The sequence below is a fragment of the Streptosporangium album genome (genome assembly GCF_014203795.1).
Classification (GTDB): domain Bacteria; phylum Actinomycetota; class Actinomycetes; order Streptosporangiales; family Streptosporangiaceae; genus Streptosporangium; species Streptosporangium album.
The window spans coordinates 113,752-225,655 of the sequence record NZ_JACHJU010000005.1 but is presented as its reverse complement, the minus strand read 5'-3'; the positions used below and the strand labels follow the sequence as shown (position 1 = coordinate 225,655).

General features: G+C 68.7%; 118 protein-coding genes and 9 pseudogenes (2 of these 127 running past the window's edge). 51 read left to right on the top strand and 76 right to left on the bottom strand.

The window, feature by feature from the left end; all coding sequences use genetic code 11:
- The 5 genes from FHR32_RS46980 to FHR32_RS37405 form a co-directional block, all read left to right on the top strand.
- Positions 1-790: the 3' portion of an enolase C-terminal domain-like protein gene (locus FHR32_RS46980; protein WP_221466762.1), read on the top strand. Its footprint begins 524 nt before the window's first position; only the last 790 of its 1,314 coding nucleotides appear in the window; its start codon lies beyond the left edge, outside the window; the stop codon is at positions 788-790.
- A gap of 137 nt (positions 791-927) precedes the next feature.
- Entirely contained in the window at positions 928-2,130 is a 1,203-nt protein-coding gene (locus FHR32_RS37420; protein WP_184759211.1) for an ABC transporter substrate-binding protein, read from the top strand.
- Positions 2,130-3,059: a carbohydrate ABC transporter permease gene (locus FHR32_RS37415; RefSeq protein ID WP_184759210.1), complete on the top strand. Its 930-nt coding sequence runs from the start codon at positions 2,130-2,132 to the stop codon at positions 3,057-3,059. Before FHR32_RS37420 ends, FHR32_RS37415 begins: the two co-directional genes overlap by 1 nt.
- Positions 3,056-3,877, top strand: coding sequence for a carbohydrate ABC transporter permease (locus FHR32_RS37410; protein ID WP_184759209.1), 822 nt, complete (start codon positions 3,056-3,058; stop codon positions 3,875-3,877). The genes FHR32_RS37415 and FHR32_RS37410 overlap by 4 nt, the downstream gene beginning before the upstream one ends.
- A 185-nt stretch (positions 3,878-4,062) precedes the next feature.
- On the top strand, positions 4,063-6,018 hold the full coding sequence (locus FHR32_RS37405) for a glycoside hydrolase family 5 protein (RefSeq protein ID WP_312882884.1): 1,956 nt from the start codon (positions 4,063-4,065) through the stop codon (positions 6,016-6,018).
- Between the two features lie 239 nt (positions 6,019-6,257).
- On the opposite strand, the gene FHR32_RS37400 is transcribed toward FHR32_RS37405, so the two are convergent.
- Together FHR32_RS37400 and FHR32_RS37395 are read right to left on the bottom strand one after the other, a co-directional pair.
- On the bottom strand, positions 6,258-7,286 hold the full coding sequence (locus tag FHR32_RS37400) for a LacI family DNA-binding transcriptional regulator (protein WP_184759207.1): 1,029 nt from the start codon (positions 7,284-7,286) through the stop codon (positions 6,258-6,260).
- Entirely contained in the window at positions 7,283-8,839 is a 1,557-nt protein-coding gene (locus FHR32_RS37395; RefSeq protein WP_184759206.1) for an ADP-ribosylglycohydrolase family protein, read from the bottom strand. Before FHR32_RS37395 ends, FHR32_RS37400 begins: the two co-directional genes overlap by 4 nt.
- 168 nt (positions 8,840-9,007) lie before the next feature.
- Between FHR32_RS37395 and FHR32_RS45370 the strand changes: the two are divergent.
- The 3 genes and pseudogenes from FHR32_RS45370 to FHR32_RS37375 form a co-directional block, all read left to right on the top strand.
- Positions 9,008-9,250, top strand: a pseudogene (locus tag FHR32_RS45370) (hypothetical protein); the annotation flags it as partial.
- A gap of 22 nt (positions 9,251-9,272) precedes the next feature.
- Entirely contained in the window at positions 9,273-10,058 is a 786-nt protein-coding gene (locus FHR32_RS47525) for an ATP-binding protein (protein WP_376773444.1), read from the top strand.
- Between the two features lie 35 nt (positions 10,059-10,093).
- Positions 10,094-11,188, top strand: a complete 1,095-nt coding sequence (locus tag FHR32_RS37375; RefSeq protein ID WP_184759204.1) for a serine hydrolase domain-containing protein — start codon at positions 10,094-10,096, stop codon at positions 11,186-11,188.
- Between the two features lie 358 nt (positions 11,189-11,546).
- Here FHR32_RS37375 and FHR32_RS37370 read toward each other — a convergent pair whose 3' ends face one another.
- Positions 11,547-12,410: an alpha/beta hydrolase gene (locus FHR32_RS37370; protein WP_184759203.1), complete on the bottom strand. Its 864-nt coding sequence runs from the start codon at positions 12,408-12,410 to the stop codon at positions 11,547-11,549.
- A 64-nt stretch (positions 12,411-12,474) separates the two neighbouring features.
- Between FHR32_RS37370 and FHR32_RS37365 the strand changes: the two genes are divergently transcribed.
- Positions 12,475-13,011, top strand: coding sequence for a helix-turn-helix domain-containing protein (locus FHR32_RS37365; protein ID WP_184759202.1), 537 nt, complete (start codon positions 12,475-12,477; stop codon positions 13,009-13,011).
- A gap of 36 nt (positions 13,012-13,047) precedes the next feature.
- Here the strand turns inward: FHR32_RS37365 and FHR32_RS37360 are convergent, their stop codons facing one another.
- From FHR32_RS37360 to FHR32_RS37345, 4 genes are all read right to left on the bottom strand, one after another.
- Complete coding sequence (locus FHR32_RS37360; protein WP_312882875.1) at positions 13,048-13,638, bottom strand: IS630 family transposase; 591 nt, start codon at positions 13,636-13,638, stop codon at positions 13,048-13,050.
- Positions 13,599-14,180: a helix-turn-helix domain-containing protein gene (locus FHR32_RS37355; RefSeq protein WP_184759151.1), complete on the bottom strand. Its 582-nt coding sequence runs from the start codon at positions 14,178-14,180 to the stop codon at positions 13,599-13,601. The genes FHR32_RS37360 and FHR32_RS37355 overlap by 40 nt, the downstream gene beginning before the upstream one ends.
- 87 nt (positions 14,181-14,267) lie before the next feature.
- Positions 14,268-14,858, bottom strand: a complete 591-nt coding sequence (locus FHR32_RS37350; protein WP_312882875.1) for an IS630 family transposase — start codon at positions 14,856-14,858, stop codon at positions 14,268-14,270.
- Positions 14,819-15,400, bottom strand: a complete 582-nt coding sequence (locus tag FHR32_RS37345; RefSeq protein WP_184759151.1) for a helix-turn-helix domain-containing protein — start codon at positions 15,398-15,400, stop codon at positions 14,819-14,821. The genes FHR32_RS37350 and FHR32_RS37345 overlap by 40 nt, the downstream gene beginning before the upstream one ends.
- 144 nt (positions 15,401-15,544) lie before the next feature.
- On the opposite strand from FHR32_RS37345, the pseudogene FHR32_RS37340 reads away from it, so the two are divergent.
- Positions 15,545-15,827, top strand: a pseudogene (locus FHR32_RS37340) (transposase); the annotation flags it as partial.
- Between the two features lie 98 nt (positions 15,828-15,925).
- On the opposite strand, the gene FHR32_RS37335 reads toward FHR32_RS37340, so the two are convergent.
- From FHR32_RS37335 to FHR32_RS43605, 7 genes are all read right to left on the bottom strand, one after another.
- The gene (locus tag FHR32_RS37335) at positions 15,926-16,858 is read right to left on the bottom strand and encodes a S66 peptidase family protein (protein WP_184759201.1); all 933 of its coding nucleotides are present in this window, start codon (positions 16,856-16,858) and stop codon (positions 15,926-15,928) included.
- A 12-nt stretch (positions 16,859-16,870) separates the two neighbouring features.
- On the bottom strand, positions 16,871-17,824 hold the full coding sequence (locus FHR32_RS37330) for an ABC transporter ATP-binding protein (protein ID WP_184759200.1): 954 nt from the start codon (positions 17,822-17,824) through the stop codon (positions 16,871-16,873).
- Positions 17,821-18,852, bottom strand: coding sequence for an ABC transporter ATP-binding protein (locus FHR32_RS37325; RefSeq protein WP_221466760.1), 1,032 nt, complete (start codon positions 18,850-18,852; stop codon positions 17,821-17,823). Before FHR32_RS37325 ends, FHR32_RS37330 begins: the two co-directional genes overlap by 4 nt.
- Positions 18,849-19,748, bottom strand: coding sequence for an ABC transporter permease (locus FHR32_RS37320; protein WP_184759199.1), 900 nt, complete (start codon positions 19,746-19,748; stop codon positions 18,849-18,851). The genes FHR32_RS37325 and FHR32_RS37320 overlap by 4 nt, the downstream gene beginning before the upstream one ends.
- A 25-nt stretch (positions 19,749-19,773) precedes the next feature.
- Positions 19,774-20,814, bottom strand: coding sequence for an ABC transporter permease (locus FHR32_RS37315; RefSeq protein ID WP_184759198.1), 1,041 nt, complete (start codon positions 20,812-20,814; stop codon positions 19,774-19,776).
- Positions 20,807-22,654, bottom strand: coding sequence for an ABC transporter substrate-binding protein (locus FHR32_RS37310; protein WP_184759197.1), 1,848 nt, complete (start codon positions 22,652-22,654; stop codon positions 20,807-20,809). The genes FHR32_RS37315 and FHR32_RS37310 overlap by 8 nt, the downstream gene beginning before the upstream one ends.
- A gap of 348 nt (positions 22,655-23,002) precedes the next feature.
- Positions 23,003-23,848, bottom strand: a complete 846-nt coding sequence (locus tag FHR32_RS43605; RefSeq protein ID WP_221466759.1) for a hypothetical protein — start codon at positions 23,846-23,848, stop codon at positions 23,003-23,005.
- 30 nt (positions 23,849-23,878) lie between these two features.
- Between FHR32_RS43605 and FHR32_RS37300 the strand changes: the two genes are divergently transcribed.
- Together FHR32_RS37300 and FHR32_RS37295 are read left to right on the top strand one after the other, a co-directional pair.
- Positions 23,879-24,109 (top strand): hypothetical protein, encoded by a 231-nt coding sequence (locus FHR32_RS37300; RefSeq protein ID WP_184759196.1) that lies wholly within the window; start codon positions 23,879-23,881, stop codon positions 24,107-24,109.
- A 222-nt stretch (positions 24,110-24,331) separates the two neighbouring features.
- Positions 24,332-24,757 (top strand): transposase, encoded by a 426-nt coding sequence (locus tag FHR32_RS37295; RefSeq protein WP_184759195.1) that lies wholly within the window; start codon positions 24,332-24,334, stop codon positions 24,755-24,757.
- Between the two features lie 211 nt (positions 24,758-24,968).
- Here the strand turns inward: FHR32_RS37295 and FHR32_RS37290 are convergent, their stop codons facing one another.
- On the bottom strand, positions 24,969-28,925 hold the full coding sequence (locus tag FHR32_RS37290) for a family 78 glycoside hydrolase catalytic domain (RefSeq protein WP_184759194.1): 3,957 nt from the start codon (positions 28,923-28,925) through the stop codon (positions 24,969-24,971).
- Between the two features lie 166 nt (positions 28,926-29,091).
- Positions 29,092-31,950 (bottom strand): family 43 glycosylhydrolase, encoded by a 2,859-nt coding sequence (locus FHR32_RS37285; protein WP_184759193.1) that lies wholly within the window; start codon positions 31,948-31,950, stop codon positions 29,092-29,094.
- Between the two features lie 322 nt (positions 31,951-32,272).
- Between FHR32_RS37285 and FHR32_RS37280 the strand changes: the two genes are divergently transcribed.
- Entirely contained in the window at positions 32,273-33,328 is a 1,056-nt protein-coding gene (locus tag FHR32_RS37280) for a LacI family DNA-binding transcriptional regulator (protein WP_184759192.1), read from the top strand.
- 55 nt (positions 33,329-33,383) lie between these two features.
- On the opposite strand, the gene FHR32_RS37275 is transcribed toward FHR32_RS37280, so the two are convergent.
- The 6 genes from FHR32_RS37275 to FHR32_RS37250 form a co-directional block, all read right to left on the bottom strand.
- Complete coding sequence (locus tag FHR32_RS37275) at positions 33,384-33,920, bottom strand: dihydrofolate reductase family protein (RefSeq protein ID WP_184759191.1); 537 nt, start codon at positions 33,918-33,920, stop codon at positions 33,384-33,386.
- Between the two features lie 18 nt (positions 33,921-33,938).
- Positions 33,939-34,685, bottom strand: a complete 747-nt coding sequence (locus FHR32_RS37270) for an SRPBCC family protein (RefSeq protein ID WP_184759190.1) — start codon at positions 34,683-34,685, stop codon at positions 33,939-33,941.
- 1 nt (position 34,686) lies between these two features.
- The gene (locus FHR32_RS37265; protein WP_184759189.1) at positions 34,687-35,340 is read right to left on the bottom strand and encodes a winged helix-turn-helix domain-containing protein; all 654 of its coding nucleotides are present in this window, start codon (positions 35,338-35,340) and stop codon (positions 34,687-34,689) included.
- Positions 35,341-35,544: 204 nt separating this feature from the next.
- The gene (locus tag FHR32_RS37260) at positions 35,545-35,859 is read right to left on the bottom strand and encodes an aldo/keto reductase (protein ID WP_312882905.1); all 315 of its coding nucleotides are present in this window, start codon (positions 35,857-35,859) and stop codon (positions 35,545-35,547) included.
- A gap of 35 nt (positions 35,860-35,894) precedes the next feature.
- The gene (locus tag FHR32_RS37255; RefSeq protein ID WP_184759188.1) at positions 35,895-36,743 is read right to left on the bottom strand and encodes a tetratricopeptide repeat protein; all 849 of its coding nucleotides are present in this window, start codon (positions 36,741-36,743) and stop codon (positions 35,895-35,897) included.
- A 163-nt stretch (positions 36,744-36,906) separates the two neighbouring features.
- A complete protein-coding gene (locus tag FHR32_RS37250; protein ID WP_184759187.1) occupies positions 36,907-37,872 on the bottom strand; it encodes an ArsR/SmtB family transcription factor in 966 nt (321 codons plus the stop codon).
- Between the two features lie 56 nt (positions 37,873-37,928).
- Here FHR32_RS37250 and FHR32_RS37245 point away from each other — a divergent pair, with 56 nt between their 5' ends.
- Positions 37,929-38,762, top strand: a complete 834-nt coding sequence (locus tag FHR32_RS37245) for an EamA family transporter (RefSeq protein ID WP_184759186.1) — start codon at positions 37,929-37,931, stop codon at positions 38,760-38,762.
- A gap of 761 nt (positions 38,763-39,523) precedes the next feature.
- On the opposite strand, the gene FHR32_RS37240 is transcribed toward FHR32_RS37245, so the two are convergent.
- Positions 39,524-40,138 carry a TetR/AcrR family transcriptional regulator gene (locus FHR32_RS37240; RefSeq protein WP_184759185.1) on the bottom strand — a complete coding sequence of 205 codons (615 nt, stop codon included), beginning with the start codon at positions 40,136-40,138 and terminating at the stop codon, positions 39,524-39,526.
- 217 nt (positions 40,139-40,355) lie between these two features.
- Between FHR32_RS37240 and groL the strand changes: the two genes are divergently transcribed.
- Positions 40,356-41,978 carry a chaperonin GroEL gene (gene groL, locus FHR32_RS37235; RefSeq protein WP_184759184.1) on the top strand — a complete coding sequence of 541 codons (1,623 nt, stop codon included), beginning with the start codon at positions 40,356-40,358 and terminating at the stop codon, positions 41,976-41,978.
- 203 nt (positions 41,979-42,181) lie between these two features.
- Entirely contained in the window at positions 42,182-42,418 is a 237-nt protein-coding gene (locus FHR32_RS37230) for an alpha/beta fold hydrolase (protein ID WP_184759183.1), read from the top strand.
- Positions 42,419-42,439: 21 nt separating this feature from the next.
- Here FHR32_RS37230 and FHR32_RS47520 read toward each other — a convergent pair whose 3' ends face one another.
- Together FHR32_RS47520 and FHR32_RS47515 are read right to left on the bottom strand one after the other, a co-directional pair.
- Entirely contained in the window at positions 42,440-42,754 is a 315-nt protein-coding gene (locus tag FHR32_RS47520) for a Tn3 family transposase (RefSeq protein WP_376773446.1), read from the bottom strand.
- Between the two features lie 57 nt (positions 42,755-42,811).
- A pseudogene (locus FHR32_RS47515) lies at positions 42,812-42,933 on the bottom strand (hypothetical protein); the annotation flags it as partial.
- Positions 42,934-43,540: 607 nt separating this feature from the next.
- Between FHR32_RS47515 and FHR32_RS37220 the strand changes: the two are divergent.
- Positions 43,541-43,945, top strand: a complete 405-nt coding sequence (locus tag FHR32_RS37220; protein WP_184759182.1) for a hypothetical protein — start codon at positions 43,541-43,543, stop codon at positions 43,943-43,945.
- Between the two features lie 21 nt (positions 43,946-43,966).
- Positions 43,967-44,389 carry a hypothetical protein gene (locus FHR32_RS37215; protein ID WP_184759181.1) on the top strand — a complete coding sequence of 141 codons (423 nt, stop codon included), beginning with the start codon at positions 43,967-43,969 and terminating at the stop codon, positions 44,387-44,389.
- 100 nt (positions 44,390-44,489) lie between these two features.
- Here the strand turns inward: FHR32_RS37215 and vph are convergent, their stop codons facing one another.
- The 9 genes and pseudogenes from vph to FHR32_RS37170 all read right to left on the bottom strand — a co-directional run bounded on the left by vph (position 44,490) and on the right by FHR32_RS37170 (position 50,564).
- Positions 44,490-45,371 (bottom strand): viomycin phosphotransferase, encoded by an 882-nt coding sequence (gene vph / locus FHR32_RS37210; protein WP_184759180.1) that lies wholly within the window; start codon positions 45,369-45,371, stop codon positions 44,490-44,492.
- A gap of 75 nt (positions 45,372-45,446) precedes the next feature.
- Positions 45,447-46,386, bottom strand: a pseudogene (locus FHR32_RS37205) (IS630 family transposase); the annotation flags it as partial.
- Between the two features lie 332 nt (positions 46,387-46,718).
- A complete protein-coding gene (locus tag FHR32_RS37200; RefSeq protein ID WP_184759179.1) occupies positions 46,719-47,282 on the bottom strand; it encodes a hypothetical protein in 564 nt (187 codons plus the stop codon).
- Complete coding sequence (locus FHR32_RS37195; RefSeq protein ID WP_184759178.1) at positions 47,279-47,767, bottom strand: hypothetical protein; 489 nt, start codon at positions 47,765-47,767, stop codon at positions 47,279-47,281. Before FHR32_RS37195 ends, FHR32_RS37200 begins: the two co-directional genes overlap by 4 nt.
- A gap of 159 nt (positions 47,768-47,926) precedes the next feature.
- Positions 47,927-48,337 carry a hypothetical protein gene (locus FHR32_RS37190; protein WP_184759177.1) on the bottom strand — a complete coding sequence of 137 codons (411 nt, stop codon included), beginning with the start codon at positions 48,335-48,337 and terminating at the stop codon, positions 47,927-47,929.
- Positions 48,312-48,896: a TlpA family protein disulfide reductase gene (locus FHR32_RS37185; protein ID WP_221466758.1), complete on the bottom strand. Its 585-nt coding sequence runs from the start codon at positions 48,894-48,896 to the stop codon at positions 48,312-48,314. The genes FHR32_RS37190 and FHR32_RS37185 overlap by 26 nt, the downstream gene beginning before the upstream one ends.
- A 30-nt stretch (positions 48,897-48,926) precedes the next feature.
- The gene (locus FHR32_RS37180) at positions 48,927-49,421 is read right to left on the bottom strand and encodes a hypothetical protein (protein ID WP_184759175.1); all 495 of its coding nucleotides are present in this window, start codon (positions 49,419-49,421) and stop codon (positions 48,927-48,929) included.
- A gap of 46 nt (positions 49,422-49,467) precedes the next feature.
- Complete coding sequence (locus FHR32_RS37175; RefSeq protein WP_184759174.1) at positions 49,468-49,980, bottom strand: hypothetical protein; 513 nt, start codon at positions 49,978-49,980, stop codon at positions 49,468-49,470.
- Positions 49,981-50,123: 143 nt separating this feature from the next.
- The gene (locus FHR32_RS37170) at positions 50,124-50,564 is read right to left on the bottom strand and encodes a sigma-70 family RNA polymerase sigma factor family protein (protein ID WP_184759173.1); all 441 of its coding nucleotides are present in this window, start codon (positions 50,562-50,564) and stop codon (positions 50,124-50,126) included.
- Between FHR32_RS37170 and FHR32_RS45355 the strand changes: the two genes are divergently transcribed.
- Positions 50,565-51,197: a CatB-related O-acetyltransferase gene (locus tag FHR32_RS45355; RefSeq protein ID WP_246468402.1), complete on the top strand. Its 633-nt coding sequence runs from the start codon at positions 50,565-50,567 to the stop codon at positions 51,195-51,197. It begins immediately after the preceding gene.
- Positions 51,198-51,582: 385 nt separating this feature from the next.
- Positions 51,583-54,621, top strand: a complete 3,039-nt coding sequence (locus FHR32_RS37160; protein WP_184759172.1) for a WD40 repeat domain-containing protein — start codon at positions 51,583-51,585, stop codon at positions 54,619-54,621.
- A 21-nt stretch (positions 54,622-54,642) separates the two neighbouring features.
- Here FHR32_RS37160 and FHR32_RS45350 read toward each other — a convergent pair.
- Together FHR32_RS45350 and FHR32_RS37150 are read right to left on the bottom strand one after the other, a co-directional pair.
- Positions 54,643-54,939: pseudogene (locus FHR32_RS45350) on the bottom strand (M20/M25/M40 family metallo-hydrolase); the annotation flags it as partial.
- A 510-nt stretch (positions 54,940-55,449) separates the two neighbouring features.
- Positions 55,450-55,923, bottom strand: a complete 474-nt coding sequence (locus FHR32_RS37150; RefSeq protein ID WP_184759171.1) for an RrF2 family transcriptional regulator — start codon at positions 55,921-55,923, stop codon at positions 55,450-55,452.
- A gap of 82 nt (positions 55,924-56,005) precedes the next feature.
- On the opposite strand from FHR32_RS37150, the gene FHR32_RS37145 reads away from it, so the two are divergent.
- Positions 56,006-56,749: an SDR family oxidoreductase gene (locus tag FHR32_RS37145; protein ID WP_184759170.1), complete on the top strand. Its 744-nt coding sequence runs from the start codon at positions 56,006-56,008 to the stop codon at positions 56,747-56,749.
- Positions 56,750-57,052: 303 nt separating this feature from the next.
- Here the strand turns inward: FHR32_RS37145 and FHR32_RS45340 are convergent, their stop codons facing one another.
- From FHR32_RS45340 to FHR32_RS37130, 3 genes are all read right to left on the bottom strand, one after another.
- On the bottom strand, positions 57,053-57,760 hold the full coding sequence (locus FHR32_RS45340) for a Tn3 family transposase (protein WP_312882883.1): 708 nt from the start codon (positions 57,758-57,760) through the stop codon (positions 57,053-57,055).
- Positions 57,757-58,494 carry a hypothetical protein gene (locus FHR32_RS37135; RefSeq protein ID WP_184759169.1) on the bottom strand — a complete coding sequence of 246 codons (738 nt, stop codon included), beginning with the start codon at positions 58,492-58,494 and terminating at the stop codon, positions 57,757-57,759. Before FHR32_RS37135 ends, FHR32_RS45340 begins: the two co-directional genes overlap by 4 nt.
- A 180-nt stretch (positions 58,495-58,674) precedes the next feature.
- Positions 58,675-60,096, bottom strand: a complete 1,422-nt coding sequence (locus FHR32_RS37130; RefSeq protein ID WP_246468401.1) for an MFS transporter — start codon at positions 60,094-60,096, stop codon at positions 58,675-58,677.
- A gap of 93 nt (positions 60,097-60,189) precedes the next feature.
- Between FHR32_RS37130 and FHR32_RS37125 the strand changes: the two genes are divergently transcribed.
- Entirely contained in the window at positions 60,190-60,780 is a 591-nt protein-coding gene (locus FHR32_RS37125) for a TetR/AcrR family transcriptional regulator (RefSeq protein ID WP_184759168.1), read from the top strand.
- Between the two features lie 383 nt (positions 60,781-61,163).
- On the opposite strand, the gene FHR32_RS45335 is transcribed toward FHR32_RS37125, so the two are convergent.
- Both FHR32_RS45335 and FHR32_RS46975 read right to left on the bottom strand, forming a co-directional pair.
- Entirely contained in the window at positions 61,164-61,415 is a 252-nt protein-coding gene (locus tag FHR32_RS45335; RefSeq protein WP_184759167.1) for a helix-turn-helix domain-containing protein, read from the bottom strand.
- Positions 61,307-61,846: an MmyB family transcriptional regulator gene (locus tag FHR32_RS46975; protein ID WP_312882904.1), complete on the bottom strand. Its 540-nt coding sequence runs from the start codon at positions 61,844-61,846 to the stop codon at positions 61,307-61,309. The genes FHR32_RS45335 and FHR32_RS46975 overlap by 109 nt, the downstream gene beginning before the upstream one ends.
- A gap of 285 nt (positions 61,847-62,131) precedes the next feature.
- Here FHR32_RS46975 and FHR32_RS46970 point away from each other — a divergent pair, with 285 nt between their 5' ends.
- The 4 genes from FHR32_RS46970 (at position 62,132) to FHR32_RS37100 (ending at position 64,555) form a co-directional block, all read left to right on the top strand.
- Positions 62,132-62,347, top strand: coding sequence for an alcohol dehydrogenase catalytic domain-containing protein (locus FHR32_RS46970; RefSeq protein WP_312882882.1), 216 nt, complete (start codon positions 62,132-62,134; stop codon positions 62,345-62,347).
- A 51-nt stretch (positions 62,348-62,398) separates the two neighbouring features.
- Positions 62,399-62,590, top strand: coding sequence for a hypothetical protein (locus tag FHR32_RS46965; protein WP_312882881.1), 192 nt, complete (start codon positions 62,399-62,401; stop codon positions 62,588-62,590).
- Positions 62,591-62,882: 292 nt separating this feature from the next.
- Entirely contained in the window at positions 62,883-63,056 is a 174-nt protein-coding gene (locus FHR32_RS43575) for a hypothetical protein (protein WP_221466753.1), read from the top strand.
- A gap of 83 nt (positions 63,057-63,139) precedes the next feature.
- A complete protein-coding gene (locus tag FHR32_RS37100) occupies positions 63,140-64,555 on the top strand; it encodes an Ig-like domain-containing protein (RefSeq protein ID WP_184759166.1) in 1,416 nt (471 codons plus the stop codon).
- Here the strand turns inward: FHR32_RS37100 and FHR32_RS37095 are convergent.
- The gene (locus FHR32_RS37095; protein WP_184759165.1) at positions 64,471-64,950 is read right to left on the bottom strand and encodes a hypothetical protein; all 480 of its coding nucleotides are present in this window, start codon (positions 64,948-64,950) and stop codon (positions 64,471-64,473) included. The two genes, FHR32_RS37100 and FHR32_RS37095, sit on opposite strands and share 85 nt — an antisense overlap.
- A 375-nt stretch (positions 64,951-65,325) precedes the next feature.
- Positions 65,326-65,829 (bottom strand): GNAT family N-acetyltransferase, encoded by a 504-nt coding sequence (locus FHR32_RS37090; protein ID WP_184759164.1) that lies wholly within the window; start codon positions 65,827-65,829, stop codon positions 65,326-65,328.
- Positions 65,830-65,855: 26 nt separating this feature from the next.
- On the opposite strand from FHR32_RS37090, the gene FHR32_RS37085 reads away from it, so the two are divergent.
- The 3 genes from FHR32_RS37085 to FHR32_RS37075 all read left to right on the top strand — a co-directional run bounded on the left by FHR32_RS37085 (position 65,856) and on the right by FHR32_RS37075 (position 69,132).
- Entirely contained in the window at positions 65,856-66,410 is a 555-nt protein-coding gene (locus tag FHR32_RS37085; protein WP_184759163.1) for a CGNR zinc finger domain-containing protein, read from the top strand.
- Positions 66,411-66,743: 333 nt separating this feature from the next.
- Positions 66,744-68,519: an SDR family oxidoreductase gene (locus FHR32_RS37080; protein ID WP_312882903.1), complete on the top strand. Its 1,776-nt coding sequence runs from the start codon at positions 66,744-66,746 to the stop codon at positions 68,517-68,519.
- Positions 68,497-69,132, top strand: a complete 636-nt coding sequence (locus FHR32_RS37075; RefSeq protein WP_184759161.1) for an FMN-dependent NADH-azoreductase — start codon at positions 68,497-68,499, stop codon at positions 69,130-69,132. The genes FHR32_RS37080 and FHR32_RS37075 overlap by 23 nt, the downstream gene beginning before the upstream one ends.
- 2 nt (positions 69,133-69,134) lie before the next feature.
- Here the strand turns inward: FHR32_RS37075 and FHR32_RS45325 are convergent, their stop codons facing one another.
- Complete coding sequence (locus FHR32_RS45325) at positions 69,135-69,506, bottom strand: MerR family DNA-binding protein (RefSeq protein ID WP_312882880.1); 372 nt, start codon at positions 69,504-69,506, stop codon at positions 69,135-69,137.
- 80 nt (positions 69,507-69,586) lie between these two features.
- Complete coding sequence (locus FHR32_RS37065; RefSeq protein ID WP_221466752.1) at positions 69,587-71,491, bottom strand: pectate lyase-like domain-containing protein; 1,905 nt, start codon at positions 71,489-71,491, stop codon at positions 69,587-69,589.
- A gap of 626 nt (positions 71,492-72,117) precedes the next feature.
- On the opposite strand from FHR32_RS37065, the gene FHR32_RS37060 reads away from it, so the two are divergent.
- Entirely contained in the window at positions 72,118-73,638 is a 1,521-nt protein-coding gene (locus FHR32_RS37060; protein WP_221466751.1) for a ricin-type beta-trefoil lectin domain protein, read from the top strand.
- A 335-nt stretch (positions 73,639-73,973) separates the two neighbouring features.
- On the opposite strand, the gene FHR32_RS43570 is transcribed toward FHR32_RS37060, so the two are convergent.
- Both FHR32_RS43570 and FHR32_RS46960 read right to left on the bottom strand, forming a co-directional pair.
- On the bottom strand, positions 73,974-74,183 hold the full coding sequence (locus tag FHR32_RS43570) for an NUDIX hydrolase (protein ID WP_221466750.1): 210 nt from the start codon (positions 74,181-74,183) through the stop codon (positions 73,974-73,976).
- A 24-nt stretch (positions 74,184-74,207) separates the two neighbouring features.
- On the bottom strand, positions 74,208-74,972 hold the full coding sequence (locus FHR32_RS46960) for an AraC family transcriptional regulator (protein WP_312882902.1): 765 nt from the start codon (positions 74,970-74,972) through the stop codon (positions 74,208-74,210).
- A 109-nt stretch (positions 74,973-75,081) separates the two neighbouring features.
- On the opposite strand from FHR32_RS46960, the gene FHR32_RS37045 reads away from it, so the two are divergent.
- On the top strand, positions 75,082-75,381 hold the full coding sequence (locus FHR32_RS37045) for a Rossmann-fold NAD(P)-binding domain-containing protein (protein WP_184759160.1): 300 nt from the start codon (positions 75,082-75,084) through the stop codon (positions 75,379-75,381).
- On the top strand, positions 75,378-75,503 hold the full coding sequence (locus FHR32_RS47510) for a hypothetical protein (protein ID WP_246468398.1): 126 nt from the start codon (positions 75,378-75,380) through the stop codon (positions 75,501-75,503). Before FHR32_RS37045 ends, FHR32_RS47510 begins: the two co-directional genes overlap by 4 nt.
- A gap of 9 nt (positions 75,504-75,512) precedes the next feature.
- Here the strand turns inward: FHR32_RS47510 and FHR32_RS37035 are convergent, their stop codons facing one another.
- Entirely contained in the window at positions 75,513-76,196 is a 684-nt protein-coding gene (locus FHR32_RS37035) for a 4a-hydroxytetrahydrobiopterin dehydratase (RefSeq protein ID WP_221466749.1), read from the bottom strand.
- An 81-nt stretch (positions 76,197-76,277) separates the two neighbouring features.
- Between FHR32_RS37035 and FHR32_RS37030 the strand changes: the two genes are divergently transcribed.
- Positions 76,278-77,279, top strand: a complete 1,002-nt coding sequence (locus tag FHR32_RS37030) for a helix-turn-helix transcriptional regulator (RefSeq protein ID WP_221466748.1) — start codon at positions 76,278-76,280, stop codon at positions 77,277-77,279.
- Positions 77,280-77,493: 214 nt separating this feature from the next.
- On the opposite strand, the gene FHR32_RS37025 is transcribed toward FHR32_RS37030, so the two are convergent.
- Together FHR32_RS37025 and FHR32_RS37020 are read right to left on the bottom strand one after the other, a co-directional pair.
- Entirely contained in the window at positions 77,494-78,690 is a 1,197-nt protein-coding gene (locus tag FHR32_RS37025) for an FAD-dependent monooxygenase (RefSeq protein WP_184759159.1), read from the bottom strand.
- A gap of 35 nt (positions 78,691-78,725) precedes the next feature.
- On the bottom strand, positions 78,726-82,253 hold the full coding sequence (locus FHR32_RS37020; RefSeq protein ID WP_184759158.1) for an SDR family NAD(P)-dependent oxidoreductase: 3,528 nt from the start codon (positions 82,251-82,253) through the stop codon (positions 78,726-78,728).
- A 155-nt stretch (positions 82,254-82,408) separates the two neighbouring features.
- Here FHR32_RS37020 and FHR32_RS37015 point away from each other — a divergent pair, with 155 nt between their 5' ends.
- A complete protein-coding gene (locus FHR32_RS37015; protein ID WP_184759157.1) occupies positions 82,409-82,681 on the top strand; it encodes an STAS domain-containing protein in 273 nt (90 codons plus the stop codon).
- 138 nt (positions 82,682-82,819) lie between these two features.
- Here the strand turns inward: FHR32_RS37015 and FHR32_RS37010 are convergent, their stop codons facing one another.
- Positions 82,820-83,359, bottom strand: coding sequence for a TetR/AcrR family transcriptional regulator (locus tag FHR32_RS37010; protein WP_184759457.1), 540 nt, complete (start codon positions 83,357-83,359; stop codon positions 82,820-82,822).
- Between FHR32_RS37010 and FHR32_RS37005 the strand changes: the two genes are divergently transcribed.
- A complete protein-coding gene (locus FHR32_RS37005) occupies positions 83,351-83,701 on the top strand; it encodes a hypothetical protein (protein WP_221466747.1) in 351 nt (116 codons plus the stop codon). The genes FHR32_RS37010 and FHR32_RS37005 overlap by 9 nt on opposite strands.
- 15 nt (positions 83,702-83,716) lie before the next feature.
- Here the strand turns inward: FHR32_RS37005 and FHR32_RS47505 are convergent, their stop codons facing one another.
- Positions 83,717-83,920, bottom strand: coding sequence for a Tn3 family transposase (locus FHR32_RS47505; protein WP_184759455.1), 204 nt, complete (start codon positions 83,918-83,920; stop codon positions 83,717-83,719).
- Between the two features lie 3 nt (positions 83,921-83,923).
- Entirely contained in the window at positions 83,924-85,165 is a 1,242-nt protein-coding gene (locus FHR32_RS36995; RefSeq protein WP_312882879.1) for an alpha/beta hydrolase family protein, read from the bottom strand.
- Between FHR32_RS36995 and FHR32_RS46950 the strand changes: the two genes are divergently transcribed.
- The 3 genes and pseudogenes from FHR32_RS46950 to FHR32_RS47500 all read left to right on the top strand — a co-directional run.
- Positions 85,154-86,044 carry a sensor histidine kinase gene (locus tag FHR32_RS46950; protein ID WP_221466746.1) on the top strand — a complete coding sequence of 297 codons (891 nt, stop codon included), beginning with the start codon at positions 85,154-85,156 and terminating at the stop codon, positions 86,042-86,044. The genes FHR32_RS36995 and FHR32_RS46950 overlap by 12 nt on opposite strands.
- A complete protein-coding gene (locus FHR32_RS43555) occupies positions 86,029-86,289 on the top strand; it encodes an ATP-binding protein (RefSeq protein WP_221466745.1) in 261 nt (86 codons plus the stop codon). The genes FHR32_RS46950 and FHR32_RS43555 overlap by 16 nt, the downstream gene beginning before the upstream one ends.
- Positions 86,286-86,630, top strand: a pseudogene (locus tag FHR32_RS47500) (response regulator); the annotation flags it as partial. The gene FHR32_RS43555 and the pseudogene FHR32_RS47500, both read left to right, overlap by 4 nt.
- A 255-nt stretch (positions 86,631-86,885) precedes the next feature.
- On the opposite strand, the pseudogene FHR32_RS47495 reads toward FHR32_RS47500, so the two are convergent.
- The 4 genes and pseudogenes from FHR32_RS47495 to FHR32_RS45305 all read right to left on the bottom strand — a co-directional run.
- Positions 86,886-87,086 (bottom strand): annotated as a pseudogene (locus tag FHR32_RS47495) (hypothetical protein); the annotation flags it as partial.
- A gap of 386 nt (positions 87,087-87,472) precedes the next feature.
- A complete protein-coding gene (locus tag FHR32_RS43550; protein WP_221466744.1) occupies positions 87,473-87,655 on the bottom strand; it encodes a hypothetical protein in 183 nt (60 codons plus the stop codon).
- A 120-nt stretch (positions 87,656-87,775) separates the two neighbouring features.
- Complete coding sequence (locus FHR32_RS36970; protein ID WP_312882877.1) at positions 87,776-88,381, bottom strand: TetR/AcrR family transcriptional regulator; 606 nt, start codon at positions 88,379-88,381, stop codon at positions 87,776-87,778.
- A 41-nt stretch (positions 88,382-88,422) separates the two neighbouring features.
- On the bottom strand, positions 88,423-88,884 hold the full coding sequence (locus FHR32_RS45305) for a hypothetical protein (protein ID WP_246468397.1): 462 nt from the start codon (positions 88,882-88,884) through the stop codon (positions 88,423-88,425).
- A gap of 46 nt (positions 88,885-88,930) precedes the next feature.
- On the opposite strand from FHR32_RS45305, the gene FHR32_RS45300 reads away from it, so the two are divergent.
- Complete coding sequence (locus FHR32_RS45300) at positions 88,931-89,155, top strand: hypothetical protein (protein ID WP_246468396.1); 225 nt, start codon at positions 88,931-88,933, stop codon at positions 89,153-89,155.
- Positions 89,156-89,299: 144 nt separating this feature from the next.
- Here FHR32_RS45300 and FHR32_RS36960 read toward each other — a convergent pair whose 3' ends face one another.
- The 5 genes from FHR32_RS36960 to FHR32_RS36940 all read right to left on the bottom strand — a co-directional run bounded on the left by FHR32_RS36960 (position 89,300) and on the right by FHR32_RS36940 (position 93,866).
- Positions 89,300-90,214, bottom strand: a complete 915-nt coding sequence (locus tag FHR32_RS36960) for an SDR family oxidoreductase (RefSeq protein ID WP_184759155.1) — start codon at positions 90,212-90,214, stop codon at positions 89,300-89,302.
- A gap of 503 nt (positions 90,215-90,717) precedes the next feature.
- Positions 90,718-91,608 carry a class I SAM-dependent methyltransferase gene (locus FHR32_RS36955; protein ID WP_312882876.1) on the bottom strand — a complete coding sequence of 297 codons (891 nt, stop codon included), beginning with the start codon at positions 91,606-91,608 and terminating at the stop codon, positions 90,718-90,720.
- The gene (locus FHR32_RS36950; protein WP_184759154.1) at positions 91,563-92,219 is read right to left on the bottom strand and encodes a cysteine hydrolase family protein; all 657 of its coding nucleotides are present in this window, start codon (positions 92,217-92,219) and stop codon (positions 91,563-91,565) included. The genes FHR32_RS36955 and FHR32_RS36950 overlap by 46 nt, the downstream gene beginning before the upstream one ends.
- On the bottom strand, positions 92,216-93,286 hold the full coding sequence (locus FHR32_RS36945; RefSeq protein WP_184759153.1) for an isocitrate/isopropylmalate family dehydrogenase: 1,071 nt from the start codon (positions 93,284-93,286) through the stop codon (positions 92,216-92,218). The genes FHR32_RS36950 and FHR32_RS36945 overlap by 4 nt, the downstream gene beginning before the upstream one ends.
- Before the next feature lie 49 nt (positions 93,287-93,335).
- Positions 93,336-93,866, bottom strand: a complete 531-nt coding sequence (locus FHR32_RS36940) for an EF-hand domain-containing protein (protein WP_184759152.1) — start codon at positions 93,864-93,866, stop codon at positions 93,336-93,338.
- A gap of 718 nt (positions 93,867-94,584) precedes the next feature.
- On the opposite strand from FHR32_RS36940, the gene FHR32_RS36935 reads away from it, so the two are divergent.
- The 3 genes from FHR32_RS36935 to FHR32_RS36925 all read left to right on the top strand — a co-directional run bounded on the left by FHR32_RS36935 (position 94,585) and on the right by FHR32_RS36925 (position 96,108).
- On the top strand, positions 94,585-95,166 hold the full coding sequence (locus FHR32_RS36935) for a helix-turn-helix domain-containing protein (protein WP_184759151.1): 582 nt from the start codon (positions 94,585-94,587) through the stop codon (positions 95,164-95,166).
- Positions 95,127-95,717, top strand: coding sequence for an IS630 family transposase (locus FHR32_RS36930; RefSeq protein ID WP_312882875.1), 591 nt, complete (start codon positions 95,127-95,129; stop codon positions 95,715-95,717). Before FHR32_RS36935 ends, FHR32_RS36930 begins: the two co-directional genes overlap by 40 nt.
- Positions 95,718-95,790: 73 nt before the next feature.
- Positions 95,791-96,108: a hypothetical protein gene (locus tag FHR32_RS36925; RefSeq protein ID WP_184759150.1), complete on the top strand. Its 318-nt coding sequence runs from the start codon at positions 95,791-95,793 to the stop codon at positions 96,106-96,108.
- A 2-nt stretch (positions 96,109-96,110) separates the two neighbouring features.
- Here FHR32_RS36925 and FHR32_RS46365 read toward each other — a convergent pair whose 3' ends face one another.
- On the bottom strand, positions 96,111-96,266 hold the full coding sequence (locus FHR32_RS46365; protein ID WP_221466741.1) for a recombinase family protein: 156 nt from the start codon (positions 96,264-96,266) through the stop codon (positions 96,111-96,113).
- Between the two features lie 249 nt (positions 96,267-96,515).
- Between FHR32_RS46365 and FHR32_RS36915 the strand changes: the two genes are divergently transcribed.
- Positions 96,516-96,926, top strand: a complete 411-nt coding sequence (locus FHR32_RS36915; RefSeq protein ID WP_312882874.1) for a hypothetical protein — start codon at positions 96,516-96,518, stop codon at positions 96,924-96,926.
- 73 nt (positions 96,927-96,999) lie between these two features.
- On the opposite strand, the gene FHR32_RS36910 is transcribed toward FHR32_RS36915, so the two are convergent.
- Complete coding sequence (locus FHR32_RS36910; RefSeq protein ID WP_184758749.1) at positions 97,000-97,671, bottom strand: transposase family protein; 672 nt, start codon at positions 97,669-97,671, stop codon at positions 97,000-97,002.
- Positions 97,672-97,776: 105 nt separating this feature from the next.
- Complete coding sequence (locus tag FHR32_RS36905; RefSeq protein ID WP_184759149.1) at positions 97,777-98,262, bottom strand: hypothetical protein; 486 nt, start codon at positions 98,260-98,262, stop codon at positions 97,777-97,779.
- Positions 98,263-98,791: 529 nt separating this feature from the next.
- Between FHR32_RS36905 and FHR32_RS36900 the strand changes: the two genes are divergently transcribed.
- Positions 98,792-99,931: a winged helix DNA-binding domain-containing protein gene (locus FHR32_RS36900; RefSeq protein ID WP_184759148.1), complete on the top strand. Its 1,140-nt coding sequence runs from the start codon at positions 98,792-98,794 to the stop codon at positions 99,929-99,931.
- Positions 99,932-100,071: 140 nt separating this feature from the next.
- On the opposite strand, the gene FHR32_RS36895 is transcribed toward FHR32_RS36900, so the two are convergent.
- Positions 100,072-100,950 carry an SDR family NAD(P)-dependent oxidoreductase gene (locus tag FHR32_RS36895; RefSeq protein ID WP_184759147.1) on the bottom strand — a complete coding sequence of 293 codons (879 nt, stop codon included), beginning with the start codon at positions 100,948-100,950 and terminating at the stop codon, positions 100,072-100,074.
- 86 nt (positions 100,951-101,036) lie between these two features.
- Between FHR32_RS36895 and FHR32_RS36890 the strand changes: the two genes are divergently transcribed.
- From FHR32_RS36890 to FHR32_RS45290, 6 genes and pseudogenes are all read left to right on the top strand, one after another.
- Positions 101,037-101,477, top strand: a complete 441-nt coding sequence (locus tag FHR32_RS36890) for a MarR family winged helix-turn-helix transcriptional regulator (RefSeq protein WP_221466739.1) — start codon at positions 101,037-101,039, stop codon at positions 101,475-101,477.
- Between the two features lie 362 nt (positions 101,478-101,839).
- The gene (locus FHR32_RS36885; protein WP_184759146.1) at positions 101,840-102,457 is read left to right on the top strand and encodes a type 1 glutamine amidotransferase family protein; all 618 of its coding nucleotides are present in this window, start codon (positions 101,840-101,842) and stop codon (positions 102,455-102,457) included.
- On the top strand, positions 102,454-102,918 hold the full coding sequence (locus FHR32_RS36880; RefSeq protein WP_184759145.1) for a MarR family winged helix-turn-helix transcriptional regulator: 465 nt from the start codon (positions 102,454-102,456) through the stop codon (positions 102,916-102,918). Before FHR32_RS36885 ends, FHR32_RS36880 begins: the two co-directional genes overlap by 4 nt.
- Entirely contained in the window at positions 102,908-103,075 is a 168-nt protein-coding gene (locus tag FHR32_RS46940) for an epoxide hydrolase N-terminal domain-containing protein (protein ID WP_312882873.1), read from the top strand. Before FHR32_RS36880 ends, FHR32_RS46940 begins: the two co-directional genes overlap by 11 nt.
- Positions 103,076-103,104: 29 nt before the next feature.
- Positions 103,105-103,359, top strand: a pseudogene (locus FHR32_RS46935) (alpha/beta fold hydrolase); the annotation flags it as partial.
- A 52-nt stretch (positions 103,360-103,411) separates the two neighbouring features.
- A complete protein-coding gene (locus FHR32_RS45290; protein WP_246468395.1) occupies positions 103,412-103,624 on the top strand; it encodes a Rossmann-fold NAD(P)-binding domain-containing protein in 213 nt (70 codons plus the stop codon).
- 236 nt (positions 103,625-103,860) lie between these two features.
- Here the strand turns inward: FHR32_RS45290 and FHR32_RS36865 are convergent, their stop codons facing one another.
- From FHR32_RS36865 to FHR32_RS36835, 7 genes and pseudogenes are all read right to left on the bottom strand, one after another.
- On the bottom strand, positions 103,861-104,274 hold the full coding sequence (locus FHR32_RS36865; protein ID WP_281391188.1) for a Tn3 family transposase: 414 nt from the start codon (positions 104,272-104,274) through the stop codon (positions 103,861-103,863).
- Positions 104,275-104,309: 35 nt separating this feature from the next.
- The gene (locus FHR32_RS36860; RefSeq protein WP_184759142.1) at positions 104,310-105,104 is read right to left on the bottom strand and encodes an ABC transporter permease; all 795 of its coding nucleotides are present in this window, start codon (positions 105,102-105,104) and stop codon (positions 104,310-104,312) included.
- Between the two features lie 17 nt (positions 105,105-105,121).
- Positions 105,122-106,045 carry an ABC transporter permease gene (locus FHR32_RS36855; protein WP_184759141.1) on the bottom strand — a complete coding sequence of 308 codons (924 nt, stop codon included), beginning with the start codon at positions 106,043-106,045 and terminating at the stop codon, positions 105,122-105,124.
- A complete protein-coding gene (locus tag FHR32_RS36850) occupies positions 106,042-107,646 on the bottom strand; it encodes an ABC transporter substrate-binding protein (protein WP_184759140.1) in 1,605 nt (534 codons plus the stop codon). Before FHR32_RS36850 ends, FHR32_RS36855 begins: the two co-directional genes overlap by 4 nt.
- Positions 107,647-107,826: 180 nt before the next feature.
- Positions 107,827-107,991: a hypothetical protein gene (locus FHR32_RS46360; protein WP_184759139.1), complete on the bottom strand. Its 165-nt coding sequence runs from the start codon at positions 107,989-107,991 to the stop codon at positions 107,827-107,829.
- Between the two features lie 39 nt (positions 107,992-108,030).
- A pseudogene (locus FHR32_RS46355) lies at positions 108,031-108,160 on the bottom strand (ATP-binding cassette domain-containing protein); the annotation flags it as partial.
- Positions 108,132-108,908: a metal ABC transporter substrate-binding protein gene (locus FHR32_RS36835; RefSeq protein WP_312882872.1), complete on the bottom strand. Its 777-nt coding sequence runs from the start codon at positions 108,906-108,908 to the stop codon at positions 108,132-108,134. The gene FHR32_RS36835 and the pseudogene FHR32_RS46355, both read right to left, overlap by 29 nt.
- A gap of 347 nt (positions 108,909-109,255) precedes the next feature.
- Here FHR32_RS36835 and FHR32_RS36830 point away from each other — a divergent pair, with 347 nt between their 5' ends.
- On the top strand, positions 109,256-109,948 hold the full coding sequence (locus FHR32_RS36830) for an SDR family NAD(P)-dependent oxidoreductase (protein WP_184759138.1): 693 nt from the start codon (positions 109,256-109,258) through the stop codon (positions 109,946-109,948).
- Between the two features lie 42 nt (positions 109,949-109,990).
- Here the strand turns inward: FHR32_RS36830 and FHR32_RS36825 are convergent, their stop codons facing one another.
- The 3 genes from FHR32_RS36825 to FHR32_RS36815 all read right to left on the bottom strand — a co-directional run.
- Positions 109,991-110,803 (bottom strand): alpha/beta fold hydrolase, encoded by an 813-nt coding sequence (locus tag FHR32_RS36825; protein WP_184759137.1) that lies wholly within the window; start codon positions 110,801-110,803, stop codon positions 109,991-109,993.
- Positions 110,800-111,429, bottom strand: coding sequence for a PadR family transcriptional regulator (locus FHR32_RS36820; protein WP_184759136.1), 630 nt, complete (start codon positions 111,427-111,429; stop codon positions 110,800-110,802). The genes FHR32_RS36825 and FHR32_RS36820 overlap by 4 nt, the downstream gene beginning before the upstream one ends.
- A 454-nt stretch (positions 111,430-111,883) precedes the next feature.
- Positions 111,884-111,904, bottom strand: partial view of a glycoside hydrolase family 113 protein gene (locus FHR32_RS36815; RefSeq protein WP_184759135.1) — the 3' end only. The gene runs 921 nt beyond the window's last position; the window shows 21 of its 942 coding nt (coding positions 922-942); its start codon lies beyond the right edge, outside the window; its stop codon occupies positions 111,884-111,886.

Genomic DNA, 111,904 nt, shown 5'->3' with positions numbered 1-111,904 from the left:
CGAGGTCGAAGCATGTGCCGCGGCCGGATATCAGGTCGTTCGCTGTCAGATCACCGTCCCGGGGACCTCGACCTACGGCGCGGCTCAACAGAGCGACTCGCACATCAGCTGGGATCCGGAGCAGTACGTCCGGTTCATCCCCGGTGTGTTCGAGGAGCTGACCGCGCGCTTCGACGGCCGAGTGCGTTTCCTGCACGACATCCACGAGCGCGTCGATCCCGCGGACGCGATCAGACTCCTCCGTGCGCTCGAGCCGTTCGGACTGTTGTTCGCAGAGGACCCCGTCGCGCCTGAGGACCTCGACTGGATGCGCACGATCCGCAAGCAGACGATCACGCCGCTCGCGTTGGGTGAACTCCTGACGGACATGCGCAGCTTCAACGCGCTCGTGACGGAGCGGCTCGTCGATTTCATCCGATGCCACGTCTCAGCGCTCGGCGGCATCACCCCGGCCTGGCGCCTGGCGATGCTCGCGGAGGTCCACGGCGTGCGCACTGCTTGGCACGGCCCTCGCGATGTCTCTCCGATCGGGCACATGGCGAACCTCGCCATGGACCTGGCATCTCCCGCGTTCGGCATCCACGAGCACTTCGAGTTCTCCGACCAGGCCAGATCCGTCTTCCCGGGAACGCCCGTGACCCGGAACGGCGTACTGGAGCCCTCCGGCGCCCCTGGCCTCGGCATCGGTTTCGATGAACGCGAAGCGGCGAGGCATCCCCCGGTGTCCCCGATGTCCAACTGGCACTACAGCCGGGTGCGTCGACCAGACGGCACAATCCAGCGGCCATAGTGCCTCTCAGAACCCCATGAAGAAGGGAATTGGCAATGAAGCGCAATGTTGCTCTCGTCGGTGCAATCGTCTTGACTGTCGCGCTCGCCGGCTGCGGAACCGGCGGCAAGTCAGGCAAGCCTTCCGGATCTTCGGCGGTGAGCACCGAGCTCACGGGCAAGCCGGTCAAGCTCAAGCTGTCCTATGCCAGCGTGCAGCCGATCACCCCGCTCGCCGAGGGGTTCACGAAGCTCCACCCGAACGTCACCTTCGACCTGATCGAGACACCCTTCGCCGACTACCAGACCAGCCTCAAGCTGGCGATGTCGTCTAACGACTCACCCGACATCGTGCAGTACAGCCCTGCGCCGATGCGCGCCATCGTCCCGGCCGGACTCGTCCTCCCACTCGACGACTACGCCAAGGCGTACGGCTGGCGCGATCAGGTGTCGCCGTCGCTGCTGGGGATCCTCACGTCCAACAAGGACGCGACCCAGTACGGCACGGGCAACCTGTACGCGTTGCCCGGTGCGGTGCAGATGGTCGGCGTCTTCTACAACAAGGCCGTCACCGAAGCTGCGGGGATCACCGATGAGCCGAAGAGCCTTGCCGAGTTCGAGGACGACCTGGCGACGGTCAAGGCCAAAGGTGTGACTCCGCTCGCGGTGCCCGCCCTGGCCACGGGTGGTTTCCAGCTGTGGGGCGCGCTCTCCAACGTCATGGCCGACCCCAAGGTGTTCAGCTCCTGGGTCTACGGCGAGCCCGGCGCGACGCTCCTGAACGACCCCGGCTTCGAGAAGGCCGCAGCCACCGTCAAGAAGTGGGCCGACTCCGGCTACATGGCCAAAGGGGTCAGCGCTGTCGCGGACCCGGACGCCATCACCGAGCTCACGAGCGGGCAGCGCGGCTACTTCCTCTCCGGCAACTGGAACGCGAAGGAGCTCTCCGAGAAGTTGGGCGACGACCTGGGCTTCTTCCCGCTCCCGGGTGAGACTGCCGACCAGCCCGCCCTGGCGACCGGTTCCGGCTTCCCGTACTCGATCTCGGCGAAGTCCAAGAACAAGGACGTCGCTGCCGCCTTCCTGAACTACATCATCAGCGAGAAGGCTGCGCAGGGGGTATACGACGGCGGATTCATCCCGATCCAGCCAATCGACGGCGACCCCGACAAGGTGAAGGGCGAATTCGTGGGCGCCTACAAGGCGGTGGTCGACGGCGGCGGTATCACTCCGTTCGCCAACTGGGCCACCAGCTCGATCATCGACCCGCTCACGGCCGGAATCCAGGGCGTGATCAGCGGCAACAAGACGCCCAAGGCCTTCATCCAGTCGCTGCAGGCCGACTGGGAAAGCAAGCGCTAATGGCTCTGCTCAACCTCCGAGCGGATGGGCGTACCGCCAAGCCGCGCCCATCCACCCGATCCCTGTCGCCGCGTCGCCACTTCGGCGCGATCGCGTTCGTCGCACCAGCGCTGCTGATCTATCTGGCCTTCAGCATCTGGCCCGCGTTCAACACGCTGTACTACTCGATGCTCGACTGGGACGGCCTGAACGCCGCCGAATGGGTCGGGTTCGAGAACTACGCGAAGGTGTTCACCGAGCCAGAGCTGTTCAACTCGATCCTGCACAGTCTCGTTCTCGTGTTCTTCTTCGCGGTGCTGCCCATCGGGCTCGGCCTCCTGCTGGCAGGCCTGCTGATGGGATCGGGCACGCGCGGCCTGTCCGCGTTCCGCGTGATCTACTTCCTCCCGCAGGTGATCCCGCTCGTCGCGGTCGGCATCGCCTGGCGCTGGCTCTACGCGGAGAACGGCCCCCTGAACGAGTTCCTGGAGACGATCGGCCTGGGTGCTCTCGCAGCGCCCTGGTTGGCAGGAACGGACACCGCTCTGATCGCGCTCGGGCTCGTGGGCACCTGGGGCATGTCCGGTCTGTGCATGATGCTGTTCGTCAGCGGTGCGCAGAAGATTGACTCGTCGCTGTACGAGGCTGCGGCGATGGACGGCGCCGGCCCGATCCGCCGATTCGTCAGTGTCACCTTGCCGGGTCTCCGCGGCGAGATCTCGATCGCTGCGGTCATCACGACGATCGCCGCGCTGTCCAGCTTCGACCTCGTCTACGTGACCACGAGTGGTGGCCCGGAGAGCGCGACGACCGTTCCCGGCCTGCTCGTCTACCGGCTCGCCTTCACCTACGAGCGGATCGGCCACGCGGCAGCACTCGCGATCGTCCTCACGGTGCTGATCTTGATCTTCGTCTCCGTGATCCGCCGGCTCACCAAGGAGAAGGCATGAAATCGTCACCAGCGGTGCTCCTCGCCCGCCACATCGTGCTCATCCTGTTCGCGGTCGCATTCCTGATCCCGTTCGTCGGTATTGTCCTGGCCGCGCTCCGTGGAGATTCGGAGACGGGCGGATTCCAGCTCCCGCACACCTGGACGCTGCAGAACTTCGCGATCGCCTGGGAGCAGGGGAGGTTCTCGGACCTGATGCTCTCGAGCGTCATCGTAGGAGCGATCGTCGTCCCCTCGACCCTCGTCTTGGCGACACTGGCGGGGTACGGCCTGGCCGTGCTTCGGCCCATGGGACACAGCGCGATCATGACAACCTTCGTCATCGGGCTGACGCTGCCGACGGAGCTCGTGATCATCTCCCTGTACTACAACCTCGATTCCGTCGGCTTCACGAACAACTACATGGGCGTCGCCTTGGCTGAGGTCGCCCTGTTCCTGCCGTTCAGCGTCTACTGGATGCATACGCACTTCAGCGGAGTGCCGCGGGCGCTGATCGAGTCCGGGAGGATCGATGGTGCCAGCGACTGGCGGATTCTCCGGGAGCTCCTGCTGCCGATCTCCAAGGCGGCGTTGACGACGCTGGTCGTCCTGCTGTCCATCTGGGCGTGGAACCAGTTCCTGCTCGTTCTCGTCCTGATGCAGAGCCCGACCCGGCGGACCGCTGTGGCCGGCCTGGGGTACTTCGTCGGCGAGTACGGAACCGACATCCCCCTGCTGGCCGCGGCCTCGCTCATCGTGATCGCGCCAGTGGTCGTCGTCTACCTGATCTTCCAGCGCAGCTTCGTCGCCGGAATCACGCAGGGCGCGATCAAGGGCTGACCCTCGCCAGGGCGAGTCTGCGAACCCGCGCACGCCATCGAGTGTGCCGCGGCCCTACTCGTGCATGTCCGGACTCATTCCAGGTCGTCTGCGGAGAGCGCCGTCGATCGAGTGCTCATGAGCGGAGAAGACCTTCAAGGAGATCGCAGGAACCTACCGCGAAGCAGGCTAGAGAGAAGGAAGAGATGAGAAGGCCGGTTGTACTCAAATACGGGCTCGTTCCCGTGCTGTTGGCCTCGATGTTGTTATCGTGCTTCGGCGGCAGCGCCGCGGCATCCGAACAGACGTCGCCCGGTTCGGTTGTCGAGCGACCCGAGACGGTGCGCGGATTCAACACCTACGGTGCGGCCATGACCGAGCAGAACGTCGATGAGCTGCGCAACGAATACGGCGCGAACGTCGTCAGACTGCAGATCCATCCGCAGAACTACGCGCAGCAGCACAACGTCTCGCTCTCCCAAGCGTGGGACGACATGCTAGACGTGACGGAGCAGGGACTGCAGGAGGCGGCGCGGCAAGGGCTCATGACGGTCGTCGACCTCCACTCGGTTCCGATCCCCGGGTCCAAGAACGCGCCGGAGTTCTGGAACGACGACGCCACGCTGGGTGTCCTGATCTCGTGCTGGGAGGAGATCGTCCAGCGGCTGGCGCCGTACCGCGACTACATCTGGGGCTACGACCTGCTGAACGAGCCGTACAACACGGCCGAGCTGCCGCTCGGAGCCTCGAAATGGCACGCGTGGGCCCAACAGCTGACGGACACGATTCGGACACTCGATCAGACGACCCCCATCATCTATGAGGCCAGTCCGGGGGCACTGCCCAGGGGCTTCATCGAGAACGAGTGGATCGACGCCGGTCCGGGATATCCCGTCAAGTACCAGGGCGACTTCCAGCTCCTGGACGACGACAACGTCATCTACAGCGTGCACTGGTACGAGCTCCACAGCTACACGCACCAAGGGATCGGCTACCACAACGGGAGTCCGGTCACCGAGGACTGGCCGGACAAGATGGTCTATCCGGGTACGAACGACGGCGTGCACTGGGACAAGGAGACCTTGCGGGAGCTGATGCGCCCGGTCGTCGACTTCCAGAAGAAGTACGACGTACCGATCTATGTCGGCGAGTTCAGTGCCATCCGGTGGGCACCCGGTGCATCACAGTACATCCGTGATTCGATCGAGATGTTCGAGAAACTCGGCTGGAGCTGGACGTATCACTCGTTCCGTGACTGGCACGGCTGGCAGGTCGACTACACGGAGACGATGACCAGCGACGCGAACAGTGCGTCCGCCATCGCCTCGGAGCCGACTGATCGGGAACTGACCCTGAAGTCGTACTTCAGCCGGAACCAGTTCGTGCAGCCGTTGGACAGCCCACGCCCTCCGGCGAACCTGATCAGGAACGGCGACTTCGCGAAGGACGCCGACAGTGACGGCTTGGCGGACAGTTGGATCAAGGGAGCCAACGCGCAAACCTCCATCATCGAAGCGGAGGGGCACGCCCAGCAGGTCGCGGTGACGGCGAGCTACCAGCGTGGGATCGACCAGGAGTGGATGACGGTCTCGGGAGAGAACCGCTACCGGTTACAGGCGAAGATCCGGGTTGACCAGGGGCAGGTGCGTTTCTGGCACTACGGGGTCACGAGCACCTACGGCTTCGCGGGAAGCGGCATCGTGTCCGATGTCGATCAGACGGACGGCGAGTTCGTCGTGAAGCAGCTGGACTTCGTCCCTGCTCCCGGAACCACCAAGATCAGCGTGCGATTCTGGTCCAACACGCCAGCTCAGTTCGCTGTCAAGGATGTCGAACTGATCGATCTCGGGCCGGAGGTCGTCGTCCTCCCGCCCACCACCTCGGTCACCGTGACAAACGCACGAGGCGGCAGGTCAGCTCACCTGGAGTTCGACGCCGTTGCCGACGCAGGTAAGTCGATCGACCGGACGGAGTATCGGGTTGTGGGAGCGGCGGAGCAGTGGCAGACCGTCGCACCGGAGGGGGTGACGCTCACGGAGCCGGGCGTCTACCTCATCGGCTATCGCTCGATCGATTCGGCGGGAGCGAGGGAGGCAGGCAAGGGGGTCGTCGTGACGGTCCGGCGGGGCCGCCGCGACCTGGCCGGTGACGGTGCGGGTTGACGGTGCGACCTACACGGGTGAGCTCGTGCACAGCGCCGTGACGACCGACCTGCCGAAGCCGTCACGTGGTCTGCACGTCGTGCTCGTCTCGTACGGCCGCAGTGAACACCCTCACGTCATCGGTCGGAGTCTTCGACTTCTCTTCGTGCGCCAGTAGCCAGGGTGATGACCGGGGGTCGGACCGAAGGGGTCCGGCGCCCCGGTCTCTGCGTCACCTGCTCCGTAACTGAAAGCCCGACTTACGAAACGACCTCGCCCCCGAGGCGAGGTGCAGCTGTGGACGTGCTCGACCGTCGGACCAGTTCGGGCGCGAGGAGTACCGTCTGGTTGCTCGTTGGATCTGCGGCATCGGCGAGAAGAAGCCTTGCGGCTTCAACCCCGAGCGCGTGGCGAGGCTGTCGCACGGTGGTGAGGGACGCGGCAACCTGGTCGGCGAGCGTGATGTCGTCGTACCCGACGATCGACAGCTGGTCGGGCAAACGGAGTTCTGCCCCGGTCGCGGCGCGTTGTACGTTCACCGCGATGAGGTCGTTCCCGCAGAACACCGCCGTCGGTCGCTCTTCTGCGGCGATCACCGACATCGCGGCGCTCCGTCCGTCATCCTCGAAACGCTCGCTCTCGAAGACGCGCAATCGGACCTCGACGCCACGCGACGCGATTTCCGCCTCGGCGCCGGCGAGTCGATCGCGATAGGGTTTGAGCTGCAGCGGACCCGTCACATAGCCGATGTCACGATGTCCGAGATCGAGCAGGTGACGCATCGCGATGCTCCCGCCGGCGACGTCGTCACAGGCCGCTGTGGAGATGTCGCGAAGTGCGGAGTCCCGCTCGATCAACACAATCGACGTCCCCCGGTCGCGCAGCGCGCGGATCCGTTCGTGCGACGGATCGAGCACGGGAGCGAGGATTACCCCGCGAAACCGCATCTGCTCGAGCGCATCCAAGTAAGCGCTCTCCTGCACGGGGTTGCTGTCGGCATTGCAGAGCATGACGAGCAGCCCGTGCCGGGAGAGCTCTTCCTGGATGCCGCGGGCGACGTCGGTGAAGTAGGGGTTGGCGGTGTCGTGGACGACCAGGCCGACAGTCCGACTGTGACCGGCACGCAGCAGGCGGGCGGACTCGTTGCGAACGTAGCCGAGCTCCTCGATGGTGCGCTGCACCCGTTCGCGGATCTCCGGGGAGACCGACTGCCGCCCTTGGAGCACGTTCGAGACCGTGCTCTTGGAAACGCCGGCACGCGCGGCGACATCTATCAGGCTCGGCTTCACCGACCACCTTCCGTGAGTTCGACGATTCCCCGACTCCATCCGAGGGCCTCCGCCGGGATGGGCCGGCGGCCAGGGCGGAACGCGTGGGGGATCCAGTGTGCATCGGGGACGGTCGTCGCGGCGAGCACGATCTCGGCTCGCGACCTCGTCGACGGCGGCCGTTTGATGGCGACGACGAGGTCGTGCGCACCCTGGCCGATACCGATGTCGGTGAACTGTCCGACGGGCGCCATGTGCGGGGCGGGGAAGGCGTACTGCGTGCCTTGGCCGCCGAACAGGTACTCGCCATCGAGCCAGACCCTGAAGTGCTCGCTCGAGTGCACCATCAGGTGGATGGTCTCGGCGTCGCCGGCATCGAGCGTGAGCCGGACCAGCAGGATCCGGTCCTCGAACGCGCTGCGCTCCCACGAGAACCACGTGCCAGGAAGGCTGCCGTCCACGAACTCGACGGCGGAGAGGTCGGGGACCGTGCCGACCGGTGGCAGCTCCGTCTGATCGCGGATGTCCCAACGACCGCTGAGCGTGTTCATCCATCCGATCCGCACCGGGATGCTGAACGCCGCGGGATCGAACTCGCTCTCTGCGGTCGAGGGCCGCTCGGACGGGAGCCGGTCGCGCAACGCCAGCACGAGATCGGTGAAGCCCTCGATCGTCGGTGGCGCATCGAGGTCGTAGATGTCGTCGTTGAGGACGAGGTCGTGACCGATCGGCTCGACCCACCTCGCGTCGATCGAGCCGGGGTCGAGGATCCCGAGCAGCGCCCCGAGCGATGCGGTGGAGCTGTCGGCGTCCTCACCGCAGTTGTTGCAGATGAGGATCCGCTCCGAGAAGTCGCGGCCGGCCAGCCAGCCGAGGATGACGAACCCGGTGTTCGGTCGGACATCGGTGAAGTCGGAGCGTCCGTACTTCGCCATGATCCTGCTGCGCACCTCAGTCCAATGGAGGCCCTCGGCAACCCAGGCTCGGGTGTCCTGAACGACGTCGCGAATGCCGCTGCCGAAGGGAACGCCCTCCAACGCGACGTCCAGCAGTTGGTCGCAGTCGCTCTCGACGAACGCGTACGACTCGAGCCGCGCTAAGAACTGCGCTGCGACGATGCCGTCTCCCGCGTGGTCGAAACAGGCGTCCTCGTAGGCGTACGCTGCGGCTCGGTCCGGATCGCCCGCGGCCAGGCAAGCCCAGAGCTCGCTTCGGATAGCGGCACCCTCACCGCAGGTGAACCAGTTGTCGAACGAGCCCGTGTGCGGCGGATGGATGCCTTCCGCAAGGTTCCTCAGCGCGACTCCGTACTCGTTCCACGGGAAGCCGACGTGCTTCCTCCAGGCCTCGGCAAGGAGGTGCCGGTCGACACGCGGCTCGTCCATGCCTGACAGGACCGCCGCGAACACGACTTGGAGGTCGAGATCGTCGTTGGGGACCATCTCCGTCGGCACCGGGGTGTAGAAATCGGCCTCGAGCGGGCCTTCTAGCCCCTCGAACGTCTGACCGAGGGTGCCCCCTACCGCCTTGCCGACCCAGCATCCCAGGACACGGTCTCGAAGTGTGTACGTCATTGTCGCCCTTCATTCGTGGAACCTTCCACAGCATAAGTCAGCTTGGACGTATCGCGCTATCGGCACGAGGCAGGATTGCTCGACGCGAGCGTTGAAACGTCGTGTCGGTTCAGGGCTGGCGACCGCCTCACCGGCGTCTGGTCACGCGTGCGGTTCGTCCGCTTCGCCGACAACCAGCGCGCCGCCACCCACTACTCTTTTCGGCCCGACTGGCGCCAGGCGGCCGATCCCGAATCGAAGGGGATCGTGGAGAACCTCGTTGGCTACGCCAAGCGCGACCTGCTGAGCGCGCTGCCGTCGCTGCGGCCCGCGACCGGCAAGGCGCCGGCCACGCGCAAGGTCGACAAGCTGTCGTGCGTGCGGTTCGGCTCAGCCCGCTACTCGGTGCCCGCGGCCTTGATCGGGGGGTCTGGCCGACAACTCCGTCGGCCGCGTGATCGAGAACCTGCTGCGTGCTGATCTGGTCGTCATCGACGAGGTGGGGTTCGCTCCGCTGGACGATACCGGTGCTCAGCTGCTGTTCCGGTTCGTCGCGGCTGCCTACGAGCGCCGCGCGCTGGGGATCGGCTCGCACTGGCCGTTCGATCAGTGGGGGCGTTTCCTGTCCGAGCACACCACCGCCGTCAGCCTGCTGGACCGGCTGCTGCATCACAGCATCGTCGTGGCCACCGGCCGCACGGTGTATGCGATCAATCCCCTCTCGGTCGCCCGGTACCGGGAGCGCCATAGCGTCGCCCGTGCCAAGTCCGACCACGCCGATGCGATGACGTTGGCGAGCATCCTGCGCGTTGACGCCGCCTGCCCATGCCGGCCGACTCCGAGCTGGTCCATTCGGTACGCAGACCAAGGCGCTGTTGCTGCAGTTGGGCGCCGCCTGCCAGGCCGCCGACGATCTCGCAGAAGCCACCAGCGAGGCCTTCCACCAGTATCCCCGAATTATCTTGGGTTCACAGCCTTTCCCGCAGGTCAGAGCAATATGATCTTGTCTGGCACGTCAGGCACGTTGACTGGCGCTGAAGGCATGTCGCATCCACGGCACGCGGTTCCGGCGGCCCGCCAGGCAGCGGCACCGAAGAGCAGGGATGAAACTGCGCGAGTGGCCCATCGGCGATGGAGAGTGGCGTTCAGCTGCGCGCGGCGGGTGGCGTGGGCGGATGCGCCGCTTGGCGATCATCTCAATGATAGGGAAGACCCCACCCCAACAGGCATGCAGGCGTGACTGATCTTGAGTGAGATTCCCGCGACATTGGACGCATGACGGAATTGCTCGCTGCTGCTGTCGCTGGTTCTCTTGCCGCCGGTTGCCTGGTCCTCGCCCCTGTAACTCCCGCCTACGCCGCCACCGCAACTCCCTCGCCGCAGTCCCGCCTTGAGGTGCTCACCACCGCAGACGGTATGGCGGGCGCGTTGAGCCAGGTGCGCAGTCCGGGCGGGGCGAGCGTGACCCGGCGCTCCGGTACCGCGCAGCGGGGGAGTGGGAAGCCGATGATCGGGCCCGAGGGCCGGTTCAGGATCGCCAGCGGGAGCAAGCCGATCATTGCCGCCACCGTGCTGCGGCTGGCCGATCAGAAGAAGATCGACCTGGCCGCGCCGGTGGAGCGTTACCTGCCCGGGGTGCTGCGCGGCACCGGCAGCGGCGCCGGGATCGACGGCCGGAAGGTCACCGTCCGGATGCTGTTGCAGCAGACCAGCGGCATGCCCGAATACCTCAACGCGATCGACTGGAAGAAACCCTTCCCTGACTTCCTGCAGGTGGCGCTGAGGCTCAAGCCCACGCCCCGCGGCTCCTTCTCCTACTCCAACACCAACTACCTGGTCCTCGGCATGATCGTGACCAAGGTGACCGGCAAGGACTTCCGGCAGGCGAGCCGGGAGCTGATCCTCAAGCCGTACGGGATGCGGGACACGTACTGGCCGACCAAGCGAGACGAGGGCATCCGCGGCCCTCACGCCCACACCTACGGTGTGCACCCCGCCCGTCCGCAGGGCGGCGAGGTGGACCTGACCGACCAGCTGCCCACCTACGCGTTCGGGGCCAGCGGCGGCCTGGTCTCCACCCCCGAAGACCTCAACCGGTTCTGGAGTCAGGCCCCGCTGAGCACGATGATGGCCAGGACGGTGAAGGTCGAGCAGGAAGGCTGGCCTGCAGGCGCCCGCTACGGCTACGGCGTGGTCCGGATGAAGACGAGCTGCGGCGACGCCTACTTCGCCGCCGGCGACATGCCGGGAGCCGCGGTGTTCAGCGGCCGCAACCGGGCCGGGCGCGCCGCCACCGTCTACACCACAGGCGTCCCCAAGAATCGGCAGCACCTGATCAACGCCTTCATCACCGCGATGTGCGACCGCTGAGCCCGGGCAGCAGCCGCGGGGGCGATCGCATCCGGGTGGACGGCGAACACGGCACGGTCGAACTGCTCACCTGAGGCACTGGTTACGGATCGGCGTCCTGGAGACAAGGACCGAGCCGACCCCCGCCCCCGGCTCGGTGCGCTGTCGGCGGGCGATGATGCTGCCGGCCTCCGCGAGCGACAACCCGGCTCCCGGTAGGCCGCAACACCGCACTCGCCGCCACAGAAGCTGGCCGGACCAGCCTGCGCTCCAGCGGCCAAGAATGAGGACGTCAGCACGCGACCAGCAGCAGAAGCGGTCTTGTGAGTTTCATCGGCGTGGTGGGTGCCGTGGCGCTCTGTGTGGTGGTGGGGAGCGGTCAGGCCGACGCGGGCGCGCCGGCCCGGTCGAGGAGGTGGTGGACTCGGTCGGCAACGAGCCTTGGCTGTCCGGCCTGGATGAAGTGGCTGGAGTCGACGAGTTCGAAGTGCCCGTCGGGCAGTGTCTGGACCCACCGGCGCTGATGCTCGGCGATGGCCTGCTGGTTCCCCCCGCGCCGCAGGGGCCGGGACGCCGACAGCAGGACGGTCGGGCAGGCCGGCGGGGCGGGCGGCTGGGCGCGGAACTGGTGGATGGCCGCGGCCACGGCCTTGAACTCCTTGCGGGTCTGCGCGATGCCGGCCGGGGTGAAGTCCTCGGCGAGCATGGCCCGGTAGGTGTCCGCCGGGTAGATCCGGCGGACGTTCCCGGTGGACATGCGTGCTAGCAGGGGGAGCCAGATCAGCGCCTGCCCAATGGCCAGGGAGCGGTCGACCTGCCTGGCGGTCTTGTCGAAGGCGTCGTAGACCGGCGCGCTCTCCGGGGTCGGGTCCAGCAGCAGCAACCCGCCCAGCCGCGGCCCCAGCATCTCTGCGGCGCGGCGGGCGACGAGGCCGCCCATGCTGTGCGCGACGACCACCAGCGGAGCCTGGGCGGGTACCACCGTCTCGACCAGGGCAGCTAGGTCGGTGGCCATGTCGTCGATGCCCGACTGCTGTTTGGTCCGGCCGCTGCGGCCGAACCCGGCACGATCGTAGGCGACCAGCCGCGCCCGGCCGGCCAGGTGCGGCAGGACCGGGTCCCAGCCGGTGCGGCCCTGTCCGGAGCCGGCCTCGAAGACAACCCAGCCGGCGCCCCGACCGGACTCCTCCACATAAACAGTCCGCCCGTTCACCGGCACGTGCCGCCCCGTCGCCTGTCTCATACCCGCCTCCGCAGGTTCATATTTTCAATTTCGATAACGGTATCACATGTGGAATAATGATGGCGTGGACACCGCTGACTTGCTGCTGCACCCGGTTCGCCTGCGCGTGGTGCACGCCCTAGCCGGTGGGTGCGAGCTCACCACCGCCGAGCTGTGCGCCCGGATACCCGAGGTGGCGAAGGTGACCATGTACCGGCACGTCGCCCTGCTGGCCGAGGCCGGCTTCCTCGAAGTGGCCGAGGAACACCGGGTGCGCAACGTGGTCGAACGGCGCTACCGGCTGCGCCGGGACCGCCCCACGATCGACGGCGACGCCGCCGCGGCCATGTCCCTGGACGACCACCGCCGCGGCTTCGCCGCCGCCATGGCCGTGCTCATCGCCGAGTTCAACGCCTACCTCGACCGCGACGGCGCGAACCCCACCGCCGACTCGGTGTCCTACCGCCAAGGCACTCTCTGGCTCAGCCCGGACGAACTCAACAGGCTGCTCGGGGAACTGCTCGCGACCCTGCGGCCCTGCCTCGACAACCAACCCATCCCTGGTCGCGCGCCATACCTACTCAGCCCCATCCTCTTCCCCACCCGACCGCCACCACCCTGAAGGCAGGGCAGCCGGCCACACCTAGTGCTGCGTTCCTCAAAGGGTGTACACGAAGTGGCGGCGGTATGAGCGAGGTGTGGGCTGGAGGCGTCCCCAGATCCAGGGGCGGGCGCGGGCGTTGAGCTGGGCGGTGGCAACGCGGGTGGCGTGGTCGATCTCATCGGGATCGGCGAAGGAGGTCCCGGCCAGAGCGGTCTTGCGGAACAGGCGCCACCAGCCCTCTTGCAGGTTGAGCCAGCACGCGCCGACCGGGATGAACACCTGCCGGATGCGGGGGTGGTCGATCAGCCACGTGCGGGTGGAGACGCTGTTGTGACTGGAGAGGTTGTCGGTGATGACGACGATCTGGCCGTGCGGGTTGGCCTCTTCCACCTGCTGGAGAAACCGTTGGTAGTGGTCGCTGTTGCGGGAGGCGGCGGTCATGGTGACCGCGGCGCCGTCGGCGACGCGGAGCCCGCCATAGACCCAGGTCTTCTCCGGGCCGCGCGAGTAGTCCAGCTCGGCTTTGATCCGATGGCCGTCGGGCGACCAGGCGGGCGAGGGTGGGAAGGTGCGCGGGATCACCGGTCCGAGTTCGTCGGCGCAGATCACCGTGGAGCCCTCCGGCGGGGCGGTGTAGAGCTCCACGATGGCCGTCCTTTTGGGGCGAATTCCGGATCCCGGCTGGTCACCCAGCTGCGGGTATGGCGCCAGCGCACCCCCTCGGCCAGCAGGATGCGCCGTACCTGGCTGCGATGCACCTCGATCCCGGCCTCCTGGGCCGCCTGGGTGAGGGTGTCCAAGGTCCACTCCGCCGGCTTGTCCTCATCGGCGGCTGACAGCTCCCCGGCCGCATCGCGGACCAGGCGCCCGGGCGGCGCCGACCGGGCCAGCGCGATGATGGCCGAGCGCTGCTCTTCGGTGATCCGCCGCTTGCGCCCCACTCCGGGACGGTCACCCAGTCCATCGAGGCCGTCGGCGTTGAACCGGTGCAGCCAGCGGCGCACCTTCTTTTCATGGCAGCCGATCTCGGCTGCGATCGCCGGGACTCCCAGTCCGTCCCAGCTCAGCGTGATGATCCGGGCTCGCTCGATCCAATCGGCCGGGGCATGCCGGGCCCGAGCGAGCTGATGAACCTTCTTGGCCTCCGCCTCGTCTTGCAGCGGACGGGCCCGCAGAAACTTCGGCACCGTGCTCGCCTCCACACAGCAGGTCAGCACCCTTTGGGAACAAAACCTACCCATGCAAAGAGGAACGAAGCACTAGTGCTGCGTTCCTCAAAGGGTGTACACGAAGTGGCGGCGGTATGAGCGAGGTGTGGGCTGGAGGCGTCCCCAGATCCAGGGGCGGGCGCGGGCGTTGAGCTGGGCGGTGGCAACGCGGGTGGCGTGGTCGATCTCATCGGGATCGGCGAAGGAGGTCCCGGCCAGAGCGGTCTTGCGGAACAGGCGCCACCAGCCCTCTTGCAGGTTGAGCCAGCACGCGCCGACCGGGATGAACACCTGCCGGATGCGGGGGTGGTCGATCAGCCACGTGCGGGTGGAGACGCTGTTGTGACTGGAGAGGTTGTCGGTGATGACGACGATCTGGCCGTGCGGGTTGGCCTCTTCCACCTGCTGGAGAAACCGTTGGTAGTGGTCGCTGTTGCGGGAGGCGGCGGTCATGGTGACCGCGGCGCCGTCGGCGACGCGGAGCCCGCCATAGACCCAGGTCTTCTCCGGGCCGCGCGAGTAGTCCAGCTCGGCTTTGATCCGATGGCCGTCGGGCGACCAGGCGGGCGAGGGTGGGAAGGTGCGCGGGATCACCGGTCCGAGTTCGTCGGCGCAGATCACCGTGGAGCCCTCCGGCGGGGCGGTGTAGAGCTCCACGATGGCCGTCCTTTTGGGGCGAATTCCGGATCCCGGCTGGTCACCCAGCTGCGGGTATGGCGCCAGCGCACCCCCTCGGCCAGCAGGATGCGCCGTACCTGGCTGCGATGCACCTCGATCCCGGCCTCCTGGGCCGCCTGGGTGAGGGTGTCCAAGGTCCACTCCGCCGGCTTGTCCTCATCGGCGGCTGACAGCTCCCCGGCCGCATCGCGGACCAGGCGCCCGGGCGGCGCCGACCGGGCCAGCGCGATGATGGCCGAGCGCTGCTCTTCGGTGATCCGCCGCTTGCGCCCCACTCCGGGACGGTCACCCAGTCCATCGAGGCCGTCGGCGTTGAACCGGTGCAGCCAGCGGCGCACCTTCTTTTCATGGCAGCCGATCTCGGCTGCGATCGCCGGGACTCCCAGTCCGTCCCAGCTCAGCGTGATGATCCGGGCTCGCTCGATCCAATCGGCCGGGGCATGCCGGGCCCGAGCGAGCTGATGAACCTTCTTGGCCTCCGCCTCGTCTTGCAGCGGACGGGCCCGCAGAAACTTCGGCACCGTGCTCGCCTCCACACAGCAGGTCAGCACCCTTTGGGAACAAAACCTACCCATGCAAAGAGGAACGAAGCACTAGCGGTGGTTTGTTGGATCAAGCCGTATGGCGATCGCGGCGAGCGCCGCCACCCCCTCACGATCGCCGCCATCATCACCAGCTTCCCGGGTCTGGCCGATCTGACCGGGGCCCGGGTGCTGGCCGAGATCGGCGATGACCGCGACCGGTTCGCCGACGCCCGTGCTCTGAAGGCATACGCCGGAGCTGCGCCGATCACCCGCGCCTCCGGCAAGCCCACCCATGGTCGGCCACCGTAAGGTCAAGAACCAGCGGCTGGCCGCCGCCGGCTACGTGTGGGCGTTCGCTTCCCTCAAAGCGGCCGGACCCAGAGCCCATTACGACCACCGACGGCAAGTCGGTGACCGGCACTCCCCATCTGGCTTGTGAGCAATGTTTCCGGGGCATTTGGGAAGGACCCCGGGGGGCCGGGGTCCTGACGGTGCGTGATCCACCGTGCGCCGTCATGGCCCTCAGGGCGTGAGCACCGGTTCCAGGAAGCGCAGCCTGCCCGCCTCAGTGTCGAGCTGGGCCCTGACCCCGATCGGGTAGGTCTGCATCGAGATCCCGTGCCCGATGTCGGCCCCGGCGAGGACCGGCACCCCGAGGTCGCTCAGCCGCTCCACCAGCATGCGCTCCACGTCGCGCGGCTCGCCGCAGTTGGTGAACGTGCCGAGCAGGATCCCGGCCACACCGTCGCTGTAGGTGGCTCGGCGGAGCTGGGTGATGTAGCGGTCCATCCGGAACAGCTCCTCGTCCACGTCCTCAAGGAAGAGGATCGCCCCCCGGGCGGGCAGCGAGGTGTCGGTGCCGAGCGAGGCGGCCAGCAGCGTGGCCGTGCCGCCCAGCGTGTGTCCCTCCGCGACGCCGGGTACGACGGTCCTGGCGTCGGGGAAGACCAGCTCGGTCACCGTCTCCGGGCGGAAGAGCAGCTTCATCAGCTCGTCGAAGTCATACTCGCCCGGCCCCTCGTAGAAGCCGTCGCAGGCGACCATGGGCCCGAACAGCGACGCCCAGCCGAGCTTGACGGCGATCGCCTCCAGCAGCGCGGTCACATCGGAGTAGCCCACCACGACCTTCGGCCTGGCCGCGTCGATCTTCGACCAGTCGACCAGTTCCAGCGTGCGCTGCATGCCGTACCCGCCGCCGGCGCAGAAGACCGCGTCGAAGGCCGGGTCGCCGAGCGCCCTGGTCAGGTCGCTCGCCCGCAGGACGTCGTCGCCCGCCAGGTAGTCGTACTCGGTCCCGCCGACCCGTGAGGAGGCGAACACCTCGGGCTTGAGGCCGACCTCTTCCATCGCCACCAGGCCGCGGTCCAGATTGGCCTGGTTGGGCGGGCTGCTGGCGGCGATGACGGCGACGCGGGCGCCGGGTCGCAGGGCGGGCGGACGGAGGAAAGCGGTCATCGAAGAACTCCTTCAGTGGACGAGGTGGCAGGCGGCAAGGCTGGAGGGCGACGGGTCGCCGGTCAGGACGGGCAGGTCGCGGCTGTCGCACAGCGCGTCCTGCTCTGCCGCCCTGAGCGGGCATCGGGGGTGGAAGCGGCAGCCGCCGGGGACGGAGGTCGGATCCGGCGGCTCACCGGTGAGCAACACGGGCGGCTCCCCCGACTCGGGCAGCACCGACAGTAGCGCCCTGGTGTAGGGGTGCTTGGGGCGCAGCAGGACCTCCTCGACCGTGCCGGTCTCGACGATCCTGCCGAGGTACATGACCGCGACCCTGTCGGCGATGTTCCAGGCCAGGCCGAGGTCGTGGCTGACGATCAGCGCGGACAGGCCGAGCGAGTCCCGCAGCTCCAGGATCAGCTTGAGGATCTCGCCCCTGACCGAGGCGTCGAGCGAGGCCACCGGCTCGTCGGCGACGATGACCGAAGGTTCGAGCGCGAGCGCCCCCGCGATGACGACGCGCTGCTGCTGGCCGCCGGACATCTCGTGCGGGAAACGTCCCGCGAACTCCTCGGGCGGCCGCAGCCCGGCCTTGGCCAGCGCCGTGTGCACCCGCTCGCCGAGCCGATCGGTCAGGCCGTGCAGCCTGGGCCCTTCGGCGACGGCGTCGAAGACGTTCTGCCTGGGGTTGAGCGCGCCGCCCGGGTCCTGCAGGACGAGCTGGGTGTGGCGGCGGTAGGCCTTCAGCGCGGCGGCGGAGTAGCCGAGGGGCTCGCCGTCGCTCAGCACCTGGCCGCTGGTCGGCTTGACCAGCCCGACCAGGGCTCTGGCCAGTGTGGACTTGCCGCATCCCGACTCGCCGACGAGCGCGACGATCTCGCCCTGCCCTACCTGCAGATTCACCCCGTCGACGGCGTGCGCGGGCGCGGCGCCCCTGCGCGCCGGGTAGGTGACCATCAGGTCGCGGACTTCGAGCACGGGTTTCATGCCCCGCTCCCTTCCAGCACGCGCAGGCATGCGGCCTCGCGTTGCGGGCCGCTCGGCCACAGCTCCACGGTCTCGGTACGGCAGGCCGCCACGGCCTCGGGGCAGCGCGGCTCGAAGGCGCAGCCCCTGCCCTCGCTGAGCCTGGCCAGCTCGGGCGGGGTGGGTGGATCGCCGGGCAGCCCGGCGGGCGCGAGCCGCGAGGCCGGGTCGCCGATCGTCGGGAAGGCCCGGCCGAGCGCCCGCGTGTAGGGGTGCCGCGGCTCGGCGATGAGCTGCTTGGACGGGCCGATCTCGGCGATCTGTCCCGCGTACATGACGGCCAGTCGCTCGCACATGTGCGACAGCACCGACAGGTCGTGGCTGATCATGATGACGCCGATGCCCGACTCGCGCACCAGCTCGCCGAGCAGCTCCAGCACCTGCGCCTGGACCATGACGTCGAGCGCGGTGGTCGGCTCGTCGGCGATGATCAGGTCGGGCCGGCAGGCCAGCGACATCGCGATCATGATGCGCTGGCGCTGGCCGCCGGAGAACTCGTGCGGGTAGGAGCCGGACCTCCGCGACGGCACGCCGACGCTGTCGAGCAGCTCGGCCGCCCGCTTGCGTGCCGCCTTCTGCCCGATCTTCTCGTGCAGCAGGATGGGCTCGCAGATCTGCTCGCAGATCGTGCGCACCGGATTGAGCGCGCTCATCGCGCCCTGGAACACCACGGAGGCCGCCGACCAGCGCACCGCGCGCAGCCGCGCCCACCTGGCGGTCAGCAGGTCCTCGCCCTCGAACAGCACCTCGCCGCTCACCTGGGCGGAGGGGGCCAGCAGCCGCAGCAGGCTGAGCGCCATCGTGGACTTGCCCGAGCCCGACTCCCCCGCGACGCCGAGGGTCTGGCCGCGGTCGAGGGTGAAGCTCACGCCGCGTACGGCGGGCACGGTGCGCTCGCCGTTGCGGTAGGTCACCCGCAGGTCTCGCACATCGAGCATCGGAACCCTGGCCTGCCCCTCCGGCGCCTGGGTCTGGTCCCTCGCCGTCATCGGCCCACCATCCTCGGGTTGAGCACGTGCTCGACGGCGCGGCCGACGAGCGTGAAGCCGAGCACGACGATGAGGATCGCGATGCCCGGCGGTAGGAGGTACCACCACGCGCCCGCGGTGACCGCGCCGCCCGCGAACGCCGCCTGGAGCATCGAACCCCAGGTCACGCTGGTCGGATCGCCGAGGCCGAGGAAGGTCAGCGTGGCCTCCGACAGGATCGCCGAGGCGACGGTGAGCGTGCTGGAGACCAGGATCAGCGGCATGACGTTGGGCAGCACGTGCCTGATCATGATCTGCGTGTTGCCCGCGCCCAGCACCTTGGCCCGCTCGATGAAGGGCCTCGCCTCGACGGCGAGCGTCTGGGCGCGCACGAGGCGGGCGGTCGCGGTCCACGAGGTGACCGCGATGGCGATCGTGATCGACGCCGCGCCCTGGCCGAGCACGGCCGACAGCGAGATGGCCAGCGGCAGGCTGGGCAGCGCGATGAACCAGTCGGTCACGTGCATCAGGCTCTGGCCGATCCGGCCCTGGTAGTGCCCGGCCAGCAGGCCGACCGCGCTGCCGAGGACCACGGTGAGCGCGGTGGCGATGATGCCGATGCTGAGCGACTCGCGTGCGCCCCAGATGACCAGCAGCAGGACCGAGCGGCCCGCCTGGTCGGTGCCGAGCGGGTAGCCGTCGACGGGCGGCGAGAGCTGCGGGCCGTCCACCTTGATCACGTTGAGCTGGTCGTCGCCGATGAACAGCGGCGCGACCAGGGCCAGCACGCCGAAGGCGACGAGCAGGCCGAGCCCGGCCAGGCCGGCGGGCCGCTTGGCGTAGGCGCGGCAGAACCGGCCGAACGCATGGTGGCGTGGGACTTCGAGAGCGGCCGGGGCGTGTGTGGCGGCGGTCATCGGACACCGCCCGGGTGAAGGCACTTCATTGGGCTCGCACTCTCGGGTCGAGGAAGCGGTAGACCACATCCGCCAGGAGGTTCATGATGATCACACTCGCGCTGAAGACGATGAAGGTGCCCTGGAGCAGGGGCAGGTCGGGGATCTTGAGCGCCTCGTAGGTCAGGTAGCCGAGGCCTGGCCAGGAGTAGACGGCCTCGACCGTGATCGCGCCGCTGACCAGGATGCCGAGGTGCATGAAGATCATCGTGACCGAGGGCAGCAGTGCGTTCGGCACCGCGTGGCGCCGTCGTACGGCGTCGTCGGTCAGGCCCTTGGCCCTGGCGGTCAGCAGGTAGGGGCTGCCCATCTCGTCGATGATCGAGGTGCGCATCACCGTGACGTACTGGGCGAAGACCACCAGCACCATGGTCAGGCAGGGCAGTACCAGGTGCCTGGCCACGTCGACGACGTGGGTCCAGCCCTCCTGCGGCAGCGAGGGGTCGGCCATCCCGCCCGCGGGGAACAGGCTCGGGATCGGGCCGATGCCCACGCTGAAGGTGACCAGCAGGATCATGCCGAGCCAGAACGTCGGCACCGACCACAGCGTGAGCGAGGCGCTGGAGGCGATCCGGTCGAACAGGCTGCCGTGCCGCCAGCCGCTGCGGATGCCCAGCCACAGGCCGAGCGCGATCGACAGGACCGCGGCCGTGCCCATGAGCAGCAGGGTCGGCCCGAGCCGGTCGGCCACCAGCGACGAGACCGACTGCTGGAACTGCCAGGAGTAGCCGAGCTCGCCCTTGAGCGTGTTGCCGACGAAGGTGAGGAACCGCTCCCAGACCGGGTCGTCCAGGCCGAGCTGGACGCGGATCTGGGCGAGCTGGGCCTCGCTCGTGGGGCGGCCCCTGGTCAGGGTGCGGACCGGGTCGGCCGGCATCAGACTGAAGATCACGAAGCCGATGACCAGCGTGACGAAGAAGCTGACCAGGGCCGCGACCAGCTTCGAGCCCAGGTAGGGCAGAAGATCCGACCGCTTGACCCCCTGCCCCTTGACCTTGGCCGGGCCCGGGGCGGTGAGGCTACTCACGGTCGCCCGCGCCCGAGCGGCGCCTGAGCACGATCCCGCCGCCGACGATCGCGAGGAGCAGGACGCCGCCGCCGATCCACAGCGGACCGCCGCCGCCCTCCTCCTCGGCCGAGGCCGCCGCCGTCTTGGCGGCGGGCGGCGCGGCCTTGAGGTAGCTCCAGAACGTGGTCTGCGCCGGGTACATGCCCTGCGCGTCCGGCTGCCCGGTGATCAGGCCGGTCACGGTGTCGGTGCGGGCCACGTCGAGGGTGGTGGCGTAGAAGTGGATCTGGTCGACGTCGGCCTTGTACAGGATGTCCTGCATCTCGGCGACGACCTTGGCCCGCTCGTCCTGGTCGAACGTGGTGAGCTGCTTCTTGAACAGCTCGTCGTAGGCCTTGTCGCAGAAGAAGGCGTCGGTGTTGCCGCCGGTGCCGTCGTCCTTGGGCAGCGTGGCGCAGGTCTGGATGCCGAGCAGGAAGGTCGGGTCGGGGCCGGTGGTCCAGCCGTCCATCAGCAGGTCCCAGTCGCCCTTGGCCAGGTCGCTGTTGAGCGCGCTCATGCTCAGCGTCTGGATCTTGAGCTTGACGCCGATCGTCTCCAGCCAGCCCTTGAGGTAGCTGGAGATGCCCGCGTCGTACGTGTCGTCGGAGTGGATGCCGAGGCGCAGCTCCAGCGACTTGCCGCTCTTGGGGTCGACGCGGACGCCGTCGGCGCCCTTGGTGTAGCCGGCCTCGTCGAGGATCTTGCCGGCCTGGGCGAGGTCGAACGGCGTCTCCTGGCCCGCGGCCGGCTTCCAGCTCCACTGTGGCCAGGCCGGGGGCAGGTAGCCGGAGCCGACCATGCCCATGCCGTCGAGCACCTTGGTGACCAGCGTCTTCCTGTCGGTGGCCAGCGCGATCGCGCGGCGCAGCACCGGGTCGCCGAGCGCGGGGTGGCCGGTGCCGATCTTCTTGCCGGTGCGGGTGCGGGCGTTGTGGTTGACCTCGACACCGGTCCAGCCGTTGCCGACCTCCTGGGCGGTCAGCAGGCTCTTGTCCGCCTGCAGCGCCTTGAACTGGGTCGGGTTCACGCCGTTGATGTAGTCCAGCTGGCCGCTGCGCAGCGCGGCGACGGCGGCGTCGGTCGACTTGAAGCTCTGCTGGACCATGTGGTCGAAGCCGGGCCTGCCGAGGATGAAGTCCTTGTTGGCATCGAACTTCGCGTACTGCTCGGGCTTGTACTCCGTGAGCGTCCACGGGCCGTAGCCGACGACGGGGAAGGTGTCGTTCTTGATGTCCTTGAGGTTCTTGGCCTGCGGCTCCCAGATGTGCTTCGGCACGATCGGGATGCCGCTGCGGGGGATGCTCACGTAGGTGACGTTGGCCTGCGGCGCCTTGGTCTTGATGACCAGCGTCGTGGGGTCGGTCGCGGTGACCGACTCGAAGTTGCTGACCAGCGAGCCGTTGGCGGTACCCGCGACCGCGTCGGTCATGATCAGGTTGAGGGTCCAGGCGGCGTCCTCAGCCGTGAGCGGCTTGCCGTCGCCCCACTTCAGACCGTCCCTGAGCTTGAAGGTCCAGGTGAGCTTGTCCTCCGACGGCGTCCACGACTCCGCCAGGTACGGGCCCGGCTTGCCGTTCTCGTCCAGCGAGTTCAGCGTGGGGTAGATCGAGGCGAAGACGTCGTACGCGCCGTCAAAGAAGGCGAGGAACGGGTTGAGCGTGTCGACGCCCGAGCCCGACATCTTCACCCGCAGCGTGGTCTCCTGCGGCGCGGACGCGGCGGATGCGGCGGCGAAGGTGCCGGCACCGGCCAGCAGCGAACCGCTCAGCGCGCAGGCGGCCAAGGCCAGCCTGCGTCGCGAGTTGCCTGTCCCCATTGATGTCTCCTGGTCGTTCGTCGTGCGTGGGTGAACAAATGCTGACGACCGGAGAACACGACCCCAAGACCCGTGAACGCTTTGCGACCCTGAGCATCGAAAACCACGATGCTCTCGCACTTCGCCCCCGCCGGCCCCTACCCTGAGCTGCGACGGATGCCCGGCGTCGATCGTGGACGTCGCGGGGGGCAGGACGGTGCCGAGGTCGGCCCTACCGGCTACCGGTCCCTGCGCATGCGCGACACCCTCTTCCGGCAGGCCCCCAGCGGGGTCCACGATGTGCCCGACAGCGGATCGCTAGCTGAGGTGCACGAGGACCACGACCCACTCAAGACTGCTTTCGCTGTCTCAGTGCTCCCGGTAGTAGTCGGCGAGGGCGGCGAACGCGGCCTTGGGTTCCCATGGCATGTCGGGGTAGGTGGCTCCGGGGCGGCCCCCGTAGACCTTGACGATGCCGTAGCTGGCCAGGTCCAGGTCCTCGCGGGGGTCGCCGCCGGGGCGGTGCAGGTGGTCGTACAGCGCGAAGGTGAACACGAAGGTGCCGTCGATGCCTCCGGCTTCGAAGGCCTCCAGCAGCTCGCGCAGATACGCGGCCTGACCGGCCTCGTCGCGGGCGTACTCACCCTTCAACCGGACAGGTGCACGGGTGTCCTTGTCGTACTCGACGATCTCCAGACCGAGAGCGCCCCTCTCGCCGGCACCCTGGTAGCCGGCCGCGCCGAACTCGGTGATCGCGACCGGCTTTCCCTGCGCGACGAGGTTATGGACGCCTTCGGCGAAGCAGTCGGCGATCTCGGCCGATCGGTAGAGGATGATGAGTGCCATGGCCGTAGCCCTGAGCAGCTTTCCCACCACCCCCTCGGCCGGGTATGCGCCGACCACCGCGTGTGGGACGTGCGGAGGCGTCTCCCTGTGGGACTCCTCCGGCGTGGTCACGCCGCCGGAGGGGCACACCGTCGTCGTGCGGCGAGGCAAGCCGGTCTCCGACACCTGCCCGGCCGCCCGGCTCACCACCGGAGAGGACACCTCCTGATAAGCCGCCCCAAGCAGCACGACCTTCTGCACGCCGCCCGCCGCGTCGCGGACGCTCTCGGCTTCGACCGCGACACCGCCGTCGATCTCGCGATCGAGTTGGAGAAGGACGATCGCGCGGACTGGTCCAGCGGCGACCTCCTCCTGCTTGCGCTCGGCCACTTGGTTGAGGAGCGCGCTACCTCACCCGCCGTGGCAGAGACAGAGCGCGACACCGGCTTCCCCTGGATCGCCGAGGTCCACCGCGACCGCGACGGCGAGATCCTCGGGAGGGGAACCGGACTCTCCTGGGCTGACGCGCTGCGCAACATCCTGAGCGGGATTCCCTTCAGCGACGAGCCGTGGACACTCACCCTGCGCGACCCGCAGGGCGCCGATGCCAGATTCAAGACAAGGGCCGGCGTCATGGGATCAGGCCCGTGAGCTTGAGCGCCTCTCCCTTTGCGATTTAAGCGGATTCTGACAGCGGCGCATTTGAAGGCCGATGTCGGATGAAATGCTGCCGTCTTACCGCGTAGCGGGTTGTATCGGACTGTGTCCGTATGGATGCGGCGTGTCGTCACGATGTCAAGCGGCCACCCCTCATCTTCGGTGTTGAGAAGACCCCGGAGAGAAAGGTGGCCGCAGGTGTTAACCATCTCAGCAGTGACCGCGCCGGCGGGGAATGTCGGGACATCTGGTCGGCCAGATCTTGAGCGGCTGATCGCTTTCCGTAAGCGGTTCCACACCGTGTGCCGGCGGCGGGCCGATGCGTTGTTCGAGCTCACCGATGCGGTGCTGTGTGCTCAAAGTCCTGTTCGTTCACCGGTAGATCTGTCGATGGAGCCGGAATTCCACCGCAGGCACGGCTCGGTGTACGACGCGTCGGCCAAGGGCCGGATCGACCCGAGTGGGCTGCGTCGTCTGCCGCTGGGGGTGTCATCGGCGGCCCGGGTGGGCGAGCCGCCGATGTTCGCGATCGATGTCACCCCGCAGGCGCGCCCCGGACCCGGCAAGCCCCTCAGCCCTTACCGGGTCCGACTCGGCTTTCGCCGACTCCGCGCGAAACTCGGCACGCCCGCCAGCAAGTGATCAAGAAAGCCGCTTAAATCGCAAGCTGAGCACTCTCGCCCTATTTCCGCAGGGATCCCTTGGACTCATTCATCCAGGCGAACCGATCGAGGGGCTGCCGTGACCTGGGCTCCGCACTGCCGGGTTCCGGAGTAGGAGCCGGTTGGGATGCAGCGTGTCGGGGATGCCCGGGGTAGGCACCGCGTCGGAGGTGTCGATGGGGTGCGTGAGATCAAGCGTAGGCCTCCAGTTCCAGGACACGGCTGAACGTGTGGTCGTTGGAGTCCGTGACGACGAGCCGCAGCGCGGTCGCCTCCACTGGTGCGAAGGTGCGCTCGACAACGCCGGCCGTGTTGCCGGCGATCGTCGCGACCGGACGCCAGCTGCCGTCGACCGATGCCTCGACCGTGGCGTCGCGCACGCCGACGCGGGCCGCCGGATACTGGGCACTGTCGAGCGTGAAGAGGCGCACGCGGGACAGCGTCACCGGATGGCTCCACGTCGCGGTGAGCGTGTCCGGGAATACCTTCGAGGTGTCGTCGTTCCAGCCGCCGACGCCGTTGCTCCAGACCCCCGAGTCGGTGACCCCGTCGTTGGTGAACTCCGCCGACGACCCCGAGTGGGCACTTGAGGCGCTCATCGTCGCACCCCGCGCCCAGTTGTCGGTGGCGGTGACCGGTGCGCTCGCGGCACTGTCACCAGCGGTCAGCTTCACCTGCCCGGATGCCGCCGAAGCGTCGGTCCGCTCCACCTGGACCGGGACGGCAACCGTGGTGTGCGGCGGAATGGTACGCGTACTCGGCTTGGCGGTCGCCGTGAAGCCGGTGCTGGCCTCGACGCCGACCCGTACGGTGACCGGATCGTCCATCAGGTTGTGCACGGTGAACGTGGCGGTGGCCGCCTCACCGGGGAGCACAGGCACCTGCGCCGCCGGGGCGTCGACGGCCAGTTGCTCCCGGTCCTCCGGAACCACACCGTCGGTGTGCGAGACGAACGACCAGGTTCCCGAGCCGACCTCGTAGACGGCGCTGTCCTCGGTGGTCCGCACCGGGCGGGCGCCGGCGGTCGCCGTCGCGCCCCCGTGACCCGCCCACAGGGGCACCTCGACGCTCGCCGTCGTGCCGGGCGGCACGTCGACGTCGAGGTGGAAGGTGGTGCCCGTGCGCCGCCACTCGGTGCGCACCTCGCCGTACGGTGTGCGGTAGGAGGACTCGGCATGCGTGAGGCGCCCGACCACGCTCGGGCGTATCTCCAACTGGCGGAAGCCGACCGAATCCTCGGCTTGCCGGATGCCACCGATGCCCGCGGTGAACCACTCGTCCAGCGCCCCCAGCATGAAGTGGTTCTGCGAGCCGTAGCCGGTCGGGCCGTCCCAGTATTCGGCGAGCGCGGTGGCGCCGTGGACGACCTGGTAGCCGTAGCTCGGGTTCGAGGTCTGGCTGGCGATGTCGTAGACGACATCGTCGCGGCCGGCCACCGAGAGGACCCGCAGCAGCGATGGCAGCGCGACCTCACCGACCGTGACGTGGTTGCCGGCGGCACGGACGCTCTGGACGAGGTGCTCCAAGACGCGGCCGCGCAGTTCTTCCGGCACGACGCCCATGTCCAGGGCGAGAGCATCGCTGGCCTGGCTACCGGTGGCGTAGGTGCCGGTGTCCGCGTGCAGGAATGCGGTGTTGAACGCCGCCGCGACCCGCTCGGCGACCGCGTCGTAACGCGCCGCGTCGTCGTCGTGGCCGAGCAGGCGGGCGATCTTCGCGAGCGTCACGGCGTCGCGGTGGTAGGCGAAGGTCGCCGTCATCCCGTCGGGTGTGCTCTTGTCGATCGCAGCCCAGTCGCCGAGACCGTAGTCGAGCAGGTCGCCCTTGGCCTTTGTCGACAGGTAATCGAAGTAATGCCGCATCGCGTCATAGGCGAAACGCAGGGTGTCGATGTCACCGTACGCGCGGTACATCTGCCAGGGCGCCAGGATGACGGCGCTGCCCCAGTTCGGCTCATCATGGACGTCGCCGGAGAACACCACGTACTGCGGGGCGATGTCGGGGACGAGCCCGCTCGGTTCCTGCGCCTCGACCATGTTCCGCACGAGCTCGCGGTAGTAGGCCGCCACGTCGTAATTGCGGCTCACCGCGCCGAAGACGAGGTGGGTCTCCTCCAGCCAGCCGAGTTTTTCCCGGTCGGGGCAGTCAGTGAGAATGCTGTACATGTTGCCCTGGATGGCCCGGTTGATAATGCTGTGGATGCCATCCAGCAGGGCGCTGGATGAGGAGAACGACCCCGACTCCTCGTTCGCGGCGCGCAGCACGATGCCACTCAGAGTCTTCGGGGTAGGCGCCGAGGGCAGGCCGGTGATCTGCACATAGCGGAACCCGTGGTAGACGAAGTTGGGATGCCAGACCTCCTCGCCCCGACCGGCCAGCGTGTAGTGGTCGAGGATCGGCGGGTAGGTGGCTCCGCCGCGGATCATCGTGGACTGGTCGACCAGGCCGTCGGCGCCGAGCCGCTCGCCCGGCTTCAGCGTCACGGTGGTGCCGGCCGGGCCGCTGACGCGCAGCTCCGGCCAGCCGGCGATGTTCAGCCCGAGGTCGAACAGGTATGTGCCGGCCTCGGGCTGAGTTATCTTCACGGTGGAAACCCGGTCCACCTGCTGGATCGGCGGCGCCATCTGCGCGGTGAGCCGCAGGCCGGGCGTGGGTGCGTCGGTCTCTCCGGCCGCCTTCCACCCGGAAAGGTCGGCGTCGGGCCGGTCCCAGCCGGGCTGCTCCAGCCGGGCGTCGGCGTCCTCGCCGCCGTACCACTGCGTGAAGGTCGTTGGCCCGAGCGCGGTGCGCCAGGTCTGGTCGGAGGCGATCCGCTCGACCCGGCCGTCGGCGTAGGTGAGCTCGAGCTGGGCGAGAAGCTTCGGCGGCCCCAGCACCCCGGACCACTTCGTGTAGCGGTCAGGGGTGTCCGGAACGATCGAGGTGCCGGCTCCGAGTCGCATCGACAGCGCGTTCTCGCCCTGCTTGAGCAGACCGGTGACATCGGTCGTTGAGTACACCAGGCGCTCGTGGTAGTCGGTGTTCGGCGGCTGCAGCACCGCTTTGCTCACCGCCCGGCCGTTGACGCGCGCGTCATAGATACCGAGACCGGTGGCGTAGAGGCGGGCGCTGCGTAGGGGGGCGTCGAGCGTGAACTGCTTGGCGAACAGCGGCATCGCCGGGAAGTCGAGGTTGAACGGAGGCGGTGCCACCTGGCCCGTCACCGTGGCCCCGGTGGCGAAGTCCGTCCCGTCCTCACCCGCCGTCTCCACGGTGAAGTCGGCCGGGGCGTTCGGGGTGTGCCCGTCGTCGGTCACCGTGTCGGTCCGCGGGTAGAGCAGCACACGGTCGAGGTGGCGGACCTGGCCGAGGTCGACGGTCAGGCTGATCGGCTTGGTGGGCACCGGGCCGGAGTAGCCGGCGCTGGAATACCCGAAAGGCTGCTGGTTGGTGGTGAGCTCCCCGTCGGTGGCGAACTTTGGCTCCCACTTGCCCGGGTAGGTCTTCGGGTCGCTGGAGCTGATCCCCGCGCCGCGCGCCAGGTTGTCACCGTCCACGCCGTTCTGGACGGCCACCTCGGCGAGCTGGAGCCGGTAGAGCAGCGAACTTCCCTCCTTGAGCGGCAGGCCGAGCTTGGTGGTGGTGATACGGACGTACCGGGCGTCCTGCGGTGGCACCGTCACCACGACCGGCTGGGGCTTGCGGTCGAGCCAGTCAGGGTTGGCGATCCAGCGAGCCGACCAGTCGCTCGCATCGAGCAGCCCCATTTCCCACGAGGCCGACTTGCTCCAGCGGGACACCCGGCCGGCGGAGTCCCAGACCCGGACCTGCCAGACGACGTGCTGGCGCGAGCGCAGGTCCACGCCGCCCCAGGGCACGCCGATCGACTGGTCGGAGTTGACCCGGCCGGACTGCCACAGGTCCGGATGGTCGAGCCGCTCCGCCGACGTGGCGGCACGCACTTCGTAGGCGGTCTGCGTCACGGACCGGCGGGCCGAGACCATCTCCCAGCTCAAGCTGGGGCTGGCGTCGTCGATCCCGAGCGGGTCGACGAGCGCGTCGACCCGCAGCTCCCCCACGGTGGTGTCCCCCGCGGTGGCCGCTGCGGCCGCCGCGGAAGGCACGGCCGCGTACAGCGCGAGCAGGGTGCCGGCGACCAGCGTGGCCATGACCCGCCTCGTTGCCGTGACGGGGCTCATCCGACTGGCCCACGTCGCTGTGGTGGGTATGCCGGGTGGCGCCAAGGCCGTTGGCGGCTGGTGTGCCGCGGGAAATCGGGATGCCATCGGGGGGACCTCCTGGGCCGGATGGGACTGGTTCAGAGTGCGGGCTGGTTCAGCGGGTAGCGGAGGGGGGAGGCTCGGCGGTGTAGCCCTCCAGCTCCACGATCCGGCTGTAGCCGCGGTCGTTGGAGCCGGTGACCACCAGGCGGAGCGCATCGGTCGCCACCTGCGGGAACGTGACGTCCACGGTGCCTGCGACGTTGCCGGAGACGCGCCCGACCACCTGCCATGCCCCACCGATCAGCGCACGCACCTCGAAGTCGCGCACGCTGTACTGTTCCGCCGGCTGTTCGGGCGCGTCGAGTGTGCGCACCCGCACGCTGCCCAGCCGAGTGGGCGCGTCCCAGGTCGCGGTGAGGGTGTCTGGGAAAACGCTCTTGTCGTTGTCGTTCCAGCCGGCGCCGCCGTTCCAGAGCGAGTATGAGTGCTGTGCCTGGATCTGGCCGTCGTTGACCCGGCTCGGGCGCCAGCCGTCGTACGTGCTCGATGCGCTCACCACCGCGGTACGCAGCACGTTCTCGGTCGGGGTGACCGGGGCGGTGACCGACCCGGCCCCGGCGCGGACCCTGATGTCTCCCGCGTCAGGATCGGTGACGGCCCGGTTCACCGCTACGACCACCGGCACCGTCTCGCCAACCCCGATGTCGATGGTGCTGGTCTCCGGGACGGCCGAATAGCCGTCCGGCGCCTCGACCTCAACCGGTACGCGCACCGCGTGGTCGGTGAGATTCGCCACCCGGAACACCGCCCTGGTCGGTTGTCCGGGCAGCACCGGCACACCGGGCTGCGGTGCGAGCACGGTGGTCGTGGCGGTGGGCTTCAGTTTCACGGGTTTGGCGGCGGGTGCGCCGATGACCGTGCGGAATTTGATGTCGGTGTCCGCGACCGGCGCGAGCGTCTGGTCGTCGCCGGAGAGCGCCACGCCACCCGCGTACGGGTCGCCGGGGTCACGTTCGACGCCGTAGCAACCCTGCTGGCTGCCCATGGACAGTACGAGCGCGAGGCGCTGCCCCTTGACCACCTTGATTCCCGATTCGAGGACGAGTTGACGCGGCGACCAGCCGATCCGTTCGGGGCGGATCGAGGTCGACCACAGGGTCCGGTCGGGAACGCCGTCGGAGGTGAGCGTCGTGAGACGCACGTCGAGTGGTCCGGTCGGCGGATTGCGCAGGACCCGTCCGCTCTCCGTCCCGTCTTTGAAGACGGTCACGGCGACCGACCTCAGTGGGCCCGACCGGCCGACGGTGAACGTCTGCCCGTAGCGCGCGCCGAGCGTGACCGGGCAGGCGTGGGAGAACGCACCGGACTCACTGGACTGGTCCAGGCCGGGCACCGGGTCGGGATGGCCGGGGTGCCCGGAGGCCAATGCCACCACGCTGTTATCGCAGCGCAGCGGCTGGATGGTGCCCGCGGCGTCGAAGCGCAGCGGCTCCCAGTGGTAGTTGGCGAGCGCCTCGTTGGTGTGAAAGTCCCAGAGGTCGCTGAAGTACAGGTACACGGGCTGGCCGTCGGCCCCGGTCAACGTCGTGACGTGGGCTGGCTGGCCGCCGCAGGAGTCACCGCTGATTTTGCGGCCGGCCAGCGGCGGCACCCATTGCGCCAGGTCGGACGAGGAGAAGTCGTCGGCGAGCAGCACCGTGCCGTCCGCCGCGACGACCTTCACGTTGTCGAAGCGGGCCGACTCCAGGTTCGCGCCGTTCCATTCGCGGAAGCCGACACCGCCCGCGGTGTAGGTGGCGTCGGTGAAGCTGTCGACCTGGACGCCGTCCAGCGTCGTGGTGATGCGTTGGCCGGCGACGGTCACCGAGACGCGGTGCCACTCGCCGGGGTGGACCGGATATGGCAGCGTCACCGCGTGGCTGTTGACGGTCGCGCCGTTACGCTCCAGCACGGTGAGTTTGCCCGCGGTCTCCCCCGATCCGGACAGCAGGAACAGATAACCCTTGTCCGGCGTCTTCATCCGCACCGACCAACCGGCCTGCGAACCGACTCCGTCTGTTTTCGCCATCGGCGCGGTGTCGAACGAGAAGGTGTAGTCCGTCCAGTCGTCGCTGCGCGCCGAGAGCCCGTAGAGTCCGCCGGCCACGTCCAGCACACCATCCCGCACCGTCCAGGCGTCGACGCCGGTCCAGGGCCCGAGCGGGGTCGGCGCGCTGACGTAGGCGGTGCCGGTGCCGGTGCAGTAGCCGCAGTTCGGATCGGACATCGTGAGATAGTAGGTGCCGTTGCGTTCGAACAGCGCGGGCGCCTCGACCTTGGTCACGCCGAGCACGCTGTAGGTGTCGGTCGGCTGGAGATAGTCGGCGCTGAGTCGCAGCACGGCCACGTGCCAGCCCGCGTTGCTGCAGGTGAGGTAGCCGGCATTGTCGTGGTCGACGAACAGCCCCAGGTCGGCGGTGCAGGGGGTTGTCGACGGCAGGTCGGGCACGGGCTGCTCGGTGAACGGTCCGGTCGGACGGTCACTGGTGAAGACCCGGAAGTTGTCCAGGGCGTCCTGGTCGTTGACCCACATGACATAGCGGCCGGTGGCGCGGTTGAAGACGACATGCGGCCGGAAGCAGTACGTGCAGTCCCGGGGCGGCACGACGTAGCCGCGATCGGTCCAGTTCGTCAGGTCGGGCGAGGAGTAGACCTTGAACCCGCAGAAGTCGCTGTTGACTTTCCACTGGTAGCCGCAGTCGTAGCTGGTGCCGTAGAGGTAGTAGGCGTCACCGAACTGGGCGATCTGGCCGTCGTGCGCGTCGACCGCGTCGCCGGCGGTGTCGAAACGCACCTGCTGGCGACCATCAGCGGCAAAGTTCGTCACGCTCGCCGTGACGTCCGCCAGCGCGGGCTGTGACCATGTGACCGCGAAGCCTGCCGCCAGCACGAGCGCCGCGCAGACGGTCGCGGTCGCCTGCAGGGCATGCATGCTCCACCACCGTAAACCCATGGCCTAACCTCCAGATAATGAATCGTTTCAAGCAGATTACGAGCTGGTGCCCAAGCCGTGAAGGGGCTGTTAACGGATTTCCTCCGTCGCAGGCCTGCGCGGCGATTTTCACGGTCTTCGCGCCCATGCCGGCCGGATCCCGGGCGGTCGTGGCCGAAGGGCTCGTCCGGGACCCGGCCAACGGCATAAAGGGAGGTGGTGAATCGTTTTAACGGCGGATACGCTGTGAAGCAACGCCCATGAACCAATGCCGAACCCGGGTCAGTCCGGTAAAGGCAGGAGCCGACGAGACGAGGGAGACATGAGCCGACACCCCGTGAGCATCCGTGACGTCGCGAACATGGCCCGCGTCTCCGTCGGCACGGTCTCCAACGTCCTCAACAGACCCGACGTCGTCGCCGAATCGACGCGCCGACGGGTCCTCGACGCGATCCGCGATCTCGGCTTCGTCCGCAACGAGTCGGCCCGGCACCTGCGCGCCGGCCACAGCCGCACGGTCGGGCTGGTCGTCCTCGATGTCGCCAACCCCTTCTTCACCGACGTCGCACGAGGTGTGGAAGACGCCGCCAATGACGCCGGTCTCGTGGTCATCCTCTGCAACAGCGATGACAACCCGGCCAAGGAGTCCCGTTACCTCGACCTCCTCGAAGAGCAGCGGGTGCAGGGAATCCTGGTCACACCGGTCACCGCGACCAACAATCGATTGGAGCGCCTGCGCAGGCGCGGCACCCCGATCGTGCTGCTCGACCGCCGGGCGACCGAGGACGCGCAATGCTCGGTCGCCGTGGACGACGTCCTCGGCGGGGAACTGGCCGTGGCTCACCTCCTCGCGCAAGGGCACGAGCACCTGGCGTTCGTCGGCGCCTTGACCATCCGGCAGGTCCAGGATCGCTACCAGGGCGCCGTCCAGGCGATGCGGGCCGCGGGCCGTGACGCCGCCGAACTGCACGTCGTCGAAAGCACCGCGCTCAACGTCGCCGCCGGCCGGGACGCCACCGCCCGCCTCGCCGGGGCGACGCCCAGACCGACCGCCGTTTTCTGCGCCAACGACCTCCTCGCTCTCGGCGTGCTGCAGGAGATGACCCGCCGCCGCGTGCGGATCCCGCAGGACGTGGCGATCGTCGGCTACGACGACATCGACTTCGCGGCCGCCGCCGCGGTGCCGCTCACCTCGGTGCGCCAGCCCCGGCAGCTGCTCGGGCGGACCGCCGCGGAGCTGCTCATCGAGGAGACGACCGAGGACAGCGGCCATCAGCACCGCCAGGTCGTCTTCGATCCAGAACTGGTCGTGCGCGATTCGAGCGACCGGACGATCGGCCGGCCGCCTCGCCGCCGTCATCAACCACGATGGCCGTAGCCGTCGAACGGAAGCGCGCGCCGGAAGGCCCCGGCGCGCGCTCGCGTCCTCTTCGTTACTCGTTCGCGTAGACCAGGTGCAGCACGCCCGTGCTGAACGTCGCCGAGCTCACCAGCTTCAGCGGGACCTTGGCCGAACCCTCGAACAGCCGCTGGCCGGCGCCGAGCACGACGGGGTGCACCAACAGGTGCAGCTCGTCAAGCAGCCCCTCCGCCAGCAGCGATCGCACCAGCGTCCCGCTGCCGGTGATGCCCAGGTTCTGATCGGCCTTCAGAGCGCGCAACTGGTCATACACGTCGTCGCCACCGACCACTGTGGTGTTTTCCCAGTCGGCCTGGGTCAGCGTGTTCGACACCACGTACTTCCGGGTGCCGTTCATCTGCTTGGTCATCGGGTCGTTGGCGTCCGCGTTCGGCCAGTAGCCCGCGAACTCGTCGTACGTGCGGCGGCCGAGCAGCATGGCGTCGTTGCCGCCCATGAGCGAGCCGACCGCGTTGCCCATCTCCTCGTTGAAGTAGCCGAAGTGCCACGTGTCCGGGGCCTCGGTCACGCCGTCGAGCGAGATGAACAGGCCGGACTTGATGCTTCCCATGTCAGTTCTCCTTGGGTGTCAGGCGGGCAGGCCGTTGAGCCAGGTCCGCCACGCCTGCGCGGTGTCGGTGCCGGTGTCGTCTTGCTTGAAAATGTGGTGCCCCAGGACGATCGAGCCGAAGTAGCCCCGGATGAAGCGGTAGAGCGCATCGGGCGTCCGAATGCCGATGGCGTGCGGGTTGACGAAGTCGACGACTCCCTCGACGGCCGGCAACCCGGGCACGGTGGCCCGGGCCGGGTCTCCGACCCGGGGCGAGGCGGAGAGACCCAGGGCCTGGTGCAGTTCGGCCCAGGCGGTCGGCCAGTCGGTCACGGGCGGCCCCGACACGTTGATCGGTTGCCCGGTCCGTCCGGCGAAGTGGTTGAGGTACGCGACGAGCGTCGCGAAGTACATCGCGCCGCCGAGGCTCATGGCCTCGAACTCGGTCTCCCAGTCGTCGCCGGGCAGGAAACCGTTCGCCACCATGCGCAGCACAGTGCTGCCCTGATCGCGCCCCTCGATGAGGTACTCGTACGCGATGAACCGTCCGTCCGGGCCATCGGTGCCGCGGTGCGCGAACCGGTGCAGCGGCTCCCACCCGGTGATGGCGGAGTCCATTGTGAACGATCCCGTCGACGTGCGGACCGCGCCGTCCGGGCCGGGGTCCACCTCGTTGCGACCCATGAACCACGAGTCGATTCCCGGGCCGGTGGCGATGGCCTCCCACACCTCCTCGACACTCGCTTCGACCGTTGCCTCGTCGCGCTGCTCCCAGTGGTGGCCCACGTCAGGACTCTTTCCTCTCGTTGGCCGGTAGCTCGCTGGCTGCTGTCTCGGTGGCCTTTGTGTCGTCGCTTGCGGTCGGGGGGATCGACGGGTGGACGGCCATGATGACCCGGTACGTCCGGCCGCCGGCCGCCTTCTCGTCGTGGTACTTGGCGACCAGTCCGGTCACCGCGTTGGTGAGCTCCTCCGCGAAGGCGGCACGGTCGTGCGCCGTGGCGAACCGCACCTCCCCGTCGAGCGCGTAGGTCGCGACCCGCTTACCGGCCTTGGTCGCCCCGGTGATGAGCGCGCCGACGTCGCGCACCAGCCGAGCGCCCACCGCCAGCAGCCAGCGCGCCGAGAGCCGGTCCGGCGACCGCGCCGGGTCTGGCTCAACCGCGGCCAGCGCCGCCGGCGAGATGACGTACGACGACGCCGTCGCCTGGAGCACCCGCTCGGTCATGTTGCCCTTGCGCCGCTCCTCGACCAGCTCGAGCAGGCCGTGCCGCTCCAGCTCCCGGAGGTGGTAGTTCACCTTCTGCCGGGGCTGCCCGACCCGGGCCGCCAGGCTGCTCGCCGAACCAGGCTGGACCAGCTCGGCCAACAACCGCGCCCGGATCGGATCCAGCGTGACTCCCGCCGCCGCCGCGTCCTCGATCACCGCCACTTCCCACATGCCAAAAAGCCTCTCAGCGACAACTCTTCTTGTCAAGACAAAACTTTCCGTCGGTCTACGCGGTAGCCCCGCCGGATGGGATCCCCCAACCGCCCGGCCGATCAGCTCACCTCCGAAGAGCTGATCGCGTTCTGGGCCGACGAACACACCGCCGCCGAAGCCTGATCGCTCCGGAGGAGTAGGGGCCGGTCCTCGGGGGGCTCATCACGGCTGGACCCGATCGAGCCGTTCGCCCCGGAGTCGGCGCAGGCCCTGCTCGACCTGATCCCGCAGGAAATCCGGCCGACCGCAGATCGCCGCATCGTGCGGGGGGTTCGGCGGGGCGACCCCGACCTTTGTCGCGATGAGCAGGTCATCCGGATAGGGGTGCAGCGCCTCGGCGAGGAGTTCCTCGTTGGCACCCCACCCGTACAGGTGCGCGGTGTCGATCAGCGTGACGCCCAGGTCGACGGCGCGTCGGGCCACAGCGATGGAGGCTTCCCGAGACTGTTCGGGTCCGGTCGTTTGCGGCTGGTGGATCGAGCCTTACCGACACCCCACGTCCCGAACGACCCTCACTCCTCCACGGGTTCGTGCTGACCGTCAAAGTGCGTGCGGCCGTCGACACGTACCGGTTGTCCGGGTGGTAGGCGCTTGCCGGACGGCGGCTCGTCAAGGTCCACGGCCGCCCAGTCCACCATGAGCTCCCCGGAGGGCGTCCGGCGGAGCGCGTCGTACACGTCGAATCCGCTCGGCGGCCGTCCCGGGGCGTACGTGCTCAGGTCAAAGCCACCGTCCTGGCAGTCGGAGTACTCGTCGGTCCCCCAGGCCGACTCCAGGTCGGGGTTACGTGCCTTGACCTCCACCAGCACCGACTCGATCGCGTACCGCACGTCGGCCGAGTCGCTGAGGCGCCGGTACACCACCCGCTCGTCACCGGAGTTGCTGATCAGCTCACTGCTGCGGAGCAGCCAGAAGTGCCGTGAGTGCGGGTTCGGCTCCGGTCCCTCGGCGGGTGCGGCGACGTACTCATCGTCGAGCGCGTTCGCGCGGGTCAGCGCACCCTCGTCCCACCGGTCGAGCTCCAGCGCCCGCAGGTAGCCGCCCAACGCCTGCTCGCGCGCGCCACCGCACTCGTGGGCCAGCCCTTCGAGGTAGGCGGCGAGGTTGTTGGTCGGGTCGAGGGACAGGACATGACGGGCCGCACGGACCGCCTCGTCGACGAGAGCGCGGCCGACGCCGTCATCTGGCGGGATCTGGGCGGTGGGCTTCCAGTCCTCCTCCCACCAGCCCGTGTCCACGCGGTTGACCATGTGGCCGCGGAGCTCGGCACCACCCAGCACGGCGAGGCCGACGGCCGCCTCCAGGCTTCCCGGATCCACCCGCCGAACTTGGGTGTACGCCTCGCGAACGGCACGCGCCACGTCCGCCAGATCCTCCGCGTACTCCGCCTCCCCGGAGACTTCCGCCAGGAGCCGACCCGCCTAGGCCAACCGGGCGGCAAGGCCCGGCCGACGGCCCATCACCGGTAAGCCCGACTTACCTACGCACCGTTGGCTCGGTCTTGGCACCGGTTGACGGGCATGGTCAGGGGGTGAGTTGGTCGGCGAGAGCGGTGCGGATGTATAGGACGCTGCGCCCGGCGCGGGCTCGGCCCACCAGCCCTGCGGCGTGCAGCGTCTTCAGGTGGTGGGAGATCGCACTGGGGGTGACGGTGAGCAGGTGGGCCAGGTCGGTGGTGGAACGGGGCTGGACCAGGGCGGTCAGGATGGCGGCTTTGGGCGCGCCGACGAGCGCGGCCAGGACGGCGGGCGCCGGCGGGGGCGGCTGCCAGGCGGTGGCGGACCCACGCGCCGGATAAATGATCATCGGTGGGTGGTCGGGGTTGTTGGGGGTGCCGGGGGCGTTGACGAACAGGGTCGGGACCAAGCAGAGGCCGCGACCGGTGACGGGGGTGCGGGTGTCGGTGTGGGGGATGTTCAGGCGGGTGCGCAGACGCCCGTTGTGGAAGGTGATGGCGGGGTCCAGGTCGGCGAACAGCAGGGCGGCGCCCCCATCGGCCAGGCGGGAGGCCCGGTAGCGCAGGTCGGCTTCCAGCACGCCGCGCAGACGCGGCCAGTGCGGGGCAAGCGTCGCGGTCCAGTAGGTCTGCAGCAGGTCGGCGAGCCGGTCGCGCAGGCGAGCGGGCCGCCGTAGCCCGGAGCGCAGCATGTCGGGGAGGGTGCCGCCGGCATGGGCGGCGCGGATGTCGGCGGCGACCCGGTCGGGGTCGCAGGCACGGGCGCGGTCCAGTTCGGCGGTGAAGTCGGTGACCGGACGCCCCGGGCGCGGGGTGAGGAAGTCCGGGACGAGCCGGCGGGGGCCGACCAGGGCCAGCAGCAAGGCGATGTCGAGGTCGCCGAGACCGCGCGCGGCCACCGCCAGCCAGGGACGTTGCCGGACATAATAGCCGGGCTGGTGCCAGATGCGCAGGCTGAGCACCGTCTCCAGCAGCGGGGAGAGGGCGAAGCGGGTCTCGGCGAGGTCGCCGACGTCCAGGATCAGCTCGTGCATTGAGGCCCAGGCTAAATCACTGTCGGCCCAGCCGGACCGGCGGTGGGGTGAGCACCATGGTCACCGCACTTGCCATCCTGTTCGCCGGGCTTCTGCACGCTGTCTGGAACGCCCTGGCCAAAGCCGTCCCTGACCGGTACGCCGCGTTCGTGGTGATGGGCGCCGCCTCCGCGCTGGTGTCCCTGCCGGTCGCGGTGGCCGCCGGGCCGCCGGCGGGGCCGGCCTGGCCGTTCCTGCTCACCTCGGTGGTCCTGCACGTCGCCTACACCGCACTACTGATCCGCTCCTATGACCTCGGCGACTTCGGCCAGGTCTATCCGCTGGCGCGGGGCAGCGCGCCGCTCCTGGTCGCCGTCGCCGGCGCCGTCCTGGGCGAGCGGCTGAGCCCGCTCCAGCTCGCTGGCCTGGTCGTGGTGTGCGGCGGGCTGGTCGCACTCGCCGTCGCCCGGCACCGCACCGCCGTCACCGGCCCGGCCGTCACCGCCGCGCTGCTGACCGGCCTGTCGATCGCGGCCTACACCGTCGTGGACGGGCTCGGCGTGCGACGCACCTCCCATCCTCTGCCCTACATCGCCTGGCTGTTCCTCCTGGAGGGATCCGTGGTCGCCCTCATGGCCCTGGCCGTGCGCGGCCGCGCCGTCGCCCCCGCGCTGCGCACCGGCTGGCAGATGCCGGCGGCGGGCGGCATCGTGTCCCTGCTCGCCTACGCCATCGTGGTGTGGGCCCAGACCCGTAGCCCTCTGGCCCAGGTCGCCGCCCTGCGCGAAACCAGTGTCGTGTGGGGCGCAATCATCGGCGCCGTCTTCTTCTCCGAACGCTTCGGATGGCGCCGAGTCACGGCCGCGGTGACCGTGACTCTCGGGATCATCCTGCTCACCTCCCCCACCTGAGCATTCCTCAAGGGCCGGCTCACTCCGTGGGAGCGCGGATCGATCTCCTGCGGAGCCTGCGGCAAGGACTTCGAGCCCGCCACGTAGAGCGCGGGGATTCGTCGTGCACCGCGGCGGCGAGGCCTGCACGACGAAAGGACGGGTCAGGTTTCGTCGATCCTCGAGGAGCGGCCCGGACCGCGACGAATCGGTCTGTCGTTGAGGAGCGTGTCACCAGGTACACGCGAGCCCCGTACGACCAGGTCAGAGATGTGATCAAGCGCGGTGGACGTGACAGGGAACGGGCGCTTCCCTGTCACATCGGAGATCTAGCCAGCGGGCCGACCGGCGTCATCACCAAGCCTGACGTCGCCCGAAGAGAACACGTTCCCTGTCATGTCGCTGTCATGTCGTCTCGCATATACCTGGTGACGCGCTGGCCTGGCCGGCCCAGGCCCCCGGCCAAATCCGCCCCACCCGCAACGGCACGATGGACCGCGGTGGTGACTTCACCGCGATCGCCCACGTCAGCCGGCGGGCCCCGGCCACCACCAACTGGATCCCGCTGGCCGTCGCCGTGGTGCTGCTGGTCAAGGCCATCAGCGCGATGCACGAGCAACGCCACCGGCCCCGTCAGGCCGCCGTCTTGGCCGACCGGGTCACCGACCTGACCCGCAGCATGCGGCAACGCCGCGCCGCCGACGCCCCATCATGGCGCCGGCGCCCCTTCGGGGCCCTGTCCGAATCGGCGATATCTCAAACGCCGGGCCTGTGCGTGCTGGTCACCGATCCTGCGGGCCTTCGGGCGGCGCGGCGGGGAAGACGAAAGACAGGGCGCGGCGCAGGGTGGTGGCGAAGGATTCGGTGTTGCCGGGCTCGAGCCAGTGCCGCCCCGCCACGCGGATGGCGCCGGCGACCGCGGCGGCCGTGACGGGAGGGAACAGATCGCGTCCGGGGTCGGTGCCGGTGCGCGCCGCGATCGCCTCGGCGAGCGGGCCCTCCGCCATGGTGAACGCCTTCAGCGCCTCGCCCTCCAGCGCGGGCGTCGACATGATCATGCGCAGGCCGGCCTTGTCGGGCTCGGGGTTGGTGTAGAGCTCGATCACGGCCGTGATGATGGCCTGGTCGAGTGGCTCGTCGGCGGGCCGGGAGCGCAGCGCCCGTCCCGCACGCCTGGACTGGTCGGCTTGGAAGGAGCAGATCGCCTCCTCCCTGCTGGAGAAGTAGTTGTTGTAGGTGCGGGGTGAGACACCCGCGGCCGTGGCGATGTCATGGACGCGGACAAGGGCCAGCCCGTTGGGGCCCTGCTCGATGGCCAGGCTCAGCGCGGCGTGGCTGATCGCCTCCCGAGTGGCCTGCCTGTTGCGTGACCGGAGGTCCATGGCGTCGTCGTTCATGGATCAACCCTACCCGATGCTGCGTGACGCGCACTACGTGCGTTCCACGCAAGTTGTGGGTAGAGTGCGACGGGACGCCTGGCACTCACGCCTGGAGAGTGCCAACCACAAGGCGTATGCCGGGACGGCGAGGTCCGCCGGCAGGTTGGCCACCTGCCGGCAGACCGTCCGTCGCGGGCGCCGTCCCGGAGAGCCCCCATCAAGAGCAGGAGCAGCAATGGCTTCGAAAATGATTGCGTTCGACGAGAACGCCCGGCGCGGTCTCGAGCGCGGTATGAACCAGCTCGCCGACGCCGTCAAGGTGACCCTCGGCCCCAAGGGCCGCAACGTCGTGCTGGAGAAGAAATGGGGCGCCCCCACGATCACCAACGACGGCGTCTCCATCGCCAAGGAGATCGAGCTCGAGGACCCCTGGGAGAAGATCGGCGCCGAGCTCGTCAAGGAAGTCGCCAAGAAGACCGACGACGTCGCCGGCGACGGCACCACCACCGCCACCGTGCTCGCCCAGGCCCTGGTACGCGAGGGCCTGCGCAACGTCGCCGCCGGCGCCAACCCGATGCCCCTGAAAAAAGGCATCGAGGCCGCCGTCGAACGCGTCAGCGAGGAACTGTCCCACCTCGCCAGGAATGTGGAGACGAAGGCGCAGATCGCCTCCACCGCCTCCATCTCCGCGGGCGACCCGCAGATCGGCGAGATGATCGCCGAGGCGATGGACAAGGCCGGCAAGGAAGGCGTCATCACCGTCGAGGAGAGCAACACCTTCGGCCTGGAGCTCGAACTCACCGAGGGCATGCGCTTCGACAAGGGCTACATCGCCCCGCTCTTCATCACCGACCCCGACCGGCTCGAAGCGGTCCTGGACGATCCCTACGTCCTGATCGTGAGCGGCAAGATCTCCGCCAACAGAGACGTGGTGCCCCTGCTCGACAAGATCGTGCAATCCGGCAAGCCGCTGCTGATCATCGCCGAGGACATCGAGGGCGAGGCCCTGGCCACTCTGATCGTCAACAAGATGAAGGCCGTCTTCCGGTCGGTCGCGGTCAAGGCCCCGGGCTTCGGTGACCGCCGCAAGGCCATGCTGGGCGACATCGCGATCCTGACCGGCGGTCAGGTCATCGCCGAGGAGGTCGGCCTCAAGCTCGAGAACGCCACCCTCGACCTGCTCGGCCGCGCCCGCAAGGTCGTCGTGACCAAGGACGAGACCACCATCGTCGACGGTGCCGGCGACGCCGAGCAGATCGCCGGCCGGGTCAACCAGATCCGCGCCGAGATCGAGAACACCGACTCCGACTACGACCGCGAGAAGCTCCAGGAGCGTCTCGCCAAGCTGGCCGGCGGCGTGGCCGTCATCAAGGCCGGCGCGGCGACCGAGGTCGAGCTCAAGGAGCGCAAGCACCGCATCGAGGACGCCGTCCGCAACGCGAAGGCGGCCGTCGAGGAGGGCATCGTCCCCGGCGGTGGCGTGGCCCTGCTGCAGGCCGGCGCCAAGGCCTTCGACAAGCTGGAGCTCACCGGCGACGAGGCCACCGGTGCCGCGATCGTCCGCAAGGCACTGGAGGAGCCGCTGAAGCAGATCGCCGTCAACGCCGGCCTCGAGGGCGGCGTCGTGGTGGAGAAGGTCCGCAACCTCACCCCCGGTGAAGGCCTCAACGCCGCCACCGGCGAATACGTCAACATGTTCGAGGCGGGCATCATCGACCCGGCCAAGGTGACGCGCTCCGCGCTGCAGAACGCCGCCTCCATCGCGGCGCTCTTCCTCACCACCGAGGCCGTCATCGCCGAAAAGCCCGAGAAGACCACGGCCGCTCCCGCCATGCCCGGCGGCGACATGGACTTCTAGTCCGGGTCGCCCAGGGGATTCGCACCCCGGGTTCGGGTAGGACCGCGCAGTACTGCACGGTCCTACCCGACCTGGACCAGGCGTGGCACGGCGAGCTCGCCCGCCTGATCCACCAGTGCGGTGGCCTGGATCCGGCCGGAGCGCCGCCACAACGCGGCCATCCTCGCCTTCCGCGACCCCCGCACGCCCTGGCCACGGTGGTGGTGCCCACGCTCGTCCTGTACGGACGGCACAACCCCCTCGTCACCGCCGACGGCGGCCGCGCCACCGCCATCCCAAGCGCCAAGCTGATCACCTTCCCCGGCATGGGCCACGACCTGCCCCGCCCGCTCTGGCCCGCCATCACCGCCGCGATCCGCGGCTGCCGGCCACCGCAGGCGCATAGCGAACCCGGATTCGGCAAGACGCGTGTTCGCGGGCGGCGTGCGAATCGTCGATGAGGTGATCACAGTCGGCCCCGATCATTTCTCATCCCAATCCGGTTCATCGGGGTTGCGCAGGTCCCGCATCCCGGCGAGGCCGAGGTCGGGAAGCGCGAAAGTGTAGGTCCCGATCACGTTGATGCGCTGGCGCTGGAAAGGCGACAGGCGGGCAACATCGTCGCTGGCCAGCCGGTAGCCCTCGGCCCGGAGCCGCGCCAGGGCGTGGCGGAACTCCTGCAGGTTGCGGATGCCCTTGATGTCGCGCCGGTAGGGTTCTTCGACGGCGTAGGTGAGGATGTGCCGGGTCTTGAATATCCAGCCATAGATGGCGATCGCATCCCCGAGTTGAGCCAGGTCAGCCTGCGTTTCTGCCCGAATTGCCTGCGGTTGGGCCGGGTGTAGGTGGAGGGGACCGCGAACCGCATCCCGTCGATGGCGGCGACCAGGCCACCGCCGAACTGCTGGGCGAAGCCGATCTTCGCCTGTTCCTCGATCAACGGGGCATTGGCCAGCGAGAACATCTCGGCCGACAGGTAGTTCTGGGCGACGTGGCTGAGCCGTGCGCGTTCCAGTGCCGCAGTGCCAGGGCAAGCGGCATCTCCGCCGTCATCGACAGCGCCGCCGTGCCTTACCTGGAAGGAGCCCGAGAGGCCATCCGTGATGGATGCATCAGCGGCGGATCCCGCCGGAACCTCGACTGGATCGCCCCCGCTGCGACTTCGGCAACCTCTCGGAGAATGAACGTCTTCTCCTCGCCGATGCGCAGACCTCAGGCGGCCTGCTCATCGCGGGCGAGATCCCAGGCTTTCCGGTGATAGGCGAACTCACCCCCCGTGGCGAACACCTATCTGATCGCGAAGCAAACACGAGGCCGATACCGCGAGGCGGGTCGCCGGCATCCGATCCACCTCGCGCGGCCCACCTTTCGGCCATCCGCAAACCGGGGCTACATATGCCCATAACAACCATAATTCGGATTATGTACGCACCTTATACCTTCAGGCCATGAAAATGCCTGAATAGTCCGATTCGCGAGCCCTTGATCCTCTTGACCTTTACGGGGCGCGCAGTGATCCTTAACCCCGACACCGGTCCACCGACCGGGCCAGCCGAAAAAAGGACGGCATGAGCTTACGATCGATGGTGACCACAATATCGCTGGTCATGGTCGCGCTGGTGGCGCCCGGTGCGTCCCCCGCGCAAGCCGCTGACTGCTCCGGCTCGCTCATCGAGCACATCCCGATTAAGACATACGGCCATCTGGACGTCTATTACGACTCCGCGACCAAGCGCAACTGCGCGAAAACGGTTTCGTCCAGTTCCACCTGGGGCGCCTCCAAATTCATGGCGGTTTACCTGATCGTCTGTGAGGAAACCAGTCCGGCCAGCTCCTGCAAGCAGCGCGCCATGGACTACGACGACGGCCAGTACAAGTACTACGCGGGACCTCGTTCGCTGCCCGCCGGGGGCCGGTGCATCTTCGCGATCGGCAAAATCTATTCGACACAGGCGTCCACATCGCCCACGGCTTCTCACTGCGGATAATTACCGAAAGGACCTTTCATCATGACCGCTTCCCGTGCCTACGTTCGCGCTGCCGTGGTGACCGCGCTCGCCGCGGCCCTTGTGACACCTGCCCTACCCGCCAGTGCAGCAACGCCTGAGAGCATCTGCGGGTCTGGCTATCGGATCATCGACCGGATGCCGGACTCACCGTGGGGCACGTACTACCTGCTCTACAACAACAGCAACGGTCACAACTGCGTCGTTGCGATAAAGGACAGAGGGGCAGGCACTTCGACGTTCACCGAGGCACGCATCCAGGTGCAAGGCTCGTCCACCATCTACCGTGACGGCGGCCAGTACAAGACCTATGCCGGGCCGGTGCGGGCGTACGCCAACAACAGGTGCGTCCAGTGGGGTGGCAGGTTCTCCGACTCGGTCGGCCAGACCTTCCAGACGTTGAGCGGCTGGGAGCACTGCACCTGATCATCTGCTGCCCCTTCTACGGCCGGCTGTCAGCCCTGCCCGATAGCGGCCAGCGGTGGCGGGAGAAGACGGTCACGGCGCAGGAGTGAACGGCACGCGCTCAGCGGTAGCCGGCCAGGCCGTCCGCCAGTTCTTCCTCGTCGCCGTCGCGGTTCGCGTAGAGGGCTTGCTGCAGGGCGAACGTGCTACGGATCGTGGCGATCCGGGCGGCCATGCCGTTCCCCGACCAGCCACTCAATGCGAGGACCCGGTCCAGCAGGTCCTTCCCGTAGCTGGCGCCAACGGCCGCGAGGTCATTGGCGGGGTCACCGAGCGTGACCTCGTCCCAGTCGACCACTCCGCTGAGCCGAGGCCGCCCGTCGGCGATCTCCCATAGGACGTTCTCGCCACCGAGGTCACCGTGCACCACCGCGGTGGTGAGGTGGGGAAGGCTGTCGAGCGCCGCGAGCTCCCTCTCGGCGCGCTGACGCCCATTGTCGGACATGAGCGCGAACAGCTCTGCGCGGACGTCTGTTGCGAACTCCTGCCACTCACCTTCCGGCGCGTGCGGCAGCGCCGCTCGTATCTCCTCGTCAGCGCCCGCCGCGGCCAGCGCGGCCAGCAGTGTGGAGTACTGCGCCGCCACCGAATCGGCCACCTCGGGGTGTTCGAGCACGTCGCCCTCCAACGGCGCTCCGGGGATTCGGCTGAGTACCAGGAACGGCGGCCCGTCTGTGCCCTGAGTGTCGCTTTCGACCAGCGGCTCGGGTGTGCGGAAGCCGAGGTCGAGCCCGGTGAGCGCGCGCAGCACGGCCGCCCGCCCGGGCAGCCGGGTAGCTGCCGCCTCGGTACGAGCGAAGCACACGACACGATCCGAGCCGATCACCACATGATGGAACTGCCCCTGCCGGACGGTGAGACCGTCCGGCTTGTCATGGGGCAGCAGCCGACTCAGCAGGGCGTGGTGCGTCTCAAGGATTTCCTTGATGGGTGAACTTTCCATCTCTAATACCGTGACCGGGAACGTTTACCGGTGTGCTGGGTCATGCCGCGTCGGTGATGGGGCGGCCGCCCCATCGGAGTTGGCGAGGATGAACTGCCGCAGCGGTCCAAAGTGTGCTTCGACCGGGTTCGCCCAGGAGGCACCGGTCGGGGTGAAGCACAGCGTGACCTTGTTCTTCTCCGCCCACCGGCGGATCTTTGCGCCCTTGCGGGCAGAGAGGTTGTCGAGGATCACGTAGATCGGGGCACCGTCCGGGAGGGCGGCCCGGATCGACTTCAGCGCCGCAATGGTGTGGGCCGCGCCCTTGCGGCGGCGGTTGACGCCCCACATCGTGTCGGCGCCGATGGAGTAGCAGCCGTGGAAGTAGGTGACGCCGTGGGTGCGGTGGTAGGTCGCGGCCACTCGGTCGGGCCGGCCTTGCTCGGTCCAGCAGTTGCCGCCGGTAGGGCGGATGCCCAACGGACCGAACTCGTCAAAGGCGAAGGCGCGGTCGGGGAAGTGCTCGATGACGTACTCGATGCGGTCGAGCTTGGCGTCGCGGTCGGGGTCGGTGGATTCCTTCCAGGTCTTGGTGCGCTGGAAAGTGATTCCGCGATGGGCGAGCAGGGTGCGTAAGGCCTCGCGGCCTATGCGGATCGTCCGGCCTTGGACTTTGTGCAGGTAGGCGGCAAGTTTGCGGATCGACCAGCAGGTGAAGGGCTGGCCGAGTTTGCGCGGGCGAGTGGTGGCCGTCTGGATGACGAAGTCCTCGTCGTCACTGCTGAGCAGGCGGGAGCGGCCTCCCGCTCATTGAGGGTCCAGACAGGCAAGTCCGATCTCGTTGAATCGGTGGATCACATCGCGCACCGTGTCCTCTTCGGCCTGGACCAGCTGGGCGATCACTCGCACGGTGTTTCCGCCGGCTGAGGCCAGCAGCATCATCGCGCACCGTGCTGGTAGTGCCCCGGCGCACGATCTGCTGCAGCCGCTGCCCCTCCTGGTCGGTCAGTCCGCGGACCTTGACCGGCTCTGCCACCGAACCTCCACGTACCAGATCGGATGTCGTCACATCCAACTGCCCGCAGGGCCCAAGCGCGAATGGCAACCCGGTGAACCTTCCCGGTCAGATCACTAGCTTGGCCAGGCGGGATTGCTCATTGGCGATGGCGCGCAGGCGTTCAACGAGCTGGCTCGACGGCTGGCTGAGGGAGATCTCCTCTCAACCGGCTTGGCTGTACTGATTGATGAGGCCGCCGAGAGTGGTTCTGACAACCACGAGCCGGGCCGGTACGGCCGGCGCCGGTCACTCCGGTTACCGGGGTCAGATTCAGATCGAGCCGTCGTGCTCTATCAGGGAACGAACAGTGCTCACGAGACGACGGGTCCTGTGGCTCGGAAGACGATGACGTGTGTGGCGTCGGCGGTGTCCGCCTGGAACGCATAACAGCCGGGCTGCTTCAGGCGGACGTAACCCGGGCGGTCGCGCCAGTCCTTGGCCGACGGGTCGGGCGCAATGACGATCTCGTCGAGCAGGGGCCGGCCGTCCGTGCCGTCGAACTTGACCGGACCGTCGCCGTCCAGCTGCTTCCCCTTGATCACGAGGGGCCCCATCAGACCGGGGTCGGTCAGCCACAGCACCTTCTCCCCGCCCCACCCACTGCCCGCGAACAGGGTGCCCGGATCATCGCCGATGTAGGGCAGCGTCGACTCGATGGCCGGTCTCGCCGGGCCGTCGCCCAGAAGGTCGCCGGCCAGCGAGGTGGGACGCGTCATGATCTTGGTGACCGGGCATTCGCCGCCCGGCGGGACCTGGGGAACCTCCAGCGGGCGTGCCAGCAGGTCGGCGGCCGTGGGCTCGACCTCGCTCGGCGCGCAGGCGGCGGTGACCGCGATCAGCACGATCGCGGTCACCGCGTTCATCAGTCTCTTCACAGCACCATCCAGACGAATGTGGCCGCCAACGCCGCGGCGGACACGATTCGTGCGCCGTCGAAAAGCACGGCACGGCCGCTGATTGTGAAGTCGCCGATCGAGGACGCGTTACGCCCGATAGGCGCGATCAGATAAGGAACCGCGCGAGCCACAACGAATGCGATGACCACGACGAGACTTACGCCGACCTGACCAAAGATAACAGGGACGACCAGCGCCACATGGAAAACCGCATAGGGAGCGTCGGTCAGGAACCCGAAGCCGAGCGAGCGACCCCACCGGATCGCGGCCGTTGCATCGTTGCCGTTGACCAATGTCGTCGGTACCAGCCAGCGCAGCGACATTCTGCGATGCCCGACTCCGCCCAGAATCTCGCTCACCATGAAGGCTCCGACCACAGTCGCGGCCGCCACCTGCCGTACCTCCTGCCGCACCGGCAGCGACCACGAAAGAGCAGCGAGCACGAGGACGACGACCGCCAGCATGCCTGCTCCGCGGACGAGTCCGCGCGCGAAACTACGAGCCCAACCCGGAGGCGACGCATACAGCGTGCCGGCAGCGTTGAGGCCTCAAGAGGTGCCGAAGGAGAGCACGCCGGCTATCGCCGCCAGAACCACTGATACGTACGTCATGAGCAGCCCTCGTCAGTAGTGGGTCGTGGACTTGCAGCCGCAGTGCCAGGTGGCACTGCACCCGATGGGGCCGTAAATCGTAGAGATGCAGTCACGGCACTTGTGCCGGTTGGGCGACGTCCCCGTGTACCACCAGCCGCTGCTGTACGGGCACAGGCCGCAGCCACGGTTGTAGCTGGGGGTGCAGGTGGCGAAGCCACTCGGGCACGCCGAGCTCGCGGCACACCCTCGGCAGTATGCGCCGTGGGGCGGGTTGCACGTACCGTGCGCGAAGGCGGGGGCCGCGTCGACCCCGACGACGAACCCGGCGATGGCCGCCGCCACCGCACCCGACCTGCCCAGGAACTTACGCCGTCCGATGCGCCGGGTCAGCCGGGCGGCGCCCAGCTGGAATTTCTCATCGCGCGATAATTTCGATGTCATTCAAGGTCTCCTCAGGAAATTCCACCTGCTGGATCGGAGCCAGCATCTCGATGAGTCGGCCGCGGTTGTTGAGCAGTCCCTTGGCCACGACGATTCCGCGGTCGTCCACGACGAACGCGAATGGGCTCACCTCGACGTCGTAGGCCTGCGCGATGTCCTCGGTCGCGAAGACGGTGGCCCCCTTGAGGTCGAGTTTCTCGACATACTGCGACAGGTCGGCCACGTCCGAGCCGAAGAGGATGTTCACCACGGGAATGTCGTAACGACGCTCCACGTCCAGGATCTCCGGGTAGATCTGCGCGCATTCGCCACAGGTGGTCGAGCCGAAGAACAGCAGCTTCCCCCGCCCGTCGTGCAGATTCACCGGCTGGCCCGTGCGGATGTCGGGCAGCTCGGTCTTGGGCACTCTGCGGCCGATCGAGATGCCACTGTCGTTGGCGCCGCGCGAGGTCCCCAGAACGAACAGGCCCAGCTGCCGGAAGAGCACAGCTGTCATGATCATGTTAAGGATCGTGAACACGAGACAGACGGCGACAATCACCACGATGGCGATCGACATTCTCGCGATCTCCTCTCTAAGGTCAGGCGATCAGGATCGAAGATGAGGGAACCCGGCGGCCCACGGCCGATACCTGTCGGCCAGTTCTCGATAACGCTTGATCAGCGGCCGGTAGGCGGGAACGACCACCATGAGGAAGAACAGGATGATCGCGACGGTGGCCAGCACGAAGAGCCGTAGCGCGAATTCCGGATTCACCGCTTCCAGCATCGTGACCGCCGCGGCCGCCGCCGCGAGGGCGAGGTTCGTGGCCGCGAGCCGGAAACTCAGCCGGCCCGGCCGGGAGCGACCCCAGCAGCCGCAGTCCGCGGGCCCTCTGTGCACCCGAAGCCACAGGACCGCGATTCCCATCGTCGCGTAGAGAGCGGCTACGGCGAAAAGCGCCCAGACTGCCGGAGCTAGGACGAACCAGGCACAGAGCAGGGCCTGGACGACGGTGAGCGAACGGTCCAGGGAAGTCGGCAGGATGGAGCGGGACTTGGCGTTCCAGGCCCAGTCCCACGCCTTCGCGATCGTGGAGGCCATCAGTGGCGTACACGCCAGTACACCGAGCACGTACTGCATCTGGTCCCTAGACGATGACGAGAGAGGTGGTGAGCTGCACGGTCAGCAGCTCGTTGGAGGCCGGTTGCTTCGCGGCGGCGTCGACCAGCCTCTGGATGGTGTCGAGGTTCTCGATCCTGCCGACGACCGCGTCCCTCGGCTGGATGCCGCTGACGTCGGCGAGGAACACCGCGAGCTGGGGCTTGGTGGGCACGCTGCCGTCGGGCTGCGAACACACGACGACGTCACCGGCCCGGTAGGAAGCGCTCGGCTGCGGTGGGTAGAGGCTCCGTTCGGGGGGTCGCGTCGACTCTGAGGACAGGCCGGTCTTCACGGGCGCATCGGCCCGCGACTTGTCCGACGTAGCCTCCCCGTACGCCCGCAGGCTGTCCGCGAGAGGTGACGAGCCCACCTCGACCTGCAACACGAAACCCGGGGAGTACCGGGTGACGGCGCACACGCTGGGCTCCGGGGAGGCCGCGAAACCGGTTAACGCTTGTTCCTTGCGTATGCGCAACTCGCCAACGGGATCAGAATTCATGCCCGGCTCTCCTCCAGATGGTGAATGGACAGGCAGATACGGGAGAGACGTCATGTTTCCAGTGGGATGATCGCCTCAGCCTGAAGACAATCATGATCAGCGAGTCAAGACAATAGTTGACTTGGCTGGCAAATCGGGATAAGTCAGGAATTGGGCCTTTTTTGATATGTCCACTCTTCGGAGTGTGTGAGGTGGGAGAGCTTGTCGGGACTGGTGACGGCGTGGATCTCCGCCGCCTGATCTCCTTCCGCGTTGAGGTCGATGACCATGACGGCGAAGGGTGCGTCGCCGGCGAACAGCAGCGCGGACGGGTCGCCGTTGACGGTCCGGTAGCGGACCTCGAGGTTCCGGGGCGCGCGGGAGGCCACACCGACGATGAGGCGGGCGACCCCGTCGCGGTCGTGCACCGGACACCGGACCGCCGCCCGCGCCTTGCCGCCACCGTCGCTCCACATGGTCACGTCCGGCGCCAGGATCCGCATGAGGGCGTCCAGGTCACCGCCGAGCGCGGCGGCGAGGAACCGCTGCGTCGCCTGTCGCCGGATGCGCGGATCGGCCTGGTAGCGGGGATGCCGGGCCCGCACGTGTCCGCGGGCGCGGAACAGTATGTTCCCGCCGACCCGACCGTGGTGGGCAATGACGTCTGGTTCGGGTACCGGGCCATGGTGATGCCCGGCGTCCGTATCGGTGACGGAGCGATCACCGCTTCCGGTTCCGTCGTCGTCGACGACATCCCCGACTACGGCATCGTCGGCGGCAACCCGGCCAGGCTCATCCGCCGTCGCTACAGCGATGAGGACATCATCCGCCTCCTGGCCCTGGCCTGGTGGGACTGGCCGCTGCAGCACATCACCGAGCACATCCGCACGATCATGTCCGGCAGCGTCGACTGGTGCCAGTTGGTCGACGGCCAGCCAATGCGTCGTCGCCCGGCGGCCGGTCAGAGGGCCATCAGCATGGTGGCTGTTGCGACCAGGAAAAAGGCGCCTGCGATCGCCGCTGACGTCGATGCCTGGTCGAACCGGGACAGCAGGAGAACGCCGAGGGCAAGGCAGGTCATCGCCGCCAGGGCCGGCCGGCGCACCCCATGCCGGCGCAGCAGCACAGCGCAGGCTGGTGCGCTGAGCACCATCATCGCCGCCAGGGGCAGCGCACGCTCGGTGGCACCAGCGGGCTCACGGTGCGCCGCTCGCGCCAGAAGAACGCCCCGCCGATGACTGCGGCAGCGGCGAATCCCCTCTCTGCGCGGGTGTCCCGGCTCAGCAGGCAGGAGATGCGCCGCAGATTCTGCCTGCCGGGTACCTGGAAGATCGTCCATGACGGTATCGAATTCACCGGCGCCGCCAGTGTCGCAGTGACTCGCTACCGCTACCGCGGGGGCCAAGATCCCAACCCCGGGACCCCACCAAACGGCCGCCTTCAGGGAGCGGTTGAACAACCGGGGCGCGAGCAAACCTGCCACCGGCCCAACGCGGCTGTTCACAACCTCCAGGTCGCAGCCGGTTTGCACCGAGCACACCAAACGCGAGATCGGAACTTAAAGACAAGCCAACCGCCGGATAAGAGGCGAAGTGTCGGTCATCTCCAATATGGTCGCTTGGCATGATCATCAGTGGCAGCACGATCGTGCTGGCCGGGCGGTTCAGCCGGCTTTCGAAGGATGAGGCCAAGCGCGGCCTGGAGGCGTTGGGCGCGAAGGTGACCGCGTCGGTCTCGGCGAAGACGGACCTGGTCTTCGCCGGGGCGAAGTCGGGGGTCAAGGCGGGTCCTGCGGCGGTGCGCGGCGTTCCGATCTACGACGAGGACGCGCTGGTGGCCGTGCTCGCAGGTCGGGAGCCCGGCACTGCGCCGCCGTCCCCGCCGTTCACCGGCGTCCCGGACGAGCGGATGGGACCCGACGAGGCCCTCGACACCCTCAAGAACGCCGACTGGTCCGCGTTCTCCCCGGAGCGCGACACCGTGCCGCTGCGGGACGCCCTCCAGGCTCTGGAGCGCGCCCACGGCGTCACCGGCGCGCATCGCCTCGCGACCGCCCGGCTCCGCGACGCGGGCACGCTGCTGCGCCACTCCGACGTGCACCACGGCGAGCTGAACGGCCACGCGCTCAGCCCGGACGGCCGCCACCTCGCGGTCGGAAGCTGGACCGGCGACGACTACGACCGGGGCGGCGTCCTGCAGGTCTTCGAGGTCGCCACCGGCCGCTGCGTCCACGCGATCGACGGCATCATGGGCGGCATCGGCTTCCCGGACTACACGCGCAGCCTCCAGTGGTCGGCGGACGGCACGCGAATCGCGCTGGAGTACAACACCAACGCGACCGGCGTGTGGGACCCGTTCGGCACCGCCCACGAGCCGATCGCCAACGCGTTCTTCCTCGCCTCCGGCAGGCCGTTGGGCATGGCCCTCGCCCCCGAGGGCAGGCGCGCGTTCGTCTACGGAGGCGAGTCGGACTACCTGCGCAACGTCATCGTGGCGATGCACGAGGGCTCGGTCGCCGGGCCACCGGACTCCAACCCGGAGGGAACGGAGCCGATCGAGTTCAGCGGACCGTTGCCGGACGAGTCCCGGGAAACCTGGAGCGACGAGCCCGAGCTCATCCTCGGCCGGGCGTTCTGGTCGCGCGACGGCTCCCGTGTCTATGGAGAGGCGGAGGGCGAGTACGCGGCGATCTCGCTCGACGTGCAGAAACGGCAGGTCTCCTGGATCCTGGGCCTGGAAAAGAGTCGGGATTCGGCTCCGCCCGAGTGGAGCCTGGACGAACGACTCCTGGCCTACCAGCGCGACGGAAAGCTCATCATCTCCGACGCGCTGACGGGTGAGACGACGGCGGAGCTTCCGGGCTACCCGGGCGCCGATGTCCTGTGCTGGGGGCCGGGCGGCCGGCTGGCGGTGGTGGACCCGGCGGGCGGGACCGTCGGGATCGTCGACGCGACGACCGGCGAGCACCGCCACGACCTGAACATTCAGGCGGACACCTCCAACCCGCGCGGCGCGGACGCCCGGTCGTGGGCCTGGTCACCGGACGGCGAGCGGGCCGCCTGTGTCACCGCCGAGGGGCGGATCGAGATCTGGTCGGAACGCCCCGGACAGCTGCGCGTCCTGGACGGCATCCGGCGCACCATCAACGGGTGGGACCACGGCTTCGGCCTGGAATGGCCCGCCGACGACGTGCTGATCGCGATCGGCCCGCACGCGGTGCGCTTCCTGCGCCCCGAGACCGGCGAGATCATCGCCGACCACCCCTTCCACCACGCCCCGGCCGCCCGTCGCCCGCTCTTCCTCACCGGCCGTGACCTCGGCGACCAGCTCCGGCTCAACCCGACGTTCGCGCTGGACGAGGACACCTGGGCGGTGGCGTTCGAGGACGGCACGGTCATCGCGCAGCCCGGCCGGGACGACGATCTCGCGGAGCTCGACGGTCGGCTCTGCTGGTCCATCGCCCGCCGCTTCGCCTGGCCGTTCCGCTGGGGCGACCAGAAAATCTTCCCCGACCCCGCCCACGCGGGAGTGGGGGCGGCCTCACCGGAGACCGAGCGGCTGCTGGCGCCGTTCCGGGGACGTGGCAGCACGGCAGAGGCGACGGGGACGTGGCCGCCACCCGACACCGCCACCGTCACCGATCTGATCACGGCGGTCCGGGGCACGCTCGTCGACCTGACCGTTCAGGACTCGTTCGTCCACGGCGAGTGGACCGTCAACACGCTCCAGCAGCTCGCGATGATCTGCGCCCGGCGGGGCGAGGCCGCCGAAGCCCGCGAACTGGCCCTCGCGATGCCAGAACATCGGCGACGTCTCGGACACCTCGCGCGGATCGCGCTCGCGCTCGGCGCGGCCGGTTTCGACGCCGAAGCCGCCGCCGTCCTCCCCTACGCCGACAACGATCTCGCGGACGTGAGCGACGCGGCGGACATGGCGGCGGTCGCCGGGGCCTGCGCGGTCCTGGGGTGGCATGAACGCTCCGAGCGGTGGTTCGCCTCCGCGCGCGAGGCCGCCGACGCCCACCGTTCGAACTGGGAAGTCCGCCTGCCGCTGGTCTGGGCGCTCACCGAGTGCGGCCGGGAGCAGGAGGCCCGCGTCGTGCTGGACGAGGGCGTGGGCACGCCGGGGAACCGGCACCACGGCGTGCCCTGGCTGGTGTACCTGCTCAGGCGGGGCGAGACCGAGCTGGTGCGCGAGCTGATCGGGGAGCGCAGCGAGCCGGAAGACCCGGACAAGCCGCACGCCTACGGTGTGCGCTGGTTCGACGACTGGACGGCAGCCCGCGCGCTCACCGCCTACGGGCAGCCGGATCTGCTCCGGCTGTGGGGCGACATCAACCGGGCTTGGGTGCAGGACGACCTGCCGGTGGCCGAACGCATCACGGCCGAGGGCAGGCCCACCGGCCCGACCGACGACCAGCTGACCGATCTCGCCGCCCAGCACGCCGGGATCGCGAAACTCCCCAAGGCGACGAAGCGCCGCGAGTCCGCGCAAGTGGCCCGGAACGCCGCGGAGTGCGGCCACGTCAGCGCCGTGCTCGACCTGCTACCCGGGACGGGCGACCCCGACAAATACGGCGGGCTGAACAGCGACACGCGCACCTGGGTCGCGCTCAGCGCCCTGCGGACCATCGCGATCGGCGTGGACGTCGACGTGTGGTGATCGGGTGCCCCGGCGGGCGCCTCAGCGGGTGTCGAGGAACCGGTCGAGGACGCGGGTGCCGAAGCGCAGCCCCTCGACCGGGACCCGCTCGTCCACGCCGTGGAACATCCCGAGACAGTCCAGCTCCGGCGGCAGCGGCGGCGGCGCGAAGCCGAAGCTGGTGATGCCGATCCGGTTGAAGGACTTGGCGTCGGTGCCGCCGCCCATCACGGACGGGACGGGCGTCGCGAGCGCGGCGAACGTCGGGCCCGCCGGGTCGGCCGCCGGGACCTCCTCGAAGTTGATGAACTCCCGCGTCACCTTCGGCCCGAGCAGCCGGGCGGTGGCTGTGCGCCAGACGATGACGTCGGCGGCGCCGCACCTTCGCGCGCCGGTTGCGTAGGTCAAGGTCGTCGGTGTCAAGGGCCAAGGCCTCCTCTGTGCGGGCCGCGCTCTCATACAGCAGCCGAAACAGCGTGCGCTCGCGGAGGCCCAGGGCCGGGCGGGTCAACAGCGTTTCGACGGCCAACCACGTGAGCCCACAGCACGCCGCCGTAGTTGCTTTCCCCGGCGCGGTTGTCGGGGTTTCCGTCGGAGACGAAGAAGGAGATTACGCAGTCGGCGCGGACGACCTCGGTGTACGCGCAGATCCAGATGTGGGGGAAGTCTGCCATGGTTCGATCTTCCCCGCCTGGCCTTGCATCTGAGAACTGGGGCCGCTTGTTGGTCAGCTTGGGCGCCAGGTCTTGTGGCGTAAAGGCGATGTCAGTGAGTTTTGGTACCGGCCCAGCGGGGCTGGTGGGCTACCGAGATGCTCCCAACAGCGGAGGAGCACCAATGGCGCACGGACTACGTCGTTCCCGCCAGGCGCAGTCGGGTGCGGGGCGGCGCCGACGGGGGCAGGCTGTCGAGGATGTCCGCGAGGGTGACGCCGGCAAGGCTGCGCCGCCACGCCTCGTGCGCTTCGGCCATTTTCTCGGCGAGGACGCAGGTCCGTCGGCACTCCTCGGGGGGCAGCGCTCCCCGTCCTTGTTGGCGGATCTCGCGGCACTCATACGGTGAGGACGTGCCGGCGACGGCCTCGACGATCTGCAGGAGCGTGATCTCGGAGGCGGGCCTCGCGAGCCGGAATCCTCCCCGCGGGCCCGTGGTTGCGGCCAGCAGGCCGGCTCTGACGAGCGCCTGCAACTGCTTGGCGAGATAGGCCGCTGGGAGGTCGTAGTACTGCGCGAGCTGCGCCGTCGACGCGGTGGCTCCCGGATCGAGCTGCGCCAGCGTCGTGGCGCAGTGCAAAACCCATTCAGTGCTCACAGGCAGCTTCACAGCTCCGAGTCTATCGCAGACATTGTGGACCTTTTTAGTCCTTGATACTGTCCGTGCGGTAACGAGAGAAGGAGAGATCATCATGCGGATCGCAGTTGCCGGGGCGACCGGGAACATTGGGGCACTCACCGTCGCCGCCCTCGTACGGGACGGGCACGACGTCGTGCGCATCAGCCGCTCGCTCGGCGTGGACCTGTCGACCGGTGACGGGCTCGACGACGCCCTCGCCGGCGTCGAGGCGGTCATCGACGCCACCAACGGACCGGCGACCGACCGGGCCGAGACGGTGGCGTACTTCGGCACCGCCACGCGGAACCTGCTCGCCGCCGAGGAACGGACCGGTGTCCATCACCATGTGCTGCTCTCGATCGCCGGGATCGGTCGCATCGAGGGCAACGCACACTACGCCGGCAAGCGGGAGCAGGAGCGCCTCGTGTCCGCGGGACCGGTGCCGTGGACGATCGTCCCGACCACACAGTTCCACGACTTCGCTGCGATGGTGGCGAGCTGGACCGAGCAGGACGGCACCGCCACGATCGCACCGCTGCTCGTGCAGCCGATCGCACCCGCGGACGTGGCCGAAGTCCTCGCCGAGATCGCGACGGGCGAGCCGCAGGGGTGTTATGTCGACGTCGCCGGGCCCGAGCCACAGGACCTGGTGGACATGGCCCGGCGCACCAACCAGGCGCGCGGCCGCGCGGTGAAGCTCATTCCGACGTGGTCGGCAGGGTTCGGCCCGGCGATGGCCGGCAATGTGCTGCTGCCCGGAGAGGGCGCCCGCATCGCGCCGACCACCTTCGACGAATGGCTCGCGGAACAGCGATAGAGCCGACGGGGGAAGGTCCCGCTGCTGCCCGGGGTTGGAGCGACTGGGACAGTCTTTAAGGCGGTACCAAAACTCACCTTCAGATCAACCCCTGTGTGATCGCTGAGTGGTCCACGAACACACCGACAATCGGTCCCACAGCACACTGCCGAAACCACCCGCCGCGTCAGGAGGCCAGACACAGATCCAGATGGGTGTCCATGTCGATCTGGATGGTGCCGTACAGGTTGGCGTGCGACCAGAAGAGAGGACTGAGCGCGCGCCGGTCGGCGTCGGTGAGCCGTTCGCCCCGGGCCGGGTCTTTCAGAGGAGCGACTGAACCAGGATGGTGTTGACGAAGACCAGGGCCGACTGCAGCAGATGCCGGGCGAGCATGGAGACCTCCTGGCTCTCCCGGTCGGTGCCGCCGATGGTGCCGGCCTTGCCGTAGAACAGGTCCGCGTTGGCCGAGTTCCGGTTCTCCACCGCCTGCAGGCCCTCATGGATCTCGCGGCGTAGCTCTTCGGAGGCCATGTACTCGGCGATGAAGATCGACTTGACCGCCCGGCGACCTCCTCGATGGCGCGGTAGGTGGGATGCGTGGGTCCGCCGCGGGTGAAGCGGCGCAGCACCTGCTCGGCCTTGCCGGTGCGTAGCTTCAGCGCGGTGGCGTACCTGACCAACCGACTTGCGCTCGACGCGCCAGTAGATCATCACGCCGTAGCGGACGTGGCACTCGGTCATGAGGTTGCAGGAGCACGAGCCGAACTTCTTCGCATCGCTCGCGCACGCGGTGCCAGTGCCCCACCAGGCCTCATCGCGCGTCCGCAGGGTGGCGTTCACCAACGTTGCGATCGCGTTGCGCAGGTTGTCGCGGTTGACGAACAGATAGCGGGTGGCGCGCAGCGCCGCCTCGCTCTCACCGTGCTTGCCGCCGTCGGCCACCCGCTTGATCCCGATGTCGGTGCCCAGCGCGTACAGCACCAGCAGCAGGCGTTTACGGATCACCTGCCGCGGGGTGTTCTCCCTCACGGCGGTGGTGGAGAAGTCATCGGTGAACTGCGTGACGAAGTCGGACTCCTTGAGGAAGTCCAGCAGATCGATGACGCCCCACCGGGCCGCGACCGCGGCGTGCAGGCCCGCAGGTTCTCCGGCGTCTTCAGCTGTCCTCGAAGTCGGCCGGCAGGTCCTCTTCGGGGTTGCGCCAGCGGGCGGCGCCGTCCACGTAGATCTCCCGGCGGCGCAGCGCGTTCTTCACCGGCCGCCAGCACGCACAGCTCATAAGAGACCCGCTCGACCACTCCGTCACCGTCGACCACCGCCTCCAGCCATCCCTCCGGGACCACGCCGGTGATCGGCACCGCATCGACGCCGTCGTGGTGACGGATCTTGCCCGGCACGTCGGCATAGCGGCCCAGCAGGTCCACCAGAGCGTCGGTGATCTCCGCAGTACGGCACCAGGCCAGCGCGGCCAACAGTGTCAGGCGCACCGGGTCGGACTTCAGCTCGGCCGAGAACCCGTCCGCACCGGTGACCAGCTCCAGCAGCGCGGCGGTCGCGTCGGCCGACAGGCACCCGGTCACCTGCTCACAGAACGCCCGCTCGAACCGGGCACGGCAGCCGCGCACGATGCGCTCGGCCCTGCCGGGCGGCTCGACCTTCGGGTTCCGACAGCGCGACAACACCGCCACCCGAATCCCCTCATCCGTCAACGCCATCGGGCAGATGCCGCTGGCCAGCCACTCGACCCGACTCGCGACAATCACGAACTGCAACCGTGATCTATCTCAGAGCTACTTTGGGGGTTGGGGTCACGTTCGGGAGAACACCCCCGTGACGAGGAAGTTCTTGCCCTCGGCGCGCGGCAGGCGTCGCACGTCCCAGGGGGCTGGGCTGTGGAGGGAGGACATGTCGGCTCCTTACGTTGATGGGCGGTCGTGTCTGCGTCAGTGCTGGAGTTCTTCTGGTGCTCGTCTGGGCATCAGGATCACGGCCGGGACGGTGATGGCGGTGAGGGCTACGACGACGACGAGGCTGGTCGTCATGGCGTGGCCGAGGCCGGAGGCGGTTGACTGGAAGAAGACCGAGGTGACGGCGGCCGAGCCGATGCCGGCCGCGAGTTGCTGGATCGCCGACAGGGAGCCACTGGCGCTGCCGGCCTCGTCGGGATCGATGTCGCCGATCGCGATATCGAAGATCGTGCCGTAGCAGGCGCCCATCCCCAGGCCGGTGAGGAAAACGGCTGGTGCGAGGGTCCACAGGCTCAGGTCCGTGCCGGAGCTTGTGACCAGGACGAGCAGCCAGCCGCAGCCGATCAGGATGATGGCCAGGCCGAGGAAGATGAGGGTTCGGCCCATCTTCTTGATCAGCGCCATGCACGCTCCTGCGGCCACGATGATGCCCACGGTCATCGGCAGCAGACCCAGGGAGGCGTCCCGCGCCGAGGCGTGCAGCCCTTGCTGCATGAACAGGGAGAGGACGTAGACCAGCCCGGTGGTGGCGGCGAAGACGATCAGTCCGACGAGCAGGCCGGAACTGAAGCCGCGGTTGCGCAGCAGGGACGGCTTGAGCAGCGGGTCGGCGGCGGTGCTCTGGCGGCGGGCGAAGGCTGCCAGGAACACCAGGCCGGCGACGATCGAGAGGATCGGGATGGCGGTCCAGCCGTTGCTCGACCCCTCGACCAGCCCCAAGAGCAGGCCGAACATGATGGCGGCGAGCAGCCCTGAGCCCACCCCGTCCACGCCGGTGGACGCGTCGCCGTCGTCCTGCGGCAGCAGCCGGACGGCCAGGACCAGGCCGAGGCCGCCGAGCACCAGGTTGACCAGGAAGATCGGGCGCCACGACAGCCCGGCGATGTCGGCGTCGATGACGAACCCGGCCAGGATCGGGCCGCCGACCGAGGCTATGCCGAGCAGGGGGCCGAACATTCCGAACGCCTTGGTGAGCATGTCACGCGAGAACGTTTTGGTCATGATCGCCATGCCTTGCGGGATCAGGAGCGCGCCGAACGCGCCCTGTGCGCCGCGGGCGAGGACCAGCAGAGCGGGGTTGGGCGAGAGTCCCGCCACCGCCGAGGCGATCGTGAAGCCGCTCATGCCGATGAGGAACAGCCTGCGCTGGCCGTACTTGTCTCCCAGCCGCCCGCCGACCACGAGCAGGACGCCCATCGCGAGCATGTAGGCCGACCCGAGCCACTTGATCAGGCCTTCGCCGCCGTGCAGTTCGGCGGTGATCGTGGGCGCGGCGATGTTGGTGACCGTGGCGTCGATCATGTCGAGGGCGTCGGCGAGCAGCACCAAGCCCAAGATCGCCCACATGAGCCGGGGGGACGCGGTGACCGGCGGGCCGGCCGTTGCGGGGATTGCCATAGGACATCTCTCCATTGGAACTAAACTGAACTGACTCTGAAACTATAGTCACTATAGATTCAGATGAGTTCCGGGTTCCGGTACTATGGGGACATGCCGACGACCATGGGGCGCCGCGAGCGCAAGAAGGCACAGACCCGCCGGGCGTTGTCGGCCGCCGCGTTGCGGCTGTTCTCCGAGTACGGGTACGACGGCGTCACCGTCGCTCAGATCGCCGACGAGGCGGACGTCTCCATCGCCACCCTGTTCGCGCACGTGCCGGACGGCAAGGAAGCGCTGATCTTCGACGACGGCGCCGAACGACGCGTCTGGCTGGTCACCGCGGTCCGCGACCGGCCCTCCGGCCAGTCAGTGCTGGAAGCCCTGCGCCGCTGCATGGCAGGCCGGGGACCCTTCACCGAAGATCTCCCGCCCGAACTGCGGCGCAAGCGCGACCTGATCGTAAGCACGCCCGCCCTGCGGGAATACTCACGCAAGCTCTGGATAGCCAGCGAGGGAGCCCTGGCCGAGGTGATCGCCGCCGAGAGCGGCCGCGACCCCTCCGACATGACCATCCGCGCTCTCGCCCGCTACGTCCTGGAGATCCCCGAGCTCGCGGGCACGGAACCCGACCCCCTGGCCGCGATGAACGCCATCTTCGATCTTCTCGAATCCGGCTGGCCCGAGTCGCCCAAGGAAGCCTGACCAGGCTCCGCATGAACGGGACGATCCCGGTGGTCGGCTCACAGCGGCCGATCACCTGGGCTTGGTGGACGTCATAGGCGGCCAGATAGGCCAGGGCGCCGCCGCGCCGGTAGTCGTTGCTGACCCGTATCGGCCTGCCCGGGGCTGTCGGTTGGGTGGGGTGGCGGCGTTGCCGGGCCTGGATGCTGGTCTTCTCGTCGTCGGAGATCACATACGCGCCGGCTTCGAGTGGGACACCGTCCCAGCGTCGGGCATACAGTTCCAGCGCGCGTTCGGCCTTGGCGGCGAAGTCCGGGTCCCGCATGAAGATCCACGATCGGTGCTGTCAGGGCTTGATCAGGTCTTGGGCGAGGATCCGGCCGACGGTCGAGACGGACATGCCCTCAGCGATGCCGCGGCCGGTCGGCCAGCCCCGCCAAGCCCTCGTCGGCGTAGCGGCCACGCCACAACCGGACGGTATCCACCACCACCCCCTGCCGACGGGCGATGTTGTTGGAGTAGCCGTGCGCGGCGTCTAGCACGATCCTCACGCGGACGACCTGCTGGAACGGCGTGGTACGAGAGTGGGGCAGCTGCTTGAGCCGTCGGCGCTCGGCAGCGGTGAGCACGATCTGGCGGGCACGGGGAACAGGCACGTGGGGGGACTTCCACGATCGATCCGACTGGGGACCCGTCGAGGATCTTCCCGGACCTGGCGGCCCCTCCTGATCGACACGCCGAGATCGCCTGCTCGGCCGTGATCGTCGCTCCCCCATGTACGTGATAACAGGCAGTCATCACGTACATGACCGGTGCAGCGCGAAGCGGTCAAGGAGAGTGCTTGCCGACGGACGGTGTCCGCTGTTCGGCAGAGTCGGCGACCCAGGATGCGCAGCCGCTCGTGGGAGGGGGTGCCGGGTTCGGCGGTACAGATGATGAGCTGCTGGTCGGGGTCGGTGGCGCAGGTGAGGATATCCCAGTCGAGGGTGAGGTCGCCGGCGACGGGGTGGTGGAGGGTTTTGGTGCCGGCGCCCTTGCTGGCCACATGGTGCGCGGCCCACCACTGCCGGAAGTCGGGGTCTTGCACCGACAGCTCGCCCACGAGGGCGGTCAGGCGGGGGTCGTCGGGGGCCCGCCGGCGCGGGCGTGCGATGTCCTTCCGGCCAGCCCGAACAGGTAGTCGCGCTGGTCGTCATCCAGATTCAGCACGCAGGCCAGGACGCCCAGGACGGGTGCGGATACTTGGATCCTGCCTTGCTCCAGGCGGGCGTAGTAGCCGGTGCTGATCGAATGGAACAGGCCTGCCGATCAGCCGATATCGGCCACCCCCGGGGTACCCCTGACGACGAGACGATTTGATCGGAAGATCTTCATGCGAGCAACCTTGATCTACGGTGTCGGTGACGTGCGGGTGCAGGACGAGCCCGACCCGGTACTGCAGGAGCCCATCGACGCGGTGGTGCGCGTGCTGCGCTCGTGCATCTGCGGCAGCGACCTGTGGCCTTATGAGTCGATGCCGGCCACCGAGCAGGGCCGGCGCATCGGCCACAAGTTTCTTGGCGTGGTGGAGGACGTCGGCTCGGAGTGACGGCCGGGGTCGGGCCGCGCACGTCGGTGACGGTGATCGGCGACGGCGCGGTTGCGCAACATCACCCTCACCTGCGGCGTGGCCCCGGCCCGTGCCTACATCGCGGAACTGCTGCCCGAGGTGCTCGACGGCAGGATCGAGCCGGGCCGGGTGTTCGACCGCACCATCAGCCTGGAGGACGCGCCGGGCGGCTACCACGCGATGGCCGACCGCCAGGCGCTGAAGGTGCTCACCCGCCCCTGAGCGCCATGCGCCTCGCGATCAACCCGCGACGAGCCGACGAACGGGGGGCGCCCGGCGTGCGGCGCCGGGTGCCCCCGGGTATCCGAGAAGAGGAGCAGCGACTGTGAAACACATCAAGCTGAGGGATCTGGACGTCTCCCGCATCGGTCTGGGCACCCTCGACAGCAGCCCGGCGAACAGATGCAGATGATCGACCGCTGACCCGGCCGAGGTCGTCCCGCTCGCGCCGACACCGCGCGGGCGATGCGCTCACACCCTGAACTTCCAATACGCCAAAGCAAGAAGCATCACCGTGGCAGAAGAACCGCCCCCGGCACAGAAGGCGATCGGCGACTTCGCGCCCAAGCTGGTCGAGCTGACCGACGAGGTGCTGTTCGGCGATATCTGGCCGAGCGGACCGGAGCCACCCCGGCGCAGGTGGCACTGGCCTGGGTGCGACACGAAGATCACACAATTCAACACCTAACGCAATTGGTCGAATACAGAGGGTAACGTCGCTGTGAAGTTGATCTACGAAGACATCCCTCACGACAGAATGGGAGTTCGGTGTTGATTTCACAACGACCCAGATCCACGCTCACCGCGCTGGCCTGCGCCCTGTCGGCGCTGCTGGCCGCATCGGGGACACAGGTGGCGGCCGATACCGGTGCGCACGCCGCCACCACTGCGCGGCAGACTGTCACACGAGCTGCAAACACGCCCTGTATCCGGCAAGGACAGGCGACCTACCCCGTCGACTACTACTGGAAGAACGCATTCGGCATGAGGCTGGGCAGCGGGTCGGTCCCGGTCGACACCTCCCCATCTCTGTGGGGCGGGCAGATCACACCAGGCAACACCTTCACCCTGACGCTGGCGCACCGCACGGCCCAGTGGCCGCTGCTGGTCAGGAGCTACACCACCAACTGGGACCTGTCGTCGCTGCTGGCCAACGCCGACATCGTCAGCCAGTCGGGGACCGGCACCATCAGCGGCACCACCCTGACGATCACCTCGCAGGGTTCCAAGACCGACCCGGCCGCGAAGGTCATCACCTTCCAGGTCAGGCAAGGCACCATCGGCAACAGCATGACCATCCGGCCCACCGGGATCAGCAGCGTCATCGCCGCCCCGGGCCAGCTCGGCAACAACACACCCGCCCCTCCGATCCAGATCGTCAACGGGCAGTCCATCTCACCCACCAACGCCGCCGACGACACCGCCACCACCCCGCAGGGCACAGCTGTCAGCGTGCCCGTCCTGGCCAACGACACCGCGGCCTCGCCGACGATCAGCGGCCTCACCCAGCCGGGCAAGGGCACCGCGACGATCTCCGGCGGCAACGTGGTCTACACACCCGCCCTGGGCTTCGCCGGCCCCGACACCTTCACCTACACCATCACCACCGCCTGCGGAACCAGCACCGCGACGGTCACCGTCAACGTCACCTGTAACCCCGTACCGGTCAACCTGGTCAACGGCAGCTTCGAGGCGCCGCCCGTGGCCACGATCGACTGGTCCATCCCCGACGCCTCCACCAACCCGAGCGTCGGCTGGCGCACCACCGCCACCGACAACAAGCTGGAGTTCTGGCGGGGCGGCGCGAGCGGGGTCCCGGCAGCCGACGGCCAGCAGTTCGCCGAGCTCAATGCCACCCAGGTCTCCACGCTCTACCAAGACGTTCCCACCGTTCCGGGAACACCGATGACCTGGTCGCTGTATCACCGAGGCCGCCTGGGCACCGACGTGATGCAGGTGCTCATCGGCGCACCGGGTGCGACCGTGGCTCAGGTCCCTGCCGGGGCCTCCTCTGCGGACATCTCCGACGGCAACACCGCCTGGGGCTACTACACCGGGGTGTACGTCGTACCTCCGGGGCAGACCACCACACGATTCGCCTTTCACTCGGTGTCGGCCGCGGGTGGCAGCCAGGGGGTCGGCAACTTCCTGGACGGCGTGGTATTCAGAACGCCGCCCTGCCCATAACCACCATGAAGTAAGACCGCTGAAGGCGGTTGCCGAATCGTCCTTATGAGAGATCGAGCCGCGGCCGCGCCCTCCGGCGCGGCCGCGGCGCGCTCTGGCGGCCGCCGGCCGAGCGTGCGGCCCTGGCGGAGCAGCTCGGCCAGGGTGACCATCAGCACCTCGATCAGGTCGTCGGCGGGGAACGAACACCTGTCCTGCAGCCAGACGACTGCGGCCTCGTTGACCGCGGCGATCCAGGATCGCATCGCCAGCCGTACGGCAGGCCGCTCCAAGTCCAGGTCGAGGATCTCGCCGGTGGCCTGGATGGCCGGCCGCCTGGAGGAATCGATGATGGCGCGACCGTCGGGGTCGGCGCTGAGCACCAGCCCGAGGTAGGCGGCCGGGCACAGAACCACGTGAACTACACGGGGTCCCGGTAGTATCCGCCGAATTTCCAACGGATATGCAGGGGCCCGGTAGTAATCGCGGAAAGGAGTCCCCAGGCCGGTGCGAAGCTGTGAGTGAGATCGGTGAGCAGGCCGAGGATGATCCACCGGTATCGCCACGCGCTGTGCGTCAACACGTCAACGCTCATCGGCCCCCCGTCCGGGGTGGCGCGTCGCCGGATTGGCCTGAGTTGACGCGAGTGCGGGTGAGGTAGGTGAGGGTGCGTCGACGACGGGCATGTCACGCTCCGGGGAGGTGGGCGGCGCCCGTTTCGGACACCGCTGGCTTCGTCAGGGAGAAGGTGAGTCTTGAGAGCGGCTGAGGACGACGCGGCGGGTCGCCTGTCATGGACGCCAGTACAGCGAGGGGTCAGGGTGGTCGACGAAGCCGAGTTCACGGTAGAGCGGTTCGCCGGCGTGGGAGGCGTACAGGTCCACTCGGGCGACCTCACGTTCCCGGAACCAGTCGAGCAGCCCCTCCATGATCGCGCGGCTGTGGCCGCGCCGCCGGTGCGCCGGGTCGGTGACCACGCCGATCACGTGTCCGATCCGGCCGTTGCGCAGGTGCGGGCCGGGCAGCCGTTGCTCGATGGTGCCGATGCCACAGGCGGCGAGGCCGTTGTCGCCGTCCACGATGAGGATCCGCACGGCATCCGCTGTCAACTGCTCCTTCAGCACCGCGGCAAGGGTCGCCCGCCAGTCGTCGTCCGCTGATGAGGGGTTGAAGAAGTCGCCGCCGAGGGTCTCGAACAACAACGCCCGCAGGCGTACAAGTTCCGCGACGTCGTCCTCCACTGCCTGCCGTACATCGGTGCGGCGTCTGGTGTGGTGTCCGGTGTTTTGTCCCATGCCGACCAGACTGATGTAATAGGCTTATGCACCTCAACCCTTACGGCGAGGATGCCGTGAACCTGGCCGCAGACCTGGCCAACCGGCGCCCGGCGAGCGCCGAGGAGCTCGCGGACCGCTGCCGCGCCGCCGGGCTGGCGCTGGAGCACCCGGTCACACCGCAGGACCTGGACCGTACCCAGGCCGTGCTGGAGGCGTGGGAGAAAGTCGTCGACGCCACCGACGAGCGTGAGCGCGCCGAGCTGGTCAATCGGATGCTGGCGGCGGCCGCCGCCTACCCGCGACTGACGGAGCACGCCGGCGACGGCTGGCACCTGCACTACCGCGACGACCGGCAGCCGCTCGGCTCCGTGCTGTTCTCGCTGATCTCCGTTGGTACCGCGCTGCACCTGGTGGGGCGGGGCATGCACCGGCTTCGGCGGTGCGCCGTGACCGAGTGCATCATGATCTTCGCCGACACCTCCCGCACCGGGCGGCAGCGCTACTGCTCCCAGCGGTGCGCCAACCGCGACGCGGTACGCCGGCACCGCGCGACCCGCGCCGTGAGTCCTGCGGTGAGTCGCAGCGTCAGGCCACGATGAACATGGGCTTCTCCAGTGCCCGGAGATCGGCGGGTAGCCGGAGCGCATTACTGCGCCCCGGCCCCCTCGGAACCGTGCGTGCCACTCATGGTCCTGTTCGGCGAGCGCGGCGACGGCTTCGGTGCTGATGTTGACGTGGATGGCCAGGCTGCGGATGTTTTCGTGGCCGGACAGGGCCATGAGCATGGGGGCGGACCATCCGTCTTCGCCCAGGCGGGTCAGCCGGGAGTGCCGGAGCTGGTGCAGGGTGAAGCCGCGCCCGTGCGGGTGCGAGGGGATCTGAGGGCACCCCGGGCCAACGCTCCGTCCATGCCACATGAGCCGGCCGCTTCGGTGTTCGGGGCGACCTGGACAAGATTATGCAGACCAGTCTATTCTCGGGTGTTCGGCGCGGCCGGTTTCATCGGCAGGTGGACGATGCTGCACCTTCTGGATCAGGGCCGTACGGTCGCGGCCGTTGTCCGCGAGCCGGCTCGGGGTCGCATGGGCGCAAGCGCCGAGGGCGAGTTGCGCGCCTGGCTGCAAGATCATGGCGTGGCCGCCGAGCGGCTCGCGGTCGTGACCGGTGATCTCACCGACGGTGCGGGCCTGGGGCTGAGCGCGGCGGACGACGAGCGACTTGCAGGCGTACGGGATGTTTTCAACACCGCCGCCATCTACCGGTTCGGGCTGCGGCGCCAGGAGGCCAGGGCGGTCAATGTCGAAGGCGCCCTCAACGTGCTGCGCTGGGGCGCAACCCGGCCCGGCCTGCGCAGGCTGGTCCACGTGCCGGGCTACCGGGTCGGGCTGAGCCCGCAGGCGCGGTATCCGCTCCCGGAGGCCGAACTGATGAGGCTCTACCGAGGCAAAGGGGCTTATGAAGGCTCCAAGGTCGAGGGGGACGCGGCCGTACGGGTCGTCGCGGCGCAGTTGGGGGTCCCGCTGACCGTGGTGAATCCGAGCAGCGTGATCGGCCACTCGACCACGGGCGAGACAGACCAGTACATCGGTCTGGCCGAACTGGTCCGCGACCTGTGGACGGGCCGGCTTCCGGCGCTGCCGGGAACCGCCCGTACCTTCGTGCCCGTGGTGGCCGTGGATCATTTCGCGAAGTTCATGGCCGCGATTCCCGAACACGATCCCGAGCCAGGCCGCCTGCACTGGGTGCTCGATGAGAACACCCCAGACCTGCCCGACATGATCCGGCTGCTCGCCGGCCACCTGGGCGTACGCGCGCCGAGGACCCTCGTGCCGGTGGCCCTGATCCGCCGCCTCCCAACCGCGCTGACCGGAGCTAACCCCGAGACCCTGGCCTTCCTGACCGAAGACCGTTACGACACGGCCTCAGCCGAAAGGGTCGCCGAGGCCGCAGGGCTCCGACAGCCTCCCGTCGAGACCGCGCTGCGCCGCTGGGCCGATCGGCTGGTAGCGGACAGATTCGGGACGGCCTCGGCCGTGCTTCCCGGGGGCTTCCACGAAGTCGCCGGATCCCGGACCTATGCCGCCGGGGACAGGACCTCGCCCGACTTCGTCCTCCTACACGGTCTTCCCCTCGACGGTGAATCCTGGCAGGGAGTACTCAGCGAACCGGACGAAGCCCCCACCCTCGTCACCGACCTGCCGGGACTCGGCCGCTCGGCCCCCACCGCGGCCACCCCACTGGACTGGCTCACCGATCTGCTGGCGCCCGTACGAACCCGACCCGTCATCGTCGCCCACTCCGCCGACCGTCTCGCGACCTCGCTCCTCGGCTCCAGCGGCGCTTCCTCAGACGGAGCCCATCGGGCCATCGCGAGCGCCGCCGCCCAACTGCACCGGCCTGGCGTCGCCCGCCGTACGGCCCACTGGCTCCGGGCCGCGAACCACCCCACCGAACGCGCCACCCTCCAAGCCCTGCTCAGCGGAACCAAGCCGGTCTCAGTCCCGGTCCACATCGTTGCCGGACAGCTGGATCTGCTGGTCGGCGATCCCGGCCCGGCCACCGTCACGACCATCCCCGCCACCGGACACCACCCGCACCTCACCCACCCCTCCGCCATCGCCGCGATCATGCGGCGCATCGCCGGCGGATCGACCCGCCGGGACACCGAAGGGACCCAGCCCACGATTGTCCGTCCCCTCGAACCGTAGGGACCTTGTTACCGCAGCTTTCGCTTCGTCCTTTCGTGACGCCGGGCCGGGCAACGTGGTGGTCTACCGCGACCTGCACGCCGACCCGTTACCGCATCTGGCCGATGCGAGCTTGCACTGGGCAGCACGCCTGCGGTCGGCGGATGCGAGCCCAGAACCGGCCGCCGAGGACCTCCAGCAGCGTCTCATCGCCGAGCTGCTGGGGGCAGACGTGCTCCTGATCGGCGTCCCGCTGTACAACTATTCGCTGCCATCCAGCCTCAAAGCCTGGCTCGACCACATTCACGTCCCAGGACAGACGGCGCCGTCGGCGATCTCATCCGCCCCTCTGACCGGTCGACCAGCGGTGCTGGTCACCAGCCGGGGCGGCAACTACGACAGTGGAACGGTGAACGAGGGGCGCGACCACGCAACTCCTGTCCTGGAGCTGATTCTGGGGGAAGAGATGGGGGTGGCCGTCACCGTGATCGCCACCAGCCTGCCCCTGGCATCCAGCGTTCCTGCACTCGCCGGACAGACCGGCCGTGGTGAGAGTGAGTACGCGCATGCCTTACGGCTCGCACGTGACCTCGGCGAACAGCTCGGTTCCAGCACGACGACGTTTCGACAGTGATGTCATGGGCCTGGGCGCAGACGCGGCCCGCACTCACACGCACCAAGCTCGGTGCCTATGCCACCGCCGAACTCCGCCGGGCACTCGGTGAAGCGGTCGCGCATCCGCTCCATCTTCTCGATACGAGTGTTGATCTCCTCACTCCAGCACGCCGACGCCTTGAGCCAGAACTCCCGGGTGGGCGGGACTCCCTCCGGCAGGAAGCCCAGCACGCCTCCGATCGTTGACAGGGGCATGCCGACGCTCTGCGAGGCACGGATGAACGCCACCCGGCGCAGCGTGCTGCGGTGATAGCGGCGCTGGTTGCCGGTCGTACGGCGGCTGGCAAGGATGGAGCCCGGTGGTATGCCCGAGTGCTGGCCGGCCTGGCCCACTGACAGCGTGCCGGTGGGCCGGAGTTCGGAAACTCCAGCCCACCGGGACGGCGACGGTGCCGTTGCGTTATGCGGGTGTTCTACGGGGCCGGGTACTCCACGACCTGCACCGGCGCACCGATTCTGGTCGTGTCGGCCGGATCTCCCACGCCGTTGACGACGTGGTCGATCGTTCCGGCGCTGAGGTTGACCGTCATGATGTGGTGCAGCTTGACACCCGGGGTCTCGGGGACCTCGAAGCCATTCTCGGTGTGGATCGCCGGGTTGTTCTGGTTGAAGACGTAGACGCCACCGCCGTAGAGGGTGTGCGTATTCACGCGGTTGCCGACCTTGTAGCCGGCCCAGCCCTCGACGCCGCCGTTCATCCAGTCGGCCTGGGTCGGCGGGTCGTACGGCAGCTCGTTCTGGTACAGGATCGTCGTGCCGTCGTCGCCGTTCCAGACGGTGTTGTACTGCTGGAAGTGCTCGACGAACAGGCCCGTCGCCGTCACGTGGTCACCGTTGATGACGGCGCCGTTGCGGCCGATGTTGGTGTTCCAGCGTTCGGTGTCGGTGAAGCCCTCGACGCCGTGGTCGCCACGCCACACCCAGATGTGGTCGATGAGCACGTTGTCGCTGTTGACCTCGAGCGCGATGTCGGCTTTGCCGACGTGCGGTCCACCGACGCGGAAGTACACGTCGGACAGGGTCGTCGGGTTGTCTGCCGGACTCGGACGTCTGCCGTGGTTCTTACCCTTACCGTGGTTCTTGCCCACCCGCAGCAAAACCGGCGATTCCTCGAGACCCGCGTCGACCGTGACGCCGGCGATGACGACGCCGGGGACGTCGGCGACGTCGAGCGGGGCCGAGCCGTTGACGGCGGTGAGCGTGGCGTGTCCGAGACCGAGGACCACCGTGTCAGGGCGCTTGACCTCGATGCTCCGTGCGATGTCGTACACGCCGGGCGTGAGCAGCAGGTGCTTGCCGCGCGCGAGCTGGTTGTTGATGGCCTTCACCGAGTCCGACGGCCTCGCGACGAAGAAGTCGGCGATCGGCAGCGTGCGGCCCGGCGTCATGCCGTCGGCCCATGAGATGCCACGAGTGTTCTTCCGGGCGGCGGGCACGCGGACGTTGTACCTGCCCTGCGCGTCGGCGAACATGTACGGCTTCTCGCGGCTCACCGGAGTCGTGTCGACTGTCGTGTAGGGCGGGTTCGGGAAAACAGCGTCGTCCGGAGCGCCGACGACACCCGAGAAGACCTGGTTCCACACACCGTTGGACCAGCCGGCGACCTCGCTGTTACGGGTCAGCCACTGCTGCTGCGATCCGTTGGTGACGGACGGCAGCTTGGAGTCGGCGATGAAGCCGCCGCTGGCGTACTGTGGACCGGCGGTGCAGTAGTCCATCAGCGACAGGTTGCCACCGCTGACGTTGAGGCGGCGCATGGACACGGCCTGGGAGACGGCCCAGAAGTTCGCCGATGCCCTGCAACCGCTCTGGCCGGCCGCGTTGACGTTGATCGACAGGTTGGACAGGGTACGCCAGAAGTTGACGAGCGCGAGGCAGTTGTTCGTGCCACCGTCCGCCAGGCAGCGGTTGTAGACCTCGACCTTGCCGTTGATGACGACGTCGGTGGGCGAGGCACCCAGGCCGGCGATCTCGGTGTAGTAGCCGACCTTGATGTGGAGCGGGTTCTCCGCGGTGCCGTACGTGCCCGGCTTGAAGAGGTAGGCGTGGCGCTTGGTGCCCATCTCGTTGTCGACCTGCGTGGTGTGCGCCGCGTCGAGCGTCGCCTTGATTTCGCTGACCGGCGTGCTCGGATCGAAGATGGTGACGTTCGGCCCGAAGTCCGGGGTGCCGGGGCCTGGCGAGGCGGCGGTGGCGGCCGTTCCCGTCGTCATGACGGCGGTCGTCAGCACGAGGCCGAGCGCGAACGCCCGGCCGAGTTGCCGGCGGCTGGGGCGCCGCCTCGCGGGACCTCCATCGCCAGGAGGTTGGGTCGTCATACGGTTCGTCCTTTCCGCTGGGTGTGCAGCGCTACGTGGACAGAAGACGTTGGAGTGAATGGCGGGCGTGAGGACGCGGCGCATGGGGCGCTTCGGCAGACGCACGACCGCTCTCGCGTGCCGGAGTAGCTCACGATTGTCATCGACCTGCCTGCTTAAGGGGACGGGCGGCCGGACACCGCGGGCCAGATTCTGAGAGAGCGCTCTCTCTGCAGCTTGCATCAAGACATGGAAGATGTTGTTGGGATGTTTCTACCGTGTGAACGGGTCCTGCGCCATGCCCGAGCGGCCCTTGATTTTCCGCCTTCGGATCCGGTAGGCGTCGTCCCGGCCTCGTCGCATCGGTGGGATGCATAGTGGGTCGAGCGGCGCCCGGAGGCCGGGGCGGCGACGTCCCGTGGAAGCGCTCTCCGCGAACCAGAACTAGTTCTACCCGTCCTCTGGACGCGACGACTGATCGAATCCGCCACGATAACCGGCGGGCTACCTGCACCTTCGCCTGACAGAAGCAGATCATCCATGGGATCTGTCGGTAATTGTTGGGCCTTGACGATAGATCGCCCCACTGTAAAGGTTCTTTGCAGAGAGCGCTCTCGCGCCTCATCCACCCCCCATGAAGGACTGCCGTGAGACTCACCGTGCTGACCGGCGCGGCGGTGTTCGCCGTCGCGCTCGTCCTCCCCTCCACGGCCGCCCAGGCCGCCCCCTCCCCCGGCCCCCGTCCGGATCCGGCCGCCTCGGCGGTGACCATGCAGCAGGCTCTGCAACGCGATCTGAAACTGACGCCCACGCAGGCGCGCATCCGCCAGGCGCACGAGGCGGCCGCGGCCGCCGTCGAGCACCGGCTACGCACGCGCCTGGCCGACCGGTTCGCCGGCGCCTGGTACGACGCAGCCCAGCAGCAGCTGAAGGTGGGCGTGCTGGACGCCCACGACGCCAACCTCGTCGAAGCGGCCGGCGCGCTGCCCGTGACGGTACAGCGCAGCGAGAAGCAGCTGGCCGCCACGAAGGCGGCGCTCGACCGGGCCGCCGACGCGGCAGGCGCGGACCTGTACGGCTGGTACGTCGACCCGGCGGCCAACACCGTGGTGGTGTCGGCGGCCGATCCCGCCGCCGCCGAAGGGTTCGTCAAGGCCGGGAACCTCGACAGCGGCGCGGTGCGGATCTCCGTCGGCCAGGCCCCCCACCCGGTGTACGACATCCGGGGCGGCGACCAGTACGTGATCAACGGCAACGTCCTGTGCTCGGTCGGGTTCTCGGTGAACAACGGCGGCTTCGTCACGGCCGGGCACTGCGGGCGCGCCGGGAACCCAACCCTGGGGTACAACAACGTCAGCCAGGGCACCTTCGTCGATTCGTCGTTCCCCGGCAACGACTACGCCTGGGTGCGGACCAACGGCGACTGGACGCCGCGCCCCTGGGTCAACAACTACGGCGGCGGCAACGTCTCGGTGGCCGGCTCACAGGAGGCGCCGGTCGGCGCGTCGATCTGCCGGTCCGGGCGCACCACGGGCTGGCGCTGCGGCGTGATCCAGGCCAGGGACGTGACCGTGAACTACTCCGGCTCGCTGGTCTACGGACTCACCCAGACCACCGCCTGCGCCGAAGGCGGCGACTCGGGCGGCGCCTGGATGTCCGGCGACCAGGCCCAGGGCGTCACCTCCGGCGCCTCGGGCAACTGCACCAGCGGCGGCACCACGTTCTTCCAGCCGGTCAACAAGATCCTCAACGCGTACGGCCTGAGCCTGACCACCACGGGCGGTGACACCAGCGCGCTGGTGAGCAACTGGAACAACAAGTGCATCGACGTCCCCGGCTCCAACTTTGGCGACGGTGTGCCGCTGCAGATGTACACGTGCAACAACACCAACGCGCAACGGTGGACGTTCACCGGTGGCACGTTGCGCACGCAGAACAACAAGTGCATGGACGTGGCCTGGGGGTCACGGGACAACGGCGCGGTGATACAGATCGCGACCTGCAGCGGCAACCCGGCGCAGCAGTTCGCGCTGAGCGGGGCCGGTGATCTGGTCAATCCGCAGGCCAACAAGTGCGTCGACATCAAGGACTGGAACGGAAACGACGGCGCCCGCCTGCAGTTGTGGGACTGCAGCGGCGGCGCCAACCAGAAGTGGCGCCGCGGCTGACCGCCGGACGGCACGGCTGACCGGCACCAGCGTCACTATGGCAGCGGGCCCTCAATCTGCTCGCGGTCTCAGCGTACGGGCGGGGCGTGCAACAACGCTGCGAAGAATGACGCGCTCAACCGCCGGTTTCGGGTCGGAGGTTTTCGCCTCGGGTCGCCCGGCCCGCGCCGCGGCGGTACGGCTCATCCCCGGCGACAGGATCCTTCCGCCCCGACCGGCCTGATCGGGGCGGAAGCGCGGCCCGCCTGCGGGAGTCCGGTGGGCACTGCGTCCTGATCGAGGCAGACATGCAGCAGCTGGATGTTCGTTGCGGGTCAGACGGCGGTGCCCTGAGGTTAGGACTGTGTGCGCTGGATCAGGAGTCGGTGCGCCTCCTGCACCCCCTCGGGGAGGTCGTGCGACGAAAACCACTTCGCCTCCAGGATCTCAACGGGATCGATCTTGAGTGTGCCCCCGGTGAACTCGGCCTGTCTCCCTTTATGCGCAAGCACATCAACGTCCACGGCCACTACTCTTTCCAACTCCCCGACCTGCGCGGTGGCCACCGCGAGCTGTGTGCCCCCGACACGCTAGTTCACTGCTCCGGGTTCCGCTCGGCTCTGTCGTCGGTATTTGCCGGGTGCGGTGCCGTACTCCCGTTTGAAGGCGTTGGCGAAGGCGAACTCCGAGGTGTAGCCGATCCGGGCGGCCACCTCGCCGAGTGAGGCATCGGACTCGCGGAGAAGCCGGGCTGCGGTGGTCATCCGCCACCAGGTCAGATAGGTGAGGGGCGGCTGGCCGATCAGGGCGGTGAAGCGCCGGGAGAAAGCCGCCCTGGACAGTCCCGTCTGGCTGCCGAGTGTCTCAACCGTCCATGGGTGTGCGGGGTCACGGTGGAGGGCGTGCAATGCGGCGCCGATCGCCGGGTCGCCCAGGAGCGGATGCGCTCGGCTGGGGTCAAGCCGGTATCCACCGCAGAGGGTCACGGTAACCGCCTGCGAGCCGTCCTGTCCGGTCTTCCCCACGGTCGCGGAGGCGTAGCGGTCTTCGAATCGAGAGTCGTTCAGTGGGTCGCAGACGGGTTCGGTCAGCGGGGTGGTAGGGCTGTCGGCCAGCGCGTAGCCGCTTCCGTGGGGCAGGAACACCACGTCGCCGACGTTCAGCGCGATGGGGGCGCCGCCGTCCGGGGGATCAGCCGGCACGATCCCTGCAGGACCACTTGAAAGCCGGCGGAGCCGCGCACCGTGGGGAACTGCTGCCCCCAGGGGGCGTGCCACCGAACGCGTGCCGAGCGGGGTTCCCCGGCGCGCATCGCGGCGATCACATCGCTGAGTACATCCACCGGGAGAGTCTATATCGACAGCTCAACGAAGACGTTCGCGTATAAATACAAGATTATTACACATTGAATGCCTCTCCTTATCCCCATACGGTTGAGCGCACAGGCCGTACGGCGCGGCCGCCATGCCCCCGCTGCACGAGCGGGACCTCGCGGCGGTCGCGGTGCACGCACTCGTCGGCGACGGGCACAACGGCGCGATCTATGAGCTGACCGGGCCCGAGATACTGACCCAGGCCGAACAGGCGAGCATCATCGGGGAAGTGATCGGCCGCCCGGTGCACTGGGAGGAGACCTCGCCGCAGACCGCGCGGCAGCAGATGCTCACCCAGGGCTGGCCGCCTGCGGCCGTGGACGGCAGCCTCCAGGCCCAGGCCAAGATGGTGACCGAGCCGAGTACAACCACTCGACGCCGGGAGCGTTGAAGAACGCGATCGACTTCCTGCACGCGGAGTGGAACAACAAGGCGGCCGGGTTGGGTAGGCACCGGCCGATGTCCGAGGTCGCCTGGCGCGACGTGATCTCGTCCAGTAGCGGCCTCACGTGACTGCTGCGCTCAGTCTCTGCTCATCCAGGTGCACAAGCAGGCCTCGTTGCCCTCGGCGTCCGCGAGCACCCACCATGACGGCGCGTACTTGTCTGTCACCAGGTGGCCGCCGGCGGCGATCGCCGCCGCGATGCGCGCCTCGGCCTGGTCGTGCGGCACCCAGACGTCGATGTGGATCCGGTTGCGCTGCTGGCGCGGCGCGTCCATCTGCTGGAAATAGACCAACGGCCCGCGGCCGTGCGGGTCGATCAGATCCTCGGGGCTGTCGCCGCGGTCCCGGTAGCCCAGCACGGCACGCCAGAACGGCAGCACCTCGGGCCCGACGAGCGCGTCGATCGAGACCTGGACGTTCCACACGGCGGATGGGTCGGCGGGGACGCCCAGCTTGCGCGCCACCGCCGAGATCTGCCGGGCCAGCTCGACGTCGCGCTCGCTCAGCCCGTAGTAGTCGTTCGTGATCGTGATCAGCCGCACGGTTACGCCCCCGTACCGCAGGTCGACGTCGGGGTGGTGGTCCTCGATGCCGGCCAGCTGGCTGATCGCGTGCACGAGCCGGGCGCCGGCCGCAAACGACCCGGTGCGGAAGTACGTGCACGCTCCCTCGCCCAGCACACGCCAGTCCTCGACGCCGTCGGCCTCGTGGAACTGCCGCGGCGTGATCCGCTCGGTCATGCCTTTCAATACCTCAGCCATGTCGCTCCCTTCGCTGTGCGGTGCCGGGGCGGCCCCGCCGGACGAGTATCACCTGAGTTCCCGACACCTTCTGTCGTATATATGCGCGAGTATGAGAACGTGCGTGCTTCGCGGATGATGACCCTGCTGCTACAGCTGCAGGTTCGCGGCCAGGCCAGCGGCAAGGAGCTGGCCAGGCTGCTGGAGGTCAGTGAGCGCACGGTGCAGCGGGATGTCGAGGCATTGGCGGCCGCCGGGGTACCGGTGCGTTCGACCAGGGGGCCGGCGGGTGGATACCGCCTGGACGGCGGCTACCGCACCCGGCTGACCGGGGTCGGCCTGGACGAGGCCGGGGCGCTGGCATTCCTCGGGCTCGCCGGCCCGGCGCAACAGCTGGGGCTCGGCGAAATGCTGGAGGGTGCCCGGATCAAGATCTGGGCCGGCCTCACCGGCGAAGCCCGCCAACGCGCCGGCCGGACCGCCGAGCGGTTCCACCTCGATCTGGTCCGCTGGTACGGCACGCCCGAGCCGGTCCCCTGCCTGACCCAGCTCGCCGACGCGGTCTGGCGCGATCGCCGTGTGCGCATGCAGTACGTGCGCAACGGGCAGGCAGCCACCCGGGAGGTCGCCCCGCTCGGGCTGGTCCTCGCAGCCGGTGATTGGTACTTGGTCGCCCTGCGCAACCAGCAGCGGCGCACCTATCGGGTCTCTCGGGTGCACTCGGTGGAGCTGCTCGACGAGGTGGTGGTGCGCCCGGCCCAGTTCGATCTCGCCCAGTCCTGGGCCGCGACGCGCAGGGAACTGGAGGACGAGCAGACCGCGGTCGAAGTCACGGTACGCGTAGCGGCCAGGGCGTTGCCGCGCCTGCGGCGCCTCGTGCCGGTCCACGGGAAGGCCCGAGTCCCGGTCACGGCGATCAGGGAGATCGAGGTGACCGTCCCGTTCGAGAACGAATCGTGGGCGTGCGAGGCCATACTCAGCCTGGGTGCCGCTGTCGAGGTCCTCCAGCCCGCCTTCATACGCCGGCGCGTAGCAGACGAGTTGCGCGCCGCCGCCGCACACTACGCCCCAGCAGACTCAAGCCCGCCTGGCGTCCGCCGGTAACGTCGTCACGCGAGCATTCCTCGCGCTCAAGACGCAACGCCCGGCAGCGATACGCAAGGTATATCCGAACACCGCAAGATCATCTGCAGGGTAGGTGTGGAATCGAGAGTTGAGGAACATCGGAACCGGATCGTGCGCCCAGCCCTATCGAACCCACCTTCCCGCCCGCCACGCTTGCCCTTCCGGCCGCCCGGTGACGTTGAGCATCCCCCGGCTAGATCCTGGAAAGGTCGCTGTAGTCGCGTAGCGTGATGTTCTCGGCGGCCTTGCGGGCGATGTCGGCGGCCATGTTCTTTCCCGGCAGGTAAGGCATGACCTTGTAGTAGCGGTTGAGGAGCGAGGCCAGGAAGCGGTTCCCGGGGACCATGAGCTTGGCGACGCCGTCGCCCATCTTCTGGCAGCCCGCCGCGTACTCACGCGTCTCCTCCTCGTAGCGGGCGAACGCGACGCGGTGGTCGCCGTGCGCGGCGGCCAGTTCTCCCGCGAGGACGTACGCGCCGACCAGGGCGAGTCCCGAGCCCATGCCCGACAGGGAGGAGGGGCAGTGAGCGGCGTCGCCGATCAGGGCGACCCGGCCGCGGCTCCAGGTGTCCATGTGGACCTGCCCGACCGAATCGAAGTAGAAGTCGGGCGCGTACCGCATGTCGCGCAGCAGTCGCTCGCTCTGCCAGCCGTTGCCGGTGAAGTGCTCGGTGAGGACGTCTTGTTGCCGCGCCACGTCGCGGCGGTCGAGGTCCAGGGTCGGCGAGCCGAAGTAGAAGACGGCCTTGGCCTGGGTGTTGTGGCGGGCGCTGTACATCGCGACGAGCCGACCCGCGGTGCGGTAGGCGTGTCCGGTGTGATCGAGCCCGAGGTGGTTGGCCGTGGTGAAGATCGCGCAGTAGACGCCGAGGTGCTTCACGAACTGCTCCTCCGGCCCGAACGCCAGGCGGCGGGTGTTGGAGTGCAGCCCGTCGGCGCCGATCACCAGGTCGAACCTGCGCGGCGTGCCGCGTTCGAAGGTGACGGTCACGCCGTGGTCGTCCTCGGTGAGGGAGGTGATGGAGTCTCCGAAGATGTACTCGGTGTGCTCCTTGGTCGCGTCGTAGAGGATCCGTGCCAGGTCGCCGCGGAGGATCTCGATGTCTCCGGCGAACAGATCGGCGGGCAGCTTGGCCTGGGGCTTGCCCGCGCTGTTCACGTACGACATGGAGCCCATGCCGGTTCTGGCGTGTTCGATGTCGGCCATGATGCCCATGCGGCGCAGGACCGACAGGTGCGCCTCGCCCCGGAAATCGACGGCGTAGCCGCCGTCGCGGAGGGCGGGGGCCCGCTCCACGATCGTGGGGTTGAAACCGTGACGGTGGAGCCAGTAGGCGAGCGCGGGGCCGGCGACGGAGGCGCCGGAGATCAGTACGTTGACGTTCTTCATGACGCAGAGCCTGCACGGGAGGGCTCACCGCGGGCTCACCGCGGGCTCACCGCCTCGACGACGGTCTCGGGGAAGCCCAGCAGGCGGAGCACATCCGGGGCGGAGGCCCCCATCACGACCGCCGGCTCGGCAGCCTCCCGGTATCGCGCCCGGGCCGTGGCGCGGTCGCCGCGCGCCTCGGCGACGCGGCCGAGCCCGACGAGCGTGCGCACCCGGTTGCCGACGCTCTTGACCCAGTGCGGGTCGATCCGTTCCAGGGCCTCACCGTACAGCCGTCCCGCCTCGGCCAGGTCTCCCTCCAGCAGGGCGATGTCACCGAGCCCGCGTAGAGCCGCCGCCAGGTAGGTGGAGCTGCCGGCACGGCGGGCGAGACCGGCGGCCTTCCCATAGTCGGCTCGGGCCGCCGCCACGTCGTCGCCGACGAGGTGATCGCCCCGGTTGACCAGCAGGTCGGCGCTGTCCTCCAGGGCGCCGAGCCGCTCGGTGAGGGTGAGTGCCTCGTCGGTCAGCGCGATCGCCTTCGCGCTGTCGCCGCGCGCGCCCGCCAGGCCGGCGAGCGCGTCCAAGGCCAGCGCGGTGCCCCATCGGTCACCGAGCGAGCGGAACCCCGCGGCGGCCATGCCGAAGGTGCGATCGGCCCGCACGGGGTCCCCCTCACCGAGATTCCCGAATCCCGACACGTACTGGGCGGTCGCCCGCACCCACGGCTCGGAGCAGTCGCGCTGGGACGAGACGAGCGCGAACGCGCTCTGCGGGTCGGCCTCGATCGCGTTCCGCATCATCCACAGGAACAGGACGACCGGGTAACGGCCCGGCCGGTCACCCGGCCACGCGGCGGCCAGCGCCTTCCCTGCCGGTGCACAATGCCGCCGCCACACCGGCCGCCCGGCGACGCCGGACGCCGCCAGCAACACGCACGTCACGTACTCCTCGCCGAGCCTGGCCGGGGGCGCGTCGCCCATCGTGTCGAGCAGCGCGACCGCCTGCGGCGCGACCGAGGCGGACACGCCTCGGATCCACAGGTAGTTCGAGGCCGAGGCGAGCAGGTCGAGGGCCGTCTCCACCTCCGGCGCCTCGACCGCCCAGCGCAGAGCCGCCAGGAGGTTGCCGTGCTCGGCCGTGAGGACCGGCAGCCACTCCAACTGCTCGGCCCGCCGCAGATGCGGGTCGGCGGTCCGCACCAGTTCCAGGAGATGCCGGGCATGGGCGCGCCGTACCGACTCGCGTTCGCCTGCCGTGTCGAGCCGTTCGGCACCGTAGGCGCGGATCGTCTCCAGCATCCGGTAGCGGCCGCCCGCGACCTCCAAGAGCGACTTGTCGACCAGCGACTCCAGCGTCTGGCCGTCGGTGCCGCACACCCGCAGCGCGGACTCCGCCGTAGCGCCGCCGGCGAAGACCGTGAACCGCCGCGCGGCCCGTTGCTCAGGCTCGGAGAGGAGGTCCCAGCTCCACGCGACGACCGAGCGCAGCGTCCGGTGCCGCTCGTCGGCCGTACGGCTGCCGCGGGTCGCGACCTCGAGCCGGTCGTCCAGCCTTCCCGCGAGGTCGTCGATGTCCAGCGTGCGTAGCCGCGCCGCCGCGAGCTCGACGGCCAGCGGCAGGTTGTCGAGGGCCGCGCAGATCCGCAGCACGAGCTGGGGATCGGCGGTGAAACCACGCCGCACGGCGCCGGCCCGGTCGGTGAAGAGCCGTACGGCCGCGTCGTCGTCGAGCGGCCGCACCTGCCACAGGTTCTCGCCGGTGATGCCGAGCGGCTCGCGACTCGTCGCCAGGACACGCAACCGCGGGCAGGCCGACAGCAGCAGCGCCGCCAGCGGGGCGACCTCTTCGACGACGTGCTCGCAGTTGTCCAGGACGAGCAGGAGCACCCGGTCTGACAGCGCCGCGATCAGGCGGTCGACCGGCGTCTGCACGCTGCCCCCCAGTTGAAGCCCGTTCTCGCGCAGGCCGAGCGCGCCCAGCAGCGCCTGCGGCAGCCCGGCGCCATCGCGCAGTGGAGCCAGCTCCACGAAGCACACATCGTCGGCCGCGACACCGGCGACCTCGACGGACAGCCGGGTCTTGCCGACGCCGCCGGGGCCGACCAGCGTGACCAGCCGGGCCGCGCGCAGCAGCTCGGCGACCTCGGTCATCTCCTCGGCGCGGCCGACGAAGGCCGTCAGCTGGGCGGGCGGCGCGGCGGGCGACGGCGACGGATCGGCGCTCAGCAACTCCCGGTGGAGGGCGGTGAGCTCGGCCGAGGGATCGGCGCCCAGTTCGTCGGCCAGGTGCCGCCTGGTCTCCTCGAACACCACCAGTGCCGCGGCCTGGCCGCCCTCGGCGAACAGTGCCCGGATCAGCAGCCCCGTCAGCCGTTCCCTGAGCGGATGGCGGCCGACCAGCTCGCGCAACTCGGGTACGGCCGCGCGATGCTCGCCGAGCCGGAGCTCGCCCTCGATCCGGTCTTCGAGCGCCCCGAGCCGGTGCTCCTCCAGCCGTACGGCGGCGGCCTGGGCCGTCTCGCTCTCGGCGAGGTCGGCCAGCGCCGGCCCCCGCCACAGCTCCAGCGCCTCGCGCAGCAGCGCGACCGCCCGTTCGGCGTCGCCGTCGCGCAGCGCGGCCCGGCCTTCCTGGGACAGCCGCTCGAACCGGCAGGCGTCCACGTCGTCTTGGGGAACCACGATCCGGTAGCCCGCCCCGGCCCGCTCGATCGCGGCCTCGGAGCCGAGGGCTGTGCGCAGCCTGGACACCTGGGACTGCAGCGCGTGCGCCGACAGCACCCCGTCCGGGTCGATCTCGCCGGTCAGCCGGTCAGCCGACACGACCTCGCCGGGGCGGACCAGCAGCAGGGCCAGCAGCCCGCGGCGGGCCGGTCCGCCCAGCGGAACCTCGGCCCCGTCGTCACGCCACGCCCGGGTCTCGCCAAGGATTCCGAACCGCATGCCGATGATTATCCACCGGCGGCGACCACCTCGGGGATGGGGGATGGAGGTGTAACCCGCGGTCATGTCGGTCCGCACCGCGCCGGGCGCGACCGTGTTCACCGTGATGCCGCGCCCGCCGAGCTCGTTGGCCAGCGACGGGGCCATCGACTCCAGCGCCGCCTTGCTGATGGTGTAGCCGATCTGCGTGGAGACCGCGAACCGGCTGGCTGTCGAGCCCATGTTGATGATGCGGCCGCCGTCGTTCAGCAGCGGCAGCGCGCGCTGGATCACGAAGAACGGCGTGCCGACGTTGATCGTGAGCAGCCTGCCGAACTCCTCTGGGGTGACCTGCGAGATCGGGTTGCCCGAGCCGATGCCCGCGTTGTTGACCAGGATGTCCAGCCCACGTCCCGCCAGCCCCGCGGTCAGGCCCTCGAACAGCCGTTCCACCGCGCCATCGTCGCCGAACCGAGCTCGGACGGCGAACGCCCGGCCGCCTGCCTCCTCGATCCGCGCCACGGTCTCCTTGGCCGCGCCGTCGTCGCCGCCGTAGTGGACGGCAACCAGAGCGCCCTCGGCGGCCAGCCGCAGCGCGACCGCCCGGCCGATTCCCCGCGATCCACCCGTCACCAGCGCCGTCTTGCCGGTCAGAATGCCCATGTCCGCTCCTCGCTCAGCGGCCGGTCCTCGGCGGATCCGGCGACGGCTCACCGGTTGAGGAGCTCGCCGGTGTTGGGCGCTCGGTCAGCCGAGAGCGCCGCCCTCATGGCCTTCCGCTCGGATCGGTGCAATGAGACCCGACGTAGCTGTGCGTGATGGACGCGCTGTCGGCGCCCTTGCTGCAGCAACTGCTGACCAACACCCTGGCCCGCGGCCGCATCCACGTGGTGCTGGACGTCGCCAAGCTGACCTTCTGCGACTCCACCGGTGTGTGGATCCTGGCCGAGGGGCACCGGCGCGCCAGCACGATGGGCGGCCGGCTGCCGCCGGCCTACGTCCACGGCATCCTCCAGCGGATTCTGGAGATCAACCAGCAGGCCGGGTACTTCCCGTTCGGCGTCGACTTCGGCACCACCTTGGAGTGGTAGCCGCTGCACAACCTGGCGGCACGCGAAATCGCGGCCTCCAGGTCATGGTGGGGGCCGATCGGGCTCTGCCGCAGTAAATCCGGGGTTTACTGCGGAACCGTGTGGTGGGGACGTCCGGCACGATGGAGAGGGAAATATCTACCTGGGGTCGTCAGGATCTCCTGGTGGCCGACCGAGCGAGTCGATCCAGCGTTCCAGCCGGTCGCCTTCGCGGGTCATGAGCTCAGGGTCGCGGAAGGTGTTGGTGAGCAGCGAGATCCCCTGGTAGGCGGCGATCAGGGCGACCGCGAGGTCGCGGGAGTCGCTTCGACCCATCGAACGGAACTGCTGCTCGGTCCAGTCGATCATGCCCTGCATGACCTTGGCCGCGGTGCGGTCGAGACCATCGGTGCGTTTGTCGAGTTCCGAGCAAAGGGTGCCGGTGGGGCAGCCGAACCGTGCAGCGAGGTCGCGTTGCTGCACCCAACCGCCTATGAGTGTCTTCAGCCGGTCCTGCGGAGTGGGGAGCTCGTCGAGTGAAGCGATCATTGCTTGGAGGCCCTGCGCGTGCGCGCCGATGGCCGCCTCGACGAGGTCGTCCTTGGTCTTGAAGTAGTAGTAGACGTTGCCCACGGGGACGTCGGCCGCCCGTGCGATGTCGGCGAGCGTTGTCTTCTCGACGCCCTGCTCATGCAGCATTTTCACTGCGGCGGCCGTCAGCCGCTCCTGTTTGCCCCGCTTCGTGATGACCGGGGCGCGATCGATTTTCTTCGAGTCAGCCACCTAACTAACTATAGCGGGATACGGCAGGCGGGCGCGTTCGGCGAACCGGAGCAGTGGCGATTCGACTGGGACCGGCCCTACACCCGCGACGAGTGGCTGGACCAGCTGCCCACCTTCGGCGGCCACAGTCAGCTCCCGCCGGCCAAGCTGCAGGAGATACTGGCGGGCATCGGCGCCGCCATCGACACGGTGGGAGGCAGCTTCACGATGCATTACACCACGGTGGCGGTCACCGCGGCGCGAGCCGGCGCCCCCTGACCCAGCTTGACGGTTCTATCCGCCGCTGGAGGGACGCCGACCAGACCGGGACGCGGTTCTTGCGGGAGTGGTTGCCCAACCGGCGGCGACGTGGGTGTTGGAGACGTGCCGGTAGGCGATCCCGCCGTACCGGGTCGAAGTCTCGCCCAGCAGGTTGTTCTCCCACGTGTCGATCTGCGAGCCGTCGGCCGCGACCGTCTTCCCGTCGCACCGGGCGATGTCCTACTCGCAGGTCTTCGTTTCCGGAGTGCAGACCTTGACCTCGGGGTAGCGCGCCGACGGCTTGTCCAGCAGGGGTTGCGGCTTCTTCAGCAGGTGCAGGTCGAAGAAGGCGCTGACGTACCTGCGGGTGATCTCCAAGGAGCGGGCCCCGGACAGCTTGGCGCCGGAGTCGACGCCGAGCTGATCGACCAGCACGCCATAGTCGGTGAAGGACACGTGCACCGCGCCGGTCAGCAGAAGCCAGCGCTTCCATCCGGTCAGGAGCTTCCAGTCGCGCTCCCAGGTGGCGACCTCCGGCTTGCCGGATCCGGGGGTGTACGTGGCCGGCTTGCCCAGGAACATGAACGGCCGCGACAGCTGGCTGTCGAGGATCCCGGTGGGCGTGGTGCCGTCCATGTCGATCCCGGCGCGGAGCCGGGCGTCCTTGACCATCGCGGCGATGGTGCTTGCGCCGCCTACTGACTGGCCCGCCATCGCGATCCGGGACGGGTCGATCAGTGAAGCGCCCTTCCACTTCGGGTGCGGCCCGGTCAGCTGGTCGAGCACGAAGGAGACGTCGGCCGCCCGGCCCTTCGACAGCTTCGTGAAGAGCGATTCGTCGTGGTTACCCTCGCAGGGGACACAGGTGGTGACCCGTCCGTCGGGGAAGGTCTGGGCAACATTCTCGTACGTGTGATCGATTCCGGCTACCACATAGCCCCTGCTCGCCAGATCCTCGGCGAGGGCCGTGAGTTCGCTGCGGGGCTTGGTGAAACCGGGAGAGAGCACCACAAGGGGCAGGCCGTGCTTACGCCCCGCCGGTTTCGCGTCGCTGAAGGCGTTGGTCCGCATCTTGCTCAGCACGTCGAGCGGAACGCCGGTTATCTTTCCGTCTTTGAGGAGGAGCTCCGACTCCTTCGGCGTCATGTACTGCGCCCGCCGCTTGCCCGGCGACCTCGCCGGATACCACAGGGAGACCATGAGCTCCCTGGCTTTCGCGGTGGGGACCCAGGGATCGGGGCGGGAGGTGTCCTTCAGATACAGGGATGTGGTGCCGACCGGATGGGAACCGGTCGGCTTGGGCAGATACGGAGTGCTGCTCGGCGCGGCCGAGGAACCGGCGGAGGCGGACGCCGAGGAGGCGGGCGCGGGCGCGAGAGACGCGGACCCCGTGAAGGCGAGCAGTCCGGCGACGGCGACCGCGCCGCTACGCAGGACCGGATTCCGCAGCCTCGGCCTTGCGCCGTCGGAGTGCCCCGTCACGGCGCCGGCCTCGTCTTTCCCGGCGCGGGCACCGGCACGCGGTTGCCCGAGCCGGTCCAGCCCGTCCCGCACGCGGACGCCGGCCTCGACGGGTACGACCCGCCTCTGCTCCTGGTGGTGCTCACCGCGTTGCCGCTGGCGGCCCGGCGCCGGTATCCCCTCGCCACCTTCTGGATGGTGCTGTCCGCGACGCTGGCCACGAACGGGGGTGAGACGTGGATCACCGTGCTGACCGCCGCGATCGCCGCCTACAGCGCCATCACGCACAGCCGCAACCGGGTGCCCGCCGCGGCAGGCCTCTTGCTCGCGGCCGTGCTCGCCGGTGCCGTGGACCGAGACATCGTCCCCAGCCTCCCCAGCTGGCTGGGGCCCTACGTTATCCTGCTCAGCGCCGGGGCTTTAGCGAGCTTTGTCCAGTTCTGGCGGCATAGCCGGAATCGGCTCGCCGAACTGCAGCAGGCCCAGGAAGACGCCATGCGCAAGGCGGTCCAGGCCGAACGCTCCCGGATCGCGGGCGAACTCCATGACGTGGTGACCCACAATGTCAGCGTGATGGTGATCCAGGCCGGCGCCGCCCGCAAGGTGATGGACGCGCAGCCGGAGCAGTCCAAGGAGGCCCTGATCGCGATCGAAGCCAGCGGCCGGGCCGCCATGGCCGAGCTGCGCAACGTCATGGGTCTGCTCGCCGGCCCGGAAAGCGGGCGCTCCGACGGCTCGGGCGACGGACTCGAACCGCAGCCCGGGCTCGACCAGCTCGACGGCCTCATCGAGCGGGTCCGCGCCGCCGGGGTGACTGTGGACGTCAAGGTCTCGCCGCCCTACGGCCCCCGCCTCCCGGGGTCGATCTGGCGGTCTACCGCGTCGTGCAGGAGGCTCTGACCAACACGATCAAGCACGCGGCCGGTGCGACGGCGTCCGTCGCGATCGGCCACACCGGCCACTGGCTGGAGATCGAGGTCACCGACACCGGCGGCACCCAGGCAGCCCAGTCGCGGACCGGCAACGGCCGCGGCCTGATCGGACTGCGCGAGCGGCTCGCCCTCTACGGCGGAGCCCTGGAGGCCGCGCCCAGGACCGGCGGCGGATACCAGCTCAAGGCCCGCATCCCCTGGAGAACCGTATGAGTCTGCCGCTGCGCGCCGTCATCGCCGACGACCAGGCGCTGGTACGCACCGGATTCCGGATGATCCTCACCACCGACGGCATCGACGTGGTGGCCGAGGCGGCCGACGGAGCCGAAGCGATCGCCGCCGTCCGGCGTACCAGACCCGACGTCGTGCTCATGGACATCCGGATGCCGCAGATGGACGGCATCGAAGCCACCCGGCAGATCGTGACCGGCGGAGCGGACGAGACGCGCGTCCTCATCCTGACCACCTACGATCTCGACCACTACGTCTACGCCGCCCTCACCGCCGGTGCCAGCGGCTTCCTGCTCAAGGATGTCTCTCCCGAGCACCTGGTGGCCGCAGTACGGCTGGTGCGCTCCGGCGACGCCCTGCTCGCACCGACGATCACCCGCCGCCTGGTGGAGCGTTTCGCCCGCCGCGACGACGCCAGGGGCGCCCTCCACCGGGATCTGTCCGAGCTGACGCCGCGAGAACTGGTCGCCCGCAACCTGTGCGAGGCCGTCATGCGCACGGTTCAGCCAGCGCCGGGTGACGGCCTCGCGCAGCGCCGCCTTGGAGAGGAAGTGCCGGTAGACGCTCCCGTGGCTGACGCCCAGGGCCCGGGCCACGTCCAGCACTGTGGCCTTCGCCGGCCCGTAGCGGCGCAGGACGTCCTCGGTGGTCGCCAGGTCTCGGCGTCGAGCGCTGCTCTCTGGGGCATCAGCGCTCGCCGTCCTGCGCGAATCGGACCCCGCGGTCCCCGGCGACCGCAGAGGCTGGCACCGCCTGCTCGATGGCGACCAGCTCGTCATCGGTCAGGCTCAGTCCGTCCGCCGGGAGCGCGTCGGCCAGCCGCTGACATTCTGAGATCATGGTTGGGATCTACGCTGGTGGCGTCGGCGGGTGATGGCCTGATGGCGGCGTCGCCACTGTGACCGGCGCAGGATCTCCTCTATCCGGCGGGGCCGGGTGAGGGAGTACGGCCGGCAGGCGGCGGATCTCGGGCGCCGTCAGTGCTGTATGCCGGTCGTCGGTGACCGGTTGGGCCGCGGCGACCGCGGCCAGCGGTTCCTGCAACGATTCCAGGACGCCGACCCCTGCGACGGCGACATCTGGGTGATCGCCGACAACCTGTCCAGCCATAACAGCGTCGCCACCCGTACCTGGCTGATCGAGCATCCCCGCATCCGGCACGCGTTCATCCCTCTCTGCCGCGCACGGAGGATCCGGTGTGGACGGACACGAAGTTCTCCTGCTGCGCGGCCAGCCTGGTCCGCAACAGCCTTCGACCCGGATACCGGAACCGTCGCTCCCTTCTCGGCAGCAGCGGTTCGATCTGCTCCCACAGCTCGTCCGACACGATCCACGGTGACGCACTCACGTATCGGACAACGCTCAACTCACCGCGCAGGCACGGCCTTGATCCTTCGGCTGCGTTGCGTCAGTCGTTGCGTGTCGCCATCTTGCGCTGGGCACGTGTGGCTCCGACTGAGCGCTCCGTTCAGGTGTGTTGTCCTCGCCGGTGCATGACCAGCGGGAGGAACAACCGGTCCACGATTTCCTCCAGGTCGGCGTCGGTCGGGATGCGGCGGGCCGTGAAAAGGTCGTGGACGACCAGCACCACCGGCAGCGTGACCAGCCTGTCGGGGAGTGGGTCCGCGGCGTCGACCTCGCCGCGCCGGGCCGCCCGTTCCAGCACCGTCCGCATCCAGTCGTGGCCCGGGCCCTGGTTGCGCGACGCCAGATATGCGGTCAGCTCCGTTGCCTGCCCCTGTTCCGCGGCAAGCACCTCACGGACGGGGGCGAGTTCCCGCGTCCGCCTGACGACGAGACGCAGCAGGGCCAGGACGTCGCCGCGCAGGTCGCCGGTGTCAGGCGGTTCGTCCGGCAGGGACGGCGCCTGGTGGCGCAGCGCGGCCAGGACCAGCTCCCGCTTCGACGGCCAGCGGCGGTAGAGCACCGGGCGGCTCGTGCCGGCCCGGTCGGCCACGGCCTCGTACGTAAGCTGCTCGTAGCCGACCGCGACCAGCTCGTCCCAGGCAGCTTCCAGGAGCGCCGCCTCCAGCTCGGTCCCTCGGCGGCGCTTGCGCGTGGACTCTTTAGACACGTCATGTATCTTAATCGGCATCGTAAGATACAAAGTGATTCTTATTGGAGGTGTAGATCATGCGTGGCAAGGGCATCCGCTACGACACGGGCATCTTTCCCAACGGCGACAACTCCCGCCCCGTCTTCGACCCCCGGGTTGTTGAGCGGGAGATGCGGGCCATCGCCGAGGACCTGCACTGCACCGCGGTCCGCATCACGGGCGGCGAACCCGACCGGATCGAGACCGCGACTGGGTACGCCGCAGCCGCCGGGCTGGAGGTCTGGTTCTCGCCGTTTCCCTGCGAGATGACGAACCAGCAGATGCTGCCGTACCTCGTCGACTGCGCCGAGCGGGCCGAACGGCTGCGCCGCGACGGCGCCGACGTCGTCCTCGTCACCGGCTGCGAACTGAGCCTGTTCGCCCGCGGATACCTGCCCGGCGACACCTTCAACGCCCGCGTCCCGGTCCTGGCCGGCCCCGACCGCGAAGCCGGTCGCGATCCTGGAGGTCGGCTGCTGCACCTTCCGGGGAGCGGGCGACTACGGAGGCTCCGGCTGGTACGTAGCCATGGAGCCGGATGGCGTCGCCCCCAAGCCGGACCTGGTGCGCGACGAGGGCGAACAGGTCCGCTACCCCAACGACCTCATGCCCGTCTTCGAGGAGGAGGGCATCCCCGCCTCCGCGCGCACCTACCCCGACTTGCCCTGGGAACCGAAGGAGGTGTTCCACGCGCTCGCGGACCGCTATCAGGCCCTCGGGCAGCAACGCACCACCAATCAGCACCCGCAGTAGCCGACAGCGCCCGCACATGCACCGGGACGAGGATCACCGGTTCCGGCTGCGTTAGCCCACAAAGCAGCCGGAACCGCGACTCCTCATTGTGTTGGCCACGGTAAGCCTTGCCGTGGAGTGCGCGATCAACCGACCGGACCCTCCTCACCGGTAACCGGTCACCTCCGCAGGCTTGCCCTGGTCCTGGACCTCGACGATGTATCGCCAGCAGTCCGGCTGCGAGCCGTCCAGATCGGTGAAGCCGTACTCACGAGCGAGCTGCCCACTGGACAGCGACTGCCCACTCCAGCGCAGCACATCCGGGTCCATGGCCAGAGCGGCGACCGCTCTGCCGACGTAACGTGACGTCTCCGAGATCACGAAGTGCGGCTCGCGGGCGGTGGCATCACGCCAGTTCTCCTCCGTCACCCCGAACAGGTCCAGCATCATCTCCGACCTGAGCCAGCCCGGACTCAACGTCACCGCCGCACAGCCATACTGCCGCAACTCGTGCGCCTGCGCGAAGCCGAGCCTGATCACCGCGCTCTTGGCCTGGTCATAGAAGAAGGAGACGCGGTAGTTACGGTCGTTGTACTCCTTGGTCCCGTCGGTCATCTCCACCACGAGGCCGCCCGGACGCTTGATCAGCAGGGGCAGTGCGTAATGGCTGGTGATGATGTGCGTGTCGACGGCGAGCCGGAGCAGCCGCAGCCCGCCGTCGAGATCGTGCTCCCACAGCGGCGTGTCCCATTGGGCCAGCAACTCCCCGCCCCACACGTCGTTGACCAGCACGTCCAGCCGCCCATGGTCTCGCTCAATCCGCTCGATGAGGGCACACACCTGCTCGCGCTCCAAATGATCAACCTGGACGGCGATCCCGTCCCCGCCGACCTCGTTCACCAATGCCGCGGTCTCTTCGATGGTCTCAGGCCGCCCGTACTCGGAGCGGCTCTCGCGCGTGGTCCGACCGGTCACGTACACGGTCGCCCCCGCCGCGCCCAGCTCCACCGCGACGCCCCGCCCGGCACCCCGCGTACCTCCGGCGACCAGCGCGACCTTGCCCTTCAACGTGTTGTACATGATCCGAAGGTAACGGCAATACCCGACAAGGCCTGTCATCTTTTAGCACGACCTTTCGGTCTGATGCTCAGCCCCTGCCGACAGTCGTGTGCCGGTGAGGCTCTCATTCCCGCCGCTCGGCAGTGATCTCTGGACTGGGCTCACCTGCGCGGGCCGAACACGCCGCCCCCCGCCCCCCGGACAGGCCCGTCTGGGGCTTGCGCCGACCAGCGCCAACGCCCCTTGCGCGACCTGGCGACAGCGTCGTTAACGACAGGCCAGATTGGCTCATCTCGGAAGTCGGGGGTCGGCCAACCGTAGGCGTGGCGCCGGCGGCGCGCTGCCCTCCCTGCTCACAGCCTTCTGGATCTTGCCATGGCCGGAATTCTCCGTATCTCGGCTGGCCCCGAGCAGTATCCGCCGAATTTCCAACGGATATGCAGGTCCGGAGCCCTTCCACGGTCGACCCAGGAAGACCGTTCACCGAGGCCCTGACCAGCATTTCCGTTTTTTTGCGGCGATTACTACCGGGACCCCTTATTCGCGAACACCCAGCGGTTGCTTGCTAGAGCGTCGTTCGGCTCAGGGCGTGGACCGCGACCGTGGCGGCGGGCGAAATCGAAGGGCGTGTGGATCGCGGTGGACCAGCCCCGCCCCCTCAAGTCGCCGACGGAGTCGGGGCGCGGCTCCCCGTCGAACAGGGCGAGCAGGTCGACGCCGATCTGCTGTCTGGTCGCGACGTAGACGGGGCTGTCGCGGACCTCAGGAGACTCCGTCCCGAGCTTGACCTCGAAGGCCAGGGTGCTTCCGTCGGCGCTCAGGCGGTTCACGGTATCGATGAGACGGCGCTCAGCGGCCGGCGGAAGATAGAGCAGCAGGCCCTCGGCCAGCCACGCGGTCGGCACAGTCAGGTCGAAGCCCGTGCTCACCAGCGATTGGGCCCAGTCGCCGCGCAGATCGACCGCGATCGGGCGGCGCGTGGCCATCGGGATGGCGGCGAGGCCGTCGAGCACGTAGCGTTTGAACTCCAGGACGCCGTCGCGGTCGATCTCGTAGATGACCTGGCCCGGCGGCCAGTCGAGCCGGAAGGCCCGCGTGTCAAGGCCCGCGCCGAGCAGAACGACCTGCCGGGCGCCCTCCTGGGCCGAGCGGATGAGGAAGTCGTCGAGGACTCGGGTGCGCAGGCCGAAGTAGCGCCCCAGCCTGCCCCACAAGGGGTTCGCGTCCCCGTCCGGCACCTCCGCCGGGCGGACCGGCCAAGCCGCGGACGCCCCGGCGGCGCGCACGAAATGCTCGGCGTAGGCGTCGCTGGCCAGGGCATCGGATCGGTGGGTCTCGATCGCCCGGGCGGTGGCGACCATGAGGGCGGTCAGGCCGACGCCGCCTTCGACACCGGTGTGCTGGGCATCTGGCACGCGTCCTCCTCTCCGAGAGGGGGCGCCCACGAGTCCGGGTGGTCGTGGGTGGTGATGTGGGCGCCGTAGAGGACGGCCATGAAGCGCAGGATGTCCGCGTCCGGCAGGTGCAGGCTGGTGGTGCAGTCGGTCAGCACTGTGACGTGGAAGCCTTTCTGGAACGCGGTCCGGGCGGTGGAGTCCACACAGACATCGGTGTACAGGCCCGCGAACACGAGCCGCCCGACGCCGCAGTGGACGAGGTGCTGCTCGAACCCAGCGCTGAGGAAGGCGTCGAAGCACGCCCGCTTGGTGAAGACGCGCTCCCCCGGCAGGGGGGACACCTTGTGGAACTCCGCGCCCCACGAGCCTTCCCGGCACTTGGGCCGCTTGCCCCGTGCGCGATCCCGGCGCCGCCAGCTCGGACCCTGGTGCTCCGCGTCGCCGATGAACCGGACGAAGACCACCTCCGTGCCGCGGGCCCGCGCCCGGTCGACGGCCAGCACGGTGTTCGTCGTGACGGCGTCCAGTGTCGCGGGGTCGCCGGAGTACCGGGCCAGGGCGGTCGGCCCGACGCAGAAGTCGTTCTGCAGGTCTATGACGACCAGTGCGGTGGTCTCCACGGGGGTCACGAGTCCGCCATCATGGCTGGCCGCCCATCGGGCTCCAGCACGTCGAGCAGCGCGTGCACCACGGCGGTGGTCGAGTGCCGTCCGCCGAGGTCCGGGGTGCCGATGCCCCGGCGGCCGAGTGATTCGAGGCCGCGCTCCACCATCCGCACCGCCCCGGCGCAGCCCGCGTGCCGCTCGGCGATCACCGCCGCGGCGCGCACGGTCGCCACCGGGTTGACCGCGTCCGTTCCCGCCAGGTCGTCGGCGGAGCCGTGCACGGTCTGGTACTCAACCAGTCCGGCCGCGTCGGGGTGCAGGTAGACGTTCTCGGTGCAGCGGTTCTCCTGGCGTTCGGAGCCGAAGCGGTCCAGCAGGACCACGTGCATGATGTCGGCCCATTCGTTGCCCGCGATGATCACCGTGCGGGGGCGCGGGCCGCGCTCGATCAGATTGCGGTTCACCGTGTCTGGCTGGGACAGGCAGATCTCGACGCCGTGCCGCGCGGCGCTCTCGGCCACCCACTCGTCGAGGGCCCCGTCGAGCAGGTGGAACTTGTAAGCCATGACGATCTGGTCGACTCCGCCGTCCGGCCACTCCCGCCGCGCACGCCGCACGGCGAAGGCGATGACTTTCTCGGTGATCTCCCGGCTGAACGCCATGGTGCGGATGAGTGCGCCCGGGGCGTGGGTGTTCTCCCCGGTGTAGAAGCCCTGGGCCTCGTCGCGAACCAGCAGCAGTGACACGTCCGGGGTGGCGATAACGTCGACCTTCACCGCCTGTAGGCGCTGGCGGACCAAGTAGAGCGACTGGGCGTTGATCGCCGTGCGGAAGATGGCCGGGACGCCGAGAGCGGCCCGCGTGCGGCAGAACTCCGCGTAGTGGTCGGCGTCCTCCCGCGTGAGTTCGCGGACCCGCTCGATCCCGGCGTCGGCCTTCAGCGACGAATACGAGTGGTAAACCCTTTCCGACCGCGTGACGCCGATTCCGACCGAATACGCGTCGGCGATCCTGGCCAGCACCCGCTCGAAGACGGCCGCGAGTTCGGGGCCCGTTCCCCGGCCGACGGCAAGTCCAACGACTGGTTCCACTCATGCTCCTTTGTCGAAGGCCGGATGTGTCAGGCTGCCGTAGTCCCGATCAGATCGGCCCTCCGACCAGGTGATCGCCCGGAATTCCCGCCTTCTCCGGGCTGTAGTAGTCCTTGATGCCGGCGGCCCAGACCGAGACCATGATCTGGTCGGCGTCCGATGGCTCGAACGCGTCGAAGAGCGCGTCGATGTTCGCGCGCTCGAAGCCGATGGCCGTCATGAGCGCCACGAAGACGCGCCGCTCGATGAGCCCGTCGCCGTTCGGGTCGCCCAGTGCGGCCAGCGCCTCGGCGAAGTCGGTGACCGCCCCGTCGAAACGCTCCGGGGAGAGTACGCACGCGGCGTACTCCTCGAAACTGATACGGCCGTCGCGGTTGTCGTCCAGTTCGGCGGCCAGAGTCGTCCAGTAGCGCCGGAAAGCGGCCAGCATGGCAGCTTTGGCCGCGCCGTCGGAATCAGGGGACGCTGCGACGACACGGGTCGCCATGAGTTCGAAGTCCTCGGCTTCGAGATAGCCGGTGCCGTCGGCGTCGAGCAGGGCGAAGATGAGCTTTACTCGATCGATGGCCGCTTTCTGCATCGCCTATCACCTTTCTTTGGCTGCCACTCACAATGAGGGCTGAAATCAGGAGTTCGACTGCACGCGATTATGCCAGATCATAACCTACGCGCTTGCGACGCGATTAGCGGTCAGGGAGACCGAATGCAACCAATAGAACCAAAAGAATAAATACGACCAAACGTTAAATAGTCTAATTATTCAGGCTATTCGCGTCACCACCCCCGCCGGCCATCCCCTATAAGGATGGTGCGAGATACACTAAATTTCCCGACGTCCACGGAGCTATAGCTCCAGTCTCGTGAGCGCCGGCCAATCCTGTAGCCGCATGGTTACGCTCCGGTGACCTTTTCGTTCCACCGTGTGAGTCGTAGCGAGACAGGCTGATGCTCAACGTGGAGAGGCTCGCCACGATCCGTACCCGGTATCCACCGGCCGCGGCCCTGAGCTCGCCACAGTAGTGGGCCGCTCAGCGCACCGGCCCCGGCGGGCCGCGCACCATCGGCGGGATCGACCGCCTCGACCGCCTCGACGGGTGATCCCTCGATGGGGGCAATGCCTGACGGACCGCTGACAGCAGGCGGCAGGCACCAGGCCCGTTCGACGGGCGTCAGATCGGTGGGGAGAACGAGTAGGGCAGGGTGCCGCCTCGGTAGCGCGTCGCTAGTGCTTCGTTCCTCTTTGCATGGGTAGGTTTTGTTCCCAAAGGGTGCTGACCTGCTGTGTGGAGGCGAGCACGGTGCCGAAGTTTCTGCGGGCCCGTCCGCTGCAAGACGAGGCGGAGGCCAAGAAGGTTCATCAGCTCGCTCGGGCCCGGCATGCCCCGGCCGATTGGATCGAGCGAGCCCGGATCATCACGCTGAGCTGGGACGGACTGGGAGTCCCGGCGATCGCAGCCGAGATCGGCTGCCATGAAAAGAAGGTGCGCCGCTGGCTGCACCGGTTCAACGCCGACGGCCTCGATGGACTGGGTGACCGTCCCGGAGTGGGGCGCAAGCGGCGGATCACCGAAGAGCAGCGCTCGGCCATCATCGCGCTGGCCCGGTCGGCGCCGCCCGGGCGCCTGGTCCGCGATGCGGCCGGGGAGCTGTCAGCCGCCGATGAGGACAAGCCGGCGGAGTGGACCTTGGACACCCTCACCCAGGCGGCCCAGGAGGCCGGGATCGAGGTGCATCGCAGCCAGGTACGGCGCATCCTGCTGGCCGAGGGGGTGCGCTGGCGCCATACCCGCAGCTGGGTGACCAGCCGGGATCCGGAATTCGCCCCAAAAGGACGGCCATCGTGGAGCTCTACACCGCCCCGCCGGAGGGCTCCACGGTGATCTGCGCCGACGAACTCGGACCGGTGATCCCGCGCACCTTCCCACCCTCGCCCGCCTGGTCGCCCGACGGCCATCGGATCAAAGCCGAGCTGGACTACTCGCGCGGCCCGGAGAAGACCTGGGTCTATGGCGGGCTCCGCGTCGCCGACGGCGCCGCGGTCACCATGACCGCCGCCTCCCGCAACAGCGACCACTACCAACGGTTTCTCCAGCAGGTGGAAGAGGCCAACCCGCACGGCCAGATCGTCGTCATCACCGACAACCTCTCCAGTCACAACAGCGTCTCCACCCGCACGTGGCTGATCGACCACCCCCGCATCCGGCAGGTGTTCATCCCGGTCGGCGCGTGCTGGCTCAACCTGCAAGAGGGCTGGTGGCGCCTGTTCCGCAAGACCGCTCTGGCCGGGACCTCCTTCGCCGATCCCGATGAGATCGACCACGCCACCCGCGTTGCCACCGCCCAGCTCAACGCCCGCGCCCGCCCCTGGATCTGGGGACGCCTCCAGCCCACACCTCGCTCATACCGCCGCCACTTCGTGTACACCCTTTGAGGAACGCAGCACTAGATGATCGATTCCAAGGGATCGCCTGCGTGCATAGGACGAGGGAGTCCAACGTCAGTGTGTGAAGACAGAGCTGGACTCCCTCGCAACCGCACTGTACGTCAAGACCGACGATCTACTGAACCGGATGGCCTTCAGCGTCGTCGACGGCGCGCAAGCAGGTGCCGCGTCTGGGCTCACCAACACCATCACCACCCTGGGCGGCGCCTTCACCGTCACAGCGGCGACCCTCGCCGATCAGCTTTACGGCCCTGTCGGCGGCTATGTGCTGATGCTGATGCTCACCGCCACACTGGTGGTGGCGACCGTACGCCACAAGGCGCGGCACGCCGGCAGCCCCGCCTCCGAGGCAACGACGGCGAACGCGGTCATCGGCTGATCTCATCCGTTCGGCGGGCGCGACGGTGTGCCGGAGAACCCGCGGTCGATGTAGATCCGGTCGGCGGGGACGCCGAGCGCGAGCAATTGCCCGGTCTGGATGATCACGTCTTGTTCGTCGGTGGAGCAGCGGGCGTACCCGACACGCGTCCCGTTCACGCCCTCCAGTGTTCCGGGTAGCCCCCTGTCACCGGAACAGTTTGCGGAACGGCCTTATGGAACACCTCCACCTGGGCGTCCATCCGCGCTGACGAGTGTTCCGGTGAAGGATCCCCTTACGGAACAGCCGCGAGTGACCACCACGACACGCGCAAGGGGGCAAGGCACCACGCGACCGTGATCATTCTCAGCGCCAACCGCTGTTCCTGGATTCCTCAACCCCGGATCAGCTTGATCTGCATCAACAGCGTGAACAGGTCCAGCGCGTCATCGATCGCCGACGCCTCCCGTGGCTGCTCGGCGCTGATAGTACGCGGCGACGACGGCCTGGATGAACTCTCCATCGGCGCCCCTACCCGGGTGTGGGTGGTCACCGGCAAAACCGTGGTCCGCGAAACCGTGGTGGACGCCGCCGATCTTGGTCTGCCTCGCTGCGCGCTGGAGGACCTGCGGGGCGGTGACGCCGCTTTCAACGCCGAGGTCGTCCGTCAAACCCTGGCCGGTCGGCGCGGGCCGGTGCGCGACGCGGTGCTGCTCAACGCAGCCGCCGCGATCGCCGCCTACGACGGCCTGGACGGCGACCTGACCGGTGCGCTGGCACGCGGACTGGAGCGCGCTACCCGCGCCGTTGGGGGAGTTCCATCCTGTTTCCGCAGGTAGAACGGGCTGGTGTGGTGGCGGTCAGGTGTGAACGTCGTGGTAGCAGGGCAAGATCATGGAAGTAGATCATCTGTCAGCGGGCGACTTCGAGGCGGGTGAGCACCAGCAGGGCGCGTAGCAGCGCGGTGGCATGCCGGGCGTTCAGGCGCAGCCGGGTCAGTACCCGCCAGTTCTTCAGGTCGCCCAGGTCGAAGCGGCGCAGCCAGGCGGTGATCTTGTTGTGGCGGGCGGTGGTGATCTCGCTGGAACGGCCCGGCTTGGCGGAGGAGATCCAGATCAGGTTGCCTTGCTCATCGGTGAGCGCGAGGAACGACAAGCCGTGGACCTTGTGTTTGCCGGAGTAGTTTTTGCGGTTGGCCTGCCCGGTGCGGCGGCGGGTACGCACCAGCGTGCCGTCCAGCAGCACGACCTGCCCGCCGGCCTTGGCGATCTGTTTCAGGATGCGGTCCAGGCGTGGGGCGCGCGCGGCGAGCAGGTCGATGACCTCCAGCACCCAGCGGCGGATGGTGGAGGCCGACACGTTGTTGCCGCCGGCCATGTCAGCCAGGCGCCGGTCGTGGCGCAGGACGGCGAGCACGATGAGCGCGATCTTCCCGGACGGCGGTTTCCGCCGGCGGGATCCGATCGCCTTCAGGTGGCCGCGTAGCAAGCCGGCCACCAGAGTGAGGGTCTTGGTCGACAGCGGCAGACGGCACTGGTAGACAGCAGACGGCGCGTCCTCGGCGAGTGTTTTGGTTGTTCTCACACACCGCCATGCCCCTGCCGGGGGCGCGCTACGTCACCGCCGTACCGGCGTCCGCAGGCATCACCCCTGGTCAGGGGTGCGAGATAGGCGTCTCGGGGGTGCTGGTCAGGACGGCGGGGCGAACGCTCCGGCCGCGGTCTTGCGCAGCCGGCCCCGCTCGACCAGCCGGTTCGGCTTGGCCCGGGTGCCTTCTACCTGGCCCGGTTCGACAGACAGGCCCAGCTGCTCACAGATCGTCTTGCAGGACAGCGGAGCCTGGCCGGGGCACACCGCGGAAAGCAGCGCCTGGTAGTCGGCGGGAAGCACATGCACCCCGGCGGCCTCGTGCCGGAAACAGATCAACCGGCCGCCGGGCGGCAACTGCAAGGCGCGGTCGGCAGGCAGCGCCACCTGATACACCGGTGCCGGCTCATCGGCCGGCTTCTCGGCAGGCTCCCGGCTGGGCTGTTCGGCGAGGATCTCCTTGACGACCTGCTCGGCCACACGCAGCCGGTCCAGGTCGTCTTCGGCTTCGGCCAGTCGGGTGCGCAGGTGCTCGGCGCGTTCGGTAGCTACCACGAGGCGTGTGGCGATCTGGTCCAGCAGCGACACGGCATCCCTCGACAGACCAACGGCGATTACCCGGTGAAAGCATCTGGACACGGAAGATAACGATCCTGGATGGGGCGCCGCAGCTGAATCACGGAAGATCCGCTTTTGTCCACCTGCCGGATGATCAAGGACCATGATCCTTGCCGCTCACCAGCGGGGATCACACCCCACCGCGCCAGGCCATCCCCTTCTACCCGGGAAAACAGGATGGAACTCTCTCATTGTGACCAGTGCAGGACCTCCTCTGACTGCTCGGCCTGAAGACGAGTACGGCGAGCATGGCCGGCGTGATGTGGCGGTGCCGGCCGGTCCAGGTGCGCACCTGGTAGTGATCCCATCCCGACCCGACCTTCGGCGGCATCGAGGCAGCCATGACGAACCCGGATCCCTTCGAAGACCTCCATGCCCTGAGAGCGGCGGCGCACCTACCGGCGGCGTCTGGATGGGCTGCGTGACGGTGTAGCTTTCGACAGTGACCGCTCGCAGCCCATCCAGGAGGATCCGCAGTGGATGAGAGCTCCGACGCGCCATGAGGATCACCGCACAGCGGCTCAATCGCGCCACGCTCGCCCGGCAGCTGCTTCTGCGGCGGCAGCGACTCGGCGTCATCGACGCAGCCAGGCGCGTGGTCGCTTTGCAGGCGCAGCAGCCCGCCTCGCCGTACGTCGCGTTGTGGAACCGTCTCACCGCCTTCGACCCGGTCGACCTCGACGTTGCCTTTGCCAACCAGACGCTGGTCAAGGCGACGCTGATGCGGATCACGTTGCACGTGGTGCACACAGATGACCATCCAGCCATGCATGCTGCCATGCAGCCGACGTTGCGAGCCGCCAGGCTCGGCGACCCTCGCTTCACGGCGAGCGGGCTCTGCGCCGCCGACGCCGACGCCCTACTTCCGGACCTGCTGGAATTCGCGGGCCGGCCCCGTACCGCAGCCGAGGTCGAGGCATGGCTCGACGCGCGGCTTGGAGTCCCCCCGAAGGGCGTGTGGTGGGCGTTGCGGTCGTTCGCACCGCTGCTGCACACCCCCACAGCCGGGCCGTGGTCGTTCGGTTCGCGGCCGTCGTACGTCGCAGCGGGGACGCCGCCGACGTCTGGGGGAAAAGACACCTCTGACGAGTACCTGCAGACATTGGCCCAGCGCTACCTGGAGGGATTCGGCCCCGCCTCGGTGGCAGACGTGGCGCAGTTCGCCCTGGTCCAGCGTTCCAGGGCTCGAAACGCCCTGGGTGCTCTCTCCGGCGTACTGGAGCAGCTGGAAGGGCCCGATGGCACGGAGCTGTTCGACGTCCCCGGCGCCCCGCGCCCCGCCGAGGACACGCCGGCCCCGCCCAGACTGATGGCCATGTGGGACAGCATCCTGTTGGCCTACGCCGACCGGAGCCGCGTCATTCCGCCGGAGTACCGCAAGCTCGTGGCCCGGTCGAACGGCGACGTGCTGCCGACACTCCTGGTCGATGGGTACGTCGCCGGCGTGTGGCGCCCGGTCGAGGGAGGAATCGAAGCGACCGCCTTCCACCGCCTACCGGCCGAGGCCTGGGAGGGACTCGCCGCGGAGGCCCGGTCGCTGGTGGCACTCCTCGCTGACCGCGACCCCCAGCCCTACCGCCGCTACGACCGCTGGTGGACCACGCTGCCCAGCGCCGAGGTTCGGGTGCTCCCCGGGTAATCACCGAGCCGGCCCTCCCCCGTCAACCGGAGAGATCCGGCCGCACCGGCACCCCGGTCGGCGCTGACATGCTCACGTGGTTGCTCCCAGCGGCGGCCGGGCGCTTCCTTCGTTGTTCAGTGGGCAGAGGGCGTGGTATCTCATTTGGCGGTGTGAAGGATGTCGCTGAGAAGGTTCGCGGTGGTCTCCCACAGTTCACGCTGAATCGCCTCGGAACATCCTGGTTCCGGGCAGGTGAGGGGTTTGGCGTCCTTGACGGAGAAGTAGCCGCTGGTGGTGGCGGCGAATGCGGGGTCGGTCGCGAGCCGTACGATGATTCCGGCACCGCGTTGAGGGGCGCCGATCTTCAACCGTGTCAGGATTTTTTCCAGGATCCCGGAGAAAGGCAGTTCGCGTCCGAGTCCGCTGGTGTTGAAGCCGGGGTCGCAGCAGTTGGCGGTAACCCCCGTGCCTGCCAGCCGCCTGCCAAGTTCTTGGGTGAACATGATGTCCATCAGCTTCGACCGGCCATAGAGCTTCGAGGATTCCCGCCGGTTGTAGTCGTCGACGAGGGTGAGATCCCTCGCCGGGTCGATGCCACCGGAATGTCGAGAGGCCTCGGATGCGACGGTGACGACCCTGGCGGGTGCTGAAGCCACGAGCTTGTCGCGGAGAGTGTTGGTGAGCACCCAGGGGGCGAGGTAGTTCACCGCGGTCATTTCGGCGAAGCCTTCGGGCGTGATCCGCTGGGAGAACGCGTGCAGCCCGGCGTTGTTGATCAGCACGTCGATCCGTTCGAAGCGAGTGGCGATCTCTTGTCCAGCGCGGCGAACATCCTTCAAGGACGTCAGGTCGGCGAGGAACAGTTCGGCGGAAGTGCCTGGAGCCACCTGATCGATTTCCCTGAGCAGGGTTTCGGCTTTTACCGGGTCGCGGGCGACGATGCCGAGGTGGGCGCCGCGGTGGGCAAGCTCCAGGGCGGCGATTTTGCCGAGGCCGTTGGTGGCTCCGGTCAAGACGATGACGGGTCGGTCGTCCATCGGATCCTTTGACTCCATATCTTGAGGTACCTCATTAATGTAGCATTGCTGAGGTACCTCAGAGAATGCGCCCAGCCGGAGGAGAGATGACCATGGTCGATCAATCTGAGGCCGAGCGAGTGGGGCTGCGGTACTTGTCGTCGGCTTACCGGGTGCGCAGAGTGGTCGACGAGCACATGATGGCGAGCGGGCTCTCCCTCGCACGCGCAAAGGTGCTGCAGGTGCTCGACCAGAAGGGCTCGCTTCGGCAGACGTCCCTGGCCGCGGAACTGGGCATGGCCGCACGTTCGGTCACCCAGGCGGTCGAGTCGCTGGAACGAGATGGGCTGATCGAACGGAGCTCAGATCCAATGGACCGGCGCGCCAAAGTCGTTGTTCTCACCATGAAGGGTTCTGCGGCACTCGCCACAGGTATGGCCGCTGGGGAACAGATACTCCAGCGGATATTCGGTGCGCTCGGGCAGAAACAGTTGGACACCTTGGATACGTTGCTCGCCGCCATCGACGACGCCGCTGCGGCAACGTAAGTACGGCCGACGCCGCCGTACCATCGTCTACCTCACGACGAGTCGAGGCAGGCGTTATGGCAGCAGAGCGGCGTAAAGGCCGGCGAGCTGACCGGCGAGCTGACCGGCGACGGCCGCGAGCGCGTCGAGGTGTCCGCGCCCGCCCTCCACCCCGCCCAGATCGTCTACAAGATTCCACGTGGCCCGCCCGCCTCACCGAAGAGGACCGCCGGGGCCTGTCCACCCCGCTCTGGACCCACCTCAACCTGTACGGGCGTCTGGAGCTGGACATGAACAGCCACTTGGCCCTCGGTCAGGGAGAGCAGGCGGCGCAGTGGCCGGATATTTTTGACAGCATCCTGCCATAGCGACAGAATGCTGTCATGAATCCTGAGATCGTACATGTCGCCGTCTATGACACCCTGGCCGACTGGGAGGTGGGCCATGCCATCGCGCACATCCGCAGCGAGCTCGGCCAGCGCAGGCCTGGCCGGTATGACGTGCGGACGGTGGGGGAGAGTCTCGAGCCGGTGATCACGGTCGGCGGGATGCGGATCCTGCCCGACCTGCTCCTGGATGAGGTCACGCCCGAGGGCAGCGCCATGTTGATCCTTCCCGGCGCCCACATCTGGGCCGAAGGCAACCAGGCCTTCGGGCGCAAGGCCCGTGAATTCCTTGACGCGGGCGTGCCGGTCGCGGCGATCTGCGGCGCCACGGCCGGCCTCGCACGCGAAGGCCTGCTCGACGACCGTGACCACACCAGCAGCGCGCCCGAGTTCCTCGCCGCGACCGGGTACGCCGGTGCGGGCCGCTACCGGAACGCTCCAGCGGTCACCGACGGTGATCTGATCACGGCGAGCCCGACCTCGCCGGTGGAGTTCGCCCGTGAAGTGCTGGCCAGGCTCGGGGTGTACGAGCCGGAGGTGCTCGACGCCTGGTACCGGCTGTTCGGGCAGCAGGACGCGAGCGCGTTCGCGGTGCTGGCGGCGAGTACGCGATGAGCCACCCCACGCAGGATCAGCCACAGCCGGGCGAGCTCATGGCCAGAGCGGCGGTGACCGTTTTCCGTCTCAACGGCCAGTTCTTGCACGTAGCGGAGGGGCTGGCCAGGCCGGCGGGCCTGACCGCCGCCTGGTGGCAGGTGCTCGGCGCGGTGCTGCATGAACCCCTCCCCGTGGCCGGCATCGCCAAGGTCATGGGCATCACCCGCCAGAGCGTCCAGCGGATCGCCGACCTGCTGGTCGACAAGGGACTGGCCGAGTATCGGCCCAACCCGGCCCACAGCCGAGCCAAGTTGCTGGTACCGACCCCCGACGGGCTGGCCGCTGTGGAACGTATCGTGCCGGACCAGCGCGCATTCGCCGACCGGCTGGCCGACCGGCTCGGTCCGGACGAACTCCAGAACGCGCTGCAGGCGCTGGAGAAGCTGTCGCAAGCGCTGGAGGCCCTCGATGCCGACTGAAACAGACCTCACCCCCTATCGAATCGAGATCCCGCCACCCGCCCTCGCCGACCTGTCCGACCGTCTGCGCCGTGCCCGATTCGATGACGTCGGCCGGAGTCACGTCCAAGGCCTGGTTGACTACTGGCGTGACGGCTACGACTGGCGTGCCCGCTGATCCTCACCCACGGCTGGCCAGGCTCGTTCGTGGAGTACCTCGACCTCATCGATCCGCTGACGCGACCGGACGACCAGGTGCTCGCCTTCGATGTCGTGATCCCCTCGATCCCGGGCTTCGGATTCTCCGGACCAGCCGACGGGTGGGACGGATACCGCACCGCCAAAGCCTGGGCGGAGCTGATGCGACGTCTCGGCTATGACCAATACGGGGCGGTCGGGAACGACGTCGGATCGACCATCTCCCTGGAACTCGGACGGACGGCCCCCGACCGCGTCGCCGGTGTCCACGTCACCCAGATATTCTCGCTCCCCTCCGCAGACCCTGCGGAGCTCAATGGAGAACTTCGCCCCGCCCAAAGCGGCCTTGATGTTTCCCAACCTGGCCGGCGACGAGATCGTCACTGCCATCGAGGCCCAGACCAAAGTGCAGATGATCCGCGCCGATGACATCGCGGCCTTCGTGGCCGCGGCGCCGGAACAACCCGAACGCTTTGCCGGGCACAGCATCGAACTGGCGGCCGAAGCGCTGACCATGCAAGTTGGGTGACAACACGCCGCACCCTGTTCGTATCCACCAAGCGCTAACGTCCGGATCCCGCCGCGAGGGCTTTCACGTTCTCGCCCGTCCTTGAGACCGCCCCCGATTCCGGGACGGGCGCGATCCCGGAGGGGAGGCCCAGGTCAAGCTGTCCCGGAACCCGTCCCTCAACAGGGGTGTGATTCTTGAGCTCCGGGACGGTTTCCAGGACGATCGGGGGACGGAACCCGCCCCTGCCGTCGTCATCAACATGGACGGCCTCGCGGCCGCAGCCGCGCAAGGACGCCGAGGCGGCCGAGGCGGCCGCCGGCCTGGTCGTGCCTGTAAAACGAGTACCGGCCGTGGACATTGATGTGCTTGCAGATGAACGGGCTGAGCCTGGCGACGTCCTCGTTGCGCACCGGGTGGCCCTGGGCATGTAGCTGGGTGAGGGCGTCGTCGATATAGGTGGTATTCCACAGAACGGGGTGGCCGTCGCGTTGCAGCATACGCACCACGTCGTAGGGGCTGACCTCGCTGGTGTAGATCGAGGCGACCAGGCGGGTGATATCCGGCCAGTGCTGCCGGACCTTGGCCATGTCGAGGCGCCCGCGGGCCAGGGAGTTCAGCACCCCGTGGTCGGCATCCGTCTTGGTCTTCCACGGTTTCTGGTCCGGCAGGCCGGCCAGGGCGGCTCACCCGCTCCGGGCGTGGCTCATCCGGTGAGGCGGGCGGCGCGGAGCGCGTCGGTCACGAGCGTGACACCCAGGCTGGTCAGAGCCAGGGCGACCGCCGGCACCACGGCGAGCCGCGGCGTGACCACGAGCAGGGCCGTCGCCTCGTTCACCATCCCACCCCAGTCGACGTCCGGCGGGGGCAGGCCGAGGCCGAGGAAGCTCAGCGAGGTGGCGGCGACGAGGGTCTTGGCGAGGTCACCGGTGGCGACGGTCAGAGCGGGCCCGATCGCGTGCGGGACGATGGTGCGGCGCAGCAGGTGAAAGGATGACGCGCCCATCGCCCGGGCCGCCAGCACGTGGTCGGATGCCGCCGTCCGTATGACCGCGGCGCGGACGACGAGGCCGCAGCTCACCCATCCCAGCGGCACGAGGGCGATGAGGAGGGTGGTGAAGCCGGGTGGCAGCACACCGGCCAGAGCCAGCGCGAGTGTGAGGCCGGGCAGCGCGAGCGCCACGGTGGCCGCCAGCCGCAGCAGCCGGTCGGGCCATCCGCCCACCAGGCCTGCCACGGCGCCGACGACCGTGCCGGCCGAGGTGGTGACGGCGGTGACGGCGAACGCGAACAGAAGTGAGACGCGGCCCGCCGCGGCCGTTCGGGTGAGCAGGTCGCGGCCGAGCTGGTCGGTTCCGAGCCAATGTTCTCCGCTCGCGGGGAGCATCGCCCGCGCCAGGTCCGGCCGATGGGAGTCGTACGGCGACAGCACGGGCGCCGCGAAGCAGAACAGGACGACCGCGCCGAACAGCAGGGCACCGGCCACACCACCGGCGGGCATCCGTGAGCGGTGGCCCGTCATCGTCGCGCCCGAGGGTCGGCTGCCGACACGCACAGATCGGCCAGGGTCAGGACCAGCACGGTGGCAAGCGCGGTGAGCAGCACATATGCCTGAACCATCGGGATGTCCCGCTGCCGGATCGCCGCCACCGCGAGCTGTCCCACACCGGGCCAGGCGAACAGGGTCTCGACGATCACCGCACCGGCCAGCAGTTCGGTGAGCACGACCCCGGCCGCGGTGATCGCACCGGGGGCGGCCACGCGCAGCATGTGCACCACGATGGTGCGGCGCGCGGTCAGCCCCTTCGCCACGGCGAGCTTGACGAAGGGCTGCCGCGCGGCGGCCGCCAGATCGGCCCGTAGCAGTCGCAGCAGCGTGGCCGTCCCTGCCAGGCCGAGAGTGAGCGCGGGCAGGATCACGGCTCCCGGAGAGCCGTCTCCACCGGTCGGCAGGGCCCGCAGGCCGATGGCGAACACGCTGATCAGCAGGATGCCGGAGATGTACGGCGGGACGGCGGCGATCGCCACTGTCGCGACCTTCGCGATCCGGCTGTCGAGGGCACGCGGCCGCAGCGCGGCGCGGACCGACACGAGCACGGCCAGCCCGACCGCGATGAGCGAGGCCGTCCCGGCCAGCCGCAGCGTCGCCGGGACTCGTGACAGGATCTCAGCGGCCACCGGCGCGCGATCGACGTTGGAACGGCCGAAGTCGCCCCGCAGAACGCCGAGCGTCCACTGAAGGTACTGGGAGAAAAGCGGCTGGTCGAGGCCGAGCTCGCCCCGCAGAACGGCCACGCTCTCCGCCGTGGGCTGGATGCCGCCCCGGCGGAGGATCTCCTCCGCCGGGTCCCCGGGCGCCAGTGACGTCAGGAGGAAGGTCAGCACCGACAGCACCAGCAGGACGAGGAGCGTCTCCGCCACACGCCGCAGGGCGGCGGTCACCGCGACGGCGCCAGCTTCGCGAGATCGACCAGGTACAGCGGATTCTGCGCGAGGCCCGTCACCGAGGTGCTCATCGCCACCGGGTTGTCCTGGTAGGCGAGCGGGATCATCGGCCGGTCGGCGGCGAGCAGCCGCTGGACCTCATGGTAGAGCTCACGGCGCTCGGCCACGGCGCCGGTGGCCGCGGCCCGGTCGATCAGCCGGTCGAACACGTCGCTGCGGTAGCCGAGGTTGCGGTCGTGGTTCCAGGCCGCGTCCGAGCGCAGGAACCGGCGGAACAGGTAGTCCGGATCGCCGTTGGGCACGCTGTAGGCGCTCAGGAAGATGTCGTAGTCGCCGGCCTCCATCACCGCCTTGGTCGCCTCGACCACGTTCACGCGGGCGGGCAGGCCCACCTCCTCCAGACCGGCCCGCAGCACCTCGGCGATGTCGGCGTAGGGGAACTGGCCGGTCTCGGAGGAGGAGATCAGGATGGAGACCGGCTCGGCCGGACGACCGGCCGCGCCGACGAGCTCGCGAGCCCTGGCGGGATCGTGGGCCGTGCGGACGCCGGGATCGGAAAGGGCTCCGAAGATCGGTGAGAGGAACGGCGACCCCGGCGTCGCCGTACCCGCCAGCAGCTTGTCCGCGATGGACTCCCTGTCGATCGCCAGATCCACCGCCTCACGCAACCTCGGATCCGCGAACGGCTTGCGGGAGGCGTTGAAGGTCAGGTAATGGGTGAGCACGGAGGGAGAGCGAGTGATCCGGAACCTGCCGTCGGCGGCGACTGCGGCGACCTGCCCGGGAAGCAGGGCCCCCTTGTCGATCAGCCCCGCGACCTCACCGGCCCGCAACGCCGCCACCCGCGCGTTGGCGTCGGGGATCGTCTTCACCACGATCTTGTCGAAGGCCGGCTTGCCGCCCCAGTAGCCCGGGTTGGCCGCCAGTTCCACCTGCCGGTCCTTCGACCAGGAGACCAGCGTGTACGGCCCCGTGCCCACCGGCTTGCCGGCGAAGTCTCCATCGGCCTTGAACGCCGACGGAGCCTGGATCATGCTGTAGAAGTCGGCCAGCCTCGCAGGCAGGTCGGCCACCGGCTCGGCCAAGATGAACACGACCTTCCCGCCCTCGGCTCGCACTCCGGTGAGCTTGCCGTAGGCCGCTTCCATCCCCGCGTCGAGGCTGAAGAAGGCGGACGGCCTGGGCGCGATCCGCCGGAACCGCTCGATGTTGACGACGACCGCCTCGGCGGTCAACGGCGTCCCGTCGCTGAACCTCACACCGCCGCGCAGGGTGAACGTCCATCTCCGGCCCCCGTCGGAATGCTCCCATCCCGTCGCCAGCGCCGGGGCCGGGCGCATCCTGTCGTCCAGGGTCACCAGGGGCTCCCACACCCGCAACGTGCGATGGGTGAAGTATGGATCCTCCGGGCCCGCCGCGAGATCGCGTGGAGCGGCGAGGGTGAGCCGCCCTGCCTCCTGCCCCGCGTCTCCCCGGCCGCCGCAGGCCACCAGGGCGGCCAGCAGGACCGCCCCCAGCACGGCCATGGCCCTGGGCCGGATGCCTCCGCACGTCCTCATCAGGACCGGAAAGCGCAACCCGCGCCGACTCCTGTTCACATGATCATCCTTTGCGGTAGAGCACAACGGGTCACATATCGCCGAGTCGCCTGGGCAACCCACAGCGCAACGTGAATAAAAATGATAATAATTTTCATAGTTTGGCCTGTTTTCAATGTGCCATGAGATCGCATCACAATTTCGGAAGCGATCACCAGACCCTGATGTGGGCCGTACCGATCACGTGAGGCCGTCGTACGACAGGTGCACCACACTCGCGCCGTGGTCCTTGAGGGTGGTGATCGCCTCCAGCAGGGCGCGCCGGCCGATGGCGTCGACACCGTTGAACGGCTCGTCCAGCAGCAGCAGCCGCGGCTGGGCGGCGATCGCCCGGGCGGGCAGCACCCGCTGGCGCTGCCCGCCCGACCGGGACCAGGCCGAGGATCGCCTTGATGAGGGTCGACTTTCCCGCCCCGTTGGGGCCGATCAACGCGACCCCCTCGCCCGGATGGACGAGGCCGTGAATCTTCTCCAGCACCGGCACGTCACCGTAGGCGACACCGGCATGCTCCATCGGAGGTCTGCTTGGCCGACAGCTCGGCGGAGGTGTCGAAGCTGGGGGTGATGGAGCCGACGAACGTCAGGCGGTAGCGGTCGATGTAGTAGCCGGACACGTCATGATTGGTCACCGGTTTGCGCCGGTCGGCGGGGATCGCGTCGATGCGCTGGGCGATGTCGGCGTCCAGGGCGTCCAGCTTGGCGCTGTAGGCGTCCAGGTCGGCCTGGTAGGCGGCGGCGTCAGGGGCGTCCTTGGCGGCGAAGGCCTTCTCGATGTTCGCCGCCATGATCTTGACGTTCTGCGGGTTGTGCCAGATGTGCGGGTCGCCCGCGGCCTCCTCCGCCGAGCCGTCGCCCTTACGGATGGCCACGCCCTGGCTGGCGTCTACGACCTGCCCCTTGAATCCGGCCGAGGAGATGACCTGGTCCAGCCACCTCTCCAGGCCCACGCCGTTCTTGACCACGACGTCGGCGTCCGCGACGGCCCGGATGCCGGCGGGCGAGGGCTCGTAGTCGTGCGGGTCGACGTTCGGCTTGAGGATCTGGGTGACGGCGACCTTGTCGCCGCCGACGCTGCGGGCGAAGTCAGCGACCTGCGTAGTGGTGGCGCCCCCCCTGAGCGGACCGGCCGCCGCCGCAGTCGCGGCCTGGCCGGCTGCGGCCGTGGACGAGGACGCCTGAGCGGTATCGGTCTGAGCGCAGGCTGTGGCCAGCAACGCGATCAATCCGACACTTGTGGCGAGGCTGCTCCGGGGCGAGAACACGGGGCACTTCTTCCTTTTGATGCTGCTATCAGGGGATTCGCCGGCATCCTCCACTCAATGAAAATGATTGTCAAGTTCGTTATCATTGTCACGCCTTGTACCGGTGGTACGTAGAGCGCCCTCTTCCCCGACCGGCCAGCAGGGCCAGCTCCTCGCGGCGCGGCCCGGCCGCGCGCCCATGGCCGCCTCCGGGGGGACCCGGTCGCGCCAGCGCCGCACCGTCTGCCCGAACTCCGTGGTCGCCATGCCACCACTGTGCACCACCCCGCGCGGATATGCCTGGTACTGGCAGTCCCGGGAAGACGGGACGCCTGGCTGACCACACCGCCGGACCGGAACCTGGAGGCATGACTACGGCACTGATCACCGGAGCGAACAAGGGGCTCGGCTTCGAGACCGCCCGCCGGTTCATCGCGGCAGGCCACACCGTCTACGTAGGCGGCCGGGACCCAGAGCGCGGGCGACGGGCCGCCGAACAGCTGGGGGCGCGGATGGTCGTCATCGACGTCACCGACGACGCGTCCGTCGCGGCTGCGGCGAAGACCGTCGAGGCGGCCGGCGGCCTCGACGCGCTGGTCAACAACGCCGGCATCGAAGGAACACCGACGGACGCCGCGGAGGTGACCGCCGATATGCTGCGGCCGCTGTCCGAGACGAACGTCTTCGGCGTGGTGCGCGTCACCCACGCATTCCTGCCGCTGCCGCAACGGTCCGCCGCCCCGGTCGTGGTGAACGTGAGCAGCGGCCTGGGCTCGAAGACCCTCGTCACCACCCCCGACACCCCGGCGTACGCCTACCCGGGCGTCGCTTATCCGGCGTCGAAGACCACGGTCAACATGATCACCGTGCAGTACGCGAAGGCGTTCCCGGGCATGCGGATCAATTGCGTTGAGCCGGACTACACCGCAACCGGCCTGAACGGCCACAGGGGTACGCAGACCGTCGAGGAGGGCGCCGAGATCATCGTCCGTATGGCGCAGGTCGGTCCAGACGGACCCACCGGAGATTACTTCGACGCCGCCGGCCCGGTCCCCTGGTAAGTGAGGTGGTCGTAACGGCCGCCCCGCCGGAGCGCTGACCGCTCACACCCGGAGCACCTCGCGCAGCTTGCGGGCGAAGGCCGTCGGGTGGGTGACGGGCGCCGAATGGCCGCCGGGGAAGGGCTCCGTCTTGGTCCCGAGGCGGCCGGCCAGGGCCAGGCCCGCGTCGTGGGCGAATTGGCCAGCCGAGCCTTCCCCGACGGCCACAACCACGCGGGACGAGGCGGCGCCCAGCCGGGCGATGTCGGGCAGGAAGGTCGTGAACTGCAGCGCTGTGTGGGCGAGGAAGAACTCGACGTTGTCGCCCATCCGGGCGAGCTTATCCTGCATCCGTTCGGCGGCCTGCGGGCTCTCGGGTGCGGGGCCGCCGGCCAGGCCGGTGCCGGCGGCGAGCGCGCTGATCGCCGGGCCGGCGCCGTACTGCCGGTAAAGGTCGTAGACCTCTTCGGGGAGTTCGCGGCGCGGGTCGCCATCCGGCAGGAGCTTCGCGGCGGGGGGCTCGTGGGCCACCACGGTGTGCACGCCGCCGGGGTTGGTGGCGGTGAGGGCGAGGCCGATCTGGGCGCCGCTGCTGTTGCCGAACACGAACGCCGGATCCTCCCCGACGGCCAGCAGTAACCGATGGGCGTCGTCGGCGTGCACCTCGACCGGCACATCGAGCGACGGGTCGTCGGGGTGGCTGCGGGAGTTGCCGCGGCAGTCGTAGGTCACCACGGTGTACGCGTCGGCGAGCAGTGGGGCCACGTCGGCGTAGTCGCGGGCGTCGTCCGTGCCGCCGGCGATCATCAGCAGCACCGGACCGGATCCGGTCACCTCGTAGTACAGGCTCGCGCCTGGCACGGTCAGATGGCTCATTTGTCGTTCTCCTCCTCGCAGGGTGTGAATTGGGCAGAGATGCCGCGCCGCCACTGCTCGTCCCAGGTCAGGCGGCCCATTCGCAGGTCCTCGATCACTGAACGGACCCAGCCCAGCTCGGCCGTCAGGACCGTTTTGCGATACTCCTCCTCCAGCAGGAACAGCCGGGGCAGGTCCGGGCCGGCGGCGAGCTGCGCCTCGGTGTCGGCGAGCCCGGCCGCGAGATTGGCCGCGCGGAGCTCGAGTTGCGTGCGTGCGTCGTCGGGGGTCAGGCCCACCAGCACCGACACGGCGGCGATGAACTCCGAAGACTGGCCGCCCGTTGTGGACAGCATCTCGCGCAGCCACTGGACCGCGGTCTCGCGCCCGGCGTCGGTGATCGCGTAGATGATGCGGTCGGGGTGGCTCTCCGTGCTCTCTGTCTGGCAGGCCTCGACCAGTCCGAGGCGCTCGAGGCGCTCGACCATCTGGTACAGGCTGAACCGCGACCGCACGTTGACGACGCGGGTCTTGCCGTACTGCTCGATGAGCTTCTGCATCCGGTACACGTGCATGGACTCCTCGGTGAGCATGCCGAGCACGATCAGGCCGAGGGAGGAACGTTTGGCTGGGGTGCGTGGACTCATAATAGTCATAGCATGACTAGTCATGTCATGGCGTGTCCAGCAAATTCGGCGATGCTCTTCAGGCGGGATTGAGCTGTTGGCCTTCGGGGAGAACCGGTGCGGAAATTAGCGGTAGAGGCCGCCACCTGCGGCGTTCCGGGAGCCAGACCCGACAGTGCAGCCGTTTCCGCCGCCTCTATCGGACCAGGGGCCGACTGCCCTGAGCTGCGGAAACATCAGCCCTTCCAGAGGCCTCCGCAGGCGAACCAGCCCTACCGCCAAAATCCGTACCGATCTTCCGGCCGATCCGCCAGGGCGCCCCCAAGACCCTCTAGCGGATGGCCGACAAGCCGCTGTTCATGGTCGCGGAGATGGAGTTGATCTGCGGTGCCTCAGATTGGACGGCAAGCGCGCGGATGGCGGCCTGTCACGCGATCTGAGGCAACTTAGCTGATCGCCGATCTCGTCAGATGACTCAGCCGCGTGCGTATCTGCT

Bases quoted from the DNA above. Each gene is read 5' to 3' on its own strand.
- FHR32_RS37415 (WP_184759210.1), top strand. From the start codon at position 2,130: ATGGCTCTGCTCAACCTCCGAGCGGATGGGCGTACCGCCAAGCCGCGC.
- FHR32_RS37410 (WP_184759209.1), top strand. From the start codon at position 3,056: ATGAAATCGTCACCAGCGGTGCTCCTCGCCCGCCACATCGTGCTCATC.
- FHR32_RS37405 (WP_312882884.1), top strand. From the start codon at position 4,063: ATGAGAAGGCCGGTTGTACTCAAATACGGGCTCGTTCCCGTGCTGTTG.
- FHR32_RS37395 (WP_184759206.1), bottom strand. From the start codon at position 8,839: ATGACGTACACACTTCGAGACCGTGTCCTGGGATGCTGGGTCGGCAAG.
- FHR32_RS37375 (WP_184759204.1), top strand. From the start codon at position 10,094: ATGACGGAATTGCTCGCTGCTGCTGTCGCTGGTTCTCTTGCCGCCGGT.
- FHR32_RS37370 (WP_184759203.1), bottom strand. From the start codon at position 12,410: ATGAGACAGGCGACGGGGCGGCACGTGCCGGTGAACGGGCGGACTGTT.
- FHR32_RS37335 (WP_184759201.1), bottom strand. From the start codon at position 16,858: ATGACCGCTTTCCTCCGTCCGCCCGCCCTGCGACCCGGCGCCCGCGTC.
- FHR32_RS37330 (WP_184759200.1), bottom strand. From the start codon at position 17,824: ATGAAACCCGTGCTCGAAGTCCGCGACCTGATGGTCACCTACCCGGCG.
- FHR32_RS37325 (WP_221466760.1), bottom strand. From the start codon at position 18,852: ATGACGGCGAGGGACCAGACCCAGGCGCCGGAGGGGCAGGCCAGGGTT.
- FHR32_RS37320 (WP_184759199.1), bottom strand. From the start codon at position 19,748: ATGACCGCCGCCACACACGCCCCGGCCGCTCTCGAAGTCCCACGCCAC.
- FHR32_RS37310 (WP_184759197.1), bottom strand. From the start codon at position 22,654: ATGGGGACAGGCAACTCGCGACGCAGGCTGGCCTTGGCCGCCTGCGCG.
- FHR32_RS37290 (WP_184759194.1), bottom strand. From the start codon at position 28,925: ATGGCCACGCTGGTCGCCGGCACCCTGCTCGCGCTGTACGCGGCCGTG.
- FHR32_RS37285 (WP_184759193.1), bottom strand. From the start codon at position 31,950: ATGCATGCCCTGCAGGCGACCGCGACCGTCTGCGCGGCGCTCGTGCTG.
- FHR32_RS37280 (WP_184759192.1), top strand. From the start codon at position 32,273: ATGAGCCGACACCCCGTGAGCATCCGTGACGTCGCGAACATGGCCCGC.
- FHR32_RS37275 (WP_184759191.1), bottom strand. From the start codon at position 33,920: ATGGGAAGCATCAAGTCCGGCCTGTTCATCTCGCTCGACGGCGTGACC.
- FHR32_RS37265 (WP_184759189.1), bottom strand. From the start codon at position 35,340: ATGTGGGAAGTGGCGGTGATCGAGGACGCGGCGGCGGCGGGAGTCACG.
- FHR32_RS37250 (WP_184759187.1), bottom strand. From the start codon at position 37,872: ATGCACGAGCTGATCCTGGACGTCGGCGACCTCGCCGAGACCCGCTTC.
- FHR32_RS37245 (WP_184759186.1), top strand. From the start codon at position 37,929: ATGGTCACCGCACTTGCCATCCTGTTCGCCGGGCTTCTGCACGCTGTC.
- FHR32_RS37240 (WP_184759185.1), bottom strand. From the start codon at position 40,138: ATGAACGACGACGCCATGGACCTCCGGTCACGCAACAGGCAGGCCACT.
- groL (WP_184759184.1), top strand. From the start codon at position 40,356: ATGGCTTCGAAAATGATTGCGTTCGACGAGAACGCCCGGCGCGGTCTC.
- FHR32_RS37220 (WP_184759182.1), top strand. From the start codon at position 43,541: ATGGTGACCACAATATCGCTGGTCATGGTCGCGCTGGTGGCGCCCGGT.
- FHR32_RS37215 (WP_184759181.1), top strand. From the start codon at position 43,967: ATGACCGCTTCCCGTGCCTACGTTCGCGCTGCCGTGGTGACCGCGCTC.
- vph (WP_184759180.1), bottom strand. From the start codon at position 45,371: ATGGAAAGTTCACCCATCAAGGAAATCCTTGAGACGCACCACGCCCTG.
- FHR32_RS37195 (WP_184759178.1), bottom strand. From the start codon at position 47,767: ATGCTGGCGGTCGTCGTCCTCGTGCTCGCTGCTCTTTCGTGGTCGCTG.
- FHR32_RS37190 (WP_184759177.1), bottom strand. From the start codon at position 48,337: ATGACATCGAAATTATCGCGCGATGAGAAATTCCAGCTGGGCGCCGCC.
- FHR32_RS37185 (WP_221466758.1), bottom strand. From the start codon at position 48,896: ATGTCGATCGCCATCGTGGTGATTGTCGCCGTCTGTCTCGTGTTCACG.
- FHR32_RS37180 (WP_184759175.1), bottom strand. From the start codon at position 49,421: ATGGCCTCCACGATCGCGAAGGCGTGGGACTGGGCCTGGAACGCCAAG.
- FHR32_RS37175 (WP_184759174.1), bottom strand. From the start codon at position 49,980: ATGAATTCTGATCCCGTTGGCGAGTTGCGCATACGCAAGGAACAAGCG.
- FHR32_RS37160 (WP_184759172.1), top strand. From the start codon at position 51,583: ATGATCATCAGTGGCAGCACGATCGTGCTGGCCGGGCGGTTCAGCCGG.
- FHR32_RS37145 (WP_184759170.1), top strand. From the start codon at position 56,006: ATGCGGATCGCAGTTGCCGGGGCGACCGGGAACATTGGGGCACTCACC.
- FHR32_RS37130 (WP_246468401.1), bottom strand. From the start codon at position 60,096: ATGGCAATCCCCGCAACGGCCGGCCCGCCGGTCACCGCGTCCCCCCGG.
- FHR32_RS37125 (WP_184759168.1), top strand. From the start codon at position 60,190: ATGCCGACGACCATGGGGCGCCGCGAGCGCAAGAAGGCACAGACCCGC.
- FHR32_RS46970 (WP_312882882.1), top strand. From the start codon at position 62,132: ATGCGAGCAACCTTGATCTACGGTGTCGGTGACGTGCGGGTGCAGGAC.
- FHR32_RS37090 (WP_184759164.1), bottom strand. From the start codon at position 65,829: ATGGGACAAAACACCGGACACCACACCAGACGCCGCACCGATGTACGG.
- FHR32_RS37085 (WP_184759163.1), top strand. From the start codon at position 65,856: ATGCACCTCAACCCTTACGGCGAGGATGCCGTGAACCTGGCCGCAGAC.
- FHR32_RS37065 (WP_221466752.1), bottom strand. From the start codon at position 71,491: ATGACGACCCAACCTCCTGGCGATGGAGGTCCCGCGAGGCGGCGCCCC.
- FHR32_RS37045 (WP_184759160.1), top strand. From the start codon at position 75,082: ATGCCCCCGCTGCACGAGCGGGACCTCGCGGCGGTCGCGGTGCACGCA.
- FHR32_RS37035 (WP_221466749.1), bottom strand. From the start codon at position 76,196: ATGGCTGAGGTATTGAAAGGCATGACCGAGCGGATCACGCCGCGGCAG.
- FHR32_RS37030 (WP_221466748.1), top strand. From the start codon at position 76,278: ATGCGCGAGTATGAGAACGTGCGTGCTTCGCGGATGATGACCCTGCTG.
- FHR32_RS37025 (WP_184759159.1), bottom strand. From the start codon at position 78,690: ATGAAGAACGTCAACGTACTGATCTCCGGCGCCTCCGTCGCCGGCCCC.
- FHR32_RS37020 (WP_184759158.1), bottom strand. From the start codon at position 82,253: ATGGGCATTCTGACCGGCAAGACGGCGCTGGTGACGGGTGGATCGCGG.
- FHR32_RS37015 (WP_184759157.1), top strand. From the start codon at position 82,409: ATGGACGCGCTGTCGGCGCCCTTGCTGCAGCAACTGCTGACCAACACC.
- FHR32_RS37005 (WP_221466747.1), top strand. From the start codon at position 83,351: ATGCAGCATTTTCACTGCGGCGGCCGTCAGCCGCTCCTGTTTGCCCCG.
- FHR32_RS37010 (WP_184759457.1), bottom strand. From the start codon at position 83,359: ATGCTGCATGAGCAGGGCGTCGAGAAGACAACGCTCGCCGACATCGCA.
- FHR32_RS45300 (WP_246468396.1), top strand. From the start codon at position 88,931: ATGGAGCCGGATGGCGTCGCCCCCAAGCCGGACCTGGTGCGCGACGAG.
- FHR32_RS36960 (WP_184759155.1), bottom strand. From the start codon at position 90,214: ATGTACAACACGTTGAAGGGCAAGGTCGCGCTGGTCGCCGGAGGTACG.
- FHR32_RS36940 (WP_184759152.1), bottom strand. From the start codon at position 93,866: ATGCAGAAAGCGGCCATCGATCGAGTAAAGCTCATCTTCGCCCTGCTC.
- FHR32_RS36900 (WP_184759148.1), top strand. From the start codon at position 98,792: ATGAGGATCACCGCACAGCGGCTCAATCGCGCCACGCTCGCCCGGCAG.
- FHR32_RS36895 (WP_184759147.1), bottom strand. From the start codon at position 100,950: ATGGACGACCGACCCGTCATCGTCTTGACCGGAGCCACCAACGGCCTC.
- FHR32_RS36890 (WP_221466739.1), top strand. From the start codon at position 101,037: ATGACCATGGTCGATCAATCTGAGGCCGAGCGAGTGGGGCTGCGGTAC.
- FHR32_RS36885 (WP_184759146.1), top strand. From the start codon at position 101,840: ATGAATCCTGAGATCGTACATGTCGCCGTCTATGACACCCTGGCCGAC.
- FHR32_RS36880 (WP_184759145.1), top strand. From the start codon at position 102,454: ATGAGCCACCCCACGCAGGATCAGCCACAGCCGGGCGAGCTCATGGCC.
- FHR32_RS46940 (WP_312882873.1), top strand. From the start codon at position 102,908: ATGCCGACTGAAACAGACCTCACCCCCTATCGAATCGAGATCCCGCCA.
- FHR32_RS45290 (WP_246468395.1), top strand. From the start codon at position 103,412: ATGGAGAACTTCGCCCCGCCCAAAGCGGCCTTGATGTTTCCCAACCTG.
- FHR32_RS36860 (WP_184759142.1), bottom strand. From the start codon at position 105,104: ATGCCCGCCGGTGGTGTGGCCGGTGCCCTGCTGTTCGGCGCGGTCGTC.
- FHR32_RS36830 (WP_184759138.1), top strand. From the start codon at position 109,256: ATGACTACGGCACTGATCACCGGAGCGAACAAGGGGCTCGGCTTCGAG.
- FHR32_RS36825 (WP_184759137.1), bottom strand. From the start codon at position 110,803: ATGAGCCATCTGACCGTGCCAGGCGCGAGCCTGTACTACGAGGTGACC.
- FHR32_RS36820 (WP_184759136.1), bottom strand. From the start codon at position 111,429: ATGAGTCCACGCACCCCAGCCAAACGTTCCTCCCTCGGCCTGATCGTG.